Source organism: Mycolicibacterium chubuense (assembly GCF_001044255.1).
Classification (GTDB): Bacteria; Actinomycetota; Actinomycetes; order Mycobacteriales; family Mycobacteriaceae; genus Mycobacterium; species Mycobacterium chubuense.
In genome coordinates, this window is record NZ_JYNX01000035.1 from 57,672 (window position 1) to 170,729 (window position 113,058).

Annotated in this window: 103 protein-coding genes and 4 pseudogenes (1 of these 107 cut by a window edge); 57 read left to right on the plus strand and 50 right to left on the minus strand. The window is 68.6% G+C overall.

All coding sequences use genetic code 11. The features are described 5' to 3' along the window. Positions 1-764 carry the 5' portion of a 2-keto-4-pentenoate hydratase gene (locus MCHUDSM44219_RS12225; RefSeq protein WP_048418516.1) on the minus strand. 22 nt of this gene lie to the left of the window's left edge, so 764 of the gene's 786 nt are visible here — the first part of the coding sequence; the start codon lies at positions 762-764; its stop codon lies beyond the left edge, outside the window. A gap of 72 nt (positions 765-836) precedes the next feature. Here MCHUDSM44219_RS12225 and kstD point away from each other — a divergent pair, with 72 nt between their 5' ends. Together kstD and MCHUDSM44219_RS12235 are read left to right on the plus strand one after the other, a co-directional pair. Then, positions 837-2,519, plus strand: a complete 1,683-nt coding sequence (gene kstD, locus MCHUDSM44219_RS12230) for a 3-oxosteroid 1-dehydrogenase (RefSeq protein ID WP_048418681.1) — start codon at positions 837-839, stop codon at positions 2,517-2,519. Positions 2,520-2,522: 3 nt separating this feature from the next. Next, positions 2,523-3,395 carry an enoyl-CoA hydratase ChsH3 gene (locus MCHUDSM44219_RS12235; protein WP_048418517.1) on the plus strand — a complete coding sequence of 291 codons (873 nt, stop codon included), beginning with the start codon at positions 2,523-2,525 and terminating at the stop codon, positions 3,393-3,395. Between the two features lie 80 nt (positions 3,396-3,475). On the opposite strand, the gene MCHUDSM44219_RS31530 is transcribed toward MCHUDSM44219_RS12235, so the two are convergent. Together MCHUDSM44219_RS31530 and MCHUDSM44219_RS12245 are read right to left on the minus strand one after the other, a co-directional pair. Then, a complete protein-coding gene (locus MCHUDSM44219_RS31530; protein ID WP_048418518.1) occupies positions 3,476-4,699 on the minus strand; it encodes a hypothetical protein in 1,224 nt (407 codons plus the stop codon). A gap of 374 nt (positions 4,700-5,073) precedes the next feature. Continuing rightward, the gene (locus tag MCHUDSM44219_RS12245; protein WP_053081234.1) at positions 5,074-5,571 is read right to left on the minus strand and encodes a hypothetical protein; all 498 of its coding nucleotides are present in this window, start codon (positions 5,569-5,571) and stop codon (positions 5,074-5,076) included. Positions 5,572-5,749: 178 nt separating this feature from the next. Between MCHUDSM44219_RS12245 and MCHUDSM44219_RS12250 the strand changes: the two genes are divergently transcribed. Further along, positions 5,750-6,676 (plus strand): MPT63 family protein, encoded by a 927-nt coding sequence (locus MCHUDSM44219_RS12250; protein ID WP_048418520.1) that lies wholly within the window; start codon positions 5,750-5,752, stop codon positions 6,674-6,676. A gap of 21 nt (positions 6,677-6,697) precedes the next feature. Here MCHUDSM44219_RS12250 and MCHUDSM44219_RS12255 read toward each other — a convergent pair whose 3' ends face one another. From MCHUDSM44219_RS12255 to MCHUDSM44219_RS12290, 8 genes are all read right to left on the minus strand, one after another. Continuing rightward, positions 6,698-7,405 (minus strand): hypothetical protein, encoded by a 708-nt coding sequence (locus tag MCHUDSM44219_RS12255; protein WP_048418521.1) that lies wholly within the window; start codon positions 7,403-7,405, stop codon positions 6,698-6,700. A gap of 69 nt (positions 7,406-7,474) precedes the next feature. Beyond that, a complete protein-coding gene (locus MCHUDSM44219_RS29970) occupies positions 7,475-8,587 on the minus strand; it encodes a hypothetical protein (RefSeq protein ID WP_048418522.1) in 1,113 nt (370 codons plus the stop codon). Positions 8,588-8,966: 379 nt separating this feature from the next. Beyond that, positions 8,967-10,121, minus strand: coding sequence for a 17-hydroxy-3-oxo-4-pregnene-20-carboxyl-CoA lyase (locus MCHUDSM44219_RS12265; protein WP_048418682.1), 1,155 nt, complete (start codon positions 10,119-10,121; stop codon positions 8,967-8,969). 8 nt (positions 10,122-10,129) lie between these two features. Next, a complete protein-coding gene (locus MCHUDSM44219_RS12270; protein WP_048418523.1) occupies positions 10,130-10,534 on the minus strand; it encodes a MaoC family dehydratase in 405 nt (134 codons plus the stop codon). After that, positions 10,531-11,499 carry a bifunctional MaoC family dehydratase N-terminal/OB-fold nucleic acid binding domain-containing protein gene (locus MCHUDSM44219_RS12275; RefSeq protein WP_048418524.1) on the minus strand — a complete coding sequence of 323 codons (969 nt, stop codon included), beginning with the start codon at positions 11,497-11,499 and terminating at the stop codon, positions 10,531-10,533. The genes MCHUDSM44219_RS12270 and MCHUDSM44219_RS12275 overlap by 4 nt, the downstream gene beginning before the upstream one ends. Continuing rightward, the gene (gene fadE29, locus MCHUDSM44219_RS12280; protein WP_048418525.1) at positions 11,496-12,659 is read right to left on the minus strand and encodes an acyl-CoA dehydrogenase FadE29; all 1,164 of its coding nucleotides are present in this window, start codon (positions 12,657-12,659) and stop codon (positions 11,496-11,498) included. Before fadE29 ends, MCHUDSM44219_RS12275 begins: the two co-directional genes overlap by 4 nt. Then, the gene (locus MCHUDSM44219_RS12285) at positions 12,660-13,673 is read right to left on the minus strand and encodes an acyl-CoA dehydrogenase family protein (RefSeq protein WP_048418526.1); all 1,014 of its coding nucleotides are present in this window, start codon (positions 13,671-13,673) and stop codon (positions 12,660-12,662) included. A 26-nt stretch (positions 13,674-13,699) separates the two neighbouring features. Beyond that, positions 13,700-14,962 carry a cytochrome P450 gene (locus MCHUDSM44219_RS12290; protein ID WP_048418527.1) on the minus strand — a complete coding sequence of 421 codons (1,263 nt, stop codon included), beginning with the start codon at positions 14,960-14,962 and terminating at the stop codon, positions 13,700-13,702. Positions 14,963-15,083: 121 nt separating this feature from the next. Here MCHUDSM44219_RS12290 and MCHUDSM44219_RS12295 point away from each other — a divergent pair, with 121 nt between their 5' ends. Genes MCHUDSM44219_RS12295 through MCHUDSM44219_RS12305 form a run of 3 tightly spaced genes read left to right on the plus strand, consistent with a single transcriptional unit; the run spans position 15,084 to position 17,131 of the window. Then, positions 15,084-16,247, plus strand: coding sequence for a steroid 3-ketoacyl-CoA thiolase (locus tag MCHUDSM44219_RS12295; protein WP_048418528.1), 1,164 nt, complete (start codon positions 15,084-15,086; stop codon positions 16,245-16,247). Positions 16,248-16,257: 10 nt separating this feature from the next. Then, positions 16,258-16,641: a DUF8021 domain-containing protein gene (locus tag MCHUDSM44219_RS12300; RefSeq protein ID WP_048418683.1), complete on the plus strand. Its 384-nt coding sequence runs from the start codon at positions 16,258-16,260 to the stop codon at positions 16,639-16,641. Between the two features lie 10 nt (positions 16,642-16,651). Then, complete coding sequence (locus MCHUDSM44219_RS12305; protein WP_048418684.1) at positions 16,652-17,131, plus strand: nitroreductase family deazaflavin-dependent oxidoreductase; 480 nt, start codon at positions 16,652-16,654, stop codon at positions 17,129-17,131. Between the two features lies 1 nt (position 17,132). On the opposite strand, the gene MCHUDSM44219_RS12310 is transcribed toward MCHUDSM44219_RS12305, so the two are convergent. Together MCHUDSM44219_RS12310 and MCHUDSM44219_RS12315 are read right to left on the minus strand one after the other, a co-directional pair. Continuing rightward, positions 17,133-18,038, minus strand: a complete 906-nt coding sequence (locus MCHUDSM44219_RS12310) for an SDR family oxidoreductase (RefSeq protein WP_048418529.1) — start codon at positions 18,036-18,038, stop codon at positions 17,133-17,135. 14 nt (positions 18,039-18,052) lie between these two features. After that, positions 18,053-18,835, minus strand: coding sequence for an SDR family oxidoreductase (locus MCHUDSM44219_RS12315; protein WP_048418530.1), 783 nt, complete (start codon positions 18,833-18,835; stop codon positions 18,053-18,055). 53 nt (positions 18,836-18,888) lie between these two features. Here MCHUDSM44219_RS12315 and echA20 point away from each other — a divergent pair, with 53 nt between their 5' ends. The 7 genes from echA20 to MCHUDSM44219_RS12350 are packed head-to-tail and all read left to right on the plus strand — an operon-like array spanning position 18,889 to position 25,013. After that, the gene (gene echA20 / locus MCHUDSM44219_RS12320; RefSeq protein ID WP_048418531.1) at positions 18,889-19,644 is read left to right on the plus strand and encodes a (7aS)-7a-methyl-1,5-dioxo-2,3,5,6,7,7a-hexahydro-1H-indene-carboxyl-CoA hydrolase; all 756 of its coding nucleotides are present in this window, start codon (positions 18,889-18,891) and stop codon (positions 19,642-19,644) included. A gap of 34 nt (positions 19,645-19,678) precedes the next feature. After that, the gene (locus MCHUDSM44219_RS12325) at positions 19,679-20,605 is read left to right on the plus strand and encodes a CoA transferase subunit A (RefSeq protein WP_048418532.1); all 927 of its coding nucleotides are present in this window, start codon (positions 19,679-19,681) and stop codon (positions 20,603-20,605) included. Then, the gene (gene ipdB, locus MCHUDSM44219_RS12330) at positions 20,602-21,351 is read left to right on the plus strand and encodes a cholesterol ring-cleaving hydrolase subunit IpdB (protein ID WP_048418533.1); all 750 of its coding nucleotides are present in this window, start codon (positions 20,602-20,604) and stop codon (positions 21,349-21,351) included. Before MCHUDSM44219_RS12325 ends, ipdB begins: the two co-directional genes overlap by 4 nt. After that, positions 21,348-22,421, plus strand: a complete 1,074-nt coding sequence (gene ipdC, locus MCHUDSM44219_RS12335; RefSeq protein WP_048418534.1) for a (3aS,4S,5R,7aS)-5-hydroxy-7a-methyl-1-oxo-octahydro-1H-indene-4-carboxyl-CoA dehydrogenase — start codon at positions 21,348-21,350, stop codon at positions 22,419-22,421. Before ipdB ends, ipdC begins: the two co-directional genes overlap by 4 nt. Positions 22,422-22,464: 43 nt before the next feature. Continuing rightward, entirely contained in the window at positions 22,465-23,112 is a 648-nt protein-coding gene (locus tag MCHUDSM44219_RS12340) for a SatD family protein (protein ID WP_109777738.1), read from the plus strand. Further along, positions 23,109-23,855, plus strand: a complete 747-nt coding sequence (locus MCHUDSM44219_RS12345) for a hypothetical protein (protein ID WP_048418536.1) — start codon at positions 23,109-23,111, stop codon at positions 23,853-23,855. Before MCHUDSM44219_RS12340 ends, MCHUDSM44219_RS12345 begins: the two co-directional genes overlap by 4 nt. 45 nt (positions 23,856-23,900) lie before the next feature. Further along, positions 23,901-25,013, plus strand: coding sequence for an NDMA-dependent alcohol dehydrogenase (locus tag MCHUDSM44219_RS12350; protein WP_048418537.1), 1,113 nt, complete (start codon positions 23,901-23,903; stop codon positions 25,011-25,013). Between the two features lie 15 nt (positions 25,014-25,028). On the opposite strand, the gene fadA6 is transcribed toward MCHUDSM44219_RS12350, so the two are convergent. The 4 genes from fadA6 to ipdE1 are packed head-to-tail and all read right to left on the minus strand — an operon-like array spanning position 25,029 to position 28,711. After that, positions 25,029-26,177 carry a steroid 3-ketoacyl-CoA thiolase FadA6 gene (gene fadA6, locus MCHUDSM44219_RS12355; protein ID WP_048418538.1) on the minus strand — a complete coding sequence of 383 codons (1,149 nt, stop codon included), beginning with the start codon at positions 26,175-26,177 and terminating at the stop codon, positions 25,029-25,031. Continuing rightward, complete coding sequence (kstR2, locus tag MCHUDSM44219_RS12360) at positions 26,170-26,778, minus strand: TetR family transcriptional regulator KstR2 (protein ID WP_048418539.1); 609 nt, start codon at positions 26,776-26,778, stop codon at positions 26,170-26,172. The genes fadA6 and kstR2 overlap by 8 nt, the downstream gene beginning before the upstream one ends. Continuing rightward, complete coding sequence (gene ipdF, locus MCHUDSM44219_RS12365) at positions 26,775-27,566, minus strand: (5R,7aS)-5-hydroxy-7a-methyl-1-oxo-2,3,5,6,7,7a-hexahydro-1H-indene-carboxyl-CoA reductase (protein WP_048418540.1); 792 nt, start codon at positions 27,564-27,566, stop codon at positions 26,775-26,777. The genes kstR2 and ipdF overlap by 4 nt, the downstream gene beginning before the upstream one ends. Then, a complete protein-coding gene (gene ipdE1 / locus MCHUDSM44219_RS12370) occupies positions 27,563-28,711 on the minus strand; it encodes an acyl-CoA dehydrogenase IpdE1 (protein ID WP_048418541.1) in 1,149 nt (382 codons plus the stop codon). Before ipdE1 ends, ipdF begins: the two co-directional genes overlap by 4 nt. Before the next feature lie 59 nt (positions 28,712-28,770). Between ipdE1 and fadD3 the strand changes: the two genes are divergently transcribed. From fadD3 to MCHUDSM44219_RS12395, 5 genes are read left to right on the plus strand one after another with little or no spacing between them, the layout of a single operon-like run. Further along, positions 28,771-30,297, plus strand: coding sequence for a 3-((3aS,4S,7aS)-7a-methyl-1,5-dioxo-octahydro-1H-inden-4-yl)propanoate--CoA ligase FadD3 (fadD3, locus tag MCHUDSM44219_RS12375; RefSeq protein ID WP_048418542.1), 1,527 nt, complete (start codon positions 28,771-28,773; stop codon positions 30,295-30,297). Next, entirely contained in the window at positions 30,297-31,421 is a 1,125-nt protein-coding gene (locus tag MCHUDSM44219_RS12380) for an acyl-CoA dehydrogenase family protein (RefSeq protein ID WP_048418543.1), read from the plus strand. Before fadD3 ends, MCHUDSM44219_RS12380 begins: the two co-directional genes overlap by 1 nt. A 5-nt stretch (positions 31,422-31,426) precedes the next feature. Continuing rightward, the gene (locus MCHUDSM44219_RS12385) at positions 31,427-32,380 is read left to right on the plus strand and encodes an acyl-CoA dehydrogenase family protein (RefSeq protein ID WP_048418544.1); all 954 of its coding nucleotides are present in this window, start codon (positions 31,427-31,429) and stop codon (positions 32,378-32,380) included. Beyond that, on the plus strand, positions 32,377-33,324 hold the full coding sequence (ipdE2, locus tag MCHUDSM44219_RS12390; RefSeq protein ID WP_236695440.1) for an acyl-CoA dehydrogenase IpdE2: 948 nt from the start codon (positions 32,377-32,379) through the stop codon (positions 33,322-33,324). The genes MCHUDSM44219_RS12385 and ipdE2 overlap by 4 nt, the downstream gene beginning before the upstream one ends. 9 nt (positions 33,325-33,333) lie before the next feature. Beyond that, positions 33,334-34,488: a pyridoxal phosphate-dependent aminotransferase gene (locus tag MCHUDSM44219_RS12395; RefSeq protein ID WP_048418546.1), complete on the plus strand. Its 1,155-nt coding sequence runs from the start codon at positions 33,334-33,336 to the stop codon at positions 34,486-34,488. 4 nt (positions 34,489-34,492) lie between these two features. Here the strand turns inward: MCHUDSM44219_RS12395 and MCHUDSM44219_RS12400 are convergent, their stop codons facing one another. The 4 genes from MCHUDSM44219_RS12400 to xylA form a co-directional block, all read right to left on the minus strand. Continuing rightward, a complete protein-coding gene (locus tag MCHUDSM44219_RS12400; protein ID WP_048418547.1) occupies positions 34,493-35,770 on the minus strand; it encodes a sugar ABC transporter permease in 1,278 nt (425 codons plus the stop codon). A 13-nt stretch (positions 35,771-35,783) separates the two neighbouring features. After that, positions 35,784-36,587 (minus strand): ATP-binding cassette domain-containing protein, encoded by an 804-nt coding sequence (locus tag MCHUDSM44219_RS12405; protein WP_048418548.1) that lies wholly within the window; start codon positions 36,585-36,587, stop codon positions 35,784-35,786. Positions 36,588-36,594: 7 nt separating this feature from the next. Further along, complete coding sequence (locus tag MCHUDSM44219_RS12410; protein WP_048418549.1) at positions 36,595-37,674, minus strand: sugar ABC transporter substrate-binding protein; 1,080 nt, start codon at positions 37,672-37,674, stop codon at positions 36,595-36,597. 70 nt (positions 37,675-37,744) lie between these two features. Then, positions 37,745-38,968: a xylose isomerase gene (gene xylA, locus MCHUDSM44219_RS12415; protein ID WP_048418550.1), complete on the minus strand. Its 1,224-nt coding sequence runs from the start codon at positions 38,966-38,968 to the stop codon at positions 37,745-37,747. Between the two features lie 87 nt (positions 38,969-39,055). Between xylA and MCHUDSM44219_RS12420 the strand changes: the two genes are divergently transcribed. Next, positions 39,056-40,234: an ROK family transcriptional regulator gene (locus tag MCHUDSM44219_RS12420; protein WP_082162164.1), complete on the plus strand. Its 1,179-nt coding sequence runs from the start codon at positions 39,056-39,058 to the stop codon at positions 40,232-40,234. 100 nt (positions 40,235-40,334) lie between these two features. Beyond that, entirely contained in the window at positions 40,335-40,952 is a 618-nt protein-coding gene (locus MCHUDSM44219_RS12425; RefSeq protein ID WP_053081235.1) for an adenylate/guanylate cyclase domain-containing protein, read from the plus strand. A 33-nt stretch (positions 40,953-40,985) separates the two neighbouring features. On the opposite strand, the gene MCHUDSM44219_RS12430 is transcribed toward MCHUDSM44219_RS12425, so the two are convergent. Further along, entirely contained in the window at positions 40,986-44,129 is a 3,144-nt protein-coding gene (locus tag MCHUDSM44219_RS12430; RefSeq protein ID WP_236695441.1) for an ATP-binding protein, read from the minus strand. Between the two features lie 370 nt (positions 44,130-44,499). On the opposite strand from MCHUDSM44219_RS12430, the pseudogene MCHUDSM44219_RS30965 reads away from it, so the two are divergent. From MCHUDSM44219_RS30965 to MCHUDSM44219_RS30980, 4 pseudogenes are all read left to right on the plus strand, one after another. Further along, positions 44,500-44,903, plus strand: a pseudogene (locus MCHUDSM44219_RS30965) (HNH endonuclease); the annotation flags it as partial. 1 nt (position 44,904) lies between these two features. After that, positions 44,905-45,140: pseudogene (locus tag MCHUDSM44219_RS30970) on the plus strand (HNH endonuclease); the annotation flags it as partial. Between the two features lies 1 nt (position 45,141). Next, positions 45,142-45,701: pseudogene (locus MCHUDSM44219_RS30975) on the plus strand (HNH endonuclease); the annotation flags it as partial. Between the two features lies 1 nt (position 45,702). Continuing rightward, a pseudogene (locus MCHUDSM44219_RS30980) lies at positions 45,703-46,053 on the plus strand (HNH endonuclease); the annotation flags it as partial. A 5-nt stretch (positions 46,054-46,058) separates the two neighbouring features. Here the strand turns inward: MCHUDSM44219_RS30980 and MCHUDSM44219_RS12440 are convergent. From MCHUDSM44219_RS12440 to MCHUDSM44219_RS12460, 5 genes are all read right to left on the minus strand, one after another. Continuing rightward, positions 46,059-46,910, minus strand: coding sequence for a class I SAM-dependent methyltransferase (locus tag MCHUDSM44219_RS12440; protein WP_048418687.1), 852 nt, complete (start codon positions 46,908-46,910; stop codon positions 46,059-46,061). Between the two features lie 48 nt (positions 46,911-46,958). Continuing rightward, positions 46,959-47,213: a hypothetical protein gene (locus MCHUDSM44219_RS12445; protein ID WP_048418552.1), complete on the minus strand. Its 255-nt coding sequence runs from the start codon at positions 47,211-47,213 to the stop codon at positions 46,959-46,961. 111 nt (positions 47,214-47,324) lie between these two features. Then, the gene (locus MCHUDSM44219_RS12450) at positions 47,325-49,238 is read right to left on the minus strand and encodes an acetoacetate--CoA ligase (protein WP_048418553.1); all 1,914 of its coding nucleotides are present in this window, start codon (positions 49,236-49,238) and stop codon (positions 47,325-47,327) included. Continuing rightward, positions 49,223-49,969: a 3-hydroxybutyrate dehydrogenase gene (locus MCHUDSM44219_RS12455; RefSeq protein ID WP_048418554.1), complete on the minus strand. Its 747-nt coding sequence runs from the start codon at positions 49,967-49,969 to the stop codon at positions 49,223-49,225. Before MCHUDSM44219_RS12455 ends, MCHUDSM44219_RS12450 begins: the two co-directional genes overlap by 16 nt. After that, entirely contained in the window at positions 49,966-51,336 is a 1,371-nt protein-coding gene (locus MCHUDSM44219_RS12460) for an MFS transporter (RefSeq protein WP_048418555.1), read from the minus strand. The genes MCHUDSM44219_RS12455 and MCHUDSM44219_RS12460 overlap by 4 nt, the downstream gene beginning before the upstream one ends. A 108-nt stretch (positions 51,337-51,444) precedes the next feature. Here MCHUDSM44219_RS12460 and MCHUDSM44219_RS12465 point away from each other — a divergent pair, with 108 nt between their 5' ends. Next, positions 51,445-52,359 carry a LysR family transcriptional regulator gene (locus MCHUDSM44219_RS12465; RefSeq protein ID WP_109777739.1) on the plus strand — a complete coding sequence of 305 codons (915 nt, stop codon included), beginning with the start codon at positions 51,445-51,447 and terminating at the stop codon, positions 52,357-52,359. Here MCHUDSM44219_RS12465 and MCHUDSM44219_RS28425 read toward each other — a convergent pair. Further along, on the minus strand, positions 52,354-52,887 hold the full coding sequence (locus MCHUDSM44219_RS28425; RefSeq protein WP_053081236.1) for a TetR family transcriptional regulator: 534 nt from the start codon (positions 52,885-52,887) through the stop codon (positions 52,354-52,356). The two genes, MCHUDSM44219_RS12465 and MCHUDSM44219_RS28425, sit on opposite strands and share 6 nt — an antisense overlap. 186 nt (positions 52,888-53,073) lie before the next feature. Between MCHUDSM44219_RS28425 and MCHUDSM44219_RS12475 the strand changes: the two genes are divergently transcribed. Then, positions 53,074-53,334, plus strand: coding sequence for a hypothetical protein (locus MCHUDSM44219_RS12475; protein WP_048418557.1), 261 nt, complete (start codon positions 53,074-53,076; stop codon positions 53,332-53,334). Positions 53,335-53,389: 55 nt separating this feature from the next. Then, a partial coding sequence (locus MCHUDSM44219_RS12480; RefSeq protein ID WP_131722310.1) for an alpha/beta fold hydrolase occupies positions 53,390-54,122 on the plus strand: 733 nt, incomplete at its 3' end. A 115-nt stretch (positions 54,123-54,237) separates the two neighbouring features. On the opposite strand, the gene MCHUDSM44219_RS12485 is transcribed toward MCHUDSM44219_RS12480, so the two are convergent. Beyond that, positions 54,238-54,783 carry a TetR/AcrR family transcriptional regulator gene (locus MCHUDSM44219_RS12485; protein ID WP_048418558.1) on the minus strand — a complete coding sequence of 182 codons (546 nt, stop codon included), beginning with the start codon at positions 54,781-54,783 and terminating at the stop codon, positions 54,238-54,240. A gap of 26 nt (positions 54,784-54,809) precedes the next feature. Here MCHUDSM44219_RS12485 and MCHUDSM44219_RS12490 point away from each other — a divergent pair, with 26 nt between their 5' ends. Then, positions 54,810-55,259 carry a hypothetical protein gene (locus MCHUDSM44219_RS12490; protein ID WP_048418559.1) on the plus strand — a complete coding sequence of 150 codons (450 nt, stop codon included), beginning with the start codon at positions 54,810-54,812 and terminating at the stop codon, positions 55,257-55,259. Here the strand turns inward: MCHUDSM44219_RS12490 and hsaB are convergent. Genes hsaB through hsaA form a run of 4 tightly spaced genes read right to left on the minus strand, consistent with a single transcriptional unit; the run spans position 55,256 to position 58,798 of the window. Next, positions 55,256-55,822, minus strand: a complete 567-nt coding sequence (gene hsaB, locus MCHUDSM44219_RS12495) for a 3-hydroxy-9,10-secoandrosta-1,3,5(10)-triene-9,17-dione monooxygenase reductase subunit (RefSeq protein WP_048418560.1) — start codon at positions 55,820-55,822, stop codon at positions 55,256-55,258. The two genes, MCHUDSM44219_RS12490 and hsaB, sit on opposite strands and share 4 nt — an antisense overlap. Positions 55,823-55,824: 2 nt before the next feature. Continuing rightward, positions 55,825-56,724: an iron-dependent extradiol dioxygenase HsaC gene (gene hsaC, locus MCHUDSM44219_RS12500; RefSeq protein WP_048418561.1), complete on the minus strand. Its 900-nt coding sequence runs from the start codon at positions 56,722-56,724 to the stop codon at positions 55,825-55,827. 4 nt (positions 56,725-56,728) lie between these two features. Continuing rightward, positions 56,729-57,613: a 4,5:9,10-diseco-3-hydroxy-5,9,17-trioxoandrosta-1(10),2-diene-4-oate hydrolase gene (gene hsaD / locus MCHUDSM44219_RS12505; RefSeq protein ID WP_048418562.1), complete on the minus strand. Its 885-nt coding sequence runs from the start codon at positions 57,611-57,613 to the stop codon at positions 56,729-56,731. After that, complete coding sequence (hsaA, locus tag MCHUDSM44219_RS12510; protein ID WP_048418563.1) at positions 57,614-58,798, minus strand: 3-hydroxy-9,10-secoandrosta-1,3,5(10)-triene-9,17-dione monooxygenase oxygenase subunit; 1,185 nt, start codon at positions 58,796-58,798, stop codon at positions 57,614-57,616. Between the two features lie 157 nt (positions 58,799-58,955). On the opposite strand from hsaA, the gene MCHUDSM44219_RS12515 reads away from it, so the two are divergent. Next, on the plus strand, positions 58,956-60,014 hold the full coding sequence (locus MCHUDSM44219_RS12515; RefSeq protein WP_109777741.1) for a ferredoxin--NADP reductase: 1,059 nt from the start codon (positions 58,956-58,958) through the stop codon (positions 60,012-60,014). Between the two features lie 21 nt (positions 60,015-60,035). Further along, complete coding sequence (locus tag MCHUDSM44219_RS12520; RefSeq protein WP_048418565.1) at positions 60,036-60,620, plus strand: hypothetical protein; 585 nt, start codon at positions 60,036-60,038, stop codon at positions 60,618-60,620. Here the strand turns inward: MCHUDSM44219_RS12520 and MCHUDSM44219_RS12525 are convergent. After that, positions 60,617-62,728, minus strand: a complete 2,112-nt coding sequence (locus MCHUDSM44219_RS12525; protein WP_048418566.1) for an acyl-CoA dehydrogenase family protein — start codon at positions 62,726-62,728, stop codon at positions 60,617-60,619. The genes MCHUDSM44219_RS12520 and MCHUDSM44219_RS12525 overlap by 4 nt on opposite strands. 200 nt (positions 62,729-62,928) lie before the next feature. On the opposite strand from MCHUDSM44219_RS12525, the gene kstR reads away from it, so the two are divergent. Beyond that, positions 62,929-63,624 carry a cholesterol catabolism transcriptional regulator KstR gene (gene kstR / locus MCHUDSM44219_RS12530; RefSeq protein WP_048418567.1) on the plus strand — a complete coding sequence of 232 codons (696 nt, stop codon included), beginning with the start codon at positions 62,929-62,931 and terminating at the stop codon, positions 63,622-63,624. A 4-nt stretch (positions 63,625-63,628) separates the two neighbouring features. Beyond that, entirely contained in the window at positions 63,629-64,375 is a 747-nt protein-coding gene (otsB, locus tag MCHUDSM44219_RS12535) for a trehalose-phosphatase (protein WP_048418568.1), read from the plus strand. Here otsB and MCHUDSM44219_RS12540 read toward each other — a convergent pair. After that, a complete protein-coding gene (locus MCHUDSM44219_RS12540) occupies positions 64,372-65,472 on the minus strand; it encodes an Rv3575c family transcriptional regulator (RefSeq protein WP_048418569.1) in 1,101 nt (366 codons plus the stop codon). The two genes, otsB and MCHUDSM44219_RS12540, sit on opposite strands and share 4 nt — an antisense overlap. A 114-nt stretch (positions 65,473-65,586) precedes the next feature. Here MCHUDSM44219_RS12540 and MCHUDSM44219_RS12545 point away from each other — a divergent pair, with 114 nt between their 5' ends. From MCHUDSM44219_RS12545 to MCHUDSM44219_RS12560, 4 genes are read left to right on the plus strand one after another with little or no spacing between them, the layout of a single operon-like run. Continuing rightward, the gene (locus tag MCHUDSM44219_RS12545; RefSeq protein ID WP_082162166.1) at positions 65,587-66,495 is read left to right on the plus strand and encodes a metal ABC transporter solute-binding protein, Zn/Mn family; all 909 of its coding nucleotides are present in this window, start codon (positions 65,587-65,589) and stop codon (positions 66,493-66,495) included. Positions 66,496-66,504: 9 nt separating this feature from the next. Beyond that, complete coding sequence (locus tag MCHUDSM44219_RS12550; RefSeq protein ID WP_048418570.1) at positions 66,505-67,332, plus strand: metal ABC transporter ATP-binding protein; 828 nt, start codon at positions 66,505-66,507, stop codon at positions 67,330-67,332. Further along, positions 67,325-68,173 carry a metal ABC transporter permease gene (locus MCHUDSM44219_RS12555; RefSeq protein ID WP_048418571.1) on the plus strand — a complete coding sequence of 283 codons (849 nt, stop codon included), beginning with the start codon at positions 67,325-67,327 and terminating at the stop codon, positions 68,171-68,173. Before MCHUDSM44219_RS12550 ends, MCHUDSM44219_RS12555 begins: the two co-directional genes overlap by 8 nt. Before the next feature lie 10 nt (positions 68,174-68,183). Further along, complete coding sequence (locus tag MCHUDSM44219_RS12560) at positions 68,184-68,948, plus strand: LamB/YcsF family protein (protein ID WP_048418572.1); 765 nt, start codon at positions 68,184-68,186, stop codon at positions 68,946-68,948. On the opposite strand, the gene MCHUDSM44219_RS12565 is transcribed toward MCHUDSM44219_RS12560, so the two are convergent. Further along, on the minus strand, positions 68,941-69,261 hold the full coding sequence (locus MCHUDSM44219_RS12565) for an ArsR/SmtB family transcription factor (protein ID WP_048418573.1): 321 nt from the start codon (positions 69,259-69,261) through the stop codon (positions 68,941-68,943). The genes MCHUDSM44219_RS12560 and MCHUDSM44219_RS12565 overlap by 8 nt on opposite strands. Positions 69,262-69,363: 102 nt before the next feature. Here MCHUDSM44219_RS12565 and MCHUDSM44219_RS12570 point away from each other — a divergent pair, with 102 nt between their 5' ends. The 3 genes from MCHUDSM44219_RS12570 to MCHUDSM44219_RS12580 are packed head-to-tail and all read left to right on the plus strand — an operon-like array spanning position 69,364 to position 72,720. Then, the gene (locus tag MCHUDSM44219_RS12570) at positions 69,364-70,566 is read left to right on the plus strand and encodes an MFS transporter (RefSeq protein WP_048418574.1); all 1,203 of its coding nucleotides are present in this window, start codon (positions 69,364-69,366) and stop codon (positions 70,564-70,566) included. 10 nt (positions 70,567-70,576) lie between these two features. Beyond that, on the plus strand, positions 70,577-71,491 hold the full coding sequence (locus MCHUDSM44219_RS12575; protein WP_048418691.1) for an MBL fold metallo-hydrolase: 915 nt from the start codon (positions 70,577-70,579) through the stop codon (positions 71,489-71,491). Next, on the plus strand, positions 71,482-72,720 hold the full coding sequence (locus MCHUDSM44219_RS12580) for an SLC13 family permease (RefSeq protein ID WP_048418575.1): 1,239 nt from the start codon (positions 71,482-71,484) through the stop codon (positions 72,718-72,720). The genes MCHUDSM44219_RS12575 and MCHUDSM44219_RS12580 overlap by 10 nt, the downstream gene beginning before the upstream one ends. On the opposite strand, the gene rlmB is transcribed toward MCHUDSM44219_RS12580, so the two are convergent. Genes rlmB through carD form a run of 4 tightly spaced genes read right to left on the minus strand, consistent with a single transcriptional unit; the run spans position 72,717 to position 76,106 of the window. Then, the gene (rlmB, locus tag MCHUDSM44219_RS12585; RefSeq protein WP_048418576.1) at positions 72,717-73,658 is read right to left on the minus strand and encodes a 23S rRNA (guanosine(2251)-2'-O)-methyltransferase RlmB; all 942 of its coding nucleotides are present in this window, start codon (positions 73,656-73,658) and stop codon (positions 72,717-72,719) included. The genes MCHUDSM44219_RS12580 and rlmB overlap by 4 nt on opposite strands. Beyond that, complete coding sequence (gene cysS / locus MCHUDSM44219_RS12590; protein WP_048418577.1) at positions 73,658-75,049, minus strand: cysteine--tRNA ligase; 1,392 nt, start codon at positions 75,047-75,049, stop codon at positions 73,658-73,660. Before cysS ends, rlmB begins: the two co-directional genes overlap by 1 nt. 47 nt (positions 75,050-75,096) lie before the next feature. Further along, entirely contained in the window at positions 75,097-75,612 is a 516-nt protein-coding gene (ispF, locus tag MCHUDSM44219_RS12595) for a 2-C-methyl-D-erythritol 2,4-cyclodiphosphate synthase (RefSeq protein WP_048418578.1), read from the minus strand. A gap of 5 nt (positions 75,613-75,617) precedes the next feature. After that, the gene (gene carD / locus MCHUDSM44219_RS12600; RefSeq protein ID WP_043412998.1) at positions 75,618-76,106 is read right to left on the minus strand and encodes an RNA polymerase-binding transcription factor CarD; all 489 of its coding nucleotides are present in this window, start codon (positions 76,104-76,106) and stop codon (positions 75,618-75,620) included. Between the two features lie 240 nt (positions 76,107-76,346). On the opposite strand from carD, the gene MCHUDSM44219_RS12605 reads away from it, so the two are divergent. Genes MCHUDSM44219_RS12605 through disA form a run of 3 tightly spaced genes read left to right on the plus strand, consistent with a single transcriptional unit; the run spans position 76,347 to position 79,519 of the window. After that, positions 76,347-76,937, plus strand: a complete 591-nt coding sequence (locus tag MCHUDSM44219_RS12605; RefSeq protein WP_053081237.1) for a copper chaperone PCu(A)C domain-containing protein — start codon at positions 76,347-76,349, stop codon at positions 76,935-76,937. A 57-nt stretch (positions 76,938-76,994) separates the two neighbouring features. Next, on the plus strand, positions 76,995-78,380 hold the full coding sequence (radA, locus tag MCHUDSM44219_RS12610; RefSeq protein ID WP_048418579.1) for a DNA repair protein RadA: 1,386 nt from the start codon (positions 76,995-76,997) through the stop codon (positions 78,378-78,380). 20 nt (positions 78,381-78,400) lie between these two features. Beyond that, the gene (gene disA, locus MCHUDSM44219_RS12615) at positions 78,401-79,519 is read left to right on the plus strand and encodes a DNA integrity scanning diadenylate cyclase DisA (RefSeq protein ID WP_048418580.1); all 1,119 of its coding nucleotides are present in this window, start codon (positions 78,401-78,403) and stop codon (positions 79,517-79,519) included. A gap of 1 nt (position 79,520) precedes the next feature. Here the strand turns inward: disA and MCHUDSM44219_RS12620 are convergent, their stop codons facing one another. Beyond that, on the minus strand, positions 79,521-80,297 hold the full coding sequence (locus MCHUDSM44219_RS12620; protein WP_201778145.1) for a hypothetical protein: 777 nt from the start codon (positions 80,295-80,297) through the stop codon (positions 79,521-79,523). A gap of 59 nt (positions 80,298-80,356) precedes the next feature. Further along, positions 80,357-80,977 (minus strand): carbonic anhydrase, encoded by a 621-nt coding sequence (locus tag MCHUDSM44219_RS12625; protein WP_048418581.1) that lies wholly within the window; start codon positions 80,975-80,977, stop codon positions 80,357-80,359. On the opposite strand from MCHUDSM44219_RS12625, the gene MCHUDSM44219_RS12630 reads away from it, so the two are divergent. Further along, positions 80,976-81,899: an iron-sulfur binding domain-containing protein gene (locus MCHUDSM44219_RS12630; RefSeq protein ID WP_048418582.1), complete on the plus strand. Its 924-nt coding sequence runs from the start codon at positions 80,976-80,978 to the stop codon at positions 81,897-81,899. The genes MCHUDSM44219_RS12625 and MCHUDSM44219_RS12630 overlap by 2 nt on opposite strands. A gap of 19 nt (positions 81,900-81,918) precedes the next feature. Here MCHUDSM44219_RS12630 and MCHUDSM44219_RS28430 read toward each other — a convergent pair whose 3' ends face one another. Continuing rightward, on the minus strand, positions 81,919-89,445 hold the full coding sequence (locus MCHUDSM44219_RS28430; protein ID WP_053081238.1) for a PQQ-dependent sugar dehydrogenase: 7,527 nt from the start codon (positions 89,443-89,445) through the stop codon (positions 81,919-81,921). A gap of 256 nt (positions 89,446-89,701) precedes the next feature. Beyond that, positions 89,702-90,271: a helix-turn-helix domain-containing protein gene (locus tag MCHUDSM44219_RS12640; RefSeq protein WP_236695442.1), complete on the minus strand. Its 570-nt coding sequence runs from the start codon at positions 90,269-90,271 to the stop codon at positions 89,702-89,704. A 476-nt stretch (positions 90,272-90,747) separates the two neighbouring features. Here MCHUDSM44219_RS12640 and MCHUDSM44219_RS12645 point away from each other — a divergent pair, with 476 nt between their 5' ends. Genes MCHUDSM44219_RS12645 through MCHUDSM44219_RS12670 form a run of 6 tightly spaced genes read left to right on the plus strand, consistent with a single transcriptional unit; the run spans position 90,748 to position 96,412 of the window. Beyond that, positions 90,748-91,020: a hypothetical protein gene (locus MCHUDSM44219_RS12645; RefSeq protein ID WP_048418584.1), complete on the plus strand. Its 273-nt coding sequence runs from the start codon at positions 90,748-90,750 to the stop codon at positions 91,018-91,020. A 17-nt stretch (positions 91,021-91,037) separates the two neighbouring features. Beyond that, a complete protein-coding gene (locus MCHUDSM44219_RS12650; protein WP_082162168.1) occupies positions 91,038-92,618 on the plus strand; it encodes a sugar transferase in 1,581 nt (526 codons plus the stop codon). 38 nt (positions 92,619-92,656) lie between these two features. Beyond that, positions 92,657-93,916, plus strand: a complete 1,260-nt coding sequence (locus tag MCHUDSM44219_RS12655; RefSeq protein ID WP_048418696.1) for a class I SAM-dependent methyltransferase — start codon at positions 92,657-92,659, stop codon at positions 93,914-93,916. Beyond that, on the plus strand, positions 93,913-94,725 hold the full coding sequence (locus MCHUDSM44219_RS12660; RefSeq protein ID WP_048418585.1) for a sugar phosphate nucleotidyltransferase: 813 nt from the start codon (positions 93,913-93,915) through the stop codon (positions 94,723-94,725). Before MCHUDSM44219_RS12655 ends, MCHUDSM44219_RS12660 begins: the two co-directional genes overlap by 4 nt. Continuing rightward, complete coding sequence (locus MCHUDSM44219_RS12665) at positions 94,722-95,387, plus strand: PIG-L deacetylase family protein (protein WP_048418586.1); 666 nt, start codon at positions 94,722-94,724, stop codon at positions 95,385-95,387. Before MCHUDSM44219_RS12660 ends, MCHUDSM44219_RS12665 begins: the two co-directional genes overlap by 4 nt. Then, complete coding sequence (locus tag MCHUDSM44219_RS12670; RefSeq protein ID WP_048418587.1) at positions 95,372-96,412, plus strand: NAD-dependent epimerase/dehydratase family protein; 1,041 nt, start codon at positions 95,372-95,374, stop codon at positions 96,410-96,412. The genes MCHUDSM44219_RS12665 and MCHUDSM44219_RS12670 overlap by 16 nt, the downstream gene beginning before the upstream one ends. Here the strand turns inward: MCHUDSM44219_RS12670 and rfbC are convergent. After that, on the minus strand, positions 96,396-96,950 hold the full coding sequence (gene rfbC, locus MCHUDSM44219_RS12675) for a dTDP-4-dehydrorhamnose 3,5-epimerase (RefSeq protein ID WP_048418588.1): 555 nt from the start codon (positions 96,948-96,950) through the stop codon (positions 96,396-96,398). The genes MCHUDSM44219_RS12670 and rfbC overlap by 17 nt on opposite strands. A gap of 14 nt (positions 96,951-96,964) precedes the next feature. Between rfbC and MCHUDSM44219_RS12680 the strand changes: the two genes are divergently transcribed. From MCHUDSM44219_RS12680 to MCHUDSM44219_RS12690, 3 genes are all read left to right on the plus strand, one after another. Beyond that, positions 96,965-98,113: a class I SAM-dependent methyltransferase gene (locus MCHUDSM44219_RS12680; RefSeq protein ID WP_082162170.1), complete on the plus strand. Its 1,149-nt coding sequence runs from the start codon at positions 96,965-96,967 to the stop codon at positions 98,111-98,113. Continuing rightward, positions 98,095-99,432: a nucleotide sugar dehydrogenase gene (locus tag MCHUDSM44219_RS12685; protein ID WP_201778146.1), complete on the plus strand. Its 1,338-nt coding sequence runs from the start codon at positions 98,095-98,097 to the stop codon at positions 99,430-99,432. The genes MCHUDSM44219_RS12680 and MCHUDSM44219_RS12685 overlap by 19 nt, the downstream gene beginning before the upstream one ends. Positions 99,433-99,512: 80 nt before the next feature. Then, entirely contained in the window at positions 99,513-100,814 is a 1,302-nt protein-coding gene (locus MCHUDSM44219_RS12690) for a glycosyltransferase family 4 protein (protein ID WP_172506298.1), read from the plus strand. Here the strand turns inward: MCHUDSM44219_RS12690 and MCHUDSM44219_RS28875 are convergent. The 3 genes from MCHUDSM44219_RS28875 to MCHUDSM44219_RS12705 are packed head-to-tail and all read right to left on the minus strand — an operon-like array spanning position 100,716 to position 104,130. Next, the gene (locus MCHUDSM44219_RS28875) at positions 100,716-101,579 is read right to left on the minus strand and encodes an SDR family NAD(P)-dependent oxidoreductase (RefSeq protein ID WP_048418590.1); all 864 of its coding nucleotides are present in this window, start codon (positions 101,577-101,579) and stop codon (positions 100,716-100,718) included. The genes MCHUDSM44219_RS12690 and MCHUDSM44219_RS28875 overlap by 99 nt on opposite strands. Further along, entirely contained in the window at positions 101,572-103,413 is a 1,842-nt protein-coding gene (gene asnB / locus MCHUDSM44219_RS12700; protein WP_048418591.1) for an asparagine synthase (glutamine-hydrolyzing), read from the minus strand. The genes MCHUDSM44219_RS28875 and asnB overlap by 8 nt, the downstream gene beginning before the upstream one ends. 45 nt (positions 103,414-103,458) lie before the next feature. Continuing rightward, on the minus strand, positions 103,459-104,130 hold the full coding sequence (locus MCHUDSM44219_RS12705) for a response regulator transcription factor (protein WP_048418592.1): 672 nt from the start codon (positions 104,128-104,130) through the stop codon (positions 103,459-103,461). 521 nt (positions 104,131-104,651) lie between these two features. On the opposite strand from MCHUDSM44219_RS12705, the gene MCHUDSM44219_RS12710 reads away from it, so the two are divergent. The 5 genes from MCHUDSM44219_RS12710 to MCHUDSM44219_RS12730 are packed head-to-tail and all read left to right on the plus strand — an operon-like array spanning position 104,652 to position 110,548. Next, the gene (locus MCHUDSM44219_RS12710) at positions 104,652-105,707 is read left to right on the plus strand and encodes a glycosyltransferase family A protein (RefSeq protein WP_048418593.1); all 1,056 of its coding nucleotides are present in this window, start codon (positions 104,652-104,654) and stop codon (positions 105,705-105,707) included. Continuing rightward, positions 105,704-107,239: an oligosaccharide flippase family protein gene (locus tag MCHUDSM44219_RS12715; RefSeq protein WP_082162172.1), complete on the plus strand. Its 1,536-nt coding sequence runs from the start codon at positions 105,704-105,706 to the stop codon at positions 107,237-107,239. The genes MCHUDSM44219_RS12710 and MCHUDSM44219_RS12715 overlap by 4 nt, the downstream gene beginning before the upstream one ends. Positions 107,240-107,244: 5 nt before the next feature. Further along, the gene (locus MCHUDSM44219_RS29775; protein ID WP_236695447.1) at positions 107,245-108,429 is read left to right on the plus strand and encodes a glycosyltransferase family 4 protein; all 1,185 of its coding nucleotides are present in this window, start codon (positions 107,245-107,247) and stop codon (positions 108,427-108,429) included. Further along, positions 108,426-109,394, plus strand: a complete 969-nt coding sequence (locus MCHUDSM44219_RS12725; protein ID WP_048418701.1) for a GDP-mannose 4,6-dehydratase — start codon at positions 108,426-108,428, stop codon at positions 109,392-109,394. The genes MCHUDSM44219_RS29775 and MCHUDSM44219_RS12725 overlap by 4 nt, the downstream gene beginning before the upstream one ends. Further along, positions 109,391-110,548 (plus strand): glycosyltransferase, encoded by a 1,158-nt coding sequence (locus MCHUDSM44219_RS12730; RefSeq protein ID WP_172506340.1) that lies wholly within the window; start codon positions 109,391-109,393, stop codon positions 110,546-110,548. Before MCHUDSM44219_RS12725 ends, MCHUDSM44219_RS12730 begins: the two co-directional genes overlap by 4 nt. Here the strand turns inward: MCHUDSM44219_RS12730 and MCHUDSM44219_RS12735 are convergent. Together MCHUDSM44219_RS12735 and MCHUDSM44219_RS12740 are read right to left on the minus strand one after the other, a co-directional pair. Further along, on the minus strand, positions 110,510-111,646 hold the full coding sequence (locus MCHUDSM44219_RS12735; protein ID WP_082162174.1) for a glycosyltransferase family 4 protein: 1,137 nt from the start codon (positions 111,644-111,646) through the stop codon (positions 110,510-110,512). The two genes, MCHUDSM44219_RS12730 and MCHUDSM44219_RS12735, sit on opposite strands and share 39 nt — an antisense overlap. Beyond that, positions 111,639-113,039 carry an O-antigen ligase family protein gene (locus MCHUDSM44219_RS12740; RefSeq protein WP_053081243.1) on the minus strand — a complete coding sequence of 467 codons (1,401 nt, stop codon included), beginning with the start codon at positions 113,037-113,039 and terminating at the stop codon, positions 111,639-111,641. Before MCHUDSM44219_RS12740 ends, MCHUDSM44219_RS12735 begins: the two co-directional genes overlap by 8 nt. Positions 113,040-113,058 lie beyond the last annotated feature (19 nt).

Sequence of the window (113,058 nt, forward strand, 5' to 3'; positions counted from 1 at the left end):
GAACCTAACCCGCTGAAGTCGGCGACGAAATGGCTGCCCGGGGGTGCATCTATCGCACGCGTGCACGACCCCGGCAGCACGATGTCGCCGGCCCGGAGGCGGACGCCGAAACTCTCGACCTTGCGGGCCAGCCAGGCCACCGCGGTCACCGGATTGCCCAGCACCGCATCGCTGCGCCCCTCGGCGACGACATCACCGTTGTTGGTGAGTACCGCGTCGATCGCACGGATATCGATGTCCTTGGGCGACACCCGAGCCTCACCGAGCACCCACCCCGCCGACGACGCGTTGTCGGCGATGGTGTCGCACAACTTGATCTGCCAGTTGGTGATCCGGGTGTCGATCAACTCGATCGCGGGCGCGAAGGCCGCTGTCGCCGCCAGCACATCGTCCTCGGTGCACCCCGCCCCGGGAAGGTCGTCGGACAGGATGAACCCGACCTCGACCTCGACCCGCGGATAGAGGTATTTCGCCGACTCGACCGGGCGATTCTCGAAGACCTCCATGTCGTCGAGCAGATGCCCGTAGTCCGGCTCGTCGACGTTCATCATCTTCTGCATGGCCTCCGAGGAGAGGCCCACCTTGTGGCCGATCACCCGGGCACCGTCGGCGATCTTCGCCCGGATGTTGATCAGCTGGATCTCGTAGGCGTCGACGACATCGATGTCGGCGTGCCGCTCGGTCAGCGGGGAGATCGGCTCGCGGGTCCGCTCGGCCTCGGCCAGCTCGGCGGCGAGCTTCTCGCGCACCTCGGTGGGCAACATTTGGTGAAGTCCCCTCGTTTCGTCGACCGGCACAGTTGTTAGTCGGCCGGGCAATTCTATAACGTGTTCTACATGACGGAGCAGGAGTATGACGTCGTCGTGGTGGGCAGCGGCGCCGCGGGCATGGTCGCCGCCCTCACCGCCGCTCACCAGGGCCTCTCGACGATAGTCGTCGAGAAGGCCCCGCACTACGGTGGTTCCACCGCCCGTTCGGGCGGCGGAGTGTGGATTCCGAACAACGAGATCCTGAAGCGGGACGGGGTGACCGACACTCGCGAGGCCGCGCGCACCTACCTGCACGCGATCATCGGTGACGTGGTGCCGCCCGAGAAGATCGACACCTATCTCGACCGGGGCCCGGAGATGTTGTCGTTCGTGCTGAAGCACTCGCCGTTGAAGCTGTGCTGGGTGCCGAACTACTCCGACTACTACCCCGAGTCCCCGGGCGGAAAGTCCACCGGACGATCGGTGGAACCCAAACCCTTCGACGCCAAGAAGCTCGGAGCCGACATGAAAGGCCTCGAGCCGCCGTACGGCAAGGTGCCGCTCAACGTGGTCGTCATGCAGCAGGACTATGTGCGGCTCAACCAGCTCAAGCGGCATCCGCGCGGAGTGCTGCGCAGCCTCAAGGTCGGCGCCCGCACGATGTGGGCGCAGGCGACGGGAAAGAACCTCGTCGGTATGGGCCGCGCGCTCATCGCGCCGCTGCGCATCGGCCTCAAGGAGGCCGGCGTGCCGGTGCGGCTGAACACGGCGATGACCGACCTGTATGTCGAGGACGGTGTGGTACGCGGCATCTACATCCGCAACACCGATGATCCGGAAAGCGCTGAGCCGCAATTGATCCGGGCCCGGCGAGGGGTGATCCTGGGCAGCGGCGGATTCGAGCACAACGAGCAGATGCGGGTCAAGTACCAGCGCGCGCCCATCACCACCGAGTGGACGGTCGGCGCGGTGGCCAACACCGGCGACGGCATCGTCGCCGCCGAGAAGCTGGGCGCCGCACTCGACGTCATGGAGGACGCGTGGTGGGGCCCGACGGTGCCGCTGGTCGGGGCGCCGTGGTTCGCACTGTCGGAGCGCAACTCCCCGGGCTCGATCATCGTCAACATGAACGGCAAGCGGTTCATGAACGAGTCGATGCCCTACGTCGAGGCGTGCCACCACATGTATGGCGGCCAGTACGGACAGGGCCAGGGCCCCGGCGAGAACATCCCGGCCTGGCTGGTGTTCGACCAGCAGTATCGGGACCGCTACATCTTCGCTGGACTTCAACCGGGACAACGGATTCCGAACAAGTGGATGGAATCCGGAGTCATCGTCAAGGCCGACACCCTCGCCGAGCTGGCCGCCAAGACCGGCCTGCCCGCCGATACGTTCACCGCCACCGTCGAGCGCTTCAACGGATTCGCCCGCACCGGGGTCGACGAGGACTTCAAGCGTGGGCAGAGCGCGTACGACCGCTACTACGGCGATCCGACGAACAAGCCGAATCCGAACCTCGGCGAGATCAGCCACGGCCCGTTCTACGCCGCCAAGATGGTACCCGGCGACCTGGGCACCAAGGGCGGCATCGTCACCGACACCCACGGCCGCGCGCTGCGCGACGACGGCTCCGTCATCGAGGGCCTCTACGCCGCGGGTAACGTCAGCGCACCGGTGATGGGCCACACCTATCCCGGTCCGGGCGGCACCATCGGCCCGGCCATGACGTTCGGTTATCTGGCGGCACTTCACCTGGCCGGCAAGGAGTAACGCGTGCCCATCAACCTCGACGAGGCCATCGGCGCCGAACTCGCCCCGGTCGAGTTCTCGTGGAGCAGCAGCGACATTCAGCTCTACCACCTCGGCCTCGGCGCGGGCGCCGACCCGATGGACAAGCGGGAGCTGCGCTATCTGACCGACGGCACACCTCAGGTGCTGCCGACATTCGGCAATGTGGCACAGAGCTTCCACATGACCGAGCCGCCGGCGGTGAGGTTCCCCGGCATCGACATCGAGTTGAGCAGGGTGCTGCACGCCAGCGAGGCCGTCACTGTCCCCGGCCCGATCCCCCCTGCGGGCACCGGCATCGCCGTCACCCGCTTTACCGAGATCTGGGACAAGGGCAAGGCCGCGGTCATCTGGTCCGAGACGGAGGTCAAGGATCCCGACGGCACGCTGCTGTGGACCCAGAAGCGATCGATCTTCGCCCGCGGCGAGGGCGGTTTCGGCGGCGACCGCGGCCCGTCCGGGTCGTCTGCGGCGCCGGAGCGAGCGCCCGATATCGAGCTCTCGCTGCCGACGTCACCGCAGCAGGCGCTGCTCTACCGGATGTGCGGAGACCGCAATCCGCTGCACTCCGATCCGGATTTCGCTGCGGCAGCAGGTTTTCCGCGCCCCATCCTGCACGGGCTGTGCACCTACGGCATGACGTGCAAGGTGCTAGTGGACAACCTGCTCGACGGCGACGTGCGCGGCGTGAAGTCCTACGGCGCACGGATGGCCGGCGTGGTGTTCCCCGGCGAGACGCTGCGCATCAGCGTCTGGAAGAACTCCGGCGACGACCGGGCCGGATACTCCGCGGTGGTCACCGCACCGGAGCGGGATGACGCGGTGGCTCTGGCCGGTATCGAGTTCGTCCCCGTCTGATCCCGATCGCCCGCACCGTCGTGTGGCGACGGTACGGGCGCCGATGCCGACGCCCGTACCGTCCTTGCCGTGCTGACCCTTTAGTCGTCGCTGCTGGTCTTGGCGCTCTGCGAGGCGCTCGGGGAGCCTGCCTTCCCGTCGGCCCCGTCGCTTCCGAACGTTCCGCCGGCACCGCCGCTGCCTGCCGAACCGCCCTTGGCCGTGCCGGTCGTGACCGCGTCGCCGCCGTCGCCGCCGTCGCCGCCGTTGCCGGTGAAGCCGGTGGAGTCGCCACCGTTGCCACCCGCGCCGCCGGTGGCCTTGCCGCTACCGCTGGTCGCCTTCCCGCCGTTTCCGGCCGAGCCGCCGGTACCCGAACCTCCGGCGCCACCACCGTTTCCGCCCTTGCCGCCCGTGGCCGCCGAGCCGCCGCCGGCCGTGGCGGAACCGCCGTTGCCGGCCTCGCCCCCGGTGCCGCCGACCGACGACTCGCCGCCGGCGCCACCGGCTCCACCGGTCGCCGAGCCACCCGTGCCGCTCGTCGCGTTACCGCCGTCGCCGCCCTTGCCGGCCACGCCGCTGGCGTCGTGGTTCAGGCCGCCCCGTCCACCGCTTCCACCCTTGGCGCTGCCGTTCACCGACGTCGCGTTGCCGCCCTTGCCGCCGTCACCGGACTGCCCGCCGAAGGTGCCGCCCTCACCACCGGCGCCACCGGCGCCACCGACCGCGTCGCCTTCGTTGACGGTTGTCGTCGCGGGATTGTCGGCAGTGGAGTTCGTGATGTCGGCACCGGCACCACCCTTGCCGCCGTTGCCGAACAGTCCGGCACTGCCGCCTGCGCCGCCGGCACCGCCGTTGACTCCTGCCTTGCCGGCGCCGCCGTCACCGCCGTTACCGAAATACAGACCGGCCTTGCCGCCCGATCCGCCGTTGGCTCCGTCGCCGCCGTTGCCTCCGAGGAGTCCGCCGTTCTGACCGTTGCACGCTCTACCCGTGCAGTCCGCGGCGGCATCGGCGCCGTCACCGATCAGCCAGCCGTTCGGCCCGATGATCGGACGCAGCGCCGCGGCGGCCGAAGGAGTGGCCGCAGCGACGGCGGGGCCGTCAGCGCCGGTCACGCAATCCGCGCCCGCGACCGTGCAGTCCTGGCCGGTGGACGCCAACAGCACGTCGTAGGAGACGGGCGCCGTCGAGTCATGCGGTACCAGAGACAGCGCTCCGGCGTAGGCGAGCGCCGCTCCACCGACACCGGCTGCAGTCACGCCGGCTTTCAGGTAGGTACGGACCGGCGCTGAGCGAGCGCTGTTGCGGGCATGTTTGGCCATGCGAGGACTCCCCCTTTTGGTTTGTTGGTAATTGGATCCCCTGTAGCAGCCGTCACACTAGCCAATTGACACCGGCGAAACGACCGAATTAGCGATTTGCTGGCCACCGTGTCTGTGCCGCCGACGCCCGGCGGGCGCCGAAGGCGGCATGCCCGCCACCGGCTGTGCGGGCGCACAACCTGCACCGATGTCCCCGCGTCGTCGACCGGCACATCGCCGGGCACGAGCGTCGGTGAAGACGATGTGCCACAACGCCTCTCGATGCAAGGCGCACGCCGGCTCGGCGCGATCGGGCAGATTCCCACATAACTTCACTTACATCGCGGCGAGGCGCCGTGCCGCCGCGGCCAGTGGCAATCGTTCGCCGGCGAGGCCTATCGGCAGAGCGTGTCGATCTTCGCCGCGGTCGCCTGCGCAGTCTTCTCCCGGTTGGACTGCGCGGGATCGTCTGCCGGTGCCCCGGCGAGCTGACCCATGCCGATGTAGGTCAGATCGTCTGCGAAGGACCGCACCGCGTCGGCGAGATCCCCGGGCACCGACGAGTTGAGGCGGGACAGGAGGAACTCTCCCCCGCCCAGCGTCGCCAGCCTGGCGTTGGCGGCGACTGCCTGCTGAGCTACTCGATCATTGCCGAGGTCGGCATTGGTCTGCAGGGACACCGCGTTGCGCACCATCGTGAATGCATCGCAGACCTGCGTTTTCTGGTCGCCGGACTGCACACCACCGCCCGAGGCGACCTCGCCGGAACCCGACGGGCGGAGAAGACCCCATGCCGCGAGGGCGATGGCGACGACTCCGACCGCGAGGGCGACAGGGGCGATCCAGGCCGCGCGGGTGCTGCTAGCCGACGATTGCGGCCTCGTGTCCGACATGGGCGCGATCATAGCTGCAAACGCTTTGCCTGCTAATGGATCTCGCTGCGACGCGCCGCACTGGGTGATGAGGCGGTGGCCTGTCGGGATATTGGTGCACGGAGCAGGGGTGGTGACCTGTTAGGTTGCTCGGGGGGTCAACCTCGCTGCTCGCTCAACGAAACAGGAGGACATCGTCGTGCACATCAAGCCCGCTCTGGTCGCCGTCACCGCCGCGGCCGCCGTCGGCGTGGCCGGCGCGCCGTTTGCTTCGGCCGATCCGGAGGTCAAGTACCTCGGACAGCCCGGAGAACTCGTCAACGGCGCCGTCGTCCAGCACTGGACCGTCACCGGCCTGAAGCCGAGCAACGACACGATCCCCTATCAGCCCGTCGGCACGTTGTGGGAGGCCACCGCCACCGACGAGGCCATCGCCGGCTCGGTAGCCCCCATCGTCTCCAACCTGAATGCACGCGCCCGCAACGGCGACACCTATCGCGTGCTGTTCGGCGTCGCGACACCGCAGGGCGTGAATCCGTCGACCTTGTCACAGGGCGAGAAGACCACCGGGAAGATCTACTTCGACGTCACCGGCGAGAAGCCCGACAGCGTCTTCTACGCCACCGGCGGCCCTGACCCGGTGCTGCTGTGGGTGGAGGCGCCGCCCGCCCCGCCGAGCGCATCGGGCGGGGCCCGCACCCCGGCGTACACCGGTTCGTCGCCGGCCTCGTCGGGCGCGGCCGAGACGTCTCCGGAGGCTCCGGAGACGTCGACGACACCTACGCCCGGTGCCGCGCCGGCTTCGGCAACCCCCGCGCCGACGGCCACCCCGGTGCCCGCGGGCAGCGCGGGCACCCCGCTGCCGCAGGGCAGCTCGGGCACCCCGCTTCCCGCCGGTAGTGCGGGCACGCCGCTCCCCGAGGGCGCCGCAGCGAGTCCGACCCCGGTGCCGGCCGCCGTCAGCCCGGCCCCGGCGCCTGCCGCGGTCGCCCCGGCTCCAGCCGGCAGTGCGGGAACGCCGCTGCCCGCGGGCAGCGCCGGCACTCCGATCCAGGATGCGACCGCTCCGGCGACCGGCCAGGCCCCCGGCCCCGCGACGACCGTCGTCGTTCCGCCCCCGGCCTGACATCCGCCGGGTCGGCGCGCGCTAGGAGTGCGAAGCCCACCAGGTGTACAGCTGAACCATGTTGGGGCCCTGCGGTCCCGACTGCACCGCACTGACCATCAGATCGGCGTCCGTGGTCCACGCGACGGTCGGCTTGCTCTGCTGAAAGCCGCACACCAGCGTCCCGGCGGTCTGCTGCGGGGTGGCGTTGCGCCGCCAGGGTCCCGGTGACTGGATGTTGCCGGGACAGTCTACGACCGACGACGTGTTGACCACGTCGTCGAACAGACCCTTGAGCGCGTCCTTGTCCTCGGCCAGCGTGTACGTGGCGGACAGTGGACCCCCGGTATCGGCGTTGGGGGCACAACTGAGTTGTGCCAGCGCCCCTTTGGCGGGCACGACCGCTTCGCAGGAGTCCGCGGCATAACCTCTCGGCAACATCCCGCGCAGGCGCGCTTCCGCCTGCTCCGGCGATTCGGTCTGCGTGGTGGCGCCCGCATCGCCGGACGGCGCATCGGCGTCTTGCGAGGAGGGCCAGAACGACCAGGCGAGAACCCCGAGGGCCACGACGGCGACGGTGGCGGCCGCAACGAGCACGACGGGCCGGTTGTCCCGCCGGACCGGGCGGGGGTTCACCGACAGCGGCGCGTCGAATCGGCGGTCCGCGGCGGCCGCCGCCGGCGGCCGCGCGTCGCGCACGGGCAGCGGTCCGGTATCCGCGTCATCGGGTTCGGGCTCGTGCGAGCTCATTCCGACAAGGGTAGTGGGCGCCGCGTCGTGGTCCTGTGAGGCGCACCCCGGAGATGCGGTCCGCCGCGGTCACCCACCATCGCTTCCCGAATCGCCCGACGACCCGCCACCGGAGGGTCCGTTGTCCGGACCCGACGCGCCGCCCGAACCCTGACCTCCGTCAGATCCGGCATCGCTGCCGCGGGACGTGTCGCTACCCGCATCGGCACCTTCCTGGGTACCGGAACCGCCACCCTGGCCGCCGCTGGGCGGATCCTCGCCCGGCCCCGAATCGCCGCCGGTGCCCGCGTTCCCGGTGTCGTCGGTGCCCGCGTTTCCGACGTCGTCGTCAGCCTCCGGTACGGGAGCGTCGGGCGTGACCTCGGGCGTGACCTCGGGCGTGACCGAAGGTGGTGCGGGCGTCGAGATCTCGACGGTGGGCGGGGCCGGCACGTCCACCGGCGGCGGCGCCACGACGACCGGTGTCGGGGGCGGAGGCGGTGGGGTCGGCGTGGCGACCGGCGGTGGTGGTGGCGGGGGCGCGCTGATCACGCTCGGCGGCGCGATGGGCGGTGCCGCAGGGGCGGGAGGTGCCGCGGGTGCGGGCGGTGCGGGCGCTGCGGCAACGGACAGCACCTGCACCGCATGCTGAACCTGCGCCGCGCCGGCCGAGGCCGGGATGAACGCGGCGACGACGTCGGTCAGTCCCTGGATCAGCGCCGCCGGCAGCTGCTGCATGAGGTACTGCCACAGCAACTCCAGATCCGCCATCCCGATCGGCGATCCCGCCGAACCGGCTCCGCCGCCCCCGCCACCGCCGCTGAACAGCAGCGCGGATGCCGGCATCGCGAAGCCCGCGGACGCCAACACCTCGAGGGTTCTGACGATCTGCGGTAACCCGTGCTTCTCCACGGCGCTCAGGAAGACCTCGGCGCGCACGCTGGGGAAGTTGTTCTGCAGGATGTCCGCGAGGTGGGCAAGGGTCGGCAACGCAGCGGTGGTGAAGTCGATCAGCTGGGTGGTCGCCACGTCTCCGAGCCGATCGGGCAGCGTCGACAAGGATCCGTGGTCCTCCTCCCCGAGGACCACCCCCGTCCGGTCGCCCGGAAGGTGATACAGCGAGACGCTGAACACGAGCCCCACCGCGACGACGGCCGCACCCGCGATACGCCCGATCGAGCGGTCGTCGGGGTCGCGACACACCTGTCGGCTGACCCCCGCACGCCTGGCTCTACCGCCTATGACATCCGTCAATGACCTCGCCCCCTCGATGACCGACCGGGCAGCTGGCACCAGTCCCGTCGGATTCAGTATGGGGATTTGCTGAAAATGCGGTCAAGATGACTTTTCGCCGTCAGACCCTCATTGCTTCCGATCTCAACGAAACCATGGCCAAGGGTCGCACGAATCTGTCCACTTACGGCTGATCGAACGCTTTCCACACGCCAGCGTGATCTTGACTGGTCCGTCGATTCGACGCGCAACCGGCGAACGCATTCGGGAACGCGGCAGGTCGTTGCCCGTCACCGTGTCGTCGCCGACCGCGCCTACGACGCCATCCGAGTTTGCTGAACGACGTCGATCAGCCGAGGATGAGTCCCGATGTCGGCACGCCCGTGCCCGCGGTGACGAGCACGTGCTCGACGTCGGGCACCGGGTTGACCGAGGTTCCGCGGAGTTGGCGTACCCCCTCGGCGATGCCGTTCATGCCGTGGATGTAGGCCTCGCCGAGCTGCCCGCCGTGGGTGTTGATGGGCAGTCTGCCGCCGATCTCGATCGCGCCGTCGGCCACGAAATCCTTGGCCTCACCCTGGCCGCAGAACCCGAGCTCTTCGAGCTGGATCAGCGTGAAGGGCGTGAAGTGGTCGTAGAGGATCGCGGTCTGGATGTCCGCGGGCGTCAGGCCCGACTGCTCCCAGAGCTGTCGGCCGACCAATCCCATCTCCGGCAGCCCCAGCTCGGGACGGTAGTAGCTCACCATCGAGTACTGGTCGGGGCTCGAGCCCTGCGAGGCGGCCTCGATGACCGCGGGCCGGTGCTTGAGATCCTTCGCCCGCTCCGGCGTCGTCACGACGAGCGCAACGCCGCCATCGGTCTCCTGACAGCAGTCCAGCAGCCGCAACGGTTCGGCGATCCACCGCGAATTCTGGTGGTCGTCGATGGTGATCGGCTTACCGTAGAAATAGGCCTTCGGATTGTTGGCCGCGTGCTTGCGGTCGGCCACCGACACCGCGCCGAAGTCGCGGCTCGTCGCCCCGGACAGATGCATGTAGCGCCGCGCGATCATCGCCACCTGCGCCGCGGGGGTCGACAGGCCGTGCGGATAGGAGAACGAATTGTCCACCCCGGTGGAGTCGGCGTTCTCGACCAGCCGCATCTGCACCTGACCGAAGCGCATCCCCGAACGTTCGTTGAAAGCACGATAGGCGACAACGCATTCCGCCACGCCCGTGGCGACGGCCAAGGCCGCCTGCTGAATCGTGGCGCAGGCCGCGCCGCCGCCGTGGTGGATCTTGGAGAAGAACTTCAGCTCACCGATGCCGGTGGCGCGGGCCACCGCGACCTCGGTGTTGGAGTCCATCGTGAAGGTCACCATGCCGTCGACGTCGGCGGGGGTCAGCCCGGCGTCGTCGAGCGCGTCGAGTACCGCCTCGGCGGCCAACCGCAACTCGCTGCGTCCGGAGTTCTTGGAGAAATCGGTGGCGCCGATCCCGACGATCGCCGCCTTGCCGGACAGACCGTCGCTCACGCGGCACCTCCTAAGACCAGCGTGGCGGTCGCGATGACATGGTCGCCGAGGCTGTTGCGGCCCACGATCTTCAGCGTGACGAGGTCGTCGACGATGTCGGTCACCTCACCGCTGAACGTCACCGTGTCGTAGGCGTACCACGGCACACCGAGGCGCAGAGAGATCGTCTTGATCACCGCCGCGGGCCCCGCCCAGTCGGTGATGAACCGCTGCACCAGGCCGGTGTCGGTGAGGATGTTGACGAAGATGTCCTTGGAACCCTTGGCCTGCGCCTTGTCCCGGTCGTGGTGGACGTCCTGGTAGTCACGGGTGGCGATCGCGGTCGACACGATGAACGTGGGATCACCGTAGAGCGCGAGTTCGGGGAGCTTGGTGCCGACCTCGACGGCAGGGGCGCTCATGCGTCGGGCTCCCAGGCGTACAGCGTCCACGCGGGCCCGGAACTGCTGTCCGGGAAATCGATATACGTTGCGCGCACAGGCATTCCGATCTTCACGGCGGCAGGATCGACGTCGCGGAGCTCACCGAGCATGCGCACCCCTTCTTCGAGTTCGACGAGCGCGATGACGAACGGCAGCGTCCGGCCCGGCACCTTCGGGGCGTGGTGCACCACGTAGCTGAACACGGTGCCCCTGCCTGACGCGACGAGATAATCTGACGGCGCCACTTCATCTTTGGGGTCGGCCCACAGGGCGGGCACCGGCGGGTGCTGCAGCGTGCCGTCGGGACGCTTCTGGATCCGCAGTTCGTGGGCGTTGACGCCGTCCCAGAAGAACTTGGTGTCCTTCGACGACGCCGGCCGCATCATCGACTCGACATCGAGGTCCTCGGGGACTTCCGAGGCGGGCACGTCCTGGTCCGCGGGGCGGAACTTCATGATGCGCCAGAGCATTTCGGCGACGGGTTCGTCGTCGACGGTCCATGTGATCGTCTGCGTGATGAAGAAGCCCTCGCCCAGCGCGGTGCGCTTGGGGCCGACGACGTCGGTCAACTCGGCGGTGACGCTGACCTGTTCACCCGGCCGCAGGTAGCGGTGATAGGTCTGCTCGCAGTTGGTGGCGACGACGCCGACATACCCTGCCTCGTCGAACAATTCGAGGATCTTGCCCAGTGGATCGTCGTCGGGGCGGACGCCGCCCAGCCCCATCATCGTCCACACCTGGATCATGGCCGGCGGTGCCACCACACCGGGGTGCCCGGCGGCCTTCGCGGCCTCCTCGTCGACGTAGATGGGGTTCTGATCGCCCATGGCGTCGAGCCAGTGGTCGACCATCGGCTGGTTCACCGGGTGCCGCGCTTGCCGCGGCGCGCTCTTGCCCTCGGCCTTGACGCGTTCCGCCGCGGCCCGGATGTCGTCGACGGTCACCTGGGGACCCTCGGAACCTTCAGCCCCGACGCCGCGATCATCTCGCGCATCACCTCGTTGACACCCCCGCCGAACGTGATGACGAGGTTGCGCTTGGTCATCTTGTCCAGCCAGTCGAGCAGCTCGCCGGTCTGCGGATCCGCCGGGTTGCCGTACGTGCCGACGATCTCCTCGGCGAGCCGGCCGACCTCCTGGATGCGTTCGGTCGAGAAGACCTTGGTGGCCGCGGCATCGGCGACGGCAATGGTCTCCCCCGACGCGGCCACCTGCCAGTTCAACAGCTCGTTGACCCGCCAGATCGCCTTGATCTGCCCCAGCAGCCGCTTCACGTCGGGCTGCTCGATCGGCGTGACGCCGTCAGAGCCGGGCTTGGACGCCCACGCGTGCACCTGGTCGTAGATGCCGGCGACGCGCCCGGCCGGGCCGAGGCCCACCCGCTCGTGGTTGAGCTGGGTGGTGATCAGCTTCCAGCCGCCGTTCTCCTCGCCGACGAGCATGTCGGCCGGCACCCGCACGTCGTTGTAGTACGACGCGTTGGTGTGGTGCGCCCCGTCGGACAGGATGATCGGCGTCCAGGAGAAGCCCGGATCCTTGGTGTCGACGATCAGGATCGAGATGCCCTTGTGCTTGGCGGCTTCGGGATCGGTGCGGCACGCCAGCCAGATGTAGTCGGCGTCATGCGCGCCGGTCGTCCACATCTTCTGCCCGTTGACGATGTATTCGTCGCCGTGGCGGACAGCTGTCGTTCGCAGCGAGGCCAGGTCGGTACCCGCGTCGGGTTCGGAGTAACCGATCGCGAAATGAATGTCGCCCGAGAGGATTCCGGGGAGAAACTTCTTCTTCTGCTCCTCGGTGCCGTACACCTGCAGCGTGGGGCCGACGGTCTGCAGCGTCACCAGCGGCAGCGGGACGTCGGCACGGTTGGCCTCGTTGACGAAGATCTGCTGTTCGATCGGGCCGAAACCGAGGCCGCCGTACTCCTTCGGCCAGCCCATGCCGAGCTTGCCGTCCGAACCCATCCGCTTGATCACCGCGCGGTAGGCCTCGTTGTGCCGGTTCGACTCCATCGCCTCGGCCTCTTCGGGCGTGATGAGCGTCGAGAAGTACTGTCGCAGTTCGGCTTGCAGAGCCCGCTGCTCGGGGGTCAGTTCGATGTACATTTACGCTCCCACCAGATCGAGACGGTGTGTCGGACCGCCCAGCACCCGGGTCAGATCCTTGATCGACGAGAAGTAGCGGTTCATCGGGTAGGTGATGTCCATACCCATACCGCCGTGCAGGTGGTGGCACAGCCGCATCGCCGGTGGCGCCTGCGAGGTGAGCCAGTATCCCAGGAGCGCCAGTTCGCCTTCGACATCCGAGCCGGCGTCACGACCTTTCGCGAGCGACCACACCGCCGACGTGGCCACCAGCGAGACGGTCCGGGAGGCGATGTAGACCTCGGACAGTTGCGCCGCGACGGTCTGGAACGTCGACAGCGGCCGGCCGAACTGCTCCCGGGTCGCGACGTAGTCAGCGGTCAACCGGAGCGCTCCGGCGACCAGGCCGGCGGCAAAGGCACCGAAGGCGGCCAGCGCCAGCTGATTCACGCGGAGGGGGGTGGCCCCGGCGAGCACATCACCGTCGTCGACGGCGACGTCGGCGAACGTGACCACGAACTCGTCGGCGCCGGTCGACGTCGGCGTCTTCGTCGCCGAGATCCCGTCGGCGTCGCCGCGCACCACGACCACGCCGTTGTCGGTGGTGACGACCAGCCACTCCGCCTGACCGGCGTAGCCGACGGCGAGCTTGGTGCCGTTGAGCCGGCCGGCCGCGAAGGTGGTCGCCGGCCGGTCGGGCTGTGAGACGCCGGGCTCGTTGAGCGCCAGGCTGAGCACCGCCCCCTTGGCCAGACCCGCGAGGTAGCGGTCCTGCTGGGGTTCGGAGGCCAGCTCGCCCAGCACCGCCGCCGCAGCGAGGGTGACCGGCGCCGGGCTGATCGTCCCGTGCCTGCCGATCTCGGTCAGCGCGGTCGCGACCTCGGCGAGGCCGAGCCCGTCACCGCCCAGCCGTTCCGGGGCGGCCAGCGCCGGTACACCGCCGGAAACCAAAGCCTCCCAGCTGTTGTCGCGTTCCAGCACGGACGTCACCACATCGGCGACCGCCTGCTGACCCTCGTCTGGACTGAAGTCCACCCGACACCTCCTCGAGTCTCGATGTGTCAGTGGCTGACCGGGCAGCCCTTGCCGGTGTAGTCCACCTGCCAGTGTTTGATGCCGTTGAGCCAGCCCGACTTTAACCGCTCCGGATCACCGATCGGCTTGAGTTCCGGCATGTTGTCGGCGACGGCGTTGAAGATCAGGTTGATCGTCATCTTCGCCAGGTTCGCCCCGATGCAATAGTGCGCTCCGGTGCCGCCGAAACCGACGTGCGGGTTCGGGCTACGCGTGATGTCGAACCGGTCCGGGTTCTCGAAGACCTCTTCGTCGAAGTTGGCCGAGCGGTAGGACATCACGACGCGCTCGCCCTTCTTGATGGTCACCCCGCCGAGTTCGGTGTCCTCCAGCGCGGTGCGCTGGAAGGCCGACACCGGCGTGGCCCAGCGGACGATCTCGTCGGCGGCGGTCTCCGGCCGTTCCTTCTTGTAGAGCTCCCACTGCTCGGGGTTCTGCGAGAACGCGATCATGCCGTGGGTGATCGAATTGCGGGTGGTCTCGTTGCCGGCCACCGCCAGCATCACCACGAAGAAGCCGAACTCGTCGTCGGAGAGCTTCTCGCCCTCGATGTCGGCTTCGATGAGCTTGGTGACGATGTCCTCGGTCGGGTTGTTCTTGCGCTCCTCGGCCATCTTCATCGCGTAGGTGATGAGCTCGAAGGACGACATCGCCGGGTCGACGTCGGCGTACTCGGGGTCCTCACCGGCGGTCATCTCGTTCGACCACCGGAACAGCTTGTCGCGATCCTCCTGCGGGACTCCGAGGAGACCGGCGATGGCCTGCAGCGGCAGCTCACACGACACCTGCTCGACGAAGTCGCCCGAGCCCTCGGCGGCGGCGGTGCGGGCGATCTGCTGCGCGCGGTCGCGCAACTCTGCCTCGAGCCGTCCCACGGCGCGCGGCGTGAACCCGCGGGAGATGATCTTGCGCAGCCGGGTGTGCTGGGGCGCATCCATGTTCAGCAGCACGGCCTTCTGCAGGTCGATCGCGTCGCGGGTCATACCCTGCGGCCACGTCGGGATCGCGCCGTCGGGCGAGCTGCCGAACAGGTCGTTGCGCTTGGACACCTCCTTGACGTCGGCGTGCTTGGTCACCAGCCAGTAACCCTTGTCGCCGAAGCCTCCCGTGCCGCCCGGCACGTCCACCCAGTGGACGGGCTCGGAATGCCGGAGTTCCGCCAACTCTTCTACGGGCAGACGCTCGAGATTCAGGCTCGCGTCGAGGAAGTCGAAGTCGGGGCTGATCGGGCAAGAGTTCGGGCTAGGCATAGGGAAGCACTCCTCAATTGCAACGTGTTCTAGTGCCAGTAAAACATGCCTCCACCGCAGATAAAAGGCACGGCGGCATCGCCGCTTGTCAGAGTAATGAAACGTGTTCTAGCCTGGCGCCATGGGTAACCCTGTCATCGTCGAAGCCACCCGTAGCCCCATCGGTAAGCGCAACGGCTGGCTCTCCGGACTGCACGCCACCGAGCTGCTCGGGGCCGTCCAGAAGGCGCTCATCGAGAAGGCCGGTATCGACGCCGGCGAGGTCGAGCAGGTCATCGGCGGCTGCGTCACGCAGTTCGGCGAGCAGTCCAACAACATCACCCGGGTCGGCTGGCTCGTGGCCGGGCTGCCCGATCACGTCGGCGCGGTGACCATCGACTGCCAGTGCGGCAGCGGCCAGCAGGCCAACGGTCTGGTGGCGGGTCTGATCGCTTCCGGCGCCATTGATGTCGGCATCGCGTGCGGCATCGAGGCGATGAGCCGCGTGGGACTGGGCGCCAATGCCGGCCCGGACCGCAGCATCATCCGCCCGGCGTCGTGGGACATCGATCTGCCCGACCAGTTCACCGCGGCCGAACGGATCGCCAAGCGGCGCGGCATCAGCCGGGAGGAGATCGACCGCTTCGGCTTCGAGTCACAGCGCAAGGCCAAGCAGGCCTGGGCCGAGGGCCGGTTCGACCGGGAGATCAGCCCGATCGAGGCCCCTGTGCTCGACGAGAACAAGAAGCCCACCGACGAGCGGGCGCCCGTGACCCGCGACCAGGGGCTGCGGGACACCACCCTTGAGGGGCTGGCGTCCCTGAATCCGGTGCTGGAGGGCGGCATTCACACCGCGGGCACCTCGTCGCAGATCTCCGACGGTGCCGCCGCGGTGCTGTGGATGGATGAGGACAAGGCGCGCGCACTCGGCCTGCGGCCCCGGGCGCGCATCGTCAGCCAGGCCCTCGTCGGCGCCGAGCCGTATTACCACCTCGACGGGCCGGTGCAGTCGACGGCCAAGGTCCTCGAGAAGGCCGGCATGAAGATGGGCGACATCGACATCACGGAGATCAACGAGGCGTTCGCGTCGGTCGTACTCTCCTGGGCCCGGGTGCACGAGCCCGACATGGACACCGTCAACGTCAACGGCGGGGCGATCGCGCTCGGTCACCCGGTGGGCAGCACCGGCAGCCGGCTCATCACCACCGCGCTGCACGAGCTCGAGCGCACCGACAAGACCACCGCGCTGATCACGATGTGCGCCGGCGGTGCGCTGTCGACCGGAACCATCATCGAGCGGGTTTAAGGGATTGCCCGTGATTCCGGACGCGGACCGCATCGCCGCGGCGCAGGCCTACATCAGCGCGCTGGCGAGCCACGACGCCGACGGTGTCCCGTTCGCGCCGGGGTGCACCCGTGTCGAGGTCGGCGTCAAGACGGGCTTTTCGGGAAACCACCTGCGGCGCAGCCTGAACGGCGGCCTGCAGTACCGGGTGATCGACGCGGTCAACACCCCGGAGTTCACCGTCGACGGCGACACGGTCCGGGCTCGCTTCGACCTGGTGACCAAGCCGCGACTGGCCGGCCGCCGGGTGGGCGCTCACATCGACGAGACGTTCCTGATCCCCGCCGACGACCCCTCCGGCCGGGCCCAGATCCACCACATCAACGCTTCCATTCGCCCGTTCCTGACGCGATAAGGTGCACGCCGTGGCCGAACCCTCCCGTCCGCTGTCGGACAAGCAGATCAAGAGTCTGAACTCCAAGCCCGTCGCCATCGCCATCAAGTGGATGTCGCGCGGGCAGACCTGGCTGTTCAAGAAGACCAACGGCCGGTTCGGCGACAAGTTCCTGCGCGGGTCTGAGGTCGGCATCCTGACCACGAAGGGCCGCAAGACGGGCGAACCCCGTGAGGTGCCACTTCTGTTCCTGCAGGAGGACCAGCGGATCGTGCTCGTCGCTTCCCAGGGCGGCCGCGACACCCACCCCATGTGGTACCTGAACATCAAGACACACGCGACCGTGTCTTTCCAGACCAAGCGCGAGACGCTGTCCCTCATCGCGCGCGAGGCCGATGACGCTGAGCGCGAGCACTACTGGCCCAAGCTCGACGCGATGTACCCCGACTACGCCAACTACCGGTCCTACACCACGCGCAAGATCCCGATCATCATCTGCGACCCAGCCTGAATCACGCCCCGTAGACGGGCACCGCGGGGCGCGCCTTGGACAGCAGGTCGGCGACGACGGGGCCGAGTTCGGCCGGATCCCACTTCGCGCCCTTGTCGATCTCCGGTCCGTGCGCCCATCCCTCGGCGACGCGGATCTTGCCGCCCTCGACCTCGAACATCTTGCCGGTGACGTCCCTCGATTCGACGCTGCCCAGCCACACCACCAGCGGCGAGATGTTCTCCGGCGCCATCGCGTCGAAATCCTGGTCCTGCGTGGACATCATGTCCGCGAAGACGGTCTCGGTCATCCGGGTGCGCGCCGACGGCGCGATCGCGTTGACCGACACCCCGTAGCGGCCCATCTCAGCGGCGGCGACGAGCGTCAGCGCCGCGATGCCCGCCTTGGCGGCGCTGTAGTTGGCCTGCCCGACGCTGCCCTGCAGTCCCGCACCGGAACTGGTGTTGATGATGCGGGCGTCCACCTGTTCGCCGGCCTTGGACTTGGCCCGCCAGTACGCGGCCGCGTGCTTCATCGTCGCGAAGTGCCCCTTGAGGTGCACCGCCGTGACCGCGTCGAACTCCTCTTCACTGGTGTTCGCGAACATCCGGTCCCGCACGATGCCGGCGTTGTTGACCAGGACATCGAGCCCGCCGAAAGCGTCGACGGCCGTCTGGATGAGGCCCTCGGCCTGCGCCCAGTCCGCGACGTTGGCGCCACTGGTGACGGCTTCGCCTCCGGCGGAGACGATCTCGTCGACGACGCTCTGCGCGGCGCTGCCGCCGCCGGCCGGCGATCCATCCAGGCCCACACCGATGTCGTTGACCACCACCCGCGCACCTTCGGCGGCGAAGGCCAGGGCGTGCGCCCGGCCGATTCCGCCGCCCGCACCCGTCACGATGACCACACGGCCGTCGAGCAATCCCATGTGTGTTGTCTCCTTCAGTGTTTGATGTCCGCAGTGGTGGTCGACAGGTAGTGCGGCGGCTCACCGCCGCCGTGCACCTCGAGCGACGCCCCACTGATGTAGGACGCCGCCGGGGATGCCAGGAACGCGGTGGCCCAGCCGATGTCCTCCGGTCGGGCGAGCCGGCCGAGTGGCACGTTGCGCGAGATCGCGGCGATCGAGTCGGCGTCGCCGTAGAACAGTTCGGACTGCTCGGTCTCGACCATGCCGACGACCACCGAGTTCACTCGCACCTTGGGCGCCCACTCGACGGCGAGCGTGGCCGTCATGTTCTCGATGCCGGCCTTCGCCGCGCCGTAGGCGACCGTGCCGGGGGTGGGCCGCCGGCCGCTGACACTGGAGATGTTCACGATCGACCCACCCGAATCCTGCTGCTGCATCACCGCATTGGCGTGTGTCGACACCGACAGCGCGCCGAGCAGGTTGAGCTCGACGATCTTGCGGCTGAACTTCGCGGACGCCTCGGCGGCCGGGACGTAGGGCGAGCCGCCGGCGTTGTTCACCACGACGTCGAGGCGGCCGTGGTCGGCGGCGATGCCGTCGACGAGCGCGGCGACCGCGTCGTCGTCGCGGATGTCGCAGGCCCGGAACTCGAACGGGGATCCGTCGACGGGACGGCGCGCACACGTCACGACGGTGGCGCCCTGCTCGGCGAAGACCCTGCTGATACCGGCGCCGACACCGCGCACACCGCCGGTCACGAGCACGACGCGGCCGCTGAGGGCGAGGCGGATGGCGCTGTCGACGGCGTCAGTCACTGTGCTAGCGTACCAAGCAAGTGCTTGCTTAGGTAGCCACCCAGGAGTTGCGCATGCCGATCACCACCGCGACGGTGGAACCGGGAATCGTCTCGGTCACCGTCGACTACCCACCCGTCAACGCGATCCCGTCGCGCGGCTGGTTCGAACTCGCCGACGCGATCACCGCCGCGGGGCGTGACCTCAGCACACATGTCGTGATCCTGCGCGCCGAGGGTCGCGGCTTCAACGCCGGTGTCGACATCAAGGAGATGCAGAAGACCGAGGGCTTCACCGCGCTGATCGACGCCAACCGCGGCTGCTTCGAGGCGTTCCGCGCGGTGTACGAGTGCGCGGTGCCGGTGGTGGCCGCGGTCAACGGATTCTGCGTGGGCGGCGGCATCGGGCTCGTCGGCAACGCCGACGTCATCGTCGCCTCCGACGACGCGAAGTTCGGGCTGCCCGAGGTCGAGCGCGGCGCGCTCGGCGCGGCGACGCACCTGTCTCGCCTTGTGCCGCAACACATGATGCGTCGGCTGTTCTTCACGGCGGCCACCGTCGACGCCGCGACGCTGCACCACTTCGGATCGGTGCACGAGGTCGTCCCGCGCGCGGAGCTCGACGACGCCGCGCTGCGGGTGGCGCGTGACATCGCGTCCAAGGACACCCGGGTGATCCGCGCTGCCAAGGAGGCGCTGAACTTCATCGACATCCAGCCGGTCAACGCGCGCTACCGCATGGAGCAGGGCTTCACGTTCGAACTCAACCTCGCCGGCGTGTCCGACGAGCACCGGGACGCGTTCGCGGGGACGGACAAGGGATCGAAGTGATTCGGCGGGCACGAGCGAAGCGAGCGGGGAAGTAGTGACCGACAAGAGAACGACTCTCGACGAGGCGGTCGCCGGGATCGAGAGCGGCATGACGATCGGCATCGGCGGATGGGGATCGCGGCGCAAGCCGATGGCGTTCATGCGGGCGCTGCTGCGCACTGACGTCACCGACCTGACCGTGGTGAGCTACGGCGGACCCGACATCGGCCTGCTGTGCTCGGCCGGCAAGATCAAGCGGGTCTACTACGGCTTCGTTTCGCTGGACTCACCGCCGTTCTACGATCCGTGGTTCGCCAAGGCGCGCACGTCCGGAAGCATCGAGGCGCGCGAGATGGACGAGGGCATGCTGCGCTGCGGACTGCAGGCCGCCGCGCAGCGGCTGCCGTTCCTGCCGATCCGCGCCGGACTGGGCAGCGACGTCCGCGCGTTCTGGGGAGACGAGCTCAAGACCGTGCGCTCGCCCTACCCCGTACCGAATCCCGGGTCGCTGCGCTCCTGCCCTCCGGAAGGCGAAGGCTTCGAGGAACTCATCGCGATGCCCGCGCTGAACCTCGACGCCGCGTTCGTGCACATGAACGTCGGTGACGCGCGAGGCAACGCGGCCTACACGGGTATCGACCCGTACTTCGACGACCTGTTCCTGATGTCGGCCGAGAAGCGCTATCTGTCGGTCGAGAAGGTGGTGCCGACCGAGGAACTGGTGAAATCGGTTCCGCCGCAGGCCCTACTGATCAACCGGATGATGGTCGACACCGTCGTCGAGGCGCCGGGCGGTGCGCACTTCACCACCGCCGAGCCCGACTATCGGCGCGACGAGAAGTTCCAACGGCACTACGCCGAGGCCGCCGGATCCGACGAGACGTGGTCGACGTTCGTCCAGACGTACCTGTCCGGCAGCGAGGCCGACTACCAGGCGGCCGTGCGCACGTTCAAGGAGTCCACCGAGGGGGACCGAGCATGATCTCCGCAACCCGCGCCGATGTGTGCGCCGTCGCCTGCGCCGAATTGTTCCGTGACGCAGGCGAGATCATGGTCAGCCCGATGACCACGATCGTCTCGATCGGCGCCCGGCTGGCGCGGCTGACCTTCTCCCCCGACATCCTGCTCACCGACGGCGAGGCCCGGCTGATCGCCGACACCCCCGCCATCGGCGCGGCCGCGGCGATCGAGGGCTGGATGCCGTTCGGCCGGGTGTTCGAGACGCTGGCCTGGGGCCGTCGTCATGTCGTGATGGGCGCCAACCAGATCGACCGCTACGGCAACCAGAACCTGTCGGCGTTCGGGCCTCTGCAGCACCCGACCCGGCAGATGTTCGGCGTGCGCGGCGCACCGGGCAACACGATCAACCACGCCACCAGCTACTGGGTGGGCAACCACTCCACCCGGGTGTTCGGCGACTCTGTCGACGTGGTCTCCGGAATCGGCTGGGACAAGGTCGATCCGGACAATCCCGCCTACCGGTTCGTCAACGTCTTCCGGGTCGTGACCAACCTGGGCGTGTTCGACTTCAACGGACCGGACCACCAGATGCGGGCGGTGTCCCTGCATCCCGGGATCGAGCCCGAGCAGGTCGCCGAGAACACGTCGTTCGAGGTGCACGGACTCGGTGAGGCCGACACCACCCGGCTGCCGACCTCCGACGAGCTGACGATCCTGCGCGAGGTGATCGACCCGAAGGCGCTGCGCGACAAAGAGGTGAGGGTATGAGCCGCCTGCGGACTCCGCTCACCGAGCTTGTGGGCATCGAACATCCCGTCGTGCAGACCGGGATGGGGTGGGTGGCCGGCGCCCGGCTGGTGGCGGCGACCTCGAACGCGGGCGGCCTCGGCATCCTCGCCTCGGCGACCATGACGCTCGAGGAGCTGACGACCGCCGTGGCCAAGGTCAAGGCCGCGACCGACAAACCCTTCGGCATCAACATCCGCGCCGACGCCGGCGACGCGAACGACCGCGTCGACCTCCTGATCCGCGAAGGAGTCAAAGTCGCCTCCTTCGCCCTGGCTCCCAAGCCCGATCTGATCGCACGGCTCAAAGAGGCCGGTGTGGTGGTGATCCCGTCCGTGGGGCTGGCCAAGCACGCGAAGAAGGTCGCCGGCTGGGGCGCCGACGCCGTCATCGTGCAGGGCGGCGAGGGCGGCGGGCACACCGGTCCGATCGCGACCACGCTGCTGCTGCCGTCGGTGCTCGACGCGGTGGCCGACACCGGGATGCCGGTGATCGCCGCAGGCGGCTTCTTCGACGGGCGGGGACTCGCGGCCGCGCTGTCCTACGGCGCCGCAGGCGTCGCCATGGGCACCCGCTTCCTGCTGACCTCCGACTCGACCGTGCCCGACGCGGTGAAGCAGCGCTACCTGCAGGCGGCACTGGACGGCACCGTCGTCTCCACCCGGGTGGACGGCATGCCGCACCGGGTCCTACGCACCGGCCTGGTGGAGAAGCTGGAGAGCGGATCCCCGGTGCGCGGCCTCGCCGCGGCGGTGACCAATGCACAGAAGTTCAAGAAGATGACCGGCATGACGTGGCGGTCGATGATCCGCGACGGCATGGCGATGCGGCACGGCAAGGACCTGAGCTGGTCGCAGGTGGTGATGGCCGCCAACACCCCGATGCTGCTGAAAGCCGGCCTGGTGGAGGGCAATACCGACGCCGGCGTGCTCGCCTCCGGTCAGGTCGCCGGCATCATCTCCGACCTGCCGTCGTGCGCCGAGCTGATCGAGAGCATCGTGAGCGAGGCGATCGAGCACGTGGAAGCCGCCACCGCCTACATCACGAAGTGAAGCAATCAGCTTCATAGATACAAAATGAAGCTATAGTCTTCATATGGCTCGAATGAAGCGCCTGGCTTCAATGTTGTGCGCGACGGTCATCGGAGACGTCGTGGGCTCCCGCGAGTTCGCCGACCGGCGCGGGCTGCACCGACGGCTGACCGCGGCGTTGGCGGCCGTCGCCGACGGCGCCGCCGATCCGCCCGCCATCACGGTCGGCGACGAATTCCAGGGCGCGTACCCCACCGTGGGGCATGCGATCGACGCGGCGTGGGCGCTGCGGCTGACCCTGGCGCCCGACGTCGACGTCCGGTTCGGCATCGGCTGGGGTGCGGTCACCGCACTCGACGAGACGGGCGTGCAGGACGGGCCGGGATGGTGGGCGGCCCGCGAGGCCATCGAGTGGACGGCAGCCGCCCAGCGGCAGCCCGGACTGGCGCACGTACGCACCGCGTTCCGCAACGGCACCGGCGAGGGAGCCGACCCGCACGCCGTCAACGCCGCCCTGATGTGTCGGGACCATCTGCTTGGATCGCTGGACGAGCGGGCCCTGCGGATTCTGGCCGGGATGCGGGCGGGACGTTCCAAGAAGGAGGTGGCGATGGCGGAGGGCATCAGCGCCTCGGCGGTGTCCCAGCGCGCCGGACGGGCCGGGCTGGACCTGCTCCTCGTCGCCGCCGAGGAACTCCGGGACATCCGATGAGCGCCCTGGCCGTGTTCCTGATCGCCGTCGGCATCGCCGACATCTGCCGCAAACTCAGCACGCACCGGTGGCCGGGCCTGGTCGCCGGCCCGCTGGCCGTCATCGCGTGCGCGGCCTCGGCCGGGCTGTGGCACCGCGGGGACATCGCGCTGCTCGTCGTCGCCGCCGCGGTGTCGGTCGCGTGGGTGGTCCTCGGCGGTGCGTCCGAGCGCACCGGGACCCGGCACGGCCGGGCGCTGACCGTGTTCGGGGTCGGCGCTGCGCTCATGGTCGCGTTCGGCGGCTGGGCGTCGGAGGTGGCCGGGCCGCTGGGCCGGTGGCTGCCCTGGGTCGGGCTGGACGAGGTGGAGCCGGGCCGAGCACTGATGATCCTCGCGATCGTCCTGCTGCAGTTGGTCACCGCAAATCAATTGGTGCGCTTGATCCTGGGTGCGGTCGGCGCGGTCCGCCCCGCCGGTGTGCCGCAACCCTCGGACCGCCTCAAGGGCGGCCGGCTGCTCGGACCGATGGAGCGGCTGCTGATCGTCGGGCTCGGCCTGGGCGGTCAGTTCGGCGCGGCCTCGGCGGTGATCGCGGCCAAGGGCATCATCCGTTTCCCCGAGCTCAACGCCGCACGCAAGGAGTCGGCGGACAGCGGCGACTCCGCCGGCTCCGGCATCGATGAAGTAACCGAGTACTTTCTGGTCGGCAGCTTCGCGAGCTGGCTGATCGCGCTGGCCGGCCTCGCCCTCACTGCGGCCTGACCGAATCCGCCGCGGCGGCCGAGCCGCCTTCCTAGACTCGGCCCGATGAAGACCAACGCGGCCATCCTCTGGGAGTACGGGTCCGACTGGACCGTCGAAGAGATCGATCTCGACCCGCCGGGCGACGGCGAGGTGCTGGTGTCGTGGGAGGCGACCGGGCTGTGCCACTCCGACGAGCACATCCGCACCGGCGACCTGCCGGTGCCGCTGCCGATGATCGGCGGTCACGAAGGCGCCGGGATCGTGCGCGAAGTGGGCGCCGGCGTCACCGGTCTTGCGCCAGGCGACCATGTCGTCGCCTCGTTCCTGCCCGCCTGCGGCCGATGCCGGTGGTGCTCGACCGGTCACCAGAACCTGTGCGACCTCGGCGCGATCATCATGGCCGGCACGCAGTTGGACGGCACCTACCGGCGCCGCGCCCGCGGGCAGAACATCGGTGTGATGGCGCTCGTCGGCACGTTCTCCCAGTACGGCACTGTTCCGGAGGCGTCGATCGTCAAGATCGACGACGACCTTCCGCTGTCCCGGGCGTGCCTGCTCGGCTGCGGCGTCACCACCGGGTGGGGGTCGGCGGTCAACACCGCCGACGTGCAACCGGGCGACACGGTGGTGGTGATCGGGTTCGGCGGGATCGGCAGCGGCGCGGTCCAGGGCGCGCGGATCGCCGGCGCGGAGAGGATCGTGGTCGTCGAGCCCGTCGAGGACAAGCGGGCCAAGGCGATGCAGCTGGGCGCAACACATTTCGTCACGTCCCTGCCCGAAGCGACAGCGCTGGTCGCGGAGCTGACCCGCGGGGTGATGGCCGACTCGGCGATCCTGACGGTCGGGCTGCTGGAAGGGTCGATGCTCGACGACGCGGTCAACATCATCCGCAAGGGCGGCGCCGTGGTGATGACGGCCCTGTCCTCGATGACCGACAACCAGGCGACGCTGGGCATGATGATGTTCACGCTGTTCCAGAAGCGGCTATTGGGAAGCCTTTACGGCGAGGCCAACCCGCGCGCGGACATCCCGCGGCTGCTGTCGCTGTACCGCGAGGGCAAGCTGCTGCTCGACGAGACCGTCACCCACGAGTACAAACTGGCCGAGGTCAACGAGGGCTACGAGGACATGCGCGCCGGCCGCAACATCCGCGGGGTCATCCTGCACGACCACTGAGCATCGGCGGGAGAACTACAGCCGCTCGATGATCGTGACGTTGGCCGTGCCGCCGCCTTCGCACATCGTCTGCAGGCCGTAGCGCCCGCCGGTGCGCTCCAGCGTGTTCAGCATCGTCGCGAAAAGCTTTGCGCCCGTGGCACCGAGCGGATGGCCGAGCGCGATCGCGCCACCGCTGGGGTTGACCTTCTCGGGATCGGCCTTGGTCTCCTTGAGCCAGGCCTGCACCACCGGCGCGAACGCCTCGTTGATCTCCACGGTGTCGATGTCGTCGATCGACAGCCCTGTCTTGTCCAGCGCATAGCGGGTGGCGGGGATGGGACCGGTGAGCATGAACACCGGGTCGGCGCCGCGGGCGCTGATGTGGTGGATGCGGGCGCGTGGTTTCAGGCCGTGGTCCTTGACCGCCTGCTCGGAGGCCAGCAGCACCGCGCTCGCGCCGTCGGAGATCTGGCTGGCCATCGCCGCGGTCAGCCGGCCACCGTCGACGAGGGTCTTCAGCGTCGCCATCTTCTCCAGCGACGTGTCGCGGGGTCCCTCGTCGACCCGGAACCCGTCCACCTCGAGGATCTCGTTGTCGAAGTGGCCGGCGCGGATCGCGGCCTGGGCGCGCTGATGGCTGGTCAGCGCGTACTGCTCCATCTCCTCCCGGGAGATGCCCCACTTCTCGGCGATCAGTTCCGCGCCGCGGAACTGCGAGATCTCCTGGTCGCCGTAGCGGTGCAGCCAGCTCTTGGATTCGTTGGTAGGCGAGGTGAATCCGAACTGCTCGCCGACGATCATCGCCGAACTGATCGGGATCTGGCTCATGTTCTGCATGCCGCCGGCCACGATCAGGTCGGCGGTACCCGACATGATCGCCTGCGCGCCGAACGACACCGCCTGCTGGCTCGACCCGCACTGCCGGTCGACGGTCACGCCCGGCACTTCTTCGGGGAAGCCGGCGGCCAGCCACGACAGCCGCGCGATGTTGCCGGCCTGCGGGCCGATCGCATCGACGCATCCGGCGATCACATCGTCGACGGCTCCCGGGTCGACGTCGTTGCGGTCGAACAGGCCGCGCCACCCGGCCGCCCCGAGGTCGACCGGGTGCACACCGGCCAGCGATCCGTTGCGCTTGCCGATGGCGGTGCGGACGGCGTCGATGACGTATGCCTCACTCATGAGGAGCTCCTTCTGTGGTGGTGATACCGCCGAGGACGATCGAAAGATACTGCCGTCCAACCTCTTCGGCGGTCAGCGGCCCGCCCGGTTGGAACCAGCGAACCGACACCCAGGTGGTGTCGCGGATGAACCGGTAGACGAGATCGACGTCGACGTCGGGGCGGAAGTAGCCCTCCTCGATGCCCTGGGTGAGGACGTCGACCCACATCTTGCGCTGCTCTTTGTTGCGCTCCTCGACGTAGGAGAACCGCTCCTGCGCCGACAACCGCTTGGCCTCGTCCTGGTAGATCACGACCTCGGCGTGCCGGGTGGCGATCGCCTCGAAGGACGCCATGAACAGACCCTTGAGGCGCTCCAACGGATTCGGCTCGGTCTCCACGATCTGGCGGTAGCGCTCGAAGAGCCAGTCGAGGAACCCGCGCAGCACCTCGTCGACCATCTCCTCCTTCGACGAGAAGTGGTGGTACAGGCTGCCGGAGAGGATTCCGGCGGAGTCGGCGATGTCGCGGACCGTGGTGGCCCGCAGCCCGCGCTCGGCGAACATCGTCGCGGCGAGCGAGAGAAGCTCGTCACGACGGGTGTTGGCGGGTCCGGCGCTCATGGGTGCTGACTCGACACCGAGATCACCTCGCCGGTCAGGTAACTGGAGTAGTCGCTGGCCAGGAACGCGATGGTGGCCGCGACCTCCCACGGTTCGGCGGCGCGGCCGAACGCCTCGCCCTGGGACAGCCGGTCGAGCAGCTCACTGCTCGAGGTCTTCTCCAGGAACTTGTGCCGCGCGATGCTGGGTGACACCGCGTTGATCCGCACGCCGAACTCGACGGCCTCGATCGCGCTGCATCGCGTCAGCGCCATCACACCGGCTTTGGCTGCGGCGTAATGGGATTGGGAGTGCTGCGCGCGCCAGCCGAGGACGCTGGCGTTGTTGACGATCACGCCGCCGTGGCCGGTGTCGCGGAAGTACCGCAGCGCGGCGCGCGTCGCCCGCATCACCGAGGTCAGCGTCACGTTGAGCACCCGGTCCCACTCGTCGTCGGTCATGTCGACCACCGGGGTCTGGCCGCCGAGCCCGGCGTTGTTCACCAGGACGTCGAGCCGGCCGGCCTGTTCCACGGTCGAGGTGATCAACGCGTCGACGGCCTCGGTGGAGGTGACGTCGCACACGACGGCGTGCACGGCGCCCAGACCGAGGGCCGCGAGTTCGTCGCGCGTCTCACCCAACCGGCGTTCGTGGTAGTCGGAGACGACGACGTCGGCGCCCTCGGCCAGGGCGCGGCGAGCGGTCGTCGACCCGATGCCGGTACCGGCGGCGGCGGTGACGAGGACGACCTTGCCGGCCAGCAGGTTGTGGCCCTCGATCTCGGCGGGGGCGACGGACAGATCGGTCACGGGCGCGCCTCTCTGGGCAGGCCGAGCACCCGCTCGGCGATGATGTTGCGCTGCACCTCGTTCGAGCCGCCGTAGATCGTGTCGGCGCGCGAGAACAGGTACAGCCGTTGCCACTCGCTGAACTCACCGTCCGGCAGCGTCAGCCCCGACATCCCGATCACGTCCATCGCGATCTCCCCCAGCTCGCGATGCCAGTTGGCCCACAACAACTTCGACACGCAGTCGGCCCCCGGCCGGTCTTCGTCCATCGTGGCCAGCGCGTAGGACCGCATCGCGTTCAGACCCGCCCACGACCGGACCAGCCGTTCCCGGATCAACGGGTCGTCGGCGGCGCCGGTGCGCTTGGCCACCTCCACGAGGTTCGAATGCTCACGTGCATAACGGATCTGCTGGCCCAGCGTGGACACGCCACGCTCGAACGTCAGCAGTCCCATCGCCACGCGCCACCCGTCGCCGGGCTCGCCGACCACGAGGTCGGCATCGGTGCGGGCGTCGTCGAAGAACACCTCGTTGAACTCGGAGTCGCCGGTCAACTGGATGATCGGGCGGATCTCGACGCCGGGCTGGTCGAGCGGCACCAGGAGGAACGACAGGCCGGCGTGGCGCTTGGAGCCCTTCTCTGTGCGGGCCACCACGAAACACCACTGCGCCCAGTGCGCCAGCGACGTCCACACCTTCTGGCCATTGAGACGCCACTGCTCACCATCGAGCACGGCGGTGGTGGCGACGTTGGCCAGATCGCTGCCCGCTCCCGGTTCCGAGTAGCCCTGAGACCACAGCTCGGTGACGTCGAGGATCTTCGGTAGGAAGCGCTTCTGCTGTTCGGGGGTGCCGTAGGCGATCAGCGTCGGGCCGAGTAGCTCCTCACCCAGGTGGTTGACCTTGTCGGGGGCGTCGGCCTTCGCGTACTCCTCGTAGAACGCGACGCGGTGCGCCACCGAGAGCCCGCGGCCGCCGTGCTCGGTCGGCCAGCCCAGGCAGGTGAGGCCGGCCGCCGCCAGGTGGCGGTTCCACTCCAGCCGTTCCTCGAAGGCTTCGTGCTCGCGGCCGGGACCGCCGAGACCCTTGAGCGCGGCGAACTCGCCGACGAGGTTCTCGGCGAGCCAGTCGCGCACCTGCGCCCTGAACTCCTGGACCTCTATCACCCCTGTAGGCTAACCTACCAAGCACTTGCTTTGTTAGAGGGACAGAGGACGACCCGGGAATGTCACCACAGCGGACCACTCCCGCGGTTCTGGACCGGATCGCGCGCGAGCTCCCCGACCACCCCGCGGTGGTCACGCCCACCAGGACACTTTCGTTCGCCGGGCTGCGCGCCGAGGTTCGCCAGGCCGCCGCGGCGATCATCGAGGCCGGCGTCGCACCCGGCGACCGGGTCGCGATCTGGTCGCCGAACACCTGGCACTGGGTGGTGGCCTGCCTGGCCATTCACCACGCCGGCGGGGTGCTCGTCCCGCTCAACACCCGTTACACCGCCAGTGAGGCCACCGACATCCTGGCCCGTACCGCGGCGCCGCTGCTGTTCGCCTCGGGCGAGTTCCTCGGCGCCGACAAGGCGGCGAGCGTCGAACGGTCGTCGCTGCCCGCACTCCGTCAAGTCGTGCGCATCCCGGTCGAGCAGGACGACGGGACGTGGGACGAGTTCGTGGCGACGGGCAGGGGTGACTCCGCCCTCGCCGCGGTGGACGCGCGCGCCGCGGCCGTCGGCCCCGATGACGTCTCCGACATCCTGTTCACCTCCGGCACCACCGGTCGCAGCAAGGGGGTGCGCTGCGCGCAGCGGCAGTCCCTCGACGCGTCGGCGGCGTGGGCGGCCTGCGGGCAGGTCACCAGCGCCGACCGCTATCTGTGCATCAACCCGTTCTTCCACAACTTCGGCTACAAGGCCGGCATCCTGGCATGCCTGCAGACCGGCGCGACGCTGTTTCCGGAGCTGACCTTCGACCCGGAGAAGACGATGCGGGCCGTGCAGGAGCACCGCATCACGGTGCTGCCCGGGCCGCCGACGATCTACCAGACCCTGCTCGACCACCCGAAGCGCGCCGAATTCGACCTCAGCTCATTGCGATTCGCGGTCACCGGGGCCGCCACGATCCCGGTGGTGCTGATCGAACGGATGCAGAACGAGCTCGACATCGACATCGTGCTGACCGCCTACGGTCTGACCGAGGCCGCCGGGTTCGGCACGATGTGCCGTGCCGACGACGACGCGGTGACCGTTGCGACGACGTCGGGCCGCCCGATCGCCGACTTCGAGTTGCGCATCGGTGACGCCGGCGAGGTGCTGCTCCGCGGACCCAACGTGATGCTGGGCTACCTCGACGACCCGGAGGCCACGGCCGCGGCGATCGACGCCGACGGCTGGCTGCACACCGGCGACGTCGGCGAGCTCGACGAGGCCGGCAATCTGAAGATCACCGACCGCCTCAAGGACATGTACATCTGCGGCGGCTTCAACGTCTACCCGGCCGAGATCGAACAGGTGCTCGCGCGGCTGCCCGGAGTCGCCGAAGCGGCGGTGATCGGGGTGCCCGACGACCGGCTCGGCGAGGTCGGCAAGGCGTTCGTCGTCACCCTGCCCGGCGCCGATCTCGACGAGAAGACCGTCATCGAGCACGCGCGCGCCCACCTGGCCAACTTCAAGACCCCGCGCTCGGTCGAGTTCCTCGACGCGCTGCCGCGCAACCCCGGCGGCAAGGTGGTCAAGCCCCAACTGCGAGGGAGAAGCTGATGGACCTGACCTTCGACGAGGCCACCGAGGAGTTCCGCACCGAGGTGCGCGAGTTCCTCGCCGCCCACACCGACGACTTCCCCACCGAGTCCTACGACACCGCAGAGGGTTTCGAACAGCACCGCCGCTGGGACAAGGTGCTCTTCGACGCCGGGCTGTCGGTGATCACCTGGCCGGAACAGTACGGCGGGCGTGACGCGTCGCTGCTGCAGTGGATCGTCTACGAGGAGGAGTACTTCCGCGCCGGCGCCCCGGGACGGGCGAGCGCCAACGGCACGTCGATGCTCGCGCCCACCCTGTTCGCCCACGGCACCGAGGAGCAACGCGACCGCGTACTGCCGAAGATGGCCAGCGGCGAGGAGATCTGGGCCCAGGCCTGGTCGGAACCGGAATCCGGTAGCGATCTGGCGTCGCTGCGCTCGACGGCCACCAGGACCGACGGCGGCTGGCTGCTCAACGGCCAGAAGATCTGGAGCTCGCGAGCGGTGTTCGGTGAGCGCGCCTTCGGCCTGTTCCGCTCCGACCCCGAGGCGCAGCGGCACAAGGGCCTCACCTACGTGATGTTCGACCTGAAGGCCGACGGGGTGACGGTGCGGCCGATCGCGCAGCTCGGCGGCGCCACCGGGTTCGGGGAGATCTTCCTCGACGACGTTTTCGTGCCCGACGAAGACGTGATCGGCGGGGTGCACGACGGGTGGCGGGCGGCGATGAGCACGTCGAGCAACGAGCGGGGCATGTCGTTGCGCAGCCCGGCGCGTTTCCTGGCGCCGGCGGAACGTCTTGTTGCGCAATGGAAGAACGATCCCGACCCGGCCTTCACCGACCGCGTCGCCGACGCGTGGATCAAGGCGCAGGCCTACCGCCTGCACACGTTCGGCACCGTGACGCGGGTGAGCAACGGCGGCGAACTGGGCGCCGAATCCTCGATCACCAAGGTGTTCTGGTCCGAGCTCGACGTGGCCCTGCACCAGACCGCGCTGGATCTGCGCGGCGCCGACGGGGAACTGATGGACTCGGTCACCGAGGGCCTGCTGTTCGCGCTCGGCGGCCCGATCTATGCCGGAACCAACGAGATCCAGCGCAACATCATCGCCGAGCGGCTGCTGGGCCTGCCCCGAAAGTAGATGACGTGAACTTCGAGATCGACGATCAGCAGCGGGATTTCGCGGCGAGTATCGATGCCGCCCTGAGTGCTGCGAACCTGCCCGACGCCGTGCGGGCCTGGGCCGCCGGCGACGCCGCGCCTGGACGCAAGGTGTGGGCGCAGCTGTCCGACCTGGGCGTGACCGCCCTGCTGGTGCCCGAGCGTTTCGACGGCATCGACGCCCATCCCGTCGACCTGGTGGTGGCGTTGGAGCGGCTGGGCCGCTGGAATGTGCCGGGGCCCGTGACGGAATCGATCGCGGTGGCCCCGATCCTGCTGGCCGACGACGAGCGCGCGGGTGCGCTGGCGTCCGGGGAACTCGTCGTCACCGTGGCCGCCCCGCCTTTGGTCGCCCGCGCGGTCGACGCCGACACCGCCGGGCTGGTGCTGCTCGCCGCCGACGGCGAGGTCAGTGACGCCGCGCCCGCCGCGCGGCAGGAATCGGTCGATCCGAGCCGGCACCTGTTCGACGTCACCGCCGCCGGCGACGGCCGGCCCGCCGACGTGGCGCGGGCGTTCGAATTCGGCGCCATGGCCACCGCGGCACAGCTGATCGGCGCCGCACAGGCGATGCTCGACGCCTCGGTCGACTACGCCAAGCAGCGCAGCCAGTTCGGCACCATCATCGGCACCTACCAGGCGATCAAGCACAAGCTCGCCGACGTGCTGATCGCGGTCGAGATGGCGCGGCCGCTGGTGTACGGAGCCGCGCTGTCCCTGGCGGACGGCTCCGGCGACACCGCCCGCGACGTCAGCGCCGCCAAGGTCGCCGCGGCCGACGCCGCGCTGCTCGCCGCCCGTTCGGCACTGCAGACCCACGGCGCGATCGGCTACACCCAGGAGCACGACCTGTCGCTGATGCTGTTGCGGGTGCAGGCGCTGCGCCCCGCATGGGGCGACCCGACGTGGCACCGTCGACGAGTGTTGGAGGCACTGTGAGTTCAAGCGAAGAACGGGAGTTGTTGCGCGACACCGTCGCTGCGCTGGTCGACAAACACGCCTCCTCCGAGGCCGTGCGCGCGGCGGCGGCGTCGGAACGCGGTTACGACGAGGCGCTGTGGACGATGCTGTGCGAACAGGTCGGCGCCGCCGCGCTGGTGGTGCCCGAGGAACTCGGCGGCGCGGGCGGCGAACTCGCCGACGCCGCGGTGGTGCTCGAGGAACTGGGCAAGGCGTTGGTGCCGACGCCGCTGCTCGGCACGATCCTGGCCCAACTGGCCCTGCTGTCGCTCGACGACCCCGACACGGATCTGTTGGAGGCGCTGGCCGAGGGCAGCGCCATCGGCACCGTCGTGTTCGACCCGGGCTACGTCGTCAACGGCAACGTGGCCGACGTGGTGATCGCCGCCGACGGCGAATCCCTCACGCAGTGGCGCTCTTTCGCCATGACACCGGCCGTCGCGATGGACATCACCCGCCCATTGGCCGCGCTGGAACCCACCGAGACCGCGACGCTCGGTCGGGACCCCGGGCTGGCCGACACCGCGGCGCTCCTGCTGGCGGCAGAGCAGGTCGGCGCGGCGTCACGATGCCTGGACCGCACGGTCGCCTACACCAAGGACCGCGTGCAGTTCGGCCGCCCGATCGGCAGCTTCCAGGCGCTCAAGCACCGGATGGCCGACATGCACGTCGCCGTCGAATCGGCCAGGGCTGTCGTCGACGGGGCGATCGCCGAACCCTCGGCAGCCTCCGCGGCGCTGGCCCGGCTGGCCGCCAGTGAGGCCCTGTCGCTGGTGGCCGCCGAGGCGGTGCAGCTGCACGGCGGCATCGCGATCACCTGGGAGAGCGATATCCAGCTCTACTTCAAGCGCGCGCACGGCAGCGCGCAGCTGCTCGGTCCGCCGCGCGAGCAGCTGCGCCGCCTCGAATCCGAGGTGTTCTAGCCTGGCGGGATGAGCGTCTCGCTGCGGGCCGGCATCCCCCCGTTCTATGTGATGGACGTGTGGCTGGCCGCCGCGGAGCGGGCGCGCACGCACGGCGACCTGGTCAACCTGTCCGCCGGACAGCCGAGCGCCGGTGCGCCGGCGGCGGTCCGGGACGCTGCCGTCACCGCCCTGCAGCACGACCGGCTCGGCTACACCGTCGCCCTCGGCATCCCAGAGCTGCGCGCCGCGATCGCCGGGGCGTACGAACACCGCCACGGACTCACCGTCGACCCCGACGACGTCGTGATCACGACGGGCTCCTCCGGGGGCTTCCTGCTGGCGTTCCTGGCCTGTTTCGACGCCGGCGACCGGGTGGCGATCGCCAGCCCCGGATATCCCTGCTATCGCAACATCCTGACGGCCCTCGGCTGCGAGGTCGTCGAGTTGCCGTGCGGCCCCGACACCCGGTTCCAGCCGGCGCTGGCGATGCTCACCGAACTGGATCCGCCGGTCGCCGGGGTGATCGTCGCGAGTCCGGCCAATCCGACCGGCACCGTGATCCCGCCCGACGAGCTCGCCGCGATCGCCGGCTGGTGCGCATCGTCGGGGGTGCGCCTGATCAGCGACGAGGTCTACCACGGGCTGGTGTATCCCGGAGCCCCGGCGACCAGCTGCGCCTGGGAGACCTCCCGGGAATCCGTTGTGATGAACAGTTTCTCGAAGTACTTCGCGATGACGGGCTGGCGGCTGGGATGGATGCTGGTACCCCGGGAGCTCAGGCGCGCCGTCGATCGCCTGACGGGCAACTTCACCATCTGTCCGCCGGTGCTGCCGCAGCTGGCCGCCGTCGCCGCGTTCACGCCGGAGTCGATCGCCGAGGCGGAGTCCCTGCTCGACGGGTACGCGGCCAACCGCACGCTGCTGCTCGACGGCCTGCGCGCGATCGGGGTCGATCGGCTCGCACCCACCGACGGGGCGTTCTACGTCTACGCCGACGTGTCGCAGTGGACCACCGACTCGCTGAGCTTCTGTTCGAAGCTGTTGAGTGACACCGGGGTTGCGATCGCTCCGGGCGTCGACTTCGACACCGTGCGCGGCGGCGCGTACGTCCGGCTGTCCTTCGCCGGGCCGACCGCCGACATCGAGGAGGCGCTGCGCCGCATCGGCGGCTGGCTGAGCTGAGCGCTCACCCCAGCCCGGTCGACGAGCGACGGCGCCGCGAGATCGCGTCCACGCTCGCGGCGAGCAGCAGCACGCCGCCGGTCACCAGGAAGTTGATGTACGACGACTGGTTGAGCAGCCCGAGCCCGTTGGCGATCGTTGCCACGACGACGCCGCCGATCACCGCGTCGACCGCGCGGCCGCGGCCACCGAACAGGCTGGTGCCGCCGATCACCGCCGCACCGACCGCGTACAGCAGCGTGTTGCCCGCCCCCGACGACGCGGACACCTTCCCGGCGTAGGACGCGGCGATGATCCCGCTCAGCGCGGCCAGCGACGAGCAGGCGATGAACACCGAAACCCGGATACGGTTGACCGAGATGCCGGCCCGGCGGGCAGCCTCGGCGTTACCGCCGACGGCGTAGATGTGCCGTCCGTACGCAGTCCGCTTGAGCAGCAGCGTCATCGCGATCAGCAGCACCAGGATCAGTGGCAGCACATAGGGCACCCCGCGGATCTGCACGTTCGGGTTGACGCTGCGATTCACGCTCAGCACGAACGTGACACCGAGAACCACGGCGGCGACGGCGACCACACGCGCGATGACCACGCCGAGCGGGGCGTGCGCCAACTGCAGGGACCGCTTGCGCTGGTACTGCCAGACCTCGAGCGCGCCGAACCCGACGACCACCGCGAACGCGATCGCCCATCCGACCGTCACGGGCAGGTTGCTCACCGTCAGACCGCGGATGACCGGGTTGTCCACGCGCACCGAGCCGCCCTCCCCGATGAGCTTGAGGGTGACGCCCTGCAACCCGAGGAAGAACGCCAACGTCACGACGAACGACGGGATTCCGAGCTTGGCTCGCAGCACGCCGATGGCCAGACCGATCGCCGCGCCGCACGCGATGCCGGCCAGCACCGCCGCCCACCACGGCCACTGCGCCTCCACGATGGTCAGTGCCATCACGCACGCCGACACCCCGCCCGCCACGCCGGCGGACAGGTCGATGTCGCCGAGCAGCAGCACGAACACCAGGCCCATCGCCAGCACACAGATCGAGCCGGCCTGCGTGATCAGGTTGGCCAAGTTCAGCGCCGACATGAAGCGGTCGTTCGCGAGACCGAACACCACGAACAGCACGATGAGCCCCAGCACCGCGGGAAGTGACCCCATGTCACCGCCGCGGACCCGGCGGACGTACGCCCGCACCGCGTCACCGAACCCGGCGTCCGAGTGCGTGTCCGCGGCGAAATCGGACGCGGCCACCGCACCGCCGGCGGGCGAACCGAGTGTGGTCATTGCGTGTCCTTCACTACATCGACTCCGCGGCCTCGGCCGGCGCCAGCCCGAGGCTGCCGGAGCGCCCGGCGGTGATCAGTTCGACGACCTGGCTGTGGGTCACGTCGGTGGTCTTGACATCCGCAGCCACCCGGCCCAGATACAGCGCACAGATCCGGTCGGCCACCTCGAAGACGTCGGCCAGGTTGTGCGAGATCAGCACGACGCCCACCCCCTGGTCGGCCAGCCGGCGCACCAGATCGATGACCTGTTTGGTCTGTGCGACGCCGAGCGCGGCCGTGGGCTCGTCCAGCAGAACAACTTTCGAGTTCCACAGCACCGACTTCGCGATCGCTACAGTCTGGCGCTGCCCGCCCGACAGGCTCGACACCGTCTGGCGCACCGAGGTGACGGTGCGCACCGACAGCGACTTCAGCGCGTCGCGCGCCATCGTCTCCATGCGGGCCTCGTCGAGCACGCCGCGGTGGGTCAGTTCCCTTCCCAGGAACATGTTCTCGACGATGTCGAGGTTGTCGCACAGCGCCAGATCCTGATAGACGACCTCGACGCCGAGCGCCGCGACGTCGTTGGGACCGTGCACGGTGACCGGCTGCCCCTCGAAGAGGTAGGTGCCGGTGTCGATGGGATGGATCCCCGCGATCGCCTTGACCAGAGTGGACTTTCCCGCGCCGTTGTCACCGACCAGCGCGGTGACCTGTCCGGGATAGACCCGGAAGTCGATGTCGTGCAGCACGTGCACGACGCCGAAACTCTTGTTGACAGAGCGCAGTTCGAGGATGGGCTCGCTGGCCGAGACCGTGCCGACCCTATCGACCATGTCGGCTCTACAGTCCCGCCGCCGAGCACATCGCCGCGAACTGGCCGGCGCACACCTCGTCCTTGGACTGGCCGCCGTCAGTGAACACGACGTCGACGTTGTCCTTGGTGATCGACTTCGGCGTCAGGAGCACCGACGGCACGTCGCGGTTGCCCTGATCGTCACGGGAGGTGCTGTTGGTCTCGGGCGTCTGACCGTTGGCCAACGCGATCGCGGCCTTGGCCAGCGCGCCCGCCTCCTCGGTGGCGGACTTGTACACGGTCATGCACTGGGTGCCGGCGAGGATGTTCTGCAGGCCCTCGACGGTGGCGTCCTGCCCGGTGACCGGCACCTGGCCGGCGCGCTTGTTCTTGTCCAGGATCGAGATCACCGAGCCGGCCAGCCCGTCGTTGGCGGCGTAGACGCCGTCGACCTTTCCGCCTGCCGCGGTGTAGAGCTGCTCGAAGATGGTGACCGCCTTGTCGTTGTCCCAATCCGGCACGGCCTGCTCCCCCACGTTCTTGATGCTCGGGGTCGCGTCGATCACCGAGTGTGCGCCGGTGGAGAACAGGGTGGCGTTGTTGTCGGTGGGCGAGCCGTTGAGGAACACCACATTGGCGGGCTTACCGCCGAGGCAGTCCACGAGGCCCTGGCCCTGCAGCTCACCGACTTTGGTGTTGTCGAACGAGACGTAGGCATCGGCCGAACCGCCGAGGGTGAGCCGGTCGTAGTCGATGGTCTTGACCCCTTGTGATGCGGCCTTCTGCTGGATGGAGGCGCCGCTGTCGGAATCCAGGTTGACGATCGCCAGCACCGTGACGCCATCGGCGATCATGCCGTCGGCGATGGTCGCCATCTGGTCGGCCGAACCCTCGGCGTTCTGGATGTTGTACTCCACCCCCGCCTCCTTGAAGGCGGCCTCGAGCGCGGGACGGTCCTTGGTCTCCCACCGCACCGACGATTTCGTGTCGGGCAGGATGACGCCGATCTTGCCTTTACCGCTCTGGCTGCTTCCGCCGCCGGAATCGGAACTGCTGCAGCCGCTGAGGCTGACCGCCACGACGGTGGTCGTGAGCAGGGCGGTGAGCAGGGTGCGCGTACGTTTCACGGGACTGGCCTCCGAACGAGTTTTGTTATCTGGGGCAACTTATAACGTGATACACGTCACGTCCAGCGGCTCACCGCGCGCCCATCAGGTGCTCGAGCGCCAGCTGGTTGAGCGCGACGAAGCCGAATCCCTTTGCGCCGAAGTAGGAATCGGTGTCGAAATCCTCGTAGGCGGACCGGTCGGCGAGCAGGTCGGCATAGGTTTCGCCAGGATCGAGCGTCGGCGCCCGCAGATCGGCGACCTTAGCCTGGGTCATTGCCTCGACGACGGCGGGATCGGCGCGGAACGCGGCGGCACGTTCGCGCAGAAGCAGATACATCCGCATGTTCGCCGCCGCCGACGCCCACACCCCCGCCATGTCTTCGGTGCGACTGGGCTTGTAGTCGAAGTGCCGCGGCCCGGTGTAGGCAGGGCCGCCCTCCGGTCCGCCGTGTTCGAGCAGATCGACCAGTGCGAACGCGTTGGCCAGATCGCCGTGGCCGAACACGAGGTCCTGGTCGAACTTGATGCCGCGCTGACCGTTGAGGTCGATGTGGAAGAGCTTGCCGCTGTAGAGCGCCTGGCTGATGCCGTGCATGAAATTCAAACCGGCCATCTGCTCGTGGCCCGTCTCGGGATTGACGCCGACCATCTCGGGGTGGGCGAGGGTGTCGATGAACGCCAGCGCGTGCCCGACGGTCGGCAGCAGGATGTCGCCGCGGGGTTCGTTGGGCTTGGGCTCGATGGCGAACCGCAGTCCGCTGCCCTGGTCGATCACATACTGGCACAACAGATCCAGCGCCTCGCGGTAGCGCTCGAAGGCGGCCTGCACGTCCTTGGCCGAATCGTATTCACTGCCCTCGCGCCCGCCCCACAGCACGAACGTCTCGGCGCCGAGTTCCATGGCGAGGTCGAGGTTGCGCAGGACCTTGCGCAACGCGAAACGACGCACCCCGCGGTCGTTGCTGGTGAACCCGCCGTCTTTGAACACCGGCTGGGTGAACAGGTTGGTGGTCACCATCGGCACCACCAGCCCGGTGGCCGACAGCGCGGCACTCAGCCTGTCGATCATCCGCCGCCGCTCGGCCTCGGAGCTGCCGAACGGGAAGAGGTCGTCGTCGTGGAAGGTCAGCCCGTAGGCACCCAGTTCGGCGAGCCGCTCGACGGCCTCCACCACGTCGAGCGCGGGCCGGGTGGCGACGCCGAACGGGTCGTTCGCCGGCCAGCCGATGGTCCACAGACCGAAGGAGAATTTGTCGGACGGGGTCGGCGACAGCGCATCCGAGGCGGCGGTGCCGGATTCCAGAACGGTCATGAGAAAGCTCCAGGATGTGTATTTTGTTCTCTGCGCGAACATAAGATGTGGCCTGCACCACTGTCAAGGCCGAAGGCGAGGGCATGCATGGAACCGAGCGAGGGTCGCCGGGGCGCCCGCATGGGCACCAGCGCCGATGACGTCAGGCGGCGCAACCTGTCCAGCGTCCTGACCCTCGTCCACCGCAATCGCGCTCTCAGCCGCGCCGAGCTGACCCGTCGCACCGGGTTGTCCCGTTCCACCACAAAGGATCTCGTCGAGGAGTTGACGGCGCGGGGTCTGGTCGAGGAATCGCCTGCCCCATCGATCTCGCAAGTCGGCAGGCCGAGTCCCATCGTGCGTCCCGCCCGTCGAATCCTGGCCGCCACCGTCACCCCGGAGGTCGACGCTGTCAGTATCGGAGTGGTCGCGATGGGCGGGGCGGTACTCGAGATCGTCCGCCGCCCCACCGACCGCGTGCCGACGCCGGCGGACACGGTGGTGGTGGCGACGGACGTCATCGACCGCATCCGTCGCGATCTGCCCGACGGGGCGGCGCTGACGGCCGTCGGTGTCGCGGTGCCCGGGCTGGTGCACGGCCCCGAGTCGGTGGTTCAGCTGGCGCCCAATCTCGACTGGCACGATGTCGCGATCGGCGAGATGCTCTGTGCAGCAACGGGATTGCTGGTCTATGCCGCCAACGACGCCAACGTCGGAGCCACCGCAGAGCATCTGTTCGGCGACCATCACGACGCCGGTCACCTGATCTACGTCAACGGCGGACCGAGCGGCATCGGGGCGGGTTTCGTCGTCGCCGGCGGATTGCTCGAGGGGGTCGCCGGTTATGCGGGCGAGTTGGGGCACACCTATGTGGGCGGGAGCGAACCGTGCCACTGCGGCAGCGTCGGCTGCCTGGAGACCGAGGTGACCCAGGCGCCTCTGGCGCGGCTGATCGCCGAACTGGACCGTGCCGATCCGTCGGCGCCACCGCCCTGCCCCACCGACGCCGAGCGCGACGTGCTCCACCGGCAGGCCCGCGCCCTTGCCGTCGCTCTGGGTAACGCGATCAACATGCTGAACCCGCGCCTGATCGTCCTCGGCGGATTCCTGCGGGCCTTCCCCGCCTACGCAGGTGGCGTGCTCCGGGAGGAACTGTCCCGCCGCAGCATGGGCGGGCCGAGGGACCTGGTCCGCGTCGTCGCCGCCACGCTCGGAGCCGAGACATTGATGATCGGCGCGGCCGAGCTCGCGTTCGCACCGGTGCTCGCCGACCCGGCGAGAGCGTGACTTGTCCGGCCTCTGCACCAGATCGATCCAGTGCGGTACTCCCGCCGTGAATACCAGGAGGACGGGCACAGAGTGCTGATGGGAGTGACACCATGTCGAGGTGATCGACGGTCCTGCCGGCGACGATTCGCTCGCCCCCCTCGGGCGCGGCGAGATCGTTGCAGTCACGATGTTCTTCGCCGACCTGGTGGATTCGACGGCGTTGTCCGCCCGAATGGAACCCGAGACGTATCGGATGGTGGTGGGGCGCTACCGCGAGCAGGTGCTGCATGCGGTCGAACGGCACCAGGGACGTATCGGTTCCACCAAGGGCGACGGACTGTTGGCCGTATTCGGTCATCCGATCTCTAGGTCCGACGATGCGCATCGTGCGATCCGGGCGGGACTGGAGATCGTGCGTGAGGTTTCCAGGCTCAGTGAACAAGTCGAGCGTCGCTGGGGTTTCCGCGTCGAAGTCCGGGTGGGTGTGCATTCGGGTCCTGCCTATCTCGCCGCCGATCTCGACGGAGCTCAACCGGATTTCGCCGGATCGACCGCCAATCAGGCGACCCGGATCTCCGGGCTCGCATCACCGGGTGCTGTCGTGATCACGCCGGAACTGCTTGCTACGGTCGGCGACGACTTCGACCTGCAAGCGCAGTCCTCACCGCAGGCCGGGGATCCCGAAGAGAAGGTGATCTACCTTCGAGTGCTGAGTGAGCGCCTTCCGAGCCGGTGACATCCAACGCCCAGCGGACTGCGCGCCGTTCCATCACTGTGCCTCCGGAGTGGCTGCCGCCAGGACAGCCAGGCAACGGGTTCGCTCCGGGAGCGGGTTGTCGATGGCGAACCGACCGTTCACGGCCGACAGGGCACCCCGGGCGGGTTCCCCGCGTAGCGCGAAATCGTCGAGTGCGGAACGCAATTCGTACAGATGGGCACGCTGATCGCGGGCTATGTCGAGGGCTGCCGCCAGATCTGCCCGGCCGGAGTCGAGATCGGTGTGGGTGTGCGCCCGAAGACGGAGCAATTCGGCCTCGTAGAAGCGCATACCGATGTCGCTGCCCAGCGCGAGTGCTCTGTCGAGGCGGACGCGGGCGTCCTCCCTCCGACCACCGGCGGTCAGTACCTTCGCCAGAGCGCCGTCGAACAACGTAATGAACACGTTCAGTCCGACTCGGCGGACCGACTCGATGATGGCGGTCGCGCGGTCTGTGCGCTCAGAAAGAACCTCGGCGTCACCGCCGATGGCACTCAGAGCGTCGACAACAGCGCGTTGAGCGTCGCCCCACAATGCCCACACCTCGAAGCCGTATCGATCGGCGTGCTTGATCAACCCGTCGGCCAGCGCAGCGGCTTGCCCGAATTGGCCTGCCTCGATGCAGATCCAGGTCTCGAAAAAGCGAGTGAAAGCCCAACTGAACGGGCCTTGCGGGAAGCTCAAGAGTGCAGCGCGGCGCGCGGCCAGCGCGATCTGTGCCTCCGCCGCCGCGAGGTCGCCGCCGGCAATCCGATCCAGACCGAGGACCCCGTGCGCCATGACGATCGGGTCGGTCGGGGCGAACCACAGCGATTCCAGGCTGCGGTGACCCGCGGCGGCGAACGCGGCCGTCGCCTCGGCCATCTGCTCGCGTGCCACCGCGAAGGCGCCGTTCATCCACTCCTCGACACCGAGGCAGGCGTCGACAACTGTTCGGAAGTACGCCCGCTCGTCGGTCATGCCCGCGCGTAGGGAGCCAAGTACCGCCGTGGATCGAAACAGATCTCCGACGGCGAAGTAGTAGCCGCCCAGGGCAAGCAGTGTGCCGACCACGTCGTCGTCGTGCACGTCCGCGCCGCCCAACCGCAGGCACTCCTCGAAGTCCCTCGATGTCGCGGGATTCATCGGACCCTCGGCGGCGCTCGCCAGGAAGCCCCGTTCCAGACGTACCGCCAGCTCGCGCTTGTCACGGCCCCGACCTGGTGGCTGAGCGTCGACCTGAGCCAGTGCGCGGGAGAGGTGCCCGCGTGCCTCCGCGAGTGCACCGCGCCGACGCGCGCCCACCGATGCCCGCTGATACGCCGACACCGCCTCACCGTGGTTCTCGGCCTGCTCGTAGTGCGTGGCCACCAGTTGCCAGTCGAGCTCTGCTCCCACGCCACCGACGAGAGCGGCGGCGATCTTGGCATGCAGGGTGCGGCGCAGACTCGGCGGCGCCAACTCCGTAGCGAGCTCGCGAAGCAGTTCATGGCGGAAACGCCACGCGCTCGGTCCCGCCGGCTCGAGCACCCGCGCGTCCGCGAGCTCGTCGAGGATCCGGTCGAGCGCGTCGTCGCTCAGGTCGACCACGGAGCGCAACACGTCGGCGTCAAGCCTGCGGCCGATCAATGCCGCTGCCTCCACGACCGGGACCACGCCGGCGCTCGCGCGCAGCCGGGCGAGCAAGGGCTCGTAGAGTCCTTCCGGAACGCCGGTCTGGGTGAGCCCGCTCGCGACCTGCTCGATGTAGAACGGGATCCCGTCGCAGCGCTCGACCACCGCTGCCCGGACATCCGCCGACACGTCCGGGGCGAGGACGCTGATCAGGGCCTCGGCCTCATCACGGGTCAACGGGTGCAGATCGAGCACGGTCACGGGCCAATCGGCCGGCAGCCACGCGCCGGGGCGGCCCGTTACCACCACGAGCAGTCGGCCGTCGGCAGCCACCAGAAGTGAGCCGATCGTCTCGACGGTGGTCCGATCGAGGACGTGTCCGTCCTCGATCAGCATCAGTGCCGGATCAGGGCCGAGACACGCCGACAGATAGCGCTGAACCGCCTCTCCGACAAGGCGATAGAGCCGTCCTCCTTCCGCGGCGGCGGGCTCGTAACCGTGCTCGGGCCCGATGCCCAGCACCGGCGCCAGCAACGGAACATCACACGCTGGATCTCGCCCCAGCCCTACCAACTCTGCCTCGAGCAACTCCAGACAGTCGGATGGGGACGTGATTCTGGTTATGTTGCAACGAGTTGCCATAAGGCGACGGATCGGATGCAGACCGGTTTCAGTGTGCATCGCCGACCCGCCCAAGGTCAGCACCACCGCGCCGGAGTCCTGCGCACGTCGCACCGCGGCGGCCGCCAGCGATGACTTGCCGATACCCGCCTCGCCGCGCAATACCACGCCCGGAGTGGTCAAGGCGGCGGACTGCGCCTGCGCCCAGAAACGTCGTAACTGCGCCAGTTCGCGGTCGCGTCCCACGAGCGGAATGCAGACGGTCTGGGTCATTCGTTCACCCAGCACGCGGTGGTGGGTGACCAACTCGGCGACTCCTTTGACCGTGGCCGGTTCGCACGCAGCCAAGTCGAAGACGTTTCCGATCAACCGGGCGATCGACGCGGACACCACCACGGTTCCCGGAGATGCCAGGCCGGCCACTCGGGCCGCTAGATTGGCGCCCAGACCGTAGACGTCGTTCTGCGCGGTGTCGAGGTAGACGAGTCCTCGGTGAACGCCCGCCCGCACCGCGATCCGCATGCCGAAACGGTGCTCAAACGACCGGCCCACCCCTTCCGCCTCATCGGTGATCTCCAGAGCCGCAAGCACCGCGCGCCGCGCATCGTCTTCATGGGCGACCGGGTGACCGAAGACCGCGAGGATTGTCTCGCCGGTCGGGCAGTCGACGTAGCCGTCGTAGTGAAGGACGGTGCCCACCACCACGTCGTGATAGCGGCGGATCAAGTCTCCGTACGCGTCGAGGCCGCCTTGGTCCGCCAGCACCGCTGAATCCACAAGATCGACATAAAGAATGGTCAATCGCCGGATCTCGCCGCCTTCGGGGGCGGTGAGCAGATCCTCGGCTTCGGCGTTCCCATGGTCGACCGACAACACATTGTCTGCCAGCGCGGTGGCGGTGACGCGATCGCCGCGATTGATCGCCGCCACTGCCTGATCCATCAGATCGTCGATAGACGGGTTGACGCCTGGGCGATCCCCACCGATCGGGCCCCTACCGCCGCTCATCACGCGGTCACGTCGCGCTCCGTCGACGGCTGCTACCCACGCCGTTCCTACCGGGTAAGCGGTATCCATCAGTGTCGGACAACGTCACGAGGTCGGCCTCGGCGGGCCTGACGGCGCCTGCTGGCGCGCCGGATCGGTCATAACGATCACCCCCGTCTGCGCTCGGCGCCACCGCAGGCCAGCATGCGCCGCCACGAACGTCCACGGGCTGTATCGCGCGGATCAGGGCCGTACTTCGACAGCGTGTCCGGCGCCGAGCCGGCGAGAGCGTGACTTGTCGGTGGGGCGAGGTAGAGTCGGGGCCATGTTCGAACACATGTTCGATTTCGATGCGACGGCCTCCGAGGCCGAGCTGCGCGACCTCGTGACGCGCTGCGAGCGGCTGAAGGCTGCCGCGGCGGCGGCGCAGGCGCGGGCGACGGCATTGTGGGCGGCGCAGCGCCGCGCGGCCGAGGACGCCGCCGGGGTGCCGGCGCGGAAGCGGGGGCGGGGGTTGGCAACGGAGATCGCGCTGGCCCGCCTCGACGCCCCGGTCACCGGCAACACCCACCTCGGGATGGCGAATGCGCTGGTGCACGAGATGCCGCACACCCTGGCGGCGTTGGAGGCGGGGGTGCTCACCGAGTACCGGGCCACCCTGATCGTCAAAGCCTCGGCCTGCCTGACCGTGGAAGACCGCCGGGTGTTGGATGCCGAACTGTGCGCCGANCGGGCCACCCTGATCGTCAAAGCCTCGGCCTGCCTGACCGTGGAAGACCGCCGGGTGTTGGATGCCGAACTGTGCGCCGATCAGCAGGCGCTGGTCGGGTTGGGCAACAAGCGCATCGAAGCCGCGTCCGCGGCGATCGCCGCCCGCCTGGACGCCGCCGCGGTGGTCGAGCGGAAGAACCGCGCTGCGCAGAGTGCGGGGGTGTGGACCCGGTGCGCCCCGAACGGGATGGTGTANCGCCCGCCTGGACGCCGCCGCGGTGGTCGAGCGGAAGAACCGCGCTGCGCAGAGTGCGGGGGTGTGGACCCGGTGCGCCCCGAACGGGATGGTGTACCTGACGTTCCTGATGCCGCTGTCCCAGGGCATCGGGGTCTACGCCGCGTTGAAGCGGGAAGCCGACACCACCAGTGATGGGCGGTCGCGGGGGCAGGTCATGACCGACACCCTCTACCAGCGCGTGACTGCCCGCCCCGCCGCGCAACCCGCCCCGATTGCGCTGAACCTGGTGCTGGCCGACACCACGCTGTTCGGGGAGGACGATGCCCCGGGCTGGGTGCAGGGCTACGGTCCGGTTCCGGCGGTGGTCGCGCGCGACCTGGTCTCCGATGCGGTCACTGATGAGGCCGCCAAGGCCACACTGCGGCGGCTCTACCGGCACCCGTCCAGCGGGCAGTTGGTGGCGATGGAGAGCAGGGCGCGGCTGTTTCCGAAGGGGTTGGCGGCGTTCATCGGGCTGCGCGACCAGACCTGCCGCACCCCGTACTGCAACGCCCCGATCCGCCACCACGACCACGCCANTTTCCGAAGGGGTTGGCGGCGTTCATCGGGCTGCGCGACCAGACCTGCCGCACCCCGTACTGCAACGCCCCGATCCGCCACCACGACCACGCCACCCCCCACCATCAAGGCGGAAAAACCAGCGCGAGCAACGGGGCAGGGTCCTGCGAAGCCTGCAACTACGCCAAAGAAGCCCCCGGCTGGCAGGTCAGCACCACCGACCACGACGGCCGCCACACCGCCGAATACCGAACCCCCACCGGCGCCACCTACCACTCCACCGCCCCACCACTACCCGGACCCACACGACGACACAGCGCGATCGAAGGCAGGCTCAGCATCGACATCGTCGAGCTGAAACGCACTGCGTGAGAAGGTCACACCGTGCTGAGTCGACGACCGCTCACGACGATGCTCCGGCCGGGTAGGTCGTATCCGTCAGGGCCCGCGAAAGCAGCGAAGTCGGCCTCGGCCCTCGTCCTGATGCCCGCGGTCATCTCCGCGGGCAGGCTCTCCAGAAGAGAGGCGAGTGGGCCCGCCAGGGACGGAACCAGGGACCACCACTGCTCGAATGACGCCACGTGCAGCGGGGTTTCGACGTCGCACACCATCACCTCGGTGAACTCGGCCGCATCCAGCAGGTCCTCGAGGGCGCCGGTCTCGGCGAGAGAGAACGGGCCCGGCATCCCCGGCGGCGGGACCGGCACCCCGAGTTCGGCGGCGACCGCGTCGAGCAGCACCCCCAGCCAGGGGTTGTGTCGGCGATCCGCCCATACGGCGAACGCCGCCCGGCCGCCGGGTCGCAGGACGCGGTGGACCTCTCGCACCGCCGTTGTCGGGTCGGCTACGAGCATCACCCCGTCCCGGCACAGCACGACGTCGAACGATGCTGCTGGACAGTCGATCTTCTCGAGGTCCAGTACACGGGTGGTGACGTTCTCGAGGCCGCGACGGTGTGCGCGCTCCGCGGCGATCGCCGCCATCTGCGGTTCGACGTCGGACACGACAACCGAGCCCTCCGGCCCGACGACCTCCGCGGCCGCCACACCGACGCTGCCGGGCCCCGCAGCGAGTTCGAGAACATCGTCTCCGCGTGTGAGGTCGACGGCGTCGAACATCGCGCGGGTCACCACGGCGCCCCGGCCGTCGATCGCGTCGGCGTGCTCACCCCACGCCGGTGCGACCGCCGCCCAGATCGCGCGCAACGCCACGCGCGCCGGATCGGTCATCGTGACCACCCCCGTCTGCGCTCGATACCTCGATCAGCATGCGCCGGATCAGAACGGTGTGTCGACCCCGCCGTTGGTGGTGTTGGCCTCGTCGTGATTGCTGTCGACGTAACCCAGGCGCACCGGGGCAATCGGCTCCGTGCCGAACGGGATCAGCGGGTCGGTGCCGATGTTCTGGCCGGTTCCGACCGGATGCCCGTCGGCGAGGGCGGTGGTGTCGGCGGCAGCGGCGGGCGCGAACGCGATCACCATGCCGGTCAGTGCGGCGGTGATGGTGGCCAGTGCGGCGGTCCTGGTGGTCATGTCGTCCTCCTGTGGACGTCGGATCTGTTGACTCCTCGATCCTCACGCGCCGGCGCCCGCGCGTCGCCATGGCTGGCCACCAATCACCAGGTAGGGCTACCTGCAAGAGCCTCAGGCTCGACGCTGCGTGACGTACCAGTCGAGCAGCGCGGGATCGTCGACGGCGCTGCGTTCGACGACCTTGGCGGCGTCGCCGCCCTGGAAGAGCTTCTTGATCGGCACCTCGAGCTTCTTGCCGGTGCGGGTGTGCGGAACGCCCGGGGCGACGATGATCTCGTCGGGGACGTGGCGCGGCGAGACCTCGGTGCGGATGACGTCGTTGATGCGGTCACGCAGGGTTGCGTCGAGATCGACGCCGTCGCCGAGCACCACGAACAGCGGCATCCAGTAGCCGCCGTCGGGTTGCTCGGCGCCGATCACCAGCGCCTCCACGATCTCGGGCAGGCTCTCCACCGCCTGGTAGATGTCGGCGCTGCCCATGCGGATGCCGTGCCGGTTGAGGGTCGAATCCGAGCGGCCGTGCACGATGACGCTGCCGTGGTCGGTGATCGTGATCCAGTCGCCGTGCCGCCACACACCGGGATAGGTCTCGAAATAGGCTTCACGATAACGACTTTGGTCGGGATCGTTCCAGAACGCGACCGGCATCGAGGGCATCGGCTTGGTGATCACCAGCTCACCGACCTCGCCGCGCACCGGGTTGCCCGACTCGTCCCACGCGTCCAGCGCCACCCCGAGGAACGGCGCCGACAGCTCACCGGGCCACACCGGAACGGTGCGCACCCCCCCAATGAACGCCGAGACCACGTCGGTGCCGCCGCTGATCGACGCCACCTGCACCCCGACGTTGTCCGCCAGCCACAGCGACGACGACGCGGGCAGCGACGATCCGGTGATGCCGACGCTGCGCAGCGCCGACAGATCGTGGGTGGCCGCGGGGCGCGCGTCGGCCTTCATGCAGCCGAGCACATAACCCGGGCTGGTCCCCAGCACGGTCGCGCCGACCCGGGCCGCGATCGCCCACAGCGCATCGGATTCCGGGGCACTGGGGCTCCCGTCGTAGCAGACGATCGTGGCGCCGACGAGCAGCCCGGCGATCTGGAAGTTCCACATCATCCAACTCGGACTGGTGAACCAGAAGAACGTGTCGTCATGGCCCATGTCCGATTGCAGCGCAACGGCTTTGAGATGTTCGACCAAGACGCCGCCGTGGCCGTGCACGATGCCCTTCGGCAACCCCGTGGTGCCCGACGAGAACAGGATCCACAGCGGGTGATCGAACGGCACCGCGACGCTGTCGAGAACGTGCGAGGCAACCTCGGTCAGATCGGCGAGCGAGAACGTGGCCACCAGGCTCGGCAGTCCGTCGCGCAGCGCGGCGACGTCGTCGCGCTTGTCGCGATACTTGCCGGCGAACTGGTACCCGTCGGCCGCGACGAGCACCTTGGGCTCGAGCTGACCCAGACGGTCCAGCGCGGCCTTGGCCGAGTAGTCCTGGCCGCAGGCGCTCCACACCGCCCCGATGCTCGCCGTCGCGAGGAACGCGATCACCGCCTCGGCGATGTTCGGCAGGTAGCCGACCACGCGATCGCCCGGCTCGACACCACTGGCCCGCAGCCTGTCCGCGAAGGCGGCGGCGCGGCCGAGCAGCTCGGCCCAGGACATCTCGCGGTCCGGCCCGTCCTCGGTGACCGCGATGATCGCCGGCCGGTCGGTGCGAGCGTTGCGGACGATCTGGTCGACGTAGTTGCACGTCGTCCCGGGAAACCAACGCGCACCGGGCATCTCGACGCTCTCCAGCACCGTCGACCCGCGCTCACCGAGATCGAAGTAGTCCCACAGCGTCGACCAGAAGCCCTCGATGTCGTCGACCGACCACTGCCACAGCGCCCGGTAGTCGGGATAGTCACCACCGGTCCGCCTCTCGGCGAACCGGGCGAAGTCGGTGACGCGCGCGCCGTTGACGTCGTCCTCGGTCGGCACCCACTGCGGCGCGTCGGTCGTCGCCGTCAACGGGCGCTCCATCCACCGTCCATCGTGTACGACGCTCCGGTCACCATCCCTGCCGACGGCGTGGCCAGCCATCCCACCAACGCGCCCACCTCCTCGGGTTCCACGAGCCGCTTCACCGCACTCTCCTTGAGGAGGATGTCGGTGATGACCTGATCCTCGGCGATGTTATGCGTTCGGGCCTGATCGGCGATCTGCTTGGTCACCAAAGGGGTGCGCACGTAACCGGGATTGACGCAGTTGCTCGTCACGCCGTGCGGCCCGGCCTCGAGTGCGGTCACCTTGGACAGACCCTCGAGCGCATGCTTGGCGGTCACGTAGGCGACCTTGAACGGCGAGGCCCGCAACCCGTGGATCGACGAGATGTTGATGACGCGTCCGTAGCCCTCGCGGCACATGTGCGGCAACGCCGCCCGGATCAACAGGAACGGCGCCTCCACCATCAGCGCCAGCATGGTGCGGAACTTCTCCGGCGGGAACTCGGCGATCTCGTTGATGCTCTGGATGCCGGCGTTGTTGACCAGGATGTCGACGTCGAGCTGCAGATCCTCCAGCGCGGCAACGTCGGACAGGTCGAGTGCCCATGCCGTTCCGCCGATCTCCTGGGCGAGCGCCTTCGCGCCGACGTCGTCGATGTCGGCGACGGTGACCGCCACGCCGCGCGCCGCGAGTTCCCGCGCGCAGGCGGCCCCGATGCCGCTCGCCCCGCCGGTCACCAGCGCGGTGCGGCCCGCGAGATCGCTCACAGCACGCCCGCCTTCGCGAGCTGCTCGCGATCGGCCTCGTCGAGCGTCTTGAGGTCCAGACCGTTGGTCTCCCGGTTGAACAGGGCGGCGACCAGCGTGATCGCCGCGGCACCGGCGAGGTACACCGCGATCGGCACCCACGTACCGAACCTGTCGAGCAGCCAGGTGGCGATCGCCGGCGCCAGCGACCCGGCGACGATCGACGTCACCTGATAGCCCAGGGACACACCGGAATACCGCATCCGGGTCGGGAACATCTCCGCCATGATCGCGGGCTGCGGCGCGTACATCAGCGCGTGGATCATCAGGCCGAGGATGACCGCGGCCATGATCAGCAGATAGTCCCCGGTGTTCATCATCGGGAAGGCGAAGAAGCCCCAGGTGGCGGCCAGGATCGCGCCGACGATGTACACCGGGCGGCGGCCGTACCGATCCGAGAGCCGCCCGACCTGCGGGATGACCAGGAAGTGCACGGCGTGTGCGGCCAGGAGCCACCACAGGATGTCGCTGGTGTCGGCGCCGACATGGGTCTTGAGGTAGACGATCGAGAACGTGACGACGAGGTAGTACATGATGTTCTCCGCGAACCGCAGCCCCATCGCCGTGAAAACCCCACGGGGATAACGCTTCAGCACCTCGAACACTCCGTAGGACACCGCCTTGACGCGCTCGACCTCCTGCTGGGCCTCCACGAAGATCGGCGCGTCGGTGACCTTGGTGCGGATGTAGTACCCGATCAGCACCACCACCGCCGACAGCCAGAAGGCCACGCGCCAGCCCCACGACAGGAACGCCTCGTCGGACAGCGTGCCGGTGAGCACCAGCAACACCACAGTGGCCAGCATGTTGCCGACCGGTACCGCGGCCTGCGGCCAGCTGGCCCAGAACGCCCGGTCCTTGTTCGGGCTGTGCTCGGCGACCAACAGCACCGCGCCGCCCCACTCCCCACCGACGGCGAAGCCCTGGAGGAATCGCAACAGCACGAGCAGGATCGGCGCCCACACGCCGATCTGCGCGTAGGTGGGCAGGCAGCCCATCAGGAACGTCACGACGCCGACGAGCAGGATCGCGAACTGGAGGAGCTTCTTGCGGCCGTGCTTGTCGCCGAAGTGGCCGAACACCACGCCGCCGAGCGGGCGGGCGACGAAGCCGACGGCATAGGTCAGCAGTGCGGCGATCAGCCCGGCGGCCTCGCTGGTGCCTTCCGCGAAGAACACCTTGTTGAAGACCAGAGTGGCTGCGGTGGCGTAGAGAAAGAACTCGTACCACTCGACGACGGTGCCCGCCATCGACGCGGCGACGACGCGCTTGAGACCCGTCGTCACCGGCCCGGACCCGGCAGGTCCCGTGTCGTGTTGCGTGCTCATCCCACACCCCTCCTTTGTGATGCCGACCACAGATCTCAGTGAGTATTCCTGCAGCTACCCACCGCAGCAATGACCAAAACCGCAGCAGGGATCTGCAAAACTGCACATATGACGACGGCAAACCGACGGCCGAGCGCGGACGACCTCCTGGTGCTGCTCGCGGTCGGCCGGACCGGCCGGTACACCACCGCGGCCGAGGAGCTGGGGCTCAACCACACGACCATCAGCCGCCGCATCGCCGCGCTCGAGCAGGCGATGGGTGGCCGGGTGCTGGCCCGGGTGGCCGGCGGCTGGGAGCTGACCGACCTGGGCCGCGACGCGCTGGCCGCCGCCGAAGCCGTCGAATCGGCGGTGCGCTCCCTGACACTCGACGCCGGCGGCAGCCGCATGCTCGAAGGCGTCGTGCGCATCTCGGCGACCGACGGCTTCTCGGCCTACATCGCCGCACCCGCCGCCGCCTCGGTGCAGCGCCGGCATCCGAAGGTGGCGGTGGAGATCGTGGCCGCCACCCGGCGCGCCAGCCAGCAACGCTCGGGGCTCGACGTGGAGGTCGTGGTCGGCGAGCCCACGGTGCACCGCGCCACCGCGATACGGCTGGGCGACTACTGCCTGGGCCTGTACGGCTCGCGGGACTACCTCGCCGAACACGGATCCCCCGCGAATGTGGCTGATCTGCAACGCTTTCCGCTGGTCTACTTCATCGACTCCATGTTGCAGGTCGACGATCTGGACCTGGCGGCCAGCTTTGCCCCCGCCATGCGCGAATCGGTCACGTCGACCAACGTGTTCGTCCACGTCGAGGCCACCAGGGCGGCGGCCGGCCTCGGGCTGCTGCCCTGCTTCATGGCCGACCGGCACGACGATCTGGTGCGCGTGCTGGCCGACACGGTGTCGATCCGGCTCGCGTACTGGTTGGTCACCCGCCCCGAGACACTCCGCCGGCCGGAGGTGGCCGCCGTCGTCGACGCGATCGCGGCGCGGATGGACGACCAGCGCGACGTCCTGCTCGGCGCGCGGCTATAGGCCGAGCGTCCTGGCCGCACGGTCGGCGGCACGCGGACCGGCGAGGTGTCGCATCAGCAGCAACCCGTCGACCAGTGCCATGGTCGCCTCCGCCTCCCGCGTGCGCCGGGCGCGCGAGCCGGAGAAGAAGTCGGCCAGCCAGTCCACCCACGCGGCCATCAGCTGCGGCGCAACCTCGTGGAACGGCGCCTGGTGCGCCGCGGCGAGACCGCAGGCCTCGAAGTAGACCGCGAACAGCGGGTCCACCGCCGAGTTCGCCAGCACCGGGTAGGCCGCAGCCACCATCTGCCGGTGATCGGCGGCCTTGTCGGGGAACGCTCCCGCCAACACCGCTTGCAGACGGACTCCGATCGCCACGAGGACGTCGGTGACGAGCGCGTTCTTCGTCGGGAAGTAGTACACGATGACGCGGTCGCTGGTGCCGAGACGGCGCGCCAGTCGGCCGAAGGTCAACGAACTCAGGCCGTGGTCGACCGCGGCCTGCACCGCACCCTCGAGGATCTCGTCGCGGGAGTATTTGTGGCCCATCGCCCTTGATCGTAGTGGTGACTACAATCTAGTGTTTGTAGTGACCGCTACAAATGAGGAGATCTCCATGCCGTCCACCGCATCCCTGTCCCCCGCCCTCCGCGCGATGGCGGTGTCGCGCGCCTTCGCCGGCGCTCGTCATGGATCAGCCCCCGCCACGCGTGGCGCGTCTTCCTCCTCGGGCCGATGCCCGACGCCGGCAGCACAGGACTGATCTCCCGGCTGTTCGGTATCCGGGACCTCGTGCTGGCCCTGGGCCTCACACACTCCGACCCGGCGGTCCGCCGCGCGGTGCTGACGGCGGGCGTCGTCGTCGACAGCGCCGACGTCGTCGCGACCGTCCTCGCCCTGCGCACGGGCGCACCCCGCACGACGCTGCTGACGGTCGCGGCAGGCGCGGGCACGTTCATCGCGATCGGTGCGACGGCGCTGGCACACTCCGATTAGACGTCGCGCGCGCCGAACCCTTGCGCCGTGACGGGCGACCTGGTGCAGTCAGCCCGTGCCCTTCCTCGAACATCCCCGCGGCCGCGCCTACTACCGGCACTGGGCCGCGCCCGATCCCCAGGCCGCAGTCGTCTTCCTGCACGGATTCGGCGAGCACACCGGCCTGTACCATCGGTACGGCTTCGCGCTGAATGCGGCCGGGATCGACCTGTGGGCCGTCGACCAGTTCGGCCACGGCCTCACCGTCGGCAACCGTGGCGACTTCGGCACGATCGAGGACAGTTCGGCGCTGGCCGATGCGCTGACCGAACTGGCCCGGCAGGAGCATCCCGGCGTGCCGGTGATCGCGCAGGGCCACTCGTACGGCGCTGTCGTGACGCTGTTCCGCGCACTCGAGGACGGGGACCGCTATCCCGGAGCGGTGATCTCCGGCGCCCCGCTGGTCGCGGTGCCCGAACTTCTCGATGCCGACACGTCCATCGATCTGGATCCGGAGTGGCTCTCGTCCGACCCCTTCTACCTCGACTCGATCGTCAACGACCCGCTCGCCTTCGTCGACGCCGACAGCCGCGCCCTGACCCGCGAGCTGGACCGGGCGTGGGACCGGTTCGGCGCCGAACTGCCGACGCTGGCCGTGCCGACCCTGGCCGTCCACGGCGCCAACGACCCCATCGCCCCGGTCGGCGCCGTGGACGGCCAGGGTCGGCACGGCCAGCGTCGGCAGTTCGGCGCCGAACCGGTCCCACGCCCGTATTGGATCCCGACGAGGCCGTCTACGACCTGCCCACNGGGGGGCGGGCCCGGGTGCTGCGCGACGCTACCCGGCTGATTCTCGGCTGAATCACACGGGTGTCATTCATCCACAGGGTTATCCCCACTGTGGATGAATGACACCCGTGTGATTCAGCCGAGAATCAGCCGGGTAGCGTCGCGCAGCACCCGGGCCCGCCCGCCGACGACGTCGGCGGCGATCAGGTGGTCCCCGATCACCAGAGAGAACGCCAGCATCGCCCGCGCCTCGACCTCCCCGGCGTCATCGGAGATCGCCGAGATCAGTTCCCGCAGGTAGTCCATCCTGCGGTTGTCGACCCGGCGCAACCGCGCCGCGACCGCGGTGTCGCGCCGGGCCCACTCCCGCACGGCGAGATCGATCGGCACCAGATCCGGCGCGAAGGTCAGCATCCCGGCCTTGCGCGCCTTGCCCGCGGCGTCACCGCCCTCGGCCTCGACGCGGCGGCGCACGTCGTCGATGCTGCGGCGCTCCCAGGCGTCCAGCATCGCGTCGACCAAATCGGCGCGTCCACCGAACTGCCGGTAGAAACCGCCGCGCGTCACGCCGAGACGTTGCGCGAGCACCTCGACCCGCACGGCGCCGGGCCCCTCGGTGGCCAGCAGATCCAGGCCGGTGTCGATCCAGAGCGCTCGCGATGTTCGTACTGGTGGTGCCACGTTAGATACAGTACAGTTCTGTATCTATGGAACCTGATACCGACACACTGCGGGCGTGCTGCACGCTCGATCGCATCGACCATGTCGACACCCACCTGCTCGCCACCGACTCCGCCCGCGCCAGGACGCCCGAGCAGTGGGCCCGCGAGATTCTCGAAGGACCTTCGGCCGTGATGCGGGCGCGATTGACGGCGGGCTGGACCATGCTGGGGCTACGGGTGCTCCACCTGGGCCCGGACTCGATCGCCGGCTGGCCCATCGCCCATCGGGACGCGGACTGTGTTCGGCTGCAGGGTGATTCGCTGCTCGGCCTGACCGGTCAGCTGGTGACGCGGGTGACCGACGGCGGCGTCGAGTTCGCCACATTCGCCCAGCTGGACAACGCGGTGGCACGGGCGATGTGGGCCCGGGTCCTGCCCACGCACCTGCAGATCGTCGAGCGCCTGCTGCGCGAGGCGGCCGCGCGCACCCGCTAGAGCCAGGTGTCGTCAGTGGTCGCGGTGAGAAACGCCTCGAGGTCATTGCGCCAGTCGGCCGGGGTGGTCTTGTCCGGCTCGATGCCGGTGTACTGCCCCTGATAGAAGAGCAGCGGCCGCGGCTTCTTTCTCGGCACATCGGAGAGCGAATGCACCGCGCCGAAGACCACGAAGTGGTCACCGCCGTCGTGCACCGAGGCCACCGTGCAGTCGATGTGGGCCAGCGTGCCGCCGATGATCGGCGACCCCAGCGCAGACGGTGACCAGTCGAGTCCGGCGAACTTGTCCGGCTCACGGGAACCGAAGCGCGCCGACACGTCCTTCTGGTTCTCGTGCAGGATGTTCACGCAGAACCGGCCGCTTGCCTCGATCGCCTGCCACGACCGGCTGACCTTCGTCGGGCAGAACAGCACCAGCGGCGGCTCCAGCGAGAGCGCGGCGAAGGACTGGCAGGCGAAGCCGACCGGAACCTCCTCGTGCACCGTGGTGATCACCGTGATGCCCGTACAGAACTGGCCCAGCACATTGCGGAATGTGCGCGGGTCGATGGGTGCGCCGGACACCGCTACTTGAAGCCCACGCTGAAGTCGTGACCCCACAGCGATACCGCGGTGCTCTCCCGGGCGACCCAGCTGTGGTCGTCCACTTCGAGCCCCTCGCAACCGAATTCGATGTCGAAGCCACCGGGGGTCTTCATGTAGAAGGACAGCATCTTGTCGTTGACGTGCCGGCCCAGCGTCGCCGACATCTTGACCTTGCGGCGCAGCGCACGGTCCAGGCACAGCCCGACGTCATCTGCGTTCTCCACCTCGACCATCAGATGCACGATCCCGCTGGGTGTTTCGCCCGGCATGAACGCCAGGCTGTGGTGACGGGGATTGACCCCGAGGAAGCGCAGCCAGGCCGGCGCGCCGTCGGCCGGGCGGCCGACCAGTTGCGGCGGCAGCTTCATCGAGTCGCGCAGACTGAAGCCGAGCACATCGCGGTAGAAGTGCAGCGTCTCCACGTCGTCGCGGGTGGTCAGCACGACGTGGCCGAGGCCCTGCTCCTCGGTGACGAATTTGTGGCCGTAGGGGCTGACGACGCGGCGGTGCTCCAGCGCGACACCGTGGAACACCTCCAGGGTGTTGCCCGACGGATCGTCGAACACGATCATCTCGTCGACGCGCCGCTCGGCGAGTTCGGCGGAGGTGCCCTCCTTGTACGGCGTGCCGTGCACGTCCAACCGCTGCCGGATCTCCTGCAGCCCAGCTGCATTGGCCGTCTCCCAGCCCGACACCAGCAGCCGGTCGTGCTCACCGGGGACGATCACCAGCCGGGCCGGGAACTCGTCCATGCGCAGATACAGCGCGCCCTCACCGGGGCCGGATCCCTCCACCATGCCGAGCACCTTCAACCCGTACTCGCGCCACGCACCGACGTCGGTGCTCTCGATGCGCAGGTACCCCAGTGAACGGATGGACACGGCTTCAGCCTCCGAGGAAATCGATGGTCAGCTTGTTGAATTCGTCGAACTTCTCCAGCTGCGCCCAGTGCCCGCACTGCCCGAACACGTGCAGCTGCACCCGTGGAATCTGCTTGAGCGCCACCAGTGCTCCGTCGAGCGGGTTCACTCGGTCCTCGCGACCCCAGATCAGCAGGACCGGCTGACGCAGCTTGTACACGTCGCGCCACATCATGCCGAGCTCGAAATCAGCCCCGGCGAACGACTTCCCCATCGCCTTGGTGGCCGCCAGCGACTCCGGGGTGCTGGCGATCTGGAACCGCTCCTCGACGAGTTCGGGCGTGATCAGGGACTGGTCGAAGACCATGATGCGCAGGAACTTCTCGATGTTCTCGCGGGTCGGGTCGTTGGCGAACCGGCCCAGCAGCTTGACACCCTCGGTGGGATCCGGCGCGAACAGGTTGACGCTCAGCCCGCCCGGGCCCATCAGCACCAGCCGGCCTGCCCGCTTGGGGTTGTCCAGCGCGAAGCGCACCGCCGTCCCCCCACCCAGCGAATTTCCGACCAGCGCAGCGCGTTCGATGCCCAGGTGATCGAACAGCCCGAGCAGCGCCGTCGCGCTGTAGCGGTTGTACTGCTCGTGCTCGGTGTGCTTGTCGGAGTGCCCGTAGCCGGGCTGATCGACGGCGAGCACGTGGAAATGCTTGGCCAGCACCCCGATGTTGCGGCTGAAATTCGACCAGCTCGAGGCGCCGGGTCCACCGCCGTGCAGCAGCACGACAGTGGGCGACTCCGGGTCGCCTGCCTCGTGGTAGTGCAGCCTCATGTCGTCGGCGACCTGCGCATAGCGTGAGGTCGACTCGAACGTGATCTCCTGCTGCTGGGCAGCTTCCGCGGCGAACGAGGTCATCTAGACCATCGTGTCCTGGGGCGGGAGGCCGAACGCGTCGTTGCCGAAGATCAGGTAGGCACGCTCGGGCTCGTTGGCCGCGTGCACCCGGCCCGCATGCGCGTCGCGCCAGAACCGCTGCACCGGCTGATCGAGATTCAGCGCGGTCGCACCCGATGCCTCGAACAGCAGGTCGATCGACGCGATCGCGCGCGCGGTGGCCCGCACCTGATCGCGGCGGGCGCGGGCGCGCAACGAGAACGGGATCTCCTGGCCGGACTGCAGCAGCTGGTATTCCTCGCCGACGTTGCCGATCAGTTGACGCCAGCCGGCGTCGATGTCGCTGGCGGCCTCGGCGATCCGGATCTTGGCGAACGGATCCTCCTTGGACTTCTCGCCGGCGAACGCCGCGCGCACCCGCTTGCCCTGATGCTCGACGTGGGCGTCGTACGCGCCGTAGGCCATACCCATGATCGGCGCGCTGATCGTCGTCGGATGCATGGTGCCCCACGGCATCTTGTAGACCGGCGCGGAGTTGGTCTGGTAGCCACCGGCACTGCCGTCGTTCATCGCCTTGTAGGACAGGAAGCGGTGACGCGGGACGAACACGTCCTTGACCACGACGGTGTTGCTACCGGTGGCCTTGAGCCCCACGACGTTCCACACGTCGTCGATGCGGTAGTCGTCCCGCGGGATCAGGAAGCTGCCGAAGTCGACCGGCCGGCCGTCCTTGATCACCGGGCCGCCGAGGAACGCCCACGTCGCGTGGTCGCAGCCCGACGACCACTGCCAGGCGCCGCTGACCAGGTAGCCGCCGTCGACGACGGTGCCCGCGCCCATCGGCGCGTAGGAGGACGACACCCGAACGGTGGGATCGTCGCCCCACACGTCCTCCTGGGCCTGCTGGTCGAACAGTGCGAGGTGCCAGTTGTGCACGCCGATGATCGACGAGACCCAACCGGTGGACCCGCAGGCGCTGGCGATGCGCCGGACGGCCTCGTAGAAGACCGTCGGATCGCACTGCAGGCCGCCCCACTGCTCGGGCTGCAGCAGCTTGAAGAACCCGACCTCGTCGAGTTCGGCCACGGTGTCATCGGGCAGGCGCCGCAGTTCCTCGGCAGCCGGGGCGCGTTTGGCGATCCGCGGCAGCAGATCGTCGATGCCGGCTAGAACCGACTGCACGTCGCGCTGTTCAATGGACGTCACTGTTGTGCCTCCCGGGAGTAGGGACCTGCTCAAAGATTAGAACACGTTACGATTTGTGTCGAGTAGCGGTGTCCTGTGGCCGCTGGACCAGCACACATGCATTTCTGTAACCTGTTCTAGTTATGAACGCCCGATGGTGGGGAAGAGAGAGTCGACCGTGACCGACGAGCCTTTGGGCAACCACGTGCTGGAACTGGAGATCGCCCAGGTGATCGACGAGACGTCCGACGCCCGGTCCCTGGTGTTCACCGCCCCCGCCGATGCGCCCGTCCCCGAGGACAAGCTGCGGTACTCGCCGGGGCAGTTCCTCACGCTGCGGGTGCCCAGCGAGCGGACGGGTTCGGTCGCCCGGTGCTACTCGCTGTGCAGCTCGCCGTTGACCGGCGACCCGATGACCGTCACCGTCAAGCGGACCGCCGACGGGTACGCCTCGAACTGGCTGTGCGACCACGCCCACCCCGGCATGCGCGTGCACGTGCTGGCGCCGTCGGGGACGTTCGTCCCCCGCACGCTCGACGCCGACTTCCTGCTGCTGGCCGCGGGCAGCGGCATCACCCCGATGATGGCCATCCTCAAGTCGGCGCTGGCCGAGGGCGGCGGCAAGGTCACGCTCGTCTACGCCAACCGCGACGAGACCTCCGTGATCTTCGCCGCCGCGCTGCGCGACCTGGCGGCCAAGTATCCCGACCGGCTGACCGTCGTGCACTGGCTGGAATCGGTGCAGGGACTGCCGAACGCGGCCGGGCTCGCCGAACTGTTCGCGCCCTACCGCGAGCGGGAGGCCTTCCTCTGCGGACCCGCGCCGTTCATGGCGGCCGCGCAGGAGGCGCTCACCGCCTGCGGAACCCCCGCCGAACGCGTCCACATCGAGGTGTTCAAATCGCTCGAGTCCGACCCGTTCGCCGCCGTGGTCATCGCCGACGACGACAGCGACGAAGGCCCTGCGACCGCGGTGGTGACGCTGGACGGCGCCACCCACGAGGTGTCCTGGCCGAGGCGGGCGAAGTTGCTCGACGTCCTGCTGGACAAGGGGCTCGACGCGCCGTTCTCCTGCCGCGAGGGGCACTGCGGCGCGTGCGCGGTGGTCAAGAAGTCCGGCGAGATCGAGATGGAGGTCAACGATGTGCTCGAAGACCAGGATCTCGACGAGGGCCTGATCCTCGCCTGCCAGGCCCACCCGCTCTCGGATTCGGTCGAAGTGACCTATGACGAGTGACGAGCGGATAGGTTTGCCAGGATGAACCGGCTCGCAGCAGCAGGCGCCACGGTGATGGCGCTGCTGACCACGGTCCTCGTCCACCCGGCGACGGCGGCCGCCGCATCGGACACGAAGACGTCCTCGATTCCCGTCGACCCCGCGACCTCGATCCAGATGCAGGTGTCGGCGAATTGCGATGCGGCCCAGGCGCGGTGCTTCTTCACCACCACCGCGAGCCTGCTGACGCCGGAGGGTCCCACCGGGTTCCCCGGTGACACCTGGGCGCGCCAGACGGTCACGCTGCGCAGTTCCAGCAGGGACGTCTGGCAGCAGGCCTGGTACAGCGCACCGTCGGGCAACCCGCGTGAGCTCAAGGGCGCCAATCACGAGAACGTGCTGTCGAAGATGTACCGGGCCCTCGACGACGTCGAGCTGTCCATCACCTACTTCGGCGGCGGCCCCATCGCGCGCTTCACCGCCGACGGCGATTCGGTGCCCACGCAGTGGCGGACCGGTCTGCCGGCCACCGACGCGGACTTCATCGCCTGCTCCCAGATCCAGGTCGTCTACAGCGGGGTGAACCTCACCACGCCCACCGCCTGCGCGCAGACCCGGTTCGGTTAACGCGGCAGGCCGAGCAGCCGCTCCCCCGCCATCGTCAGCAGGATCTGCTCGGTGCCGCCCGCGATGGTCAGGCACCGGGTGTTGAGGAAGTCGTGCACCTGCTGGTTCTCCACCGCGCCGGCGCCCTCGGACAGCTCCATCCGGAACTCCGCGAGCGCCTGGCGGTAGCGCACACCGATCAGCTTGCGGGCGCTGGCCTGCGGCCCGGGATCGCGCCCGCCGACCGCGAGCTGGGCGATGCGCTGATCCAGCAGCGAGCCCACCTGCGCGGTGACGATCAGCTCGCCGAGCCGATCCCGTTGCGCGTCATCGACATCCGACTCGGACACCACCCGTAGCAGCTCCTCCATCGGGTTGCCCAGCGCGGTGCCCTGCGCCATCGCCACGCGCTCGTTGGCCAGCGTGGTGCGCGCCAGCTTCCACCCGTCGTCGACGCCGCCGACCACCATCTCGTCAGGCACGAAGACGTCGTCGAAGAACACCTCGTTGAACAGTTCGTCGCCGGTGATCTCGCGCAGCGGCCGGATCACGATGCCGGGACTCTTCATGTCGATGAGGAAGTACGTGATGCCCTTGTGTTTCGGAGCGTCGGGATCGGTGCGGGCCAGGCACACCCCCCAGTGCGCCTTCTGCGCCGCCGAGGTCCACACCTTCTGCCCGGTGAGCTTCCAACCCCCTTCGGCGCGAACGGCTTTGGTGCGCAGCGCCGCCAGGTCCGAGCCGGCGCCCGGCTCGCTGAACAGCTGGCACCACATGAGGTCGCCGCGCAGTGTCGCCGGGACGAACTGCTCGATCTGCTCGGCGCTGCCGTGCTCGAGGATCGTCGGCACGGCCCACCACCCGATCACCAGGTCGGGCCGGGTGATGCCGGCCGCAGCCAGTTCCTGGTCGATCAGCAACTGCTCGGCTGGGCCGGCTCCGCGCCCGTGCGGCCGCGGCCAGTGCGGCGCAAGCAGGCCCGTCTCCGCCATCACGGCCTGCCGCCGGTCGGCCGGAGCGGCCGCGACTTCGGCCACCGCGGAAGCGATTTCGGGCCGCAGGTCGGCCACCGAGGCGAGGTCGATGTGCAGGTCGCGGCGCACCCCCTGCTGGGTCAGCGCGGCCACCCGGCGCAGCCAGTGCGACCGGCCGCCGAGGAATTGGGCCAGGCCGTAGGCCCGCCGCAGATACAGGTGCGCGTCGTGCTCCCACGTGATGCCGATCCCGCCGAGCACCTGGATGCAGTCCTTGGCGTTGGCCTTCGCGGCCTCGATGCCCACTGAGGCGGCCAGCGCCGCCGCGATCGACAGCTGGGCGTCATCGGCGTCACCGGCGGCGCGTGCCGCGTCGGCCGCGGCGACCGACGCCTGCTCGGAGCGCAGCAGCATCTCGGCGCACATGTGCTTGATGGCCTGGAAGCTGCCGATCGGCTTGCCGAACTGCTCGCGCACCTTCGCGTACTCGGTCGCCGTCCGCAGCAGCCAGCGCGCCACCCCGGCGGCCTCGGCCGCGGCCAGCGTCACCGCGAGGTCGGTCACCCGCTCCGCCGACATCGCCACCGGCACCGCGGCCGCGCGGTCGAGCACCACCCGAGCCAGCGGGCGGGAGAAGTCGGTCGCCTTGCGCGGTTCGACGGTGACGCCCGGCGTCGCGGCGTCGACCACCACCCACCCGTCGCCGGCCGGCAGCAGCAGGAGTCCGTCGGCCGTGGCGCCGAGCACGGCCGGCACCGTCCCGGACACGGCGCCGTCGGCGACCGTCAGGTCGGCGATCAGCGCGGCACCGGCGGTGCGCTGACCGGAGGCCAGGGCCCCGAGCCACTCGGCCTGCGCGTCCCCCAGCACCAGCGTGGCGAGCGCCGTCGTCGCCACGGGGCCGGGCACCAGGGCGGCCGCGGCCTCCTCGAGCATCGCGCACAGATCGGCGACCGTGCCGTCGGCGCCGCCGTGCTCCTCGGCCAGCGCGACGCCGAACATCCCCAGGTCGGCCAGCGCGGCGTACGGCCCGCGCCACGCGTCGGCGGTGCCGTGCTCGACATCGCGAACCGCGTCGACGGAGCCCGAGCCCGCCGCCCAGCTCCGGACGAGGTCGCGCGCTTCGGCCTGCTCGTCGGTGATGGTCGCAGACACCGTGACTCCTAGGGTTTGGGTGAGAACAGCGTGCGTCCCACTAGAACGTGTTCTAATAGTGCCAGCGTTCGACCGTCAAGTCGAACGCCATCACAGCAGACCACTGTCGTGATCGACACAGTGCGGCGGTGGGAAACCTACGACCGGTATGCGTATCGTTTTCACCAGTTGCACCGCACACCGAAGGAGCCGCGCACCGCATGTCCGGGTCGTCTGAGTCGTCACCAGGCACGTCGGCGCGCGCCGGCGCGGCGGGATCGGACACCCGTCCCCGCCAGGTGATGAACGTCGCGGTGCTGGCCGAATCGGAACTGGGCTCCGAGGCGCAACGTGAACGCCGCAAGCGCATCCTGGACGCCACGCTGGCGATCGCGTCCAAGGGTGGCTACGAGGCCGTGCAGATGCGGGCGGTGGCCGAACGCGCCGACGTCGCGGTCGGCACGCTCTACCGATACTTCCCGTCGAAGGTGCACCTGCTGGTCTCGGCGCTGGGCCGCGAGTTCGAGCGCATCGACGCCAAGACCGACCGATCCGTGCTGGCCGCGGGCGCGACGCCGTATCAACGGCTCAACATCATGGTCGGCAAGCTGAACCGCGCCATGCAGCGCAACCCGCTGCTGACCGAGGCGATGACGCGGGCGTTTGTGTTCGCCGACGCGTCGGCCGCCGGCGAGGTCGACTACGTCGGCAAGCTGATGGACTCGATGTTCGCCCGCGCGATGAGCGACGGCGAACCCACCGAGGATCAGTACCACATCGCCCGCGTGATCTCCGACGTGTGGCTGTCCAACCTGCTCGCGTGGCTGACCCGCCGGGCGTCGGCGACCGACGTGAGCAAGCGGCTCGATCTGGCGATGCGGCTGCTCATCGGCGACGGCGAGCAGCCTAAGATCTGACCTTGTGCTGCCGTCCGAGCTCTCGACCGCCCTCGAGGCCGCGGCCCGGGTGCCGCGACTGCTGATCACGTCCGACTTCGACGGCACGCTGTCCCCGATCGTCAACAACCCCGCCGATGCGCGGCCCCTGCCCGACGCGGGCCGCGCGCTTGTCGCGCTGGCCGAGCTGCCGTCCACCGAGGTCGCGCTGATTTCCGGGCGTGCGCTGCGCGACCTGCGTGTGCTGTCGTCGATGCCCGACGCCGTCCACCTGGTCGGCAGCCACGGCGCCGAGTTCGACTCCGGGTTCTCCCACGACATCGACACCGACCTGCTCGCGGCCATCACCGAGACGCTGAACGCGATCGCCGCCGACAAGGCGGGGGTGACGGTGGAGACCAAACCGGCGAGCGTGGCCCTGCACGTGCGCAACGCGTCGGACGACGACGGCGAGGCCGCGCTCGCCGCCGCCTGGGAGGCGGCCACCGGGTGGGATGCGCATGCGACGACGGGCAAGGCGGTGCTCGAGTTCGCGGTGATCTCCACCGACAAGGGCGAGGCGATCGACATCCTGCGGGCGGAGCACGACGCGTCGGCGGTGGTGTTCTTCGGCGACGACGTGACCGACGAGAAGGCGTTCCGCCGGCTGACCGACGCCGACGTCGGGGTGAAGGTCGGGCCCGGCGATACCGCGGCGACGCACCGGGTGTCCTCGCCCGAGGACGTCGCCGCCGCGCTGCAGTTCCTGCTTTCCGCGCGCGCGGGAGGTTAGGCCGGCGGACCCGAGGTGCGCCCCCGCACCACCTCGGTGTCGAGCACCTCGACGACCAGCAGCCCCGACCGGGGCGGGCTGTGCAGCAATTCCCCTGCGCGCCTGCCTTTTTCGATGCTCGGCTGGCGCACGGTGGTCAGTCCCCGCGACAGCGCTTCGGGCACCCCGTCGAAGCCGGTCACCGTCATCTGGCCGGGCACGTACACGCCGCGGGCGCGCAGCCGGTCCATCGCGGAGAGGGCGAGCACGTCGGCGGTGCACATCAGCGCAGTGATGCGCGGATTGGCGTCCAACGCCACGTCGGCGCCGGCACCCCCGGACGTGGGCAGGTGCTCGTAGCTCTCCACCACGGTCAGCGAATCCGGGTCGAGGCCGGCAGCGGCCATCGCGTCCCGCACACCGGCGATGCGTTCACTCTGGACGTGGAAGTCCGGGTTGCGGACCCGCTCGGGGTCCGCGAGCGCCGGTCCCGGGCCGCCGTGCGGCCAGTCGCGGCCCAGCCGCATGGTCAGCAGCCCGATCTCGCGGTGCCCCAGGTCGAGCACGTGCTCGGCCAGCGCGCGCATCGCGGCACGGTCGTCGATGCCGACCCGCGACGTCCCGGGCACATCCCTGGGCTGGTCGACGACCACCACGGGCAGATGCCGCTGGAGCACCACCGGCAGGTAGGGGTCGTCGTCGGAGGCCGAGTAGATCACGAACCCGTCGACGCCCGCGGCCAGCACGGCGGCCGAGCCGTCGCTCACGCTGCGGTTGGGCCCGACCGCGACCAGTAGCAGCCCCTGCCCGACGGCCTCGCACGATTCGGCCAGCCCGGCGACGAAGTCCAGCGCGGCGGGATCGCTGAACGAATAGTTCAGCGGTTCGGTGATGATCAGACCCACCGCACCGGCCCTGCGGGTGCGCAGCGAGCGGGCCACCGGATCGGGGCCCGGATAGCCGAGCCGCTTGGCGGTGGACAGCACTCGCTCGCGCAGCTCGGCCGACAGCTGATCCGGCCGGTTGTAGGCGTTGGAGACGGTGGTGCGCGAGACCTTGAGTTCGGCAGCCAGAGAGGCCAGGGTCGCGCGCCGTCTCGGCGTCGGAGTCCTGGACATGCTCTGTAGAGGGTAATTCATCCCCATCGCCCCGGCGCCGAGCACGCACCGGCACACATGCGCTACATTGGCGAAGTTATTGGAAACGATTTTCATTTGTATCAGGAGTTGCGCATGCGAGCCCTCGCCGCCCTGCCCGCCATGGCCGTGGCCGCCGTGCTGACGGTCGCCGTGGCCGGCTGTTCCCAGCAGCAGCCGAACACCGAGCACGGCACCGCCAACGTGGTCGCCTCCACCGACGTGTGGGGCAGCGTCGCCGCCGCCGTCGTCGGCGACCACGCGACCGTCAAGTCCATCGTGAGCGGGACCGTCGCCGACCCGCACTCCTTCGAGGCCAGCCCGTCCGACGTCGCCGAGATCGCCGACGCCTCACTGGTCGTCTACAACGGCGACCACTACGACCACTGGATCGACGACGTCCTGCAGAACTCGCACGACATCCCGACCGTCGACGCGTCGTCGCTCTCGCCGACCCAGCCACCGCCCAACGAGCACGTCTTCTACGACCTGCCCACCGTCAAGGCCGTCGCCGACCGCATCGCCGAGACCCTCGGGCAGTCCGATGCCGAGCACGCCGCCGATTACACGGCCAACGCGCAGAAGTTCGGCGACGCGCTGGACACGCTCACCCTCGCGCAGCACGGCATCGGCGAAGCCCACCCCGGCGCCTCGGTGGTCTCCACCGAACCCGTCGCGTACTACGCCCTGCGCAACGCCGGCATCGCCGACAAGACGCCGCCGTCGTTCGCGAACGCGGTCGAGGAGGGCGGCGACCCGTCGCCCGGCGATCTGGCCGCCGTGCTGGACCTGATCAACAACCGGCAGGTGTCGGCGATCGTCGTGAACACCCAGACCGAGGGCCCGGTCAGCAAGCAGCTGGCCGACGCGGCGCGACAGGCCGTGCTGCCCGTCATCTCGGTCACCGAGACGCTGCCCGACGGCATGGACTACCTGCAGTGGCAGCGCAAGACCGTCGACGAGATCGCGGCCGCGCTGGACAGTCCGCCGCCACCGAGCCGATAGTCACCGTCTGTGCCCACCGACGACCTCGTAGAACTGCGCCACGCGCGGCTCGCCTTCGGCGACCGCGTGCTGTGGGACGACCTGGACCTCACGGTGCGCGCCGGCGAGTTCATCGCCATCCTCGGACCCAACGGCACCGGCAAGACGTCGCTGCTCAAGGTGCTGCTGGGGCAGGTTCCCCTCAGCGCGGGCGACGTGCGGATCGCCGGCGAGCCCGTCACGACCGGCAGCCGGAAGATCGGCTACGTCCCCCAGCACCGGTCGATGGACCGCGGGCTGTCGCTGCGCGCCTCGGATCTGGTGGCGCTCGGCTACGACGGGCACCAGTGGGGCTTCGCCGGCTGGAGCCCCGCCGCGCGGCGGGCCAAGCGTGAGGCGGTGCGCCAGGCGCTGGCCCAGGTCAACGGCACCGACTTGGCGCACGCGTCGGTCGGCGTGATGTCCGGCGGCGAACTGCAACGCATCCGGGTGGCCCAGGCTCTGGTGACCGATCCCGTGCTGCTGCTGTGCGACGAACCGCTGCTGAATCTCGATCCCGCCAACGCGGGCCTGGTCTCCGCGCTGATCGACCGGCGTCGCCGCGACGCCGGCACCGCGGTTCTGTTCGTCACCCACGAGGTCGACCCCGTGCTGCCGTACGTGGACCGGGTGATCTACCTCGTCGACGGCCGGTTCCGTGTCGGCACCGTCGCCGAGGTGATGACATCGGCGACGCTGTCGGAGCTCTACGGCGCCGAGATCGAGGTGCTCGAAGTGGGCGGGCGCTTCATCGTCATCGGGGAACACAGCCAGTACCAGCACGACCACTGCGAGGGCCGAGGGCACGCCCATGAATGACAAGCTCTCCGACGTCGTCTCCCACTTCTTCGACTTCGGCGCCACCGCCGACCTGCTCAGCCGCGACTTCGTCCAGCAGGCGCTGCTCGCCTCGGCGCTGCTGGCGCTGGTGTCCGGCATCGTCGGGCCGCTGATCGTCATGCGGCAGATGTCCTTCGCGGTGCACGGCTCCAGCGAACTGTCGCTGACCGGCGCGGCCTTCGCGCTGCTGGCCGGCTTCAACATCGGCATCGGCGCGCTGCTGGGATCGGCGCTGGCGGCCGTGCTGTTCGGCATCCTCGGCCAGCGGGCCCGCGAACGCGACTCCGCGATCGGCGTGGTGCTGGCCTTCGGCCTGGGTCTGGCCGTGCTGTTCATCCACCTCTACCCCGGCCGCACCGGCACCAGCTTCGCGCTGCTGACCGGCCAGATCGTCGGCGTCGGATACTCCGGGCTGGCGCTGCTGACCGTGGTGGCCGTCGTCGTCATCGCCGTGCTCGCGGTGTCCTACCGGCCCCTGCTGTTCGCGACCGTCGACCCCGAGGTGGCCGCGGGCCGCGGCGTCCCGGTGCGCGGGCTGGGCATCGTGTTCGCCGCGCTGGTGGGCGTCACCGCCGCCCAGGGCGTGCAGATCGTCGGGGCGCTGCTGGTGATGTCGCTGCTGATCACGCCGGCGGCCGCGGCGGCGCGGGTGTTCACCTCGCCGGTCAAGGCGATGGGCGCCTCGGTGCTGTTCGCCGAGACAGCCGCCATCGGCGGCCTGGTGCTGTCCCTGGCCCCCGGCGTGCCGGTGTCGGTGTTCGTCACGACGATCTCGTTCGCGATCTTCCTGGTCTGCTGGCTGGTCGGCAGCCGCCGTTAGGCTGGTCGTCGTGGCCACCCGCACGGTCGACCTGAACGCCGATCTCGGCGAGGGCTTCGGGGTGTGGCAACTCGGCGACGACGACGCGATGCTGGGCATCGTCACCAGCGCCAACGTCGCCTGCGGCTTCCACGCCGGGGACTCGGCGACGCTGGCGCGCACCTGCAGGCTCGCCGCCGAACGCGGCGTGCGGATCGGCGCCCAGGTCAGCTACCGCGACTTCGCCGGCTTCGGCCGCCGGTTCATCGACGTGCCGCCCGAGGAACTGGCCGCCGACGTGATGTACCAGATCGGTGCCCTGTCCGCTCTCGCCAAGGCCGCCGGGTCGACGGTGTCCTATGTCAAGCCGCACGGCGCCCTCTACAACGCGGTGGTCACGCACCGCGATCAGGCCCGCGCGGTGGCCGAGGCGGTGCATGCGGTGGACCCGGAGCTCCCGCTGCTCGGCCTCGCCGGCTCGGTGCTGTTCGACGCGGCGGCCGAGCTCGGGCTGCGCACGGTCGCCGAGGCGTTCGCCGACCGGTCCTACCGGCCCGACGGGCAGCTGGTGTCGCGGCGGGAACGCAACGCGGTGCTGAGCGATCCCGACGAGATCGCCGAGCGGGTGATCTCGATGGTCACCGCGGGCCGGGTGGCGGCGGTGGACGGTTCGACGATCCCGATCACCGTGGAATCGGTGTGCGTGCACGGCGATTCCGAGGGTGCGGTGCGGATCGCCACCGCGGTGCGGACCCGGCTGCTGGCCGAGGGTGTCGACCTCTCGCCGTTCAGCTGACCGGGGCGCCGGCGTCGCGGTTCGCGCAGGAAACCACGCTGCCCAGCAGCCCCGGCAGGGCCGTCTCCACCTCGTCGACGCGCAGCCGCTGGAACGTCAGCCCGTCGATCACCAGGCGCTCGGTCACGCCGGCCTCGCGCAGGATCTTGAAGTGGTGGGTGGCCGTCGACTTGTTGATGCCGTCGTAGAGCGCCCCGCACTGCAGCGGCCCGCCGGCGTTGTGCAGCCGTCGCACGATCTCCAGTCGGACCGGATCGTGCAGCGCTGCCAGCACCTGCTGCACCCGGGCGACCGGGTGCGCGTCGTCGGCCATGAGTGTCCTTCACCACGCGGGGTTTGATGATCGTCGAACCCAGCGTACGCTCGATCGGGTTCGATGTCTGTCAAACCGTATCGACCGGAAGTGGGGCACCCGATGGTGGCGATCGACCGTCCGATCAGCGAGACGCAGCGTTGGGCCTACCCGCTGCTGCTCGTCCTGAGCGGCGTCGCGCTCGGGGTATCGGGGCTGCCCGCGCCGCTGTACGGCATCTACGAGTCGGACTGGCACCTCTCGCCGCTGGCCACCACGATCGTGTTCGCCGTCTACGCCGTCGCCGCGCTCGCCGCGGTGCTGGTGTCGGGCCGGATCTCCGACGTGGTGGGCCGCAAACCGGTGCTCGTCGGCGCCCTGATCGCGCTGCTGGTCGGGCTGGGGGTCTTCCTCATCGCCGACAACATGGCGCTGCTACTGCTCGCCCGCACCATCCACGGCGCGGCCGTCGGCTCGATCGTCGTCGCCGGCGCGGCGGCCCTGCTGGACCTGCGCCCCGACCACGGCGTGCGCTCGGGTCAGCTCTCCGGCGTCAGCTTCAACGTCGGGATGACCGTCGCCATCCTGGGCTCCGCGCTGCTCGCCCAGTACGCACCACACCCGCTGCGCACGCCGTACGCGGTGGTCGCCGTGATCTGCCTGATCGTCGGGATCGGGGTGCTCGCCCTGCGCGAGCCGCACACCGCACGCGCCGAGGGTCCGATCCGCATCGCCAAACCCGCTGTGCCGCAAGAGATCCGGTCAGACTTCTGGTTCTCCGCGCTCGGCGCGATGGCGTCCTGGTCGGTGCTCGGCGTGCTGCTGTCGCTGTACCCGTCGCTGGCCGCGCGGCAGACCCACATCGACAACCTCGTCTTCGGCGGCGCCGTCGTCGGCACCACCGCGTTCGCCGCAGCGCTGGCCCAGCTGGCCGCGACCCGGCTGCCCGCCAAGTACTCCGCGATCATCGGCGACGTCGGAATGGCCGTGTCGCTGCTGCTGACCATCCCGGTGCTGCTCACCCACCAGCCGCAGCTGGTGTTCGTGGCCGCTGCGCTACTGGGCGCGACGTTCGGGCTCGGCTTCGGCGGCTCGCTGCGCCACCTGTCCGATGTCGTGCCCGCCGGCCGCCGCGGCGAGACGATGTCGGCGTTCTACCTGCTGGCCTACACCGCGATGGCGGTGCCCACGCTGGTCGCGGGCTGGGCGGCCACGCAGTGGGACCTGGCGTCGGTGTTCCCGTGGTTCGCCGGCGCGGTCGCCGCCGCCTGCCTCGGCGCGGCCGTCGCAGGGCTGCGTGGCGTCCGGGCGGCGCGCACACCCTAGGGTGGCCGTCATGCGTTTGAGGCTCGGCCGTCCCGATCTCGCCGCCTACGCCCGCCGGTTCGACGTGCCCGCCGCGGCCGCGACGACCCCGGTAACGGTGACGTGGGCCGGCGTCACGACGCTGCTGATCGACGACGGCGACTCCGCGGTGATGACCGACGGGTTCTTCTCCCGGCCGGGCCTGCTCACCGTCGCGTCCCGTCCGCTGCGCCCGTCGCTGCCCCGAATCCAGCACGCCCTGAACCGGCTCGGCGTCGAGCGTCTCGACGCGGTCACCCCGGTGCACACCCACTTCGACCACGCGATGGACTCGGCCGTCGTCGCCGGCCGCACCGGGGCGCGACTCATCGGCGGTGCGTCGGCCGCGCAGGTCGGACGTGGCGCCGACCTGGACCGCGTCGACGTCGTCACGCCGGGCGAACCGATCACGGCCGGGGCGTACGACATCACGCTGATCGAAGGGCACCACTGCCCGCCCGATCGCTTCCCCGGACAGATCACCGCGCCGGTGCGGCCACCGGCGCGGGCGTCGGTGTACCGCTGCGGCGAGGCCTGGTCCACGTTGGTCACCCACCGGCCCAGCGGCCGCACGCTGCTGATCGTCGGCAGCGCCGGCTATGTGCGCGGCGCGCTGCGCGGCCGCACCGCGGACGTGGCCTACCTCGGCGTCGGGCAACTCGGGCTGCAGCCGGAGAGCTACCTCGTCGAGTACTGGACCGAGACCGTGCGCACGGTCGGGGCGCGCCGGGTGGTGCTCATCCACTGGGACGACTTCTTCCGCCCCCTCGACCAGCCGCTGCGCGCGTTGCCGTTCGCCGCCGACGACCTCGACGCCTCGATGCGGGTGCTCAGCCGGCTGGCGGCCGAGGACGGCGTCGATCTGCACCTGCCGACCCTCTGGCAGCGCGCCGATCCATGGAACTGATCCTGTCGGTGGCCGCGCTCGTCGCGGTCCTCGGGTTCGCCCTGCTGCGCCCGCACGGCTGGCCCGAGGCCGTCGTCGCGGTGCCCGCCGCCGCGCTGGTGATCGTGGCCGGCGCGATCGACTGGCACGACGCCTTGGCCGAAGTGTCCCGGCTGGCACCTGTGGTCGGTTTCCTGGCGGCGGTGCTGGTGCTCGCCCGGCTGTGCGACGACGAGGGCCTGTTCCACGCGGCAGGCGTGCTGATGGCCCGAGCCACCTCGGGCGGACAGACCCGGCTGCTGGTGTCGGTGTTCGGGATCTCCGCCGCCGTCACCGCGATCCTCAGCCTGGACGCCACGGTCGTGCTGCTGACTCCGGTGGTGCTGGCCACCGCGCGCACACTCGCCGTGCCTGCCCGGCCGCACGCGTATGCGACCGCGCACCTGTCCAACAGCGCGTCCCTGCTGCTGCCGGTGTCCAACCTGACCAACCTGCTGGCGTTCGGCGCGGCGGGGCTGACGTTCCTGCACTTCGCCGCGCTGATGACGTTGCCGTGGCTGGCCGCGATCGCCGTCGAGTTCGTGCTGCTGCGACTGCTGTTCGCCAAGGACCTGCGGGTGGCTCCGCAGGAGGCACCCCGCGAGCCCGTCGATGTACCGCTGTTCGCGCTGGTGGTCGTCGGCCTGACGCTGGCCGGCTTCGCGGTCACCTCGTTGCTCGGGCTGTCGCCGGCCTGGGCCGCGCTGGCGGGCGCCGTGGTCCTCGGTGCACGGGGGCTCGTGACGCGGCGCAGCTCGGTCGCGAAGATCACCGCCGCGCTGGATCTGCCGTTCCTGGCGTTCGTGCTGTGTCTGGGCGTGGTGGTCGCCGCGGTGATGCGCAACGGGCTGGAGACGGCGATGCAGAGAGTGCTGCCCGACGGGCAGGGTCTGCTCGCGCTGCTCGGCATCGCGGCCGTCGCCGCGGTGCTCTCCAACGTCGTCAACAACCTGCCCGCGGTGCTGGTGCTGCTGCCGCTGGTCACCCCGGTCGGTCCCGCGGCCGTGCTGGCGGTGCTGATCGGCGTCAACGTCGGCCCCAACCTGACCTACGTCGGGTCACTGGCGAACCTGCTGTGGCGCAGCGTGGTCCGCCGGGACATGAACCCCAGCTTCGCGGAGTTCAGCCGCATCGGACTGGCCACCACACCGCCCGTGCTGATCGCGTCGGTGCTGGCGCTGTGGGCGGGCTTGCAGCTGTTCGGGGTCTAACCGCGGCGCTGGCGCGCGATCTCGGCGAGCACGACGCCCGCGGCCACCGATGCGTTGAGCGATTCGGTGGGCCCGGCCATCGGGATCGACACGATGGCGTCGCAGTTCTCCCGCACCAGCCGGGACAATCCCTTGCCCTCCGATCCGACCACCACCATGATCGGGCCGCTGCCGTCGATCTCGTCGATCGCTGTGTCTCCGCCGGCATCGAGGCCGACGATCTGCACGCCGGCATCGGCGTACTGCTTGAGCGCGCGGTTGAGGTTGGTCGCCCGTGCCACCGGGGTGCGGGCCGCCGCACCCGCGCTGGTGCGCCACGCCACCGCGGTCACCGACGCGGACCGGCGCTGCGGGATCAGCACGCCGTGACCGCCGAACGCCGCGACCGAGCGCACGATCGCGCCCAGGTTGCGCGGGTCGGAGATGTTGTCCAGGGCGACCAGAAGCGGCGGCGCCGCGTCCTTCTTCGCCGCGGCCAGCAGATCGTCGGGGTGGGCGTAGCTGTAGGGCGGCACCTGCAGCGCCAGGCCCTGGTGCATGCCGTTGGCGGCGATCCGGTCGAGGTCGTGGCGCGGCACCTCGAGGATCGCGATCCCCTTGTCGGCCGCGGTCTGCACCGCCTCGGTCAGGCGTTCGTCGGAGTCGGCGCCCAGGGCGACGTAGAGCGCCGTGGCGGGCACGCCCGCGCGCAGGCACTCCACCACCGGATTGCGGCCGAGCACGATCTCGGTGTCGTCGGTCTTGCGGTGCCGGCCCTGCTGCTGGCGGGCGGCCTTCGCGGCGCGCTTGGCCGCCGGGTGGTGGGGCCGCTGATGCGCAGGCGGAGTCGCACCCTTGCCTTCCAGCCCGCGGCGGCGCACACCACCGGAGCCGACCGTCGGGCCCTTCTTCGTGCCGGCCTTGCGGACCGCGCCGCGCCGTTGGGAGTTGCCCGCCATTACTTGTCCGTCCCGTCCAACAGTGACCACTGGGGACCGTCGGAGGTGTCGGTCACCTCGATGCCCGCCTCCTTGAGCCGGTCGCGGATCGCGTCGGCCTCGGCCCAGTCGCGCCGCGCCCTCGCGTCTTCGCGCCGTCGTACCTCGGCCTGCACCAGCACGTCGACCGCGGCCAGCGCCGCCGACGTCTCGTCGCGGGACTCCCAGCGTTCGTCGAGCGGATCCGCCCCGAGGATGCCCATCATCGCGCGGATCGACATCGCGTGCGTGAGTGCCGACTCGTGGTCGCCCGCATCGAGGGCCCGGTTGCCCTCGGCGCGCGCGGCGTGCACCTCGGCCAGCGCGATCGGCACCGACAGGTCGTCGTCGAGTGCGGCACCGAACTTCGGGGTCCACTCACCCGGCACCACCGCGCCGACCCGGGTGCGCACCCGGTGCAGGAAGTCCTCGATACCCGTGTAGGCCTTCGCGGCGTCGGCCAGTGCCGTCTCGGAGAACTCGAGCATCGACCGGTAGTGCGCACTGCCCAGGTAGTAGCGCAGCTCGGCGGCCCGGACTCGTTGCAGCACAGCGGGAATCGCCAGGACGTTGCCCAGCGACTTGCTCATCTTCTCGCCGCCCATGGTGACCCAGCCGTTGTGCAGCCAGAACCGGGCGAAGCCGTCGCCGGCGGCCTCGGCCTGGGCGATCTCGTTCTCGTGGTGCGGGAACACCAGGTCCATGCCGCCGGCGTGGATGTCGAATTCGGCGCCGAGGTACTCGTGGGCCATCGCGACGCACTCGGTGTGCCAGCCGGGGCGGCCGCGGCCCCACGGCGTCGGCCACGACGGCTCGCCGGGTTTGGCGCCCTTCCACAGGGTGAAGTCCCGCTGGTCACGCTTGCCCGTCGCGACGCCCTCACCCTGGTGCACGTCGTCGATCCGGTGACCGGACAGCTTGCCGTACTCCGGCAGCGTCGCGACGTCGAAATACACGTCGCCCGCCCCGGTGTAGGCGTGGCCGCGACCGATGAGCCGCTCGATGAGCTCCACCATCTGGGTGATGTGCCCGGTGGCACGCGGCTCCGCCGACGGGGGAAGCACCCCCAGCGCGTCGTACGCGGCCGAGAACGCCCGCTCGTAGGTCGACGCCCATTCCCACCACGGCCGGCCCGCGTCGGCGGCCTTGGTGAGGATCTTGTCGTCGATGTCGGTGACGTTGCGGATGAACGCGACGTCGAAGCCCTTGGCGGTCAGCCAGCGGCGCAGCACGTCGAACGCGACACCACTGCGGACGTGCCCGATGTGCGGCAGGCCCTGCACCGTGGCGCCACACAGGTAGATCGAGACGTGGCCGGGCCGCAGTGGCGCGAAATCGCGCACACCGCCAGACAAGGTGTCATAGAGCCGCATGACAGCTGCGGGGCGTTCGGTCACGACGGGCCAGCTTACCGGCCCGATCAGGCGAAACCCTCATCGCGGTTTGTCTGCTCTTCGCGCAAGCGCTCATCGCCGAAAACCAGGGCCGTCGCGATCGCCGCCAGCCCCTCCCCACGGCCGGTCAGACCGAGGCCGTCGGTGGTGGTGGCGGACACCGAAACGGGGGCCCCCAGCAACGCGGAGAGCACCCGTTGGGCCTCCGCACGGCGCGGACCGACCTTGGGCCGGTTGCCGATGACCTGCACGGCGGCGTTGCCGACCCGCAGGCCGGCGCCGTCGAGCAGGGAGCGCACGTGGCGCAGCATGTCGGCACCGGACACCCCCCGCCACTGCGGGCGGTCGGTGCCGAAGACTTCGCCGATGTCGCCCATGCCCGCTGCGGACAGCAGAGCATCGCAGAGGGCATGGGCGGCGACGTCTCCGTCGGAGTGACCGGCACAACCGTCGGCGTCGTCGAACAGCAGACCCAGCAGCCAGCACGGACGTCCGGCTTCGAGGGGGTGGACGTCGGTACCCAGACCGACGCGGGGAATCACGTCCTTCAGGACGCGGCGGCGAGAGCCTCGTCGAGAATGGTCGCAGCCTTCTCGTCGTCGGTGTTCTCGGCCAGCGCGAGTTCACCCACCAGGATCTGACGGGCCTTGGCCAGCATGCGCTTCTCGCCGGCGGACAGACCACGCTCCTGGTCGCGGCGCCACAGGTCACGCACGACCTCGGCCACCTTGTTCACATCACCGGAGGCGAGCTTCTCCAGATTGGCCTTGTACCGGCGCGACCAGTTGGTCGGCTCCTCGGTATGCGGGGCACGGAGCACCTGGAAGACCTTGTCGAGGCCCTCCTGTCCGACGACATCGCGCACACCCACGTATTCGGCGTTGTCCGCGGGCACCCGAACGGTGAGATCACCCTGGGCGACCTTCAAGACGAGATATTCCTTCTGCTCGCCTTTGATGGTCCGGGTTTCGATCGCCTCGATCAACGCAGCACCGTGGTGTGGATAGACAACGGTGTCTCCGACCTTGAAAATCATCAGTTTCGAGCCCCTTTCACATGACGAGTTTAACACGCGCCGCCGACAGGGGTGCGCCAACAATGCAGGTCAGGGGCACAGTCGGCGAACACCAGGGGTTGACACACCGGCGAATCCGTGCAAGGCGCGCACCTGTCGCGCCCTGCGCTACCGCACGCAATCCCGACCTACTACTCTGCATAGTCGAACCAGGAAGACCGGCATGTCACGTCGCGTTGTCGGCCGAGCAGGAGGCACCCAGTGAACCCCTTAGAACGGCGCACTTCTGTCATCACCGCCGCCGTGGCGACCGCCGCGGTGGGCCTGTCCATGGTCCTGAGCGGCTGCGGCGCGGGTCAGGTCTCCCAGACCGCGACGCAGGAGCCGGCGATCAACGGCACCAGCGGCAAAGCCGGCCCGATCGCGTTGCGCAACGTGCACCTGCGCGCCCAGCAGACCGCGGACTACGTCCAGCCGGGCCGCGACGTCGAGCTGATCTTCACCGCCGCCAACACCTCGGCCGATGTCAACGACAAGCTGGTCCGGATCACGTCCGACGTCGGCTCGGTGACGCTGACCGGCGACGGAGCGCTGCCGGCCAACGGTGTGTTGGTGGTGGGCACCCCCGACGGTCAGACGGCGGCGCTGGAGAGCATCGAGCCCGCCGACGCCGCCGAGGCCAAGGTCGCGCTGAGCAAGCCGGTCACCAACGGGCTGACCTACGACTTCACGTTCACCTTCGAGAAGTCCGGCGAGACCACCGTGGCGGTCCCGATCTCGGCGGGCGAGTCGCCGCGGCGCGAGGTCACCGACGACGGCGCTCCGGCCGAAGGCCACTCCGGCGGGCACTAGCCCCCGCATCGGGCGCGCCGCGCCCGATCTGTCGGTCCCGCCGGATACCGTCACCCCGTGGCCCGGACTTCGAAAACACGTTCGCAATACCGGTGTTCGGAATGCCACCACATCACGCCCAAATGGGTGGGCCGCTGCTCTGAGTGCGGCACCTGGGGCACGGTCGACGAAGTCGCGCTGACCGCGGTGGGCGGTTCGGCCACCCGGCGTGTCGTGGCCCCCACGTCCCCCGCGGTGCCGATCAGCTCCATTGACCCGGGCAGCACACGGCACTTCCACACCGGGGTCAGCGAACTCGACCGCGTGCTGGGCGGGGGTCTGGTGCCCGGCTCGGTGACGCTGCTGGCCGGCGATCCGGGGGTCGGCAAGTCCACGCTGCTGCTCGAGGTCGCCCACCGCTGGGCTCAGACCGGCCGGCGCGCGCTGTACCTGTCGGGCGAGGAGTCGGCCGGCCAGATCCGGCTCCGCGCCGAACGCACCGGCTGCGCGCACGACGAGGTCTATCTCGCCGCGGAATCGGATCTGCAGACGGCCTTGGGCCATATCGAGGCGGTCGCACCGTCGCTGGTCGTCGTCGACTCGGTGCAGACCATGTCGACCACCGAGGCCGACGGGGTGACCGGCGGCGTCACCCAGGTGCGCGCGGTCACGACGGCGCTGACGATGACCGCCAAGACCACCGGCGTGGCGATGCTGCTCGTCGGCCACGTCACCAAGGACGGCGCGATCGCCGGGCCGCGTTCCCTCGAGCATCTCGTCGACGTCGTGCTGCACTTCGAGGGCGATCGGGCGTCGTCGCTGCGGATGGTGCGCGGCGTCAAGAACCGGTTCGGGGCCGCCGACGAGGTCGGCTGTTTCCTGTTGCACGACAACGGGATCGAGTGTGTGTCCGATCCCTCGGGGCTGTTCCTCGACCAGCGCCCCAAGGCGGTGCCGGGCACGTCGGTCACGGTGACGCTGGACGGCAAGCGGCCGATGATCGGCGAGGTGCAGGCACTGATCGGCTCACCCGCGAGCGGTAGTCCGCGCCGGGCGGTCAGCGGCATCGACTCCTCGCGGGCGGCGATGATCACCGCCGTGCTGGAGAAGCGGGCCCGGCTGCCCGTCGGCGCCAACGACATCTATCTGTCCACCGTCGGCGGGATGCGTCTGACCGACTCGTCGTCTGATCTCGCGGTGGCGCTGGCCATCGCGTCGGCGTTCACCGACCTGCCGATGCCGACCAATGCGATCGCGATCGGGGAGGTCGGCCTCGCCGGTGACCTCCGCCGGGTGACGGGCATGGACCGCCGGCTGTCCGAGGCCGCGCGGCTGGGGTTCACCTGCGCCGTGGTGCCTGCCGGGGTGGCCTCTCCCCCGGCCGGGCTGCGCGCCATCCCGGCCGACGACATCACCTCGGCATTGCAGGTCCTGCGGCGGATCAGCCAGAATGACGCGAACTGAGGCGGATCCGAGGGGAACAGATGGCCGTGAAGTCGACGGGACGGGCCTCACGCACGGTCGTGCAACTGGCACGGCCGACACTGCGGGAGACGATCGCCCGGCTCGCGCCCGGCACCCCGCTCCGTGACGGCCTGGAACGCATCCTGCGGGGTCGCACCGGTGCGTTGATCGTCATCGGCTACGACGACAGTGTCGAGGCGATCTGCGACGGCGGCTTCTCCCTCGACGTGCGCTACGCCCCGACCCGGCTGCGCGAGCTGTCGAAGATGGACGGCGCCGTGGTGCTCTCCAGCGACGGCAGCCGCATCCTGCGGGCCAACGTCCAACTGGTGCCCGACCCGTCGATCCCGACCGAGGAGTCCGGCACCCGGCACCGCTCGGCCGAGCGCACCGCGATCCAGACCGGCTACCCGGTGATCTCCGTCAGCCACTCGATGAGCATCGTGACGGTGTACGTGGCCGGCGAGCGGCACGTCGTGCCGGAATCGGCGACGATCCTGTCCCGGGCCAACCAGACCATCGACACGCTGGAGCGCTACAAGACCCGCCTCGACGAGGTGAGCCGGCAGTTGTCGATGGCCGAGATCGAGGACTTCGTGACGCTGCGGGACGTCATGACCGTGGTGCAGCGCCTGGAGATGGTGCGGCGGATCAGCCTGGAGATCGACTCCGACGTCGTCGAGCTCGGCACCGACGGCAGGCAGCTCAAACTGCAGCTCGACGAGCTGGTGGGCGACAACGACACCGACCGCGAGCTGATCGTGCGCGACTACCACGCCAACCCGGACCCGCCGACGGCCGCCCAGGTCACCGCCACCCTGGAGGAGCTCGACGGGCTCTCCGACAGCGAACTTCTCGACTTCACCACGCTGGCAAGGGTTTTCGGTTACCCGTCGACGGCCGAGGCGCAGGACTCGGCGATGAGCTCCCGCGGCTACCGGGCGATGGCGGGCATCCCGCGGTTGCAGTTCGCGCACGTCGACCTGCTGGTGCGCAACTTCGGCTCGTTGCAGGGTCTGCTCGCCGCGAGCGCCAGCGACCTGCAGTCGGTGGAGGGCATCGGCTCGATGTGGGCGCGCCACATCCGCGAGGGTCTGTCGCAGCTGGCCGAGTCGACGATCGCCGACCGGCTGGCCTGACTCAGCCGGCCGGTGCGGGCGCGGGCGCCGGTGCCGGAACCGCTCCCGGCGCACCCGGCGGCAACTGCTGCGGCTGCGCGAGGATGAACGGCACCGTCGCCGAGCGCAGGTTGCCCAGCTGGACCACCAGGTTGTAGGTGCCCGGCCCGATCGGCTGACGCGGCAGCGGGCAGTTCGGCGCCGAACCCATCCCGGTCCACGTGACCTCGGTGGTCACCTGCTCACCCGGCTGGAAGGTCTTGATCAGCGTCTCGTTGGACGGCGCGCAGTCCAGGTTCGACCACAGTCGCTGGTTGTCCAGCGAGTAGACGTAGGCCGCGAGCACCGCGGCGCCCACGTCGCGCTGGCAGGCGACCAGGCCGATATTGGTGACGACCATCGTGAACTTCGGCTGGTCGCCGACGACGTACTGCGGCTCGTTGGTGATGCCCTTGACCGCCAGCGTCGAGTCGGGGCAGTCGTCGCCCTCCTTGAGGATCGGCGCGGGCACCACGGCGGCCGTCGGAGTGGCGGTCGGCGGCGGGGCTTGCTGCGCCGGCGCCTGGATCGGGGTCTTGACCTCGGGATTTCCGCCGGGAAGCGGCGTCGGCGGCGCGGCCGCCTGCGTCTGCTGCGACTCGTTGGCGGTGGGCTGCTCGTTGCTGGTGCTGTTCATGACGACGACCGCGACCACCGCGGCGATGACGCCGATGACGAGCACGGCCACGCCGAGCGCGAGGGCCCTGCGTCGCCAATAGATCTGTTGGGGCAGCGGGCCATGCGGTTCTAGATCCAGCACGAGATCACGGTAAGGGCAGGTCAGCACACCATGTCCGACGTTGCCCGGCGTGTCGCCTTTCAGTTCTCGCCGATGTCGCCTATGTGGTCGCGCAGCACCACCTGGCCGTCGGCCAGGTGGTAGGTCAGCCCGGCGATCGCGAGCCGGCCCTCGCGCACGGCGTCGGCGATCGTGGTCGAGCGACTGAGCAGCTGCTTGCCGGTCTCGGTGACGTGCCGCGCCTCGAATTCGTCGACCCGGGTGAGGCCCTCGCGGCGGCCGACCAGGATGGACGGCGTCACCCGCTCGACGATGTCGCGGATGTAGCCGCTGGGTACCGCGCCGTCATCGAGCGCGGCCAGGGTCGCCCCGACCGCACCGCAGCTGTCGTGCCCGAGCACCACGATGAGTGGCACGTTGAGCACGGCGACCGCGTATTCGATCGACCCGAGCACCGCGCTGTCGATGACGTGTCCGGCGGTGCGCACCACGAACATGTCGCCGAGGCCCTGGTCGAAGATGATCTCGGCCGCGACCCGGCTGTCACCACAGCCGAAGACGACCGCCGTCGGCTTCTGGGCAGCGGTCAGGCTGGCACGACGCTCGATGCTCTGGCTGGGATGCTCGGGCTTGCCCGCGACGAAGCGCTCGTTACCCTCCTTGAGTGCTTTCCACGCGGTCAACGGATTCGTGTTCGGCATGGCGGACATTCTGCCCGAGCCGGCACCGATGATCGACACCGGTGAGCTGCTGGACTGGTATGCCACCGCGCAGCGGGATCTGCCGTGGCGCCGGCCTGGCGTCTCGGCGTGGCAGATCCTGGTCAGCGAGTTCATGCTGCAGCAGACACCGGTCGCGCGGGTGGAGCCCATCTGGCTGGACTGGGTGGCCCGCTGGCCGACGCCGTCGGCGACCGCGGCGGCCGGCGCGGCCGACGTGCTGCGGGCGTGGGGCAAGCTCGGGTACCCGCGCCGGGCCAAGCGGCTGCACGAGTGCGCGACAGTGATCGCCACCGAGCACGGCGACGTCGTGCCCGAGGACGTCGACACGCTGCTGTCGCTGCCCGGCATCGGCACCTACACGGCCCGGGCGGTGGCCTGCTTCGCCTACCGGCAGCGGGTGCCGGTAGTTGACACCAACGTGCGCCGGGTGGTGGCGCGCGCGGTGCACGGCCGCGACGACGCCGCCGCGGCCTCGACGCGCGACCTCGACGACGTCGCCGCGCTGCTGCCCGACGACGACACCGCGCCGACGTTCTCGGTGGCGCTGATGGAACTGGGCGCGACCGTGTGCACGGCGCGCTCCCCCAAGTGCGGCGTGTGCCCGCTGAGCCACTGCACGTGGCGTTCGCTGGGCTTCCCCGCGGGCACCGGACCGGCGCGCAAGGTCCAGAAGTACGCCGGCACCGACCGGCAGGTGCGGGGCCGGTTGCTGGATGTGTTGCGCGGCAGCACATCCCCGGTCAGCCGCGCCGAACTCGACGTGGCGTGGACCACCGACACCGCTCAGCGCGACCGCTGCCTGGACTCACTGCTGGTCGACGGTCTGGTGGAACAGACCGAGGACGGCCGGTTCGCGCTGGCGGGTGAGGGCGGCGAGGTCAGACCACCGTCCGCGGTCTGAAGGTGGCCACCGTCGCGCGCTACACCTGCTTCGGCACTATCCGTAGTCTGGTGATGGATCCAGCGAGGTTCGCAGCGTAGATGTACCCGTCAGGTCCCTGGCTGAAGGCGACGGGGACGAGTTGGCTGCCGTACAGATACTTCACGTCGCTGTTGTTGTTGATGTCGACGACGTACACCTCGCCCTCGTTGACGTCGGAGAAGAAGATGTCGTTCTGGAATTCCGCGGGATACTGCGATCCCGTGTACACCCCGTCGACGCCCACGATGGCCCCGATCTGGAAGCCCGGCGCGTTCGGGTCGTGGGCGAAAGCGCGGTACGCGGGCGTCATCGTCATCGCACCACTGGCGACTGCCGCGTAGAAGTCGGCAGCGCTGGGTAGTCCGCGGGCGGGGTCGCTGGGCAGGTCGCGATACCCGGGTGCGGGTAGCACCACGCCGTTGTCCCCCCCTTCGTAGTACGGCCAACCGAAATTCGCGCCGGCATATCCGCTTTCGATCTCCTCCCAGCTGTACCAACCCGTATTCGAGATGAAGAGGCGACCATCCCCGGCGAACCCGATGGAGAACGGATTTCGCAGACCCAGCTGATACACCTTGGAATGGTTGGCGTTGAGATCGTCGCCCGGTTTCACGAACGGGTTGTCCGGCAATCCTGAGCCTGTCGTCGGGTCGATGCGCAGAATCTTGCCGGACAGACTGTTGATGTTCTGGACACTGCGGGTGCGCGGGTCGACCAGATCGAAAGACGTGCCATCTCCGATGCCGACATACAGAGCCCCATCCGGACCGAACGCCAGCGATCCTCCCGCGTGACTCCGCGAATCGACCTTGATGTAGTTGTCGACGTATTTCCCCGTCGTGGCGTTGAACCCGGACTCGGGAAGGCTGGTGTTGCTGGTGCTGTCGATCGTTCCGGCTCCGCTGATGTCGCTGAGCGTGACACCGGCGCCCCCCAGAAGAATGACCTCGCTGCCGGGGATCGCCGTCGTGTAATTCGTTGCCGCGTCGGCGGTGAAGCGCACGACGTAGGCGAAGCGGTTCCCGCCGCCGTCCGGCCCTGCGTTCGTCCCGGCAGGATTACCGGCCGTACCGGGAGGGTCGACCACATAGAACGCGTAGACGTAATTGTGCTCCGGCTGCCCCTGCGCAACGGGCTGCCCGAACCTGGGGTCCAACGCGATGTCGAGGAGCCCGCGATCCTGAGCGTTGTTCACTTTGGAACGGATATCGACGAAGGTCGATTGTTGAGCCCCAGTGACGACGTTGAAAACTCTTATCAGGCCGCCTTTTTCAGCCACATACACCAGCGAGGGATTCTGGGGGGCGAATTGAAACGCCAACGGCTGATCGAGCCCTGAGATGACGTACTGCTCCGTGACGCTGTAGTTCGACGTCAGCGGTGGTGACACCGGGTCGATGACGGGATTCTCGTCGTCGAGGATGTTGATGCGCGCCGTTCTCGGGAACAGCAGCGTCGAGCCACTGTCGACATTGATGATCGAGACCACGAATGTCTCCGTCGACTCGGAAATGCTGTCATTGGTGATCTGCACCGGGATGAAGACACGGGCCACGCCCGCCGCCATCGTGATCGTTCCACTTCCGCCCACGTAGTCCACTCCGGCGGTTGCGGTGTCCGGTGTTATTCCGTACTCGATGGTGGACGTGCGCGTCAGATCGCCGCTGCGGCCGATGGGCACCATCACGGTCCCGCTTGCCTCACCGACGCTCGGGCTGCCCTCGAAGAAGATCGATGTCGTCGTCGCCGGCGCAGCTGCGTTGCTGACGGTGATGGTGACCGGCGCCGACAGCGTGGCGTTGCCGCTGGTGTCGGTGGCCCGCGCGGTGATGGTGTGGGTGCCGTTGGCCACCGTGGTGCTGTTCCAGGACACGCTGTACGGCGAAGTTGTGTCCTGCGCGCCGACCGCGGTGTTGTCGATCAGGAACTGCACCCCGGCCACCGCGACGTTGTCAGAAGCGTTCGCGCCGAGACTCACAGTGCCCGACACCGTTCCGCCGGCGGTGGTCACCGTCACCGTGGGAGCGGTCGTATCGGCGCCGGAGGTCGAGGCGGCCTTGAATGTGGCCGCCTGCAGCAGCCAGGCCGCGGATCCGCTCAACGCTGCTGTGGCGCTGTAGGTTCCGGCGGTTCCGGCCAGCCTGTCCTGGGCGATGTCCAGATCCGGGGTGGTGATGATCCGCGACGTGAAGCCCGTCCCCGGGGCGCTGAACCCACCTGTGGTCATACCCGCCGTGAAGATCAGCTCATTCGCTGTCGTCGTGGTCACCGACCCCGCACTGGCCGAGGCCCCCGTACCCGAGGCCGACGCCCCCACCCCGAACGGGTTGGCCGGATCGAGGCCGCTGTACTCCAGCGCCCGCACGTCCACGTAGGGGGTGGCGGTGTTGAACACCACCGTGACCGTATTCGTCCCCGCTGCAGCCGCTTTGATGTTCGAGGCGTAGTAGATCGCCTGGCTCACCCCGGTCCCCCGGGCGGTGGGAACCGCGACCTTGTAGGTATTGCCCGCCGAATCGGTCACCGAGGTGATCGTCGACGTCGTGTTGTTCCATCCGACGGCGAGCACATTGGTGTCGCCGGCGGTCTGGGCACCGGTGTACTTCACCGCCACCGATGACTGATTCGTCTGCGGCGTCACCGCTGACACCTGCACAAATCCAGGGGGCGCGGCCACCGCATTGTTGACGGTGACACTCACCGGAGCCGACAGCGTGGTGTTGCCACTGGAATCCGTGGCCCGGGCGGAAATGGTGTGGGTGCCGTTGGTCACCGTGGCGCTGTTCCAGGTCAGGCTGTAGGGCGAGGTCGTGTCCTGCGACCCGACCGCGGTGTTGTCGACCAGGAACTGCACCCCGGCCACCGCGACGTTGTCAGAAGCGTTGGCACTGAGGGTCACCGTGCCCGACACCGTCCCGCTCGGCGCGGTCAGAGAAACCGTGGGGGCGATCGTGTCGGCAGCGGTGTTGTTCACGGTGATCGTGACCGGCGCCGAGGTCGCCGTGTTGCCGCTGGTGTCGGTGGCCCGCGCGGTCACCGTGTGGGTGCCGTTGGTCACCGTTGTCGTATCGAAGGACAGGCTGTACGGCGACGTGGTGTCCTGCACGCCGACGGCGGTGTTGTCGACCAGGAACTGCACCCCGGCGACCCCGACGTTGTCGGTCGCACTCGCGGTGAGGGTGATCGTGCCCGACACCGTGGTAGTCGGCGCAGTCACCGACACCGAGGGGGCGGTGGTGTCGGTGACTGCGGCGGCCCGGAAAGCGGCCACCTGCATCAGCCACGCCGAGGAAGCGCCCAACGGAGCGGAGGCGCTGTAACTCCCGGCACTGCTGAGCAGCCTGTCCTGGGCGATATCGGCATCGGGGGTGGTGATGATCCGCGAGCTGAACCCGGTGCCGGCTCCGAGGAACGCGCCGGTGGTCATGCCCGCGGCGAACAGCAGGTCGTTGGCCCCGGTCGTGTTCACTGCCCCTGTACTGGCCGTGGTCCCCGTGCCCGATGCGGAGGCGCCGACGTCCAACGGGTTCGCCCGATCCAGTCCGCTGTACTCCAGGGCCCGCACATCCACGTACGGGGTGGCGGTGTTGAACGTGACGGTCACCGTGTTGGTCCCGGCTGCCGAGGCCTTGATGTTCGGGGCGTAGTAGATCGCCTGGCTGATGCCCGCGCCGCGCGCGGTGGGCACCGCCAGCTGGTAGGCGTTACCCGCCGAATCGGTCACCGACGTGATCGATGACGTCGCGTTGTTCCAGCCGATGGCAAGCACATTCGTGTTCCCGGCGGTCTGGGCGGCGGTGTACTTCACCGCCACCGACGACTGACTGGTCTGCGGTGTCGCCGCCGACACCTGGACGAACCCCGGCGGGTTGACCGGATTGGCGAGGGTGAAGTTCGCGGAGTAGGTCTGCGCTGTTGCCGGCACGACGAGGGTGTGGGACTGGGCACCACCGTCCGACCACGAGCTGAACGTGTAGGTGTTACCGCCGATGGTCTGGTCGGGCGCGGAAATCGTGTGGGTGAAGCCGATCAGGTCGTTCAGGACGAAGGGTGCGGTGTGCGCAACGCCGTCCACGTAGATGGCGGCTCCACTGGGTCCGGTGTTGAACGTCAGGTTGACCTTCTGCGGGTAGATGAAGACGGATTTCGTCGTCTGCAACCCGCTGGAGTCCGTCACGGTGACCGACACCCGGTATCTGGTGTTGTCTTCCCAATCGTGACCCGACGTCGGAATCGTGAACGTTCCGCTCGTCACCCCGACGATCGGTGAGCCGGGGTGCACGTGGGTGTCGTGCAGGAAGTCGAACGTCCACGTGTATGCGCTCGCAGGCAATGTGCCGTCTTCCACATCGGTCGCGCTGCCGCTGAACGTGATGACATCGCCCGCCTTGAACGTCAGTCCGTCGGTCGGCGACAGGATCGTCACCGTGGGAGCGTTTCCCGCGACGACGTTCAGCGGCGCCGAGATGGTGGAGGTCACTCCGTCGGAGACCGTGAGCCGGGCCTGGTAACTGCCTGCGGTGTTGTACGTGTGCGTGGGATTGGCTGCCGTCGACGCCGTCTGGTCGCCGAAATCCCAGGCATAGGTGAGCGTCTGGCCCTCCGGATCGGAGGAACCGGCACTGGAGAAGTTGACGGTGAGTGGCGTGGCCCCCGATGTCGGCGTGGCAGAGGCGCCGGCGACGGGCGGCAGGTTGGCGCTGCCGGTATAGCTGATCCTGCGGATCTTGCTGACCCCGACGGTGCCGGTGGTGTCCGAGACGCCGATGTCGATGTAGTAGAGCGCTCCCTCGGGCCCCTGGGCCAGGTAGACGATGTCGCCCGTCGGCCCGTCAGGTGTGCCGTCGGCGGGGTCGACATTGAACACCCCGTTGACGTTTCCGTTCGCGTCGAAGGTCAGGCGCTTGATGGTGTTCTGGGCGTAGTCGGCGAAGAAGTAGCTGCCCTGGTAATTGCTGGGAAACTGCGTGCCGTGGTAGACGAAGCCGCCGGTGATGGCTGCGTCGCGGCCGGAGTGGGGGTACGCGTAGATCGGGCTGGTGTACGCCGGATTGGTCGTGGCGCCCTCGACATTCGGCCAGCCGTAGTTGGCTCCGCGCACACCCAGGTTCAGTTCTTCCACGGCGGTCGACGCGTCGTTGCCCCCCACGTCCCCGATGAGCAAGCGCCCGGTGGGAGCGTCGTAGTAGGCCCGGTAGGGATTGCGCAGTCCCAATGCCCAGACCGCATCGTAGTTCGGGCCGCTGCCGTCATAGAACGGGTTGTCGGTCGGAATCGTGCCGTCGGTGTTGAACCGCAGGATCTTGCCGCGTGGGCTGTCCAGACGCTGGGACGGAGACCCTTGGAACGCATCGCCGGTGGCGAAGTAGATCTTTCCGTCGTTGCCGAATGTGATCGCGCCGCCATGGTGCTCGGTGTTGGCGTCCAGGGTGTCCTGATAGATGACCAACTCGCTGCCCGACACCGTGCCGGTCAGCGTCGCATTGGCGGTGAAGCGGGAGAGCCGGTCTCGGTTCGGCGTGTTCGCGGTGTAGGAGACGTAGTAGTAGTGGTTGGTGGCGAAGTTCGGATCCAGCGCGATGTCGTAGATCCCCTGCTGCGCGACCGTTTCGTCGCCGGCGGTGCCGATGTTGGTGATCTGCAGAAAGGGTGTGGGGTCGGCCTGGGTGTACGGGGCCGACAGGACTTTGACGATACCGCCGAGTTCGGCGACGAGCATGCGGCCGTCGGGGAGGAACTTCATCGCCGTCGGGAGGTTGAGTCCGGTTGCCAGGATCTCGTTGCGGAACGTGCCGGGTTGACCGGTGTTGCTGACCGTGATGGTGACCGGCGCGGACAGCGCCGTGTTGCCGCTGGTGTCGCGTGCGAGCGCTGTCAGGGTGTGGGTGCCGTTGACCAACGTGGTCGTGTTGAGGGATGTGCTGTAGGGCGAGGTGGTGTCCTCGATGCCAGTGGCGGTGTTGTCGACGAGGAACTGCACGCCGGCCACCGCGACGTTGTCGGTCGCGGTGGCGCTGAGCGTCACTGTTCCCGAGACCGTTCCGTTCGGGGCGGTCACCGAGACCGTGGGTGCTGTGGTGTCGGTGCCGCTGACCGTGGCGGCCTTGAACGCGGCCACCTGCATCAGCCACGCCGCCGAGCCGCTCAACGTGGCTGTGGCGCTATAACTTCCGGTGGTGCCGGCCACTCTGTCCTGGGCGATGTCAGCGTCAGGAGTGGTGATGATCCGCGAAGTGAAACCGGTGCCGGCTGCCAGGAATCCGCCGGTGGTCATGCCCGCGGCGAAGATCAGCTCATTGGCTGCGGTCGTCGTCACTGCGCCCGAACTCGCGGCGGTTCCGGTACCCGCAGCCGACGCGGTCCGGTCGAACGGATTGACGGGATCGAGCCCGCTGTACTCGAGAGCACGAACGTCCACGTACGGGGTGGCGCTGTTGAAGACCACGGTCACCGTGTTCGTCCCCGCGGCCGCCCCTTTGATCCCCGACGCGTAGTAGATCGCCTGACTGATCCCCGACCCCCGAGCGGTGGGGGCCGCCAAGCGATAGGCGTTGCCCGCCGAGTCGGTCACCGACGTGATCGACGATGTCGCGTTGTTCCAGCCGACGGCAATGACATTGGTGTCCCCAGCCGTCTGCGCCAGCGAGTACTTCACCGCAACCGAGGTCTGCGATGTCTGAGGGGTGGCCGCGGCGACCTGCACGAATGCCGGAGTCACCGGGGCAGCGGCGAGAGCCAGCGTCGGCACAGCCGCGTCGACGGCATCAGACCCGGAGCTCGTCCGCCGGTCGACAGGCCTGCGGGCCCACGCCAGGACACCCCACATCAGTGGCGAATCGCCCGAGTCCGCCGGTCGGGGAGCCAACAGCCGGGACAGCACAGAGGTGAGAAGCTTTATGCCGATGGACGACTTCCGGGTGGTCGTGGGCGCATCTGGGACAGCGGCGGTGGCTGTCGCCGTCACCGGGGGCGACAGCGATACTGCCGCCGACGTGTTCGACGCCGTGCTCGGCACGACGGTCCTGAGTACGGATGCAGTGTGCGGCTGCACGGTGCCGACGGTGCGATGTTCTGCGACGGCCTGCTCGGGTGCCTGTGCCTGTGCCGAGCCGGTGTCGGCCGCGGTGTGCGACGGGTCGCGCCGTGCCTCACGCCGCGAACGCCGTTGTGTGTCCCTTTCGGCGATTCTCGAGTGCCGCGCCCGCCCGCGGGGTGCGGCCGCCTCCGATGCCTCTACCGGTTCTTCGGCGACTCCTGGATCCGCGGAAGGCGCGGTGTCACCGTTGGTCTCGTGATCGGATGTGTCGCCGTGCGACACGGACGAGCCGGCTTGGTCGGTCGACGCCGACGCATCCTGATCGGTGGACGACGTCGAGACCGACGACGGATCGTCGGCCCAGGCCGGCGCCTGCGGGTTGCTGATGAGTACCGCAACCAGGAGAACGGCGGTCAGCGCGCACGACCGTGCGACGATCCGCCAGGCCACCCGGGCCGCCTGCCGCAGTGAACGAGCCGTGTCACTCATGATGCCCCCCGGAACCGGCAAACCTTGGCCGATGTCACGTTCGTCAGCCGGCTCAACTGTAAAGCTGTCACCCAGGAGCCAAGAGAAATCGACTGCGGCCGAGCCGATATGGGGCCGTTCGTAGGACGTATGGCGACGGGGACCGGCACGTCGTACGTCGGCCGGACACGGTCGTCTCCGGCGGCGCGTCATCTGGGCGGCGGACACCGCATGTGGCCCGCACGGGCGAGTAGGGCCGCAAGCGATCGCGTGCGTGTCAGACATCTCCGAGGGACAGGAGACCATCCTGGATCGCTCGCGCCGTCAGCGCCGCCTTGGTCGCGGCGGGCCGGCCGGCCTCGGCGTATTTGACCCGGATGCGTTCCAGGTGGCCGCGCACGGTGGATGTCTCGACGAACTGACGGTCGGCGACGACGTGCTTGCTCCCCAACTGAATCCAGGCGCGCAGAACCTCTTTCTCCCGCGGGGTCAGTCGCGGCCTGCCGGTCGTCGTCCCGATCTGCAGCGCTCGGCCCATCGCCGCGCCGACATATCGTTGTCCCTGCGCCACAGTGCAAATCGCCTGGAGAAGATGACTTCCCCCTTCGAACTTGCCGATGTAGCTCATCGCGCCCGCGTCGAGGCTACTGAGGATCACCTCGACACTCGACAGATACGAGTAGACGACCACCCGGTGACCGGCCTCGCAAATCTGGTGCAGCATGTCGAAACGCGGACCGCCGGAATGAAACTGCAGAGCGAACAAGGTGACGTCGAGCTCGGGAGTGGCCGCCGGATAGCGTGCGATGAAGCTCGTCGACTCGGTGAAGCCGGCCACCACCGTCATCGCCGGCTGCGTCCCTGTCAGCCACGCGCCGATACCGGCATGCACCACGTGTTCGTCATCGACGATCGCGATGGAGATTCCGGTCCGGCCGTCCCGCTCTGTGCTCACGGCGACCCTCCTGCTGGTCGAGAGCTGCTCCGATCACCGAAACACGCCGTTGGCGTCACGGATGACCAACGCAGAAGACACCGTACGAGGCGATGAACCGGCTGTCCCCCGAACAGTGGAGGGTTCCGATTCCGCCCCGCAATCGACCCGTCTGGCACCCGCGACACCGCTGTCATCTGTTCAGACTATTTGCGGCACAGTCAGTATGGATCGGCGATGATCCGCCGTTAACGTTTGCGGCCGTGGGGCAGGCACAGGCGGGATACGGCCCGGAGCGACAGCTCCCGGCGGTCTGTACGTACGTCGCCGGTCCCGCGCGACGTTAACTCTGGCGATTTCGTCAACGGCATGGAACAGGGGGCCAGGACATGCCCACATCACAACAGGTGGCCGACGTCATCGCCGGCATCAGCCACATCGGCAAAGCCAGGGACGCCCTGCGCGATGCCGGCTTCCGTGCGGTCATCGCCGCCAACCGGATCACCGTCGACGACGAGGTCTTCGCCCTGTTCGCCGGTATCGGTATCGACCCGGTCGCCGGACGCTACCCGCGCTGGCTGGTCTACACCGTGACGGCAGACCCCGGCGACTACGTGGCCGTCGGCCCCGCGCACGCCGCGACGCTCGGGCCTGCGAGCTAGGTCCGAGGACACCGGCCATGGCTGTCACTCCTCCGATATCGCGCCGAAAACCATTCGCGTTCAATGCGTCCGCACGTGCTGCAACCGCACCGACGCTGGGAGCAGGCCTCGCGCCCAGACCCATCGCCGTCAGTGTGGACACGCACACGGCGCCGCGCAGGACCACCCGATCGGGATGGCAGCGCCGCTATGGGCAGTGGCTGTGCGTCTCCGATGTGGCTGTCATGTTCGTCTCTGTCGGTCTTGCCGAGATGGTGCGCTTCGGCGCAGCGCCCGGTCAGTCGATGAATCCAGCTTCCGCGTCGGGCTCCGTACTGGCATCGACGGTCGCCGTGGCCGGGTGGGCCGGCCTGCTGTGCATCTACCGCAGCCGGTCGCCGTGGGTGATCGGCGCAGGTGCCGAGGAATTCCGGAGGGTGTGCGCGGCGACGCTGTCGTCGTTCGGTGCGGTGGCCGTCGTGTCCACGTTGCTGGATCTCGACATCGCACGCGGCTACATCGCAGTCGCCCTTCCCCTGGGTGTTCTCGGCCTCTGCGGCAACCGCTACCTCGCCCGCCGGTTCGTCGCGGTCCAGCGGCGGCGTGGCCGGATGCTGACGGGCGTGCTCGCGTGCGGCGCGCCGGATTCCATCGCCGCGCTGGCGTCATCGTTCGCCCGCCGACCACAGCAGGGCTACGTCGTGATCGGCGCCTGCATCGAGAACGGATGCGACGACCGATCCCTCGAGGTGGCCGGGGTCGGCACCGTTCCGGTGTTCGGTCATGACGGCGACATCCGTTCGGCGGTGGCTGTATCCGGCGCAGATACGATCGCACTCACCTCCGCAGGCCACCTCGGGCCGCAGCGGATTCGCGATCTCTCCTGGCAATTGGACGATCTCGATGTGGATCTGCTGGTGTCGCCCGGCATGGTGGACGTGGCGCGCCCCCGACTCAACGTTCGGCTGATCGCGAACATGCCGCTGATTCAGCTGGCCAAACCCCAGTATCACGGCGCGAAGAGATTCAAGAAGCGCGCCTTCGACATCGGCTTCGCCCTGTCGGCGCTGATCATGGCGTCGCCGCTGCTGATCGCCGCCGCAGTGGCCGTGAAGGCTACCAGCAGCGGCCCCGCTCTGTATCGATCGGAGCGAATCGGCCTCGATGGCAGGCCTTTTCAGATGATCAAGTTCAGGACGATGACCGTGGACGCCGATCAGAAGCTCACCGAGATCATCGCGCTGAACGAGGTGGACGGCGGCGTGCTCTTCAAGATCCGCCAGGATCCTCGGGTCACCCCGGTGGGCAGGTTCCTCCGGCGCTACAGCATCGACGAGTTGCCCCAGTTCATCAACGTTCTGCGCGGAGAGATGAGCGTGGTCGGTCCGCGCCCGCCGCTGCCCCGGGAGGTCCAGTCCTATGACAACCAGGTGCGCCGCCGACTACTCGTCCGACCGGGGATCACTGGCCTGTGGCAGGTCAGCGGGCGGTCCGAGCTGTCCTGGGAGGAATCCGTGAAGCTCGATCTGTTCTACATCGAAAACTGGTGCACGGTGGCCGATCTCGTGATCGTACTGAAGACAGTCAGAGCCGTCCTCGGCGGAGTCGGAGCCTATTGATGAACATCTCGCCGCACATCCCGTCCGATTCGACCGGCCTGCACTGCCGGTTGTGCGGTGCGGATCGGCTGTTCAGCGTGCTGGACCTGGGCGCCACTCCCCCGTGTGAGAAATTCCTCTGCGCCGACGAACTCGATCAGCCGGAGATGACGTACCCGCTGCATCTGCGACTGTGCGAGCATTGCCTACTCCTCCAGATACCAGCGCTGATCACGCCCGAAGACACCTTCACCGACTACGCCTACTACTCGTCATTCTCCGACAGCTGGTTGCAGCACGCGAAGACCTATGTCGACGACGCGATCGAACGGCTCGGCCTCGGCAACGAGTCCTTCGTCATCGAAGTGGCGAGCAACGACGGATATCTGCTCCAGCATCTGGTCGCAGCCAGCATCCCGTGCCTGGGAATCGAGCCGTCGGTGAACGTGGGCGAAGCCGCACGCACGATCGGCGTGCCGACAGAGACCGCGTTCCTCAACCGGCGCACAGCCGGCCGGGTACGCACCGACTACCGGGCGGCGGACCTGGTCATCGCCAACAACGTCTACGCTCACGTGCCCGATCTGGTGGATTTCACCCGCTCACTGCGACGTCTGATGGCCGACGACGGATGGTGCACGATCGAGGTGCACCACGCTGCGAACCTGGTCGCGCTCGGTCAGTTCGACACCATCTATCACGAACACTTCCAGTACTACACCCTGCTGTCGGCGATGCGCGCGCTCGCGGTCGCCGACCTGAGCGTGGTGGATGTCGAGTTGCTCTCGACGCACGGTGGTTCGATGCGGGTCTGGGCCCGGCCCACACAGGTTGCCGATCCACCCAGCGACCGCGTCGTCGAGGTCCTGCAGACCGAGGCGGCCGCCGGACTCCACGAGCTCGACGGGTACCGGGACCTCCGGCCGCGAGCCGAACGGACGCGATACGACCTGTTGCGATTTCTGCTCGACGCACGCGATGCCGGGCAGCGCGTGGTCGGTTACGGCGCACCGGGCAAAGCCAACACGCTGCTGAACTACTGCGGAATCCGCAGCGATCTGCTCGAGTACACGGTCGACCGAAACCCCTACAAGCACGGGCGTTTCACGCCGGGGATGCGGATTCCCATCCACGACACCACGCGGATCGCCCAGGACCGCCCCGACATCGTCATGGCGCTGCCCTGGAATCTTGAAGCGGAGCTGACCGAACAGCTGCGCTACATCGACGACTGGGGCGGGCGACTCGTCTTTCCCCTTCCCCACCTGCACGACGCGGTGTCGGCCGGTGACCTTCCGATCGAGAGGCAAGTGCGATGAAGGTAGTGCTGTTCTGCGGTGGATACGGCATGCGGATGCGCAACAGCGGCGCCGACGACATCCCCAAGCCGATGCAGATGGTGGGCCCGCGACCGCTGCTGTGGCACGTGATGCGCTATTACGCCCACTACGGACACACGGAGTTCATCCTGTGCCTCGGTTACGGGGCGGGCCACATCAAGGACTACTTCCTGACTTACCAGGAAGCCGCGTCGAACGACTTCGTTCTGCACGGTGACCGAATGGAATTGCTGGGCAACGACATCAGTGACTGGTCGATCACCTTCGTCGACACGGGTCTGGAATCGGCGATCGGCGAGCGCCTGCGCCGGGTCCGGAAGTACCTCGGGTCCGACGAGTACTTCCTGGCCAACTACGCCGATGTGCTGACCGACGCCCCCCTCGACACGATGATCGAGAACTATCACGCCTCCGGCGCGACGGTGTCGATGATGGTCGTCCCGCCACAGCAGTCGTTCCACTGCGTGGAGATGCGCGAGACGGGCGAGGTCAAGGGCATCCTGCCGGTCTCCGAGCTGTCGGTGTGGGTCAACGGTGGCTATTTCGTGCTTTCTCAGGACGTCTTCGATCATCTCCCGCCGGGAGGCGACCTGGTGGCGGATGCGTGCGCGACCCTGGCCGGCCACGGAAAGCTGCTCGGCTACCGGCACGCCGGGTTCTGGAAGCCGGCCGACACCTTCAAGGAGCGCGCGGAACTCGACGCCGGTTACCACCGTGGGGATCGTCCGTGGATGGTGTGGGACGACTGCTCCGACGACATGCCGATACAGCCGGCGGTAGCGCCGTGATGTCGCTGTGCGCGGGCCGGGTGCGCGAGATCGCCGTCGTCGGAGCGCATTGCGACGACATCGCGATCGGCATGGGCGCCACCCTGCTCACCCTCTGCACCGCCGAACCCGGACTCCGCGTGCGGGCGCTGGTGCTCAGTGGTGCCGGCTCCGAACGGGAGACCGAGGAGACCGACGCGCTGCGCGCATTCTGCCCGGGCGCCGACCTCGAGGTGCAGATCGGTGCGATACCCGACGGCCGCGCGCCCGCCCACTGGGATCAGATCAAGTCATCGTTGCGGGCTTTTCGCGATCGCTGCGATCCGTCGATCGTGTTCGGCCCGCACCGCGACGACGCTCATCAGGACCATCGGCTGCTCGCCGAGTTGCTCCCCACCGAGTTCCGGGATCACCTCCTGCTGGGCTACGAGATTCTCAAGTGGGAGACCGACGCTCACGCCCCCAACGTGTTCTTTCCGGTGACCACGGAGACGGCGCTGGAGAAGGCCCGGCTGCTGCACAAGTGCTACCCGTCCCAGGCGATGCACGACTGGTTCGACGAGGAGGCGTTCCTCGGTCTCGCGCGGTTGCGCGGAGTGCAGTGCCGCCATCGGCATGCAGAGGCTTTCGTGCTGGAGAAGGCGGCGTTGACGGTGGGAGGCGTGTCATGCGGGTGCTCGTAACGGGCCATCAGGGCTATCTCGGCACCGTCATGGTGCCGGTACTGCGGGATGCGGGGCACGACGTCGTCGGACTCGACACGGGGTTCTTCCGAGACTGCCTGCTGGGGCCGGCCCCCGACGATCCGCGCGGCCTCGACGGTCGGCGGCGCGTCGACGTGCGCGACGTCACCGCCGGACAACTCGACGGCTTCGACGCCGTCATCCACCTGGCAGCGCTGTCCAACGATCCGCTGGGCGCTTTCGCCCCGGACATCACGCACGAGATCAACCATCGCGCATCGGTACGGCTGGCCCGACTCGCGAAGAGTGCCGGCGTCACGCGCTTTCTGTACGCGTCGACGTGCTCGGTGTACGGAGCGGCGGGGAACGGCCTGGTCGGTGAAAACGCACCGCTGCGGCCGCTGACCCCGTACGCCGAGAGCAAAGTGCGTGTCGAAGACGACGTGGCGGCGATGGCCGGGGCCGGCTTCGTCCCGGTGTTCCTTCGCAATGCCACCGCATTCGGCTTCTCCCCGCGGCTGCGTGCCGACATCGTGCTGAACAACCTGGTCGGCAGCGCTGTGCTCACCGGCGAGGTGCGCGTCCTGTCCGACGGCACACCGTGGCGACCGTTGGTGCACGCCCGCGACATCGCGCAAGCCTTCCTGGCCTGCCTCACCGCCCCGGCAGAGAAGATCCGGGCGCGCGCCTTCAACGTCGGTGGCGAACACAACAACGTGACGGTGCGGGACATCGCGCAGGCGGTCGTCGACGTCGTGCCGGATTCGACGCTGGTGATCGCCGGGACGACCGGGCCCGACTCTCGGTCCTATCGCGTCGATTTCTCCCGTGCCCGCGACGAACTCGGGTATCGGGCCGAATGGTCGATACACGAGGGCGCTGCCGAGCTGTACAAGCAGTACTGCGTCAATGATCTTGATGCACAGCAGTTTCAGCAGCAACTGACCCGGCTCGAGCATCTCCGCCGACTCTGCGAGGCAGAGGCTCTCGACGGATCTCTGCGATGGGTCAACGCAGATGCGTGAGCAACTGCTGCCATCCGGGCGCGCCGGCGTCGCGCGCCGACACCCGGGTGATCGGGAGAGGCCAGGTGACCGCGAGGTCCGCATCGTCGTGCCTCACGGCGATGTCCTCCCGCGGATCGTGCGGACGGTCGATGCGGTAGCACACATCGGCTGTGGGAGTGAGCGATTGGAAGCCGTGCAGGAATCCCGGCGGGATGTAGAGGTGGCGGAACTGCTCATCGTCGAGCCGGAATGCCTGCCAGCGCCCGAAGGTGGGCGACCCGGGCCTCACGTCGACGACGACGTCGTGGACGGCGCCGTGGGCACACCGGACCAGCTTGGCCTCCCCACGCCCGCTGCGGCCGTGCATTCCGCGCACCACGCCTTGCACCGACCGCGATTGGGAATCCTGGATGAACCGGGCGGACGCCCCGGGTTCGCCGAGGTGTTCATCGAAGATCTCGGCGTCGAACGTCCTGGTGAACAATCCGCGGTCGTCCCGGAACGGATCGGGCACCATGACCAGGACGCCGGACAACTCTGTCTGTTCGACACGCACGAAGCCATGCTGCCATGACCGCGTGCCGAGCGTGTCGGAGTTCTGCACTCGTGCCGGTGCTCGACCTGGGCACGGTCCCGGCGGCTGACCACTTTCCGCCGGCTTCCGAGCCTGTCGACGAGTCCGAAGCGTGTCACGCGCTGGCGATGGATCTGTGCCGACGGTGTGGCCTGGCTCAACTGTCCTATGACGGCACGATTCCCGCCGAGCCGCGAGGCGTCGAACCGATGGCGCTGCGGGAGCAGGCCGCCGAGGCGCTCCGGCGGGTCGCCGACGCAGGATGGCTGCGCGGGACGACGTTGCGCGAGTTCGGCAGTCCCCACGGAGGATCGTGGTCGTCGCTACTCGCGGACCGGCACCACGTGGTCGGTGCGCCGGCGCACATCGTGCTGGACAGCTTCGGCATCATGCACGAGCCCGACCAACGCGCGGCGTTCGCCGCACGTGCCGCGGCCACCGCGCCGGACGGTGTCCTCCTGCTGCACTACCACTCACTTGCCACGATCGTGCGGCTCGGGCAGTGGAATGCACTGCGGCACGGTCATTTCGCCTACTACTCGCTCACCGCACTCGTCGGACTGCTCGGCGCAGCCGGGATGGGCGTAGCCACCGCCTGGGAGTTCGATCTGTACGGCGGCACCGTGTTGGTCGCCGCGGTGCACGGCCACACCGCGCCGGACGCCGGCGTGCGCGACATCCTCTCTCGCGAATCGGCACTGGGTGTCACCGAACCGGCTGCGGTGAGCGGACTTCAGCATGCGGCGCAGCGGCACATGCGGCGACTGCGCCGATGGCTCGACGCCGAGGCCGACAACGGTCACCGGGTGTATGCGTACGGCGCTGCGTCTCGTGCCGTCTCCCTGTTCAGCAGCGCGGGGATCGACCGGCGTCGCCTCGCCGCCGTCGCCGACGCGTCGCCGGCCAAGCAGGGACGCCGTATGCCGGGAACCGACGTGCCGATCATCGGTCCCGACGAACTCGTGCGGGCTGATCCGGATCACATCCTGCTGACCATTCCTGATCTCTACGACGAAGTGCACCAGCAGTTTCCGCAGCTTCGCGGGCGCTGGTGGATCGACACCCCGGATGGCGATCCGTCCGGCGGCGCGGAAACTCCACACCCGACCACCTCGAGGGGGATGGCATGTCCGGTCAGCGGTTGATGGGCATCAGCGTGCACGGGCTCGGTTACGTCGGCTGCGTCTCAGCGGCGTGTTTCGCCGCAGAGGGTCACCGGGTCATCGGTGTCGACGTGAATTCCGACAAAGTGGACGCGCTGCGATCGGGTAGGTCACCGATCGTCGAGGAACACATCGGCGAATACATCGCACAGACCGTGACCGACGGCGCGCTCTCGGTCACCACCGACGCGGATGCGGCGGTGATGGCCAGCGACATCTCCCTGGTGTGTGTCGGCACACCGTCGGCCCCCGGCGGGGGGCTGTCCACCGGTTTCCTGGAGCAGGCGACGGCCGCCATCGGCACCGCACTCGCCAGGAAAGACGGTTGGCACGTCGTCGTCTATCGCAGCACCATGGTGCCGGGAACATGCGATGAACTGCTGATCCCACTCCTGGAACGGACGTCACACAAACGCGCCGGCATCGACTTCGGCGTGTGCGTGAATCCCGAGTTCCTGCGCGAAGGATCGAGCGTTCGAGATTTCCATCAACCTCCCAAGACCGTGGTGGGCGAAACCGACCGGCGCAGCGGAGAGATCGTCATGGACCTCTACGACGGTCTGCCCGGACCGCGGTTCCACGTCCCGATCAGAGTCGCCGAGATGGTGAAGTACGTCGACAACAGCTTTCACGCACTCAAGGTGGGTTTCGCCAACGAGGTCGGCGCGATCTGTAACGCCCTGCAGCTGGATTCCCATGCGGTGATGGACATCTTCCTGGCCGACACGAAGCTGAACATCAGCGGCGCCTACCTGCGACCGGGCTTCGCGTTCGGCGGATCGTGCCTTCCCAAGGACGTCCGCGCACTCACCCACACCGCGCGCCGCAACGACATCGACGTGCCCCTGTTGGCCAATGTGTTGACCTCCAACGAAGTCCATCTGCGCCGGGCCGTCGACTTCGTGATCAAAGCCGACCACCGCAGGGTCGGAATCTTCGGTCTGTCCTTCAAACAGGGCACCGACGACCTTCGGGAAAGTCCGATGGTGGAGCTGGCAGAACGCCTGATCGGCAAAGGTTTCGACGTCAAGATCTATGACGCCAACGTCAGCCTGTCGCGGCTGACCGGCGCGAATCGCACCTATATCGAACAGCGGCTGCCGCACATCGGACACGCCCTCGTCGACGATGTCGACGCCGTCCTGCGCCACGGCGACGTTCTGATAGCCGGATCGGCCGCGCCCGAGGTCGTCGAGACCCTGTCCCGCGCGCGAGCGGATCAGCTCGTCATCGATCTGGTCCGGCTTCCCGAAGCAGCGGCGTGGCGTGATCGGCCGAACTACGCGGGCATCGCGTGGTGACCGCTACCGAGTCACACCGGAGTCCAATCCGGCCGGCGGTGTCGCAGGGACACGCGGCCCCTCGAGGAGGTAATGAAGAAATGCCCGGTCACATCCTGATTCTGGTGGAGAACCTGTCAGTGCCCTTCGACCGCCGAGTGTGGCAGGAGAGTCGCGCGTTGGTCGACGCCGGCTTCGACGTCACCGTGATCTGCCCGCAGGGCGCCAAGCAGGACCGCGAGGACGAGGTGGTGGTCGACGGTGTGCGCATCCTGCGCTATCCCCTGCGTGCCGCCACCGGAGGCCCGATCGGCTACCTGCGCGAGTACTCGGCGGCACTGTGGCACACCCTGCGGCTGGCGCTGAAGGTGCGTCGGGAAAGGCGTGTCGACGTGGTGCACGCCTGCAATCCGCCCGATCTGTTGTTCCTCATCGCCGTCGTCCTGCGTGTGGGGGGAACGCGATTCGTCTTCGACCACCACGATCTGGTGCCGGAGCTGTTCGAGTCGCGCTTTGCCGGCGGTCCGCGGTTCCTGCACACGGTGACCCGGCTGACCGAGCGACTCACCTTCGCCGCCGCCGACGCGGTGATCTCGCCCAATGAGAGCTATCGCACGGTGGCCCTGACCCGCGGCAGGAAGAACGCAGACGACGTCGTGGTCGTGCGGAGCGCGCCTGATCTCGACCGCTTCGTCCGCTGCGAATCCGACGCCTCACTTCGCCGGGGTAAGAGGTACCTGCTCGCCTATCTCGGGGTGATGGGGCCGCAGGACGGTGTCGACTACGCGCTTCGGGCCGTGAAGATTCTGCGTGAACAGATCGGGCGCGACGATTTCCACTGTGTCTTCATGGGTTCCGGCGACGTCTTCGACGACATGGTCGCCCTGAGCAGGGAACTGGGAATCGACGACGTGGTCGAGTTCACGGGGCGGGTGCCCGACGAGTTCGTCATGCGGTGTCTGTCCACCGCGGATCTGTGTCTGTCTCCCGACCCGTGGAATCCGCTCAACGACGTGTCGACGATGAACAAGGTCGTCGAGTACATGGCGATGGGTCGACCGATCGTGTCGTTCGATCTCAAGGAAGCGCGTGTTTCGGCGGGTGAGGCGGCTCTCTACGTGGCGCCGAACGACGAGTTCGCTTTCGCGAAAGCGATCGACGAGCTTCTCCACGACGAGCGGCGCCGCCGGCGGATGGGCGCGCTGGGCCGGGAGCGCATCGAACAGAAGCTCTCGTGGGAGGTCTCCCGCCGGAATCTGGTGAATTTCTACCGGCAGCTGCTTCCCAGTGGGCGACCGTCTGATTCACTCCAGCCGGCGGATACGAGGCACGTACAGATCCAGGTCGCGCACCCGATCGACGTGCACGAGAAGATCTTCCACGTCGTCGAGGGGGTGCAGTAGGCGACCGTTGAGTTCGTCACCGGACCCCGTGGCCAGCCAGGTGATCAAGGCAGTGGACTGCTGCGCCGGCACCGATTCTCGACGGGCGAGCTCCGGCATCCAGCGCTTGGCGGCTGCGGAATGGACCAGTGACCGGGTCATCGCGGTGTCGGTGAAGCCCGGCGCGACAGCGAAAGCGAACAGGCCGTGGGGCCGCAGTGATGCCGCCAGGTCCTCGGTCAGGCTCACCAGCCCCGCTTTCGCTGCGGCATAGGCGCTTTGGTACGGACTGGGCCGCACGGCCGCGTAACTCACCACATTGACGATGCGTCCGCGCCCACGCGCGATCATGCCCGGGATCACCTCGTGGGAACAGAGGAAGGCGCCGACCAGGCTCGTCTGCACATCTGTCCACCAATCGACCGGATCGACCTGCCAGACCGGACCGACGGCACGCATCGTGGCGGCGTTGTTCACCAGCACGTCGATGTCGCCCAGAGATCCCTCGAGCGTCTCGACGGCGCGACGCACCGAAGCGTGGCACGTGACGTCCGCGACGGCGACGGCGGCGGGCGTTCCCCTGACGGCGATCTGATCGGCCGTCGCGACGAGTTCCTCGCGGGTACGAGCGACCAGTCCTACCGCGAAACCACTGTCCGCCAGAGCTATCGCCGTCGCCTGGCCGATACCCCGACCCGCTCCGGTGACGACTGCTACCGCCGTGCCAGGGTTCCTGCGATCCTGCCGGGAACACTGTCCGTCGAGGGCCGCCGGTGGATCAGACACGACAGGGCCGCGTCCCCACCAGCCCTTGGTGCCAGACCTCCAGGGACAGCAACGCCCAGATCCGTGGCTGCTCGTTGCGCTCTCCGAGCGAGTGATCACGCAACAGTCGCATCACGGCGGTCCGGTCGAACGTGGAGCCGACGAACGAGGAAGGTCCGGTCAAGGAGTCGAAGGCCATGTCCTGCAGCCCGCCTCGAAACCACTTGTCCAGGGGGACCTTGAATCCCAGCTTGGGTCGATCCACCACCTCCGCGGGCAGCCGCTTGCGAGCCACCTCTTTGAGTACCCACTTGCTCGTCCCACCGCGAAGCTTGACGTTGCTGGGCAGCGCGAACGCGAGTTCCACCAATCGATGGTCGAGGAAGGGCGGACGAAGTTCGACCGATGCGGCCATCGACATGCGGTCTCCCCGCTCGAGGAGGTTGTCGCAGAGCCATGTTCGGATGTCGGCGTAGAGCATGCGGTGCAGGGCGTCGCCACGTCCATCAGTGAAGGGACCGAGGGTGCTGCGCGCGGGTTGTCCGCCGAGCAGTGCGGCTCGCTCGGGGGAGGTGAACGGTGCGAACCATCCGCGCATGCGCTCCGAGTACGTGTCTTCCGACATCGCGCGCATCGCGATGCCGAGCCGGGCGTGATGAGCGGGCAGGGTCTTCTCCACCCGCCGCAATGCCGCCGACGGCAGAACACCCAGCCAGCGTGTCGCCTCGGCGTATCGGTGCTTCGGGTAGCCGGCGAACAGCTCGTCGGCACCCTCACCGGAGAGCAGGACCTTCACATGCTGCCGCGCCAACTCGGCGAGCCGGAAGACGGCGACGTCGGACGGCTCGGACAACGGAGCGTCGCGGTGCCAGCTCAGTGTCGACCAGCACCGCTCGAAGTCGTCCGCAGTGACCGTCAGCTCGTGATGACGGGTGCCGACGTGATCGGCGACCCTACGGGCCCAGTGTGTTTCGTCCAGAGAATCGTCGCCGAATCCCGCGGAGAACGTGTTGAGCTCACCGCCCGAATGCATTTCGGCCATCAGCGAGGTGACAAGGCTGCTGTCCAGTCCCCCGGACAGATAGGCACCGACAGGCACATCGGCGACGAGCGCCTCTCGGACGGACGCGGTGAGCGCTTCCTCGACCAGGTCGACAGCGCCGCTGGGGGTGATCGCGATGGTGGTCGGCTCCGCGGGGAGTTGCCAGTATGCAGAGCAACGGATGTCGCCGGATGAGGTGAGAACGAGGTGATGGCCCGGCGGAATCTTGCGCACTCCTTGCAGAAGCGTGTACGGCGCAGGAACCGATCGGTAGGTCAGATAGTCGTAGAGACTGTCCTCGTCGACCGTCGGGGCACCGATGACGGGCAACAGGCCCTTGATCTCGGACGCGAACGCGAACAGTTTGTCCGTCTTGTAGTAGTACAGCGGCAGGATTCCGAGGCGATCACGGAACAGATGAATGTCGCCGGTACCCGAATCATGAAGAGCGAAGGCGAATTGCCCGCGTAACCGGTCGACGCCTGCGGGCCCGTACTTGTCGTGGAGCGCGAGCAGAACCTCGGTGTCACCCAGGGTGGTGAAGGGATACGACAGCTCAGAACGCAGTTGGCGGTAGTTCAGGATCTCGCCGTTGAACACCACATGAGATCGCCGATCGGCCGATGCCATGGGTTGCTCCGAACCCCCGGGATCGATGATCGACAATCGGCAGTGCGCCAGCCCGACGTCGCGGTGGGTCCAGATACCGGTCGCGTCGGGCCCGCGATGGGCCATCGATCTGATCATCGCGGCGACCAGGGGTTCGTCCACGGGCGAGCCGTCCAACCGGCGAATCCCGGCTATTCCGCACATGTCACGCCGCCCAAGGCTGTGCCGGACGACGCGTGAGCCGCGCGGTCACAGGTCGTCGACGTCGATGAGCCCGTCCTCGATCGCACGAGCGATCAGGAGGGTCTTGGTCGGGGCGGCCCTACCGACCGCGGCGTACTTGGCTCGTGCGCGCTGTACGTGGGTGGCGACCGTCGACGGCTCGATGTAGAGCAGCTTCGCCACTTCGTCTTTGTTGTCGGTGCGCAGCCACGCCGACAACACTTCCCGTTCCCGTCGAGTGAGCCGGGGCCGACCGACGAGCTCGACGCGTTCCAGGGCGTCTGCCATGCGCGGCGGGCGATAGGTGACACCGGACCGGGCTGCGCAGATGGCACCGCGCAGATGCTTTCCATCCTCGGACTTCCCGACGTAATTGACGGCCCCGGCATCGAGCGCGGTCAGAATCACCTCATCGGAGATGAGATGGGAGTATCCGATGACCCGGTAACCGGCCCGGCAGAGAAGTCGCAACCCGCCGAAGTCGGGCCCCCGTCCTTCGTGTTCGAGGGCCAGGATGACGACATCCACCGGGGTTTTCTGCGCCGCCTGCAACGCCATGAACTCCGCCGGATGGGCGAAGTTCCCGACAATCTTGATCGGTGGCTCGTTCCCGGCGACCCAGGCCTCGATGCCGGCGTGCACGACGTACTGGTTGTCGATGATGACGACCGATATGCCGAGTTCTCCATCTTTGCTCATGTGATGCCCTTCCCCCGTGTCCGCCACCTGCGCGCGGCCCTCCAGGGGTCGAGCATACGACGCCAACCCGCAGGAACAGCAAACATTGAGTTACTTCTGACGACACGCTCTGTCAGTTAAAAGTACGACTTGTCCGGGAAATCGCAAAGTAACCTATCGAATGGAAACACATTGGCCTGCGCTGGTCGAGCACCGATTCCACGCCGCGGCGCGGCCGGCGGCCGCCGGGCTGGCAAAGATCCCGCTGGCCGTTGCAGGCAGCCCGGGCATTTCCGGACCCCCGGTGCCGACCCGCGCGGTCACCCCGGGTACCCGACGGATACCTCGAAGCCTGGCTAATTAACTTGGCTGCTGCCGATCCCCGGCGCCAGCTCGACGTCGCGACAGTGCCGCCGAGCGTCCGGGCTCGGCGCGTCCTGCACCCCGTATCCCACGTGCGACCGACATCGTCTGTCGGTCGTCGGACCGCACTTCGGACGGTTGCCGAGTCTCCCGGGCAAATCCCACGTATCCAGATCAGCATGACGAGTTCCCCGGACGCCGCTCCTACGCGCGTTCGATCGCGGCCGTTCCTCAGCTTCCTCATGACCGCATACGGCACCGAACGGTTCGTCGCTGCGACCATCGACTCCGTCCTGGCCCAGACACGCACCGATTGGGAACTGATCGCCGTCGACAACGGGGGATCCGACGAGATGGCCGCAATCATCGGCCGCTACCTCCCTGATCCCCGAATCATCCTGATACGTCAGGAGAACAGGGGAATCCGCGGCGGAGTCACCGCGGCCGCCGACGCCGCGACCGGACGCTACCTCTGCGTTCTGAACAGCGACGACCTGCTGCTGCCCGAGTACTGCGAACGCGTCGGCGCGATGATCGAGACCGATCCCGGCATCGATGCGGTCGGATGCGACGGCGAGCTGTTCTACGACCCGGACGACGGCACTCCGCCACCGAAGAGTTACTTCGCCTCGATCGGTCGACGATCCGTACCCGACCCGTCGCGAGCCGCGACACTGGACGAGTTCCTCGATGAGGGAGTACCCCTGTACATCGGCGCATTTCGGCGGGAGGTCTGGGACGTCCATCGCGGATTCGATCCCGCGACAACAGATGTCGAGCCCGACGTCGCGCTCTGGCTGAGTGCTGCTGCGGCAGGCGACGACGTCCGGGTTCTTCCCGACCGACTCGCCCGGATGCGCCTGCGGCCCGATTCGGCCTCGCGACATCCGGCCCGTGCCGATGACTTCCAAGAACGACTGCTTCACTCGTTCCACACCGTCGTCGCCCAGCAGCACGCTCGCGGCGGTCTCGCGGAGTCCCGCGCTCTGCGCGAAATGCGCTATGAGCGCGCCCTGCGCACCGCACGATGCTCGTTGCTGGCCGGCGATGTCGACGCCGCACGGAAAGCCGCTCGCGACGCCTACCGCGAACGGCACACTCTGCGGGCGGCAGCCGTGGTCGCTGCGCTGCACATCAGCCCGGACGCACTCAGGTGGGTGCACCCCGTCAAGAACACCGCCCAGCGCACGATCGAACGAGCGCGGTGGCGTATCAGCAGAGTCGGTGGTCCATGACCCCAGCGCATTCCGGCATCACGAGTGACGGCGGACTCGGCGCAGTGCTCAAGCGTGGCGCCGCCATATCGGCTGTCGCCACGGTGCTCGCCCAGGGCATCACCGTGGTGCAGACCGTGGTGCTGGGGCGATTGCTGGGACCCTATGAGATCGGTGTCTTCACGGCTGGGTCGGTGCTGGTATCGAGCCTCGTGGTCGTCGCGCAGGGCAGTCTCGGGCACGCAGTCATCCAACGCGAGCACGATCTCGAGGACGCTGCGAACACCGCGCTGGTGGTGACCTTCCTGACCGGCCTCGTTCTCGCGATCGGGCTGGCCGCCGCCTCGCCGCTGATCGGGATGGTCTTTCACGACACGCGAATCGGGCTGATCGCGATGGCCTGCTCGGGTCTGGCACTCCTGCACGCGTGTACGACGGTGCCGGATGCGTTGATGCAACGCGCCTTCCGGTTTCGACGCCGGATCGTCATCGATCCCGCGGTGTCGCTCATCTTCGCGGTCGTGGCGATCACCTTCGCCGGCCTGGGCTACGGGGCCTGGTCCATGGTGATCGGCACGTACGCGTCGACGGTCAGTTGGGTCGCGCTGAGCTGGTGGCTTGCGAAATGGCGTCCGCTGCGGGGGCGCTTCTCCGTGCGCATGTGGCGGGACTTGGCACGATTCTCGTTCCCGGTGTTCCTCGACGTCGTCGCCGAGCGGTCCCGCGAGGTCGTCGAACAGGTTCTCGTCGGCAGATGGCTGGGCGGTTCAGCGCTCGGCCAGTATCGCTACGGGTATCGCATCGCGTCACTGCCTTCGCTCGGCATCATCCAAATCTGTTCGTACGTGCTCTTTCCCGCCTTCTCGCGGATCGCCGGCGACGCCGAACGCTTCCGCAGCGCCTTTCTCAGGGCGCTGACCTGGATATGGTTCGCAGCACTACCCGTGGCGGCGTTGATGGTCGCTCTGGCTCCCCCCGCGGTGCCGTTGTTACTCGGCGACCAGTGGCAACCAGCCGGTCATGCCGCCGCGGCGATGGCCGGCATCGGACTCGGCGTGGCGTTGATGTCGGCGGCTGCAGAGGCGGTCAAAGGCGCCGGGCGCTCGCATCTGTTGAACTGGATGACGGCACTGAGTCTGGCACTCGGACTCCCACTGCTCATCCTGCTGATTCCGTTCGGTCTCGTCGGAGTCGCTGTGGCGCTTTCCCTCTCCTACCTGACTGTCGGTCTCCTCAGCCTGGGGTTGGCCCGTCCCGTGGTTGGAGCCACCTGGCGGGAGCTCACCATCTGTCTGGCCCCCACGACACTGTCGGCTGCGGCGGCGCTTGCCGTTGCCCTCCCTGTCGAGCGCCTTGTCGGCGGTTCCATCGGATATCACGGACCGGCCGGCCTGGCGCTGATCACCGCCGAATGTGTGTTGCTTCTCGTTGTTTACGTTGCGCTGCTCATGTTCTCGTCGCGGTGGCGGACAACAGCACACGAGCTCGGCCAATGGATCTCGGTGCTCATCGCCGGCCGCGTCGCCGCGCGACAGAGGGGTGGTTACGCGTGAAGGTGATGATGATCGGCGCGTATCCGCTCGAGCCGGACGTGGTCAACGGTGGCATCGAATCGGTCACCAGCACCCTCGTACCGGCGCTGGCCGAGAACGACGATATCGAGCGCATCACCGTGGTGAGGTATCACTACGGCGACGCGACGACCGATTACCGCCGCATCGGCCCGAAGGCCGAGGTCTATTACGTGCGCGGCCAGAGCTGTTTCCGCATGCTGACGCGGTCGTTTCTCGATGTGCGCAAAGCGCGGAAACTGGCGGCTCACACCAAGCCTGATGTCGTTCACGGTCAGGAGATCGGCTGCTTCGGCGACGTGGCCACCCGCTGCGGCCACCGGTCGGTCGTCACCATCCACGGGTTACCCCATGTCGAGAGCAGGATGTCGGCTCGCAGTCTGCGGGAGAGGCTGCGCAGCGGGTCGATGGAGCGGATGATCCGGCGGGTCCTGCGGCGGGCCGCTGTCGTCATCTCGATCTCCGAATACGACGCCGGACAGGTGGGACAGTTGATCCGCGGAGGAAAGACGAGTATCGCGAATCCGACGGCTCCGGAGTTCTTCGCCCTCGCCCCGTCGCTTCCCACAGAACCGAGGTTGCTGTTCGCCGGTGTGATGACGCCCCGCAAGAACGTCCTCGGGTTGGTGAACGCGTTCGCGATCACTCACCGGCGGGTGCCGGATGCCCGGCTGGTCATCGCCGGACCGCAGCCGGACCCTTGCTACGCCGACACCGTTCGTGACCGGCTCTCCGCACTCGGTCTGCGACACTGTGTCGATTTCGTCGGCCTGGTGGACAACTGCCGACTCCGGAGCGAAATCGCGGCCGCGCGAGCAGTCGTCCTGTTCTCACACGAAGAGACGGCCCCCACGCTCATCGCCCAGGCGATGGCGGCGGGTAAGCCTGTCATCGCCTCCCGGGTGGGCGGCGTACCGGAGATGGTCTGTCACGGCGAGACGGGACTTCTGGTCGACGCCGGAGACGAAGGGGCCCTCGCAGCGCGCATGTCCGCGCTTCTCTCGAACCAGGCCTGGTGTCTGCAGATGGGTCAGCGCGGCCACGAGATCGCGCTGAACCGATTCTCCGTCGATGCGGTCGCTCGGCGCACCGTCGCGGCGTACCGGGCCGCCGCAAGCCATCACCCCGAGGTCGTCTCAGAGGAGCAGGAGGAACGGATGTGGTCACGGTGAACGAAGACTTCACGTGGACCGGAAAGTCGATTCTCGTCACCGGTGGTGCCGGCTTCATCGGCTCGCACCTGGTCGAACTGCTCGTCGCGGCAGGCGCGGAGGTGACCGTACTCGACACGCTGGCATCGGGCCGGCGAGACAACCTGGTCTCCGTCGCCGGCAGCATCACCTTCACGCAACAGGACATCCGCAGAATCGCCTGGAACCAGTATCTCTCGACGCATCCCGCCGACGTGATCTTCCACCTCGCGGCCAACGCGTACGTGCCACCTTCTGTCGCGTGCCCGTCGTTCGACTACGAGACCAACTTCGCCGCCACGTTCCGGTTACTGGAAGCGTTGCGCGTCATGCAGTGGCCCGGGCGGCTCGTGTTCGCATCGTCGGCGGCCGTCTACGGCAACGCCGTGCGGGTGCCGATCCGAGAGGAGGATCCGACGGTGCCGATCTCGCCCTACGGGGCCGGAAAGCTGGCCGCCGAGCGCTATCTCGCGATCTACGGATCGCTGTACGGACTCAACGTGGCCTCGGTGAGGTTCTTCTCCGCCTACGGCCCACGGCAGCGCAAGCAGGTGGTGTTCGATCTGCTCAGCAAGCTGAACGACGACCGCCGGAACCTCGTGATCCACGGCGACGGGACCCAAGTCCGGGACTTCCTGTACGTCAAGGATGCGGCGCTGTCCGCGATGACCGTCGCTGCCCGAGCGAGCCTGTCCGGTGAGGCCTACAACGTGGGTGCGGGCCGGGAGTACACGATCGACGTCCTCGCCAAATCGCTGTGCGAACAGGTGGGGGTGCACCCGGAGTTCCGTTACACCGGGGTGAATCGGCCCGGCGATCCGGAGAAGCTCGTCGTCGACATCACCAAGCTGAAATCCCTTGGTTACGAGCCACAGTTCGAATTCGAGGAAGGCCTCGCCGCCGTCGTCGAGTGGTTCCAGGAAGTGACGGGTGCATCATGGCGATGACCGAACGCCCGCTGCGGGTACTGTTCGTCGTCCCCGATCTTCGCATCGGCGGCGCCGAGCGCCACGTGACGACGCTGCTCCCGCGCATGGACCCCCGGCGCTTCACCCCTTCGCTGATCTGTATCGGTGACCAGGGTGCTCTGTTCGCCGAGCTGGCCGACGCAGGCATCGAGGCAACCGCGTGGCGGCTGCGCAAACGGCAAGCGGCGCAGGCGTTGTGGAGGCTGGTCACCACCATGCGACGGACACGGCCCGATGTGATCGTGGCCCGTGGCTACAACGCCGAGGCGCTGGGCCGCATCGCAGCCCTGCTCGCCGGCGTGCGGTGCTCCGTCGTATGGGTGCACAACATCGCCGACCCGGAGCCCCGCGGTAGTGTGCGCGATGTCGTCGACCGGGTACTGAACCGTTGGACCACTGCGTATTTCGGTGTCACCGAGGCGCAGCGCGACTACCTGACCGGCACGCTCGGATATCCGCAGGACAAGATCCGCATCGTCTACAACGGGGTGGAGACATCTCAGTTCGACCCCCGCACCGACCGCCGAGTCCTCGCCGAGTTCGGAATCGACGATACGGTGCCGGTCGTCGGAATTCTGGCAGCGTTGCGCCCCGAGAAAGACCACATCACGTTTCTCAAAGCGGCCCGCCACGTCGTCGACGCGTTGCCGCAGGTCAACTTTCTCGTCGTCGGTGACGGTCCGACCCGTCCGGAGCTCGAGGAGCTGCGGGAAGATCTCGGGTTGGGCGAGCAGGTGCACTTCGCCGGCGCCCGTCATGACATCAATCGGATCCTGCGGGCGATCGATGTCTTCACGTTGACCTCGAGTGACGACTGCTTCCCGATCGCGATTCTGGAGGCGATGGCGTCGGGACGTCCGACGGTGTGTACGGCGGTGGGCGGGATTCCCGAGATGGTGATCGACGGGGTGACCGGCTTCCTGGTGCCGCCGGGCAACCCTCGGCAATTGGCCGACACACTCGTCGCGCTGATCGGCGATGCCGACACCGCGCAGCGGATGGGGATCGAGGCCCGCCGGCGCGTCGAGACGACGTTCAGCCTCGCTCGCAGTGTCGAGGAGGCACAGCGTGCTCTGGAGGCTGTGGCCGATCGGTCAGCCCTGGGCGACACGCTCGTCGGTCACCTGAGGTGACCAGCGAGCCCGCCGTGTCGGCCGATTCCGCGATCGCGAGCCGGCGATGACGTCCCGATACAGGCCGTCGAGCCGACGCCAGACGACGTCGATGTCGTAGCGCTGTCTGGCGCGTTCGTAGGCCGCCTCACCGCAGCTGATCCGCAGCGCGACATCGTCGATGACCCGTTGCAGCGCCGCGGTGATTCCTTCGACGTCGTCAGAGGTGACCAGTAACCCGCATCCGCCACCGATCATCTCGGGAAGACCTCCCCCCTCCCCGGCGATGACGCACAGACCACGCGCCATGGCCTCCAGAACCGCCATCGGCTGGCCTTCTCTGCGCGAGGGCAGGACCAGGACGTCGGCGTCGTCGAGGAGCTCACCGACGGCTTCCGCCGACAACCATCCGGGGAGTTCGACGGAGCTGTCGAGCCGCAACTCCCGCACGAGCTGTCGAGCTCGCTCCACCTCCCCGTCACCGGCCATGGTCAGCGTCGCGGCCGGTGCGCCGAGGCGTGCCCACGCGTGCAACAGTTCGAAGGCGCCCTTGCGTTCGCCGATGCGGCCGAGGAAGACGAAGCGCACCGGGCGATCGGTCGATGAGAGCCGCGCAGGGACCGCGGCGAGTTTGACGGCATTGGGGATCTCGGCGATGCGCGCACCGGGCGCGATGTTCTCCAATCGTCGCGCCCAGGTACCCCCGAGCGCCACCACGGCGCTGGACCGACACAACGTGGCCCGGATGAGAACCTGCGTCAGCGCCGGCGACTCCTCGAAGTACGCCATGAAATCCGACCCGTGGATGTGGAGCACAGTCGGTAAGCCGGACAGCGAACTGAGCCAGAGCAGAGTCGCCTTGCGGACGAAGCTGGCATGCGCGCTGGTGTGGAGGTGAACCACGCTCGGCCGGAACCGGATCAATTCGACGAGGAACATGACGCAACCCCCGGCAAAGGCGGCGAGCTTCGTCAGCGCGGAACCCTCACGATGCGTCGCGACATGGCGGATGTTCCACTCGCTCCACAACGGCGTCTTCTGCATGGCCTGCAGGTAGGTGGTCATCCCGCCCGGCGTCCGCACACTCGTGGAGACCCACAGCGCACGCTGTTCATTCATTGTGCACCAACGCCTTCTGCTCGATCCTTGCGATCGACCCGCCGTGCCTGTCGTTCCACCCGACCGCCAATCCGCAGAGGAGGAACACGACAGACGTGCCGAACGACAGGAACCTGAGGTCGACGGTGAATCCGCTGACGACGAAGACCGCCAGTGCCATCAGCGCGGTGAGTGCCAGGGGGCTGCCTGTCAGGGCGAAGCCCGGAAGCCTGCGGTAGGCCACCCAGAGTCGATGCGCGATCAGGACCACGGTGAGCACCCACAGTCCGAGACCGATCAGTCCCAGCTCGGCGAGGATGCCCAACTCGTTCTCGTGGGAGACGATGCCGTGACCACGAATCCATGGCACATCGGAGGACCACTGTTGATGATGGTAGGTGTTGACGGCCTGGAACCGGCTGATTCCCCAGCCGGTCAGCGGCTTCTGCTCGGCGGCCCACAACGCTGTTCGGATCATGTTGAGACGGTCGTCGACCTCGGATTCGGAACCGATGCCGCCGGCTGTGCGGTCGGAGCTGGTGAAGGTCGACCAGTGCGCGGTGATGATCGCGGCGACGATGCCCAGGGCCGCCGCGAACCACCGGCGGTAGCCGACGGCCAACACGGCCCCGATGACGAGAACGATCGCACCGCTGAGCCACGCCGCCCGGGTGTGCGTGAGATAGATGCCGTAACCGCAGCCGACGGCGATGACGGCTGCCGACCACCGACGCCACGCGGGTTCGTCACTGCGGCTGATCAATTGCAGCGCGACGGCGATTCCCACCGCGAGGACGATGCCGTTCTCGACCGGCTGACCCGTCACACCGTTGGCTCTGCCGATCCACGTCGCCGCCGGATCGGTGCTCAGCCGCGGCCACATCCACTGCTGGAGGCCGTGGAACTGCATGACCGCCAACGTCGCCGAGTAACCCGCCATCAGCAACAGCACCCACAACACCGCCCGAACCGCTCTCGTGCTCGTCAACATGAAGCGCCCGAACAGGAACAGGATGAACGGGATCAGGGTGCTCGCGACGACGAATCCGGGCACCGCCATGCTGGTGTACGACGGATTGCCGGTTGCGGCGGAGAGTTCGTGCGGACTCACCATCGAATACACGATCCACAACAGGTAGAGCCCCATGGCGTACCCGATGGCGCCGACGCCGCGCGGACGACCGTGACGGTGATCCAACCACCACCAGAAGGCGGCGCCCAACACCAGCGCGAGCGCGAACCAGAAAGGGGGAGTGGGGAAGTGCGGCGCCAAGGCCACATGGAGGAACAGCGCGAGCAGCATCGCGATCACCGCGACCACGGGACTGCGCACGATCAGCAACCCCAGTGCGACCGCAGCTACGCCGAGGAAAACGAAATCGCCCAGATCGGTGCCCGACAACAATCCGGTCACCTCGACCGCCGCGGCGGTC

Excerpts from the sequence above, each read along its gene's own strand:
- MCHUDSM44219_RS12640 (WP_236695442.1), bottom strand. The coding sequence starts at position 90,271 with ATGACGGTGGTGGCCGGCTTCACCGAGTCGACGAGCTTCATCGCACGC.
- MCHUDSM44219_RS12345 (WP_048418536.1), top strand. The coding sequence starts at position 23,109 with ATGAGCGCCCTGGCCGTGTTCCTGATCGCCGTCGGCATCGCCGACATC.
- MCHUDSM44219_RS12255 (WP_048418521.1), bottom strand. The coding sequence starts at position 7,405 with ATGAGCTCGCACGAGCCCGAACCCGATGACGCGGATACCGGACCGCTG.
- MCHUDSM44219_RS29775 (WP_236695447.1), top strand. The coding sequence starts at position 107,245 with ATGATGATCGGCGCGTATCCGCTCGAGCCGGACGTGGTCAACGGTGGC.
- rlmB (WP_048418576.1), bottom strand. The coding sequence starts at position 73,658 with ATGGCGGGCAACTCCCAACGGCGCGGCGCGGTCCGCAAGGCCGGCACG.
- MCHUDSM44219_RS12680 (WP_082162170.1), top strand. The coding sequence starts at position 96,965 with ATGACCGCGTGCCGAGCGTGTCGGAGTTCTGCACTCGTGCCGGTGCTC.
- MCHUDSM44219_RS12340 (WP_109777738.1), top strand. The coding sequence starts at position 22,465 with ATGGCTCGAATGAAGCGCCTGGCTTCAATGTTGTGCGCGACGGTCATC.
- kstR2 (WP_048418539.1), bottom strand. The coding sequence starts at position 26,778 with ATGAGCGCCGGACCCGCCAACACCCGTCGTGACGAGCTTCTCTCGCTC.
- MCHUDSM44219_RS12705 (WP_048418592.1), bottom strand. The coding sequence starts at position 104,130 with ATGAGCAAAGATGGAGAACTCGGCATATCGGTCGTCATCATCGACAAC.
- MCHUDSM44219_RS12715 (WP_082162172.1), top strand. The coding sequence starts at position 105,704 with ATGACCCCAGCGCATTCCGGCATCACGAGTGACGGCGGACTCGGCGCA.
- xylA (WP_048418550.1), bottom strand. The coding sequence starts at position 38,968 with ATGACCGTTCTGGAATCCGGCACCGCCGCCTCGGATGCGCTGTCGCCG.
- MCHUDSM44219_RS28425 (WP_053081236.1), bottom strand. The coding sequence starts at position 52,887 with ATGGGCCACAAATACTCCCGCGACGAGATCCTCGAGGGTGCGGTGCAG.
- MCHUDSM44219_RS12440 (WP_048418687.1), bottom strand. The coding sequence starts at position 46,910 with ATGACCGATCCGGCGCGCGTGGCGTTGCGCGCGATCTGGGCGGCGGTC.
- MCHUDSM44219_RS12575 (WP_048418691.1), top strand. The coding sequence starts at position 70,577 with ATGCGTTTGAGGCTCGGCCGTCCCGATCTCGCCGCCTACGCCCGCCGG.
- MCHUDSM44219_RS12710 (WP_048418593.1), top strand. The coding sequence starts at position 104,652 with ATGACGAGTTCCCCGGACGCCGCTCCTACGCGCGTTCGATCGCGGCCG.
- carD (WP_043412998.1), bottom strand. The coding sequence starts at position 76,106 with ATGATTTTCAAGGTCGGAGACACCGTTGTCTATCCACACCACGGTGCT.
- fadD3 (WP_048418542.1), top strand. The coding sequence starts at position 28,771 with ATGTCACCACAGCGGACCACTCCCGCGGTTCTGGACCGGATCGCGCGC.
- MCHUDSM44219_RS12270 (WP_048418523.1), bottom strand. The coding sequence starts at position 10,534 with ATGAGCGCCCCTGCCGTCGAGGTCGGCACCAAGCTCCCCGAACTCGCG.
- MCHUDSM44219_RS12465 (WP_109777739.1), top strand. The coding sequence starts at position 51,445 with ATGACGACGGCAAACCGACGGCCGAGCGCGGACGACCTCCTGGTGCTG.
- MCHUDSM44219_RS31530 (WP_048418518.1), bottom strand. The coding sequence starts at position 4,699 with ATGGCCAAACATGCCCGCAACAGCGCTCGCTCAGCGCCGGTCCGTACC.
- MCHUDSM44219_RS12475 (WP_048418557.1), top strand. The coding sequence starts at position 53,074 with ATGCCCGACGCCGGCAGCACAGGACTGATCTCCCGGCTGTTCGGTATC.
- MCHUDSM44219_RS12290 (WP_048418527.1), bottom strand. The coding sequence starts at position 14,962 with ATGCCTAGCCCGAACTCTTGCCCGATCAGCCCCGACTTCGACTTCCTC.
- cysS (WP_048418577.1), bottom strand. The coding sequence starts at position 75,049 with ATGCGGCTCTATGACACCTTGTCTGGCGGTGTGCGCGATTTCGCGCCA.
- MCHUDSM44219_RS12450 (WP_048418553.1), bottom strand. The coding sequence starts at position 49,238 with ATGGAGCGCCCGTTGACGGCGACGACCGACGCGCCGCAGTGGGTGCCG.
- MCHUDSM44219_RS12690 (WP_172506298.1), top strand. The coding sequence starts at position 99,513 with ATGCCCGGTCACATCCTGATTCTGGTGGAGAACCTGTCAGTGCCCTTC.
- MCHUDSM44219_RS12645 (WP_048418584.1), top strand. The coding sequence starts at position 90,748 with ATGCCCACATCACAACAGGTGGCCGACGTCATCGCCGGCATCAGCCAC.
- MCHUDSM44219_RS12580 (WP_048418575.1), top strand. The coding sequence starts at position 71,482 with ATGGAACTGATCCTGTCGGTGGCCGCGCTCGTCGCGGTCCTCGGGTTC.
- MCHUDSM44219_RS12570 (WP_048418574.1), top strand. The coding sequence starts at position 69,364 with ATGGTGGCGATCGACCGTCCGATCAGCGAGACGCAGCGTTGGGCCTAC.
- disA (WP_048418580.1), top strand. The coding sequence starts at position 78,401 with ATGGCCGTGAAGTCGACGGGACGGGCCTCACGCACGGTCGTGCAACTG.
- MCHUDSM44219_RS12350 (WP_048418537.1), top strand. The coding sequence starts at position 23,901 with ATGAAGACCAACGCGGCCATCCTCTGGGAGTACGGGTCCGACTGGACC.
- ipdC (WP_048418534.1), top strand. The coding sequence starts at position 21,348 with ATGAGCCGCCTGCGGACTCCGCTCACCGAGCTTGTGGGCATCGAACAT.
- MCHUDSM44219_RS12460 (WP_048418555.1), bottom strand. The coding sequence starts at position 51,336 with ATGAGCACGCAACACGACACGGGACCTGCCGGGTCCGGGCCGGTGACG.
- MCHUDSM44219_RS12625 (WP_048418581.1), bottom strand. The coding sequence starts at position 80,977 with ATGCCGAACACGAATCCGTTGACCGCGTGGAAAGCACTCAAGGAGGGT.
- MCHUDSM44219_RS12310 (WP_048418529.1), bottom strand. The coding sequence starts at position 18,038 with ATGGGATTGCTCGACGGCCGTGTGGTCATCGTGACGGGTGCGGGCGGC.
- MCHUDSM44219_RS12295 (WP_048418528.1), top strand. The coding sequence starts at position 15,084 with ATGGGTAACCCTGTCATCGTCGAAGCCACCCGTAGCCCCATCGGTAAG.
- MCHUDSM44219_RS12565 (WP_048418573.1), bottom strand. The coding sequence starts at position 69,261 with ATGGCCGACGACGCGCACCCGGTCGCCCGGGTGCAGCAGGTGCTGGCA.
- MCHUDSM44219_RS12730 (WP_172506340.1), top strand. The coding sequence starts at position 109,391 with ATGACCGAACGCCCGCTGCGGGTACTGTTCGTCGTCCCCGATCTTCGC.
- hsaD (WP_048418562.1), bottom strand. The coding sequence starts at position 57,613 with ATGACCTCGTTCGCCGCGGAAGCTGCCCAGCAGCAGGAGATCACGTTC.
- MCHUDSM44219_RS12660 (WP_048418585.1), top strand. The coding sequence starts at position 93,913 with ATGAAGGTAGTGCTGTTCTGCGGTGGATACGGCATGCGGATGCGCAAC.
- MCHUDSM44219_RS12555 (WP_048418571.1), top strand. The coding sequence starts at position 67,325 with ATGAATGACAAGCTCTCCGACGTCGTCTCCCACTTCTTCGACTTCGGC.
- MCHUDSM44219_RS12630 (WP_048418582.1), top strand. The coding sequence starts at position 80,976 with ATGGCGGACATTCTGCCCGAGCCGGCACCGATGATCGACACCGGTGAG.
- MCHUDSM44219_RS12545 (WP_082162166.1), top strand. The coding sequence starts at position 65,587 with ATGCGAGCCCTCGCCGCCCTGCCCGCCATGGCCGTGGCCGCCGTGCTG.
- MCHUDSM44219_RS12430 (WP_236695441.1), bottom strand. The coding sequence starts at position 44,129 with ATGGATCAGGCAGTGGCGGCGATCAATCGCGGCGATCGCGTCACCGCC.
- asnB (WP_048418591.1), bottom strand. The coding sequence starts at position 103,413 with ATGTGCGGAATAGCCGGGATTCGCCGGTTGGACGGCTCGCCCGTGGAC.
- MCHUDSM44219_RS12405 (WP_048418548.1), bottom strand. The coding sequence starts at position 36,587 with ATGGTCGATAGGGTCGGCACGGTCTCGGCCAGCGAGCCCATCCTCGAA.
- MCHUDSM44219_RS12540 (WP_048418569.1), bottom strand. The coding sequence starts at position 65,472 with ATGTCCAGGACTCCGACGCCGAGACGGCGCGCGACCCTGGCCTCTCTG.
- MCHUDSM44219_RS12670 (WP_048418587.1), top strand. The coding sequence starts at position 95,372 with ATGCGGGTGCTCGTAACGGGCCATCAGGGCTATCTCGGCACCGTCATG.
- MCHUDSM44219_RS12420 (WP_082162164.1), top strand. The coding sequence starts at position 39,056 with ATGGAACCGAGCGAGGGTCGCCGGGGCGCCCGCATGGGCACCAGCGCC.
- kstD (WP_048418681.1), top strand. The coding sequence starts at position 837 with ATGACGGAGCAGGAGTATGACGTCGTCGTGGTGGGCAGCGGCGCCGCG.
- MCHUDSM44219_RS12400 (WP_048418547.1), bottom strand. The coding sequence starts at position 35,770 with ATGACCACACTCGGTTCGCCCGCCGGCGGTGCGGTGGCCGCGTCCGAT.
- kstR (WP_048418567.1), top strand. The coding sequence starts at position 62,929 with ATGTCCGGGTCGTCTGAGTCGTCACCAGGCACGTCGGCGCGCGCCGGC.
- echA20 (WP_048418531.1), top strand. The coding sequence starts at position 18,889 with ATGCCGATCACCACCGCGACGGTGGAACCGGGAATCGTCTCGGTCACC.
- MCHUDSM44219_RS12520 (WP_048418565.1), top strand. The coding sequence starts at position 60,036 with ATGAACCGGCTCGCAGCAGCAGGCGCCACGGTGATGGCGCTGCTGACC.
- MCHUDSM44219_RS12490 (WP_048418559.1), top strand. The coding sequence starts at position 54,810 with ATGGAACCTGATACCGACACACTGCGGGCGTGCTGCACGCTCGATCGC.
- MCHUDSM44219_RS12685 (WP_201778146.1), top strand. The coding sequence starts at position 98,095 with ATGTCCGGTCAGCGGTTGATGGGCATCAGCGTGCACGGGCTCGGTTAC.
- ipdB (WP_048418533.1), top strand. The coding sequence starts at position 20,602 with ATGATCTCCGCAACCCGCGCCGATGTGTGCGCCGTCGCCTGCGCCGAA.
- MCHUDSM44219_RS12380 (WP_048418543.1), top strand. The coding sequence starts at position 30,297 with ATGGACCTGACCTTCGACGAGGCCACCGAGGAGTTCCGCACCGAGGTG.
- MCHUDSM44219_RS12245 (WP_053081234.1), bottom strand. The coding sequence starts at position 5,571 with ATGTCGGACACGAGGCCGCAATCGTCGGCTAGCAGCACCCGCGCGGCC.
- fadE29 (WP_048418525.1), bottom strand. The coding sequence starts at position 12,659 with ATGTACATCGAACTGACCCCCGAGCAGCGGGCTCTGCAAGCCGAACTG.
- MCHUDSM44219_RS12445 (WP_048418552.1), bottom strand. The coding sequence starts at position 47,213 with ATGACCACCAGGACCGCCGCACTGGCCACCATCACCGCCGCACTGACC.
- MCHUDSM44219_RS12735 (WP_082162174.1), bottom strand. The coding sequence starts at position 111,646 with ATGAATGAACAGCGTGCGCTGTGGGTCTCCACGAGTGTGCGGACGCCG.
- MCHUDSM44219_RS12650 (WP_082162168.1), top strand. The coding sequence starts at position 91,038 with ATGGCTGTCACTCCTCCGATATCGCGCCGAAAACCATTCGCGTTCAAT.
- MCHUDSM44219_RS12395 (WP_048418546.1), top strand. The coding sequence starts at position 33,334 with ATGAGCGTCTCGCTGCGGGCCGGCATCCCCCCGTTCTATGTGATGGAC.
- fadA6 (WP_048418538.1), bottom strand. The coding sequence starts at position 26,177 with ATGAGTGAGGCATACGTCATCGACGCCGTCCGCACCGCCATCGGCAAG.
- MCHUDSM44219_RS28430 (WP_053081238.1), bottom strand. The coding sequence starts at position 89,445 with ATGAGTGACACGGCTCGTTCACTGCGGCAGGCGGCCCGGGTGGCCTGG.